General features: G+C 67.8%; 106 protein-coding genes and 1 pseudogene (1 of these 107 only partly in view). 40 read left to right on the forward strand and 67 right to left on the reverse strand.

Annotated elements, in window-relative coordinates:
• Positions 1-9: 9 nt before the first annotated feature.
• From AC6CHY_RS03745 to AC6CHY_RS03770, 6 genes are all read left to right on the forward strand, one after another.
• Positions 10-690: a 3'-5' exonuclease gene (locus AC6CHY_RS03745; protein ID WP_217389086.1), complete on the forward strand. Its 681-nt coding sequence runs from the start codon at positions 10-12 to the stop codon at positions 688-690.
• Between the two features lie 369 nt (positions 691-1,059).
• The gene (locus tag AC6CHY_RS03750; RefSeq protein WP_498225543.1) at positions 1,060-2,052 is read left to right on the forward strand and encodes a methionine ABC transporter ATP-binding protein; all 993 of its coding nucleotides are present in this window, start codon (positions 1,060-1,062) and stop codon (positions 2,050-2,052) included.
• Between the two features lie 3 nt (positions 2,053-2,055).
• On the forward strand, positions 2,056-2,736 hold the full coding sequence (locus AC6CHY_RS03755; protein WP_217389084.1) for a methionine ABC transporter permease: 681 nt from the start codon (positions 2,056-2,058) through the stop codon (positions 2,734-2,736).
• Positions 2,737-2,873: 137 nt separating this feature from the next.
• On the forward strand, positions 2,874-3,731 hold the full coding sequence (locus AC6CHY_RS03760; protein WP_498225545.1) for a MetQ/NlpA family ABC transporter substrate-binding protein: 858 nt from the start codon (positions 2,874-2,876) through the stop codon (positions 3,729-3,731).
• 266 nt (positions 3,732-3,997) lie between these two features.
• Positions 3,998-4,849: a MetQ/NlpA family ABC transporter substrate-binding protein gene (locus AC6CHY_RS03765; RefSeq protein WP_217389082.1), complete on the forward strand. Its 852-nt coding sequence runs from the start codon at positions 3,998-4,000 to the stop codon at positions 4,847-4,849.
• Positions 4,850-4,997: 148 nt separating this feature from the next.
• Entirely contained in the window at positions 4,998-5,444 is a 447-nt protein-coding gene (locus AC6CHY_RS03770) for a GNAT family N-acetyltransferase (RefSeq protein ID WP_336245097.1), read from the forward strand.
• Between the two features lie 117 nt (positions 5,445-5,561).
• Here AC6CHY_RS03770 and AC6CHY_RS03775 read toward each other — a convergent pair whose 3' ends face one another.
• From AC6CHY_RS03775 to hemE, 9 genes are all read right to left on the reverse strand, one after another.
• Positions 5,562-7,088, reverse strand: coding sequence for an APC family permease (locus tag AC6CHY_RS03775; protein ID WP_498225548.1), 1,527 nt, complete (start codon positions 7,086-7,088; stop codon positions 5,562-5,564).
• Between the two features lie 392 nt (positions 7,089-7,480).
• Entirely contained in the window at positions 7,481-8,794 is a 1,314-nt protein-coding gene (gene hemL, locus AC6CHY_RS03780; protein ID WP_217389080.1) for a glutamate-1-semialdehyde 2,1-aminomutase, read from the reverse strand.
• Positions 8,794-9,777: a porphobilinogen synthase gene (hemB, locus tag AC6CHY_RS03785; protein WP_217389079.1), complete on the reverse strand. Its 984-nt coding sequence runs from the start codon at positions 9,775-9,777 to the stop codon at positions 8,794-8,796. The genes hemL and hemB overlap by 1 nt, the downstream gene beginning before the upstream one ends.
• 84 nt (positions 9,778-9,861) lie before the next feature.
• Positions 9,862-10,722 carry a uroporphyrinogen-III synthase gene (locus tag AC6CHY_RS03790; RefSeq protein ID WP_498225550.1) on the reverse strand — a complete coding sequence of 287 codons (861 nt, stop codon included), beginning with the start codon at positions 10,720-10,722 and terminating at the stop codon, positions 9,862-9,864.
• A 7-nt stretch (positions 10,723-10,729) separates the two neighbouring features.
• Positions 10,730-11,704, reverse strand: a complete 975-nt coding sequence (hemC, locus tag AC6CHY_RS03795) for a hydroxymethylbilane synthase (RefSeq protein WP_217389077.1) — start codon at positions 11,702-11,704, stop codon at positions 10,730-10,732.
• Positions 11,701-12,906: a ferrochelatase gene (locus tag AC6CHY_RS03800; protein WP_498225552.1), complete on the reverse strand. Its 1,206-nt coding sequence runs from the start codon at positions 12,904-12,906 to the stop codon at positions 11,701-11,703. The genes hemC and AC6CHY_RS03800 overlap by 4 nt, the downstream gene beginning before the upstream one ends.
• A complete protein-coding gene (hemQ, locus tag AC6CHY_RS03805; protein ID WP_498225554.1) occupies positions 12,903-13,616 on the reverse strand; it encodes a hydrogen peroxide-dependent heme synthase in 714 nt (237 codons plus the stop codon). The genes AC6CHY_RS03800 and hemQ overlap by 4 nt, the downstream gene beginning before the upstream one ends.
• A 123-nt stretch (positions 13,617-13,739) precedes the next feature.
• Complete coding sequence (locus AC6CHY_RS03810; RefSeq protein WP_498225556.1) at positions 13,740-15,524, reverse strand: protoporphyrinogen/coproporphyrinogen oxidase; 1,785 nt, start codon at positions 15,522-15,524, stop codon at positions 13,740-13,742.
• Positions 15,525-15,618: 94 nt separating this feature from the next.
• Positions 15,619-16,689: a uroporphyrinogen decarboxylase gene (gene hemE, locus AC6CHY_RS03815; protein ID WP_217389074.1), complete on the reverse strand. Its 1,071-nt coding sequence runs from the start codon at positions 16,687-16,689 to the stop codon at positions 15,619-15,621.
• Between the two features lie 136 nt (positions 16,690-16,825).
• On the opposite strand from hemE, the gene AC6CHY_RS03820 reads away from it, so the two are divergent.
• On the forward strand, positions 16,826-18,199 hold the full coding sequence (locus AC6CHY_RS03820) for a glutamyl-tRNA reductase (protein WP_498225558.1): 1,374 nt from the start codon (positions 16,826-16,828) through the stop codon (positions 18,197-18,199).
• Between the two features lie 144 nt (positions 18,200-18,343).
• Here the strand turns inward: AC6CHY_RS03820 and moeB are convergent, their stop codons facing one another.
• The gene (gene moeB / locus AC6CHY_RS03825) at positions 18,344-19,567 is read right to left on the reverse strand and encodes a molybdopterin-synthase adenylyltransferase MoeB (protein ID WP_498225560.1); all 1,224 of its coding nucleotides are present in this window, start codon (positions 19,565-19,567) and stop codon (positions 18,344-18,346) included.
• 172 nt (positions 19,568-19,739) lie between these two features.
• Between moeB and AC6CHY_RS03830 the strand changes: the two genes are divergently transcribed.
• Complete coding sequence (locus AC6CHY_RS03830) at positions 19,740-20,321, forward strand: TetR/AcrR family transcriptional regulator (RefSeq protein ID WP_254456088.1); 582 nt, start codon at positions 19,740-19,742, stop codon at positions 20,319-20,321.
• 71 nt (positions 20,322-20,392) lie between these two features.
• A complete protein-coding gene (locus AC6CHY_RS03835) occupies positions 20,393-20,614 on the forward strand; it encodes a DUF3107 domain-containing protein (protein WP_217389071.1) in 222 nt (73 codons plus the stop codon).
• Between the two features lie 94 nt (positions 20,615-20,708).
• Here the strand turns inward: AC6CHY_RS03835 and AC6CHY_RS03840 are convergent, their stop codons facing one another.
• Complete coding sequence (locus AC6CHY_RS03840; RefSeq protein WP_498225562.1) at positions 20,709-21,392, reverse strand: 4a-hydroxytetrahydrobiopterin dehydratase; 684 nt, start codon at positions 21,390-21,392, stop codon at positions 20,709-20,711.
• A gap of 49 nt (positions 21,393-21,441) precedes the next feature.
• Positions 21,442-22,122, reverse strand: a complete 681-nt coding sequence (locus AC6CHY_RS03845; protein ID WP_217389069.1) for a ferritin-like fold-containing protein — start codon at positions 22,120-22,122, stop codon at positions 21,442-21,444.
• A 75-nt stretch (positions 22,123-22,197) separates the two neighbouring features.
• On the opposite strand from AC6CHY_RS03845, the gene AC6CHY_RS03850 reads away from it, so the two are divergent.
• The 5 genes from AC6CHY_RS03850 to AC6CHY_RS03870 all read left to right on the forward strand — a co-directional run bounded on the left by AC6CHY_RS03850 (position 22,198) and on the right by AC6CHY_RS03870 (position 28,621).
• Positions 22,198-23,649: an RNB domain-containing ribonuclease gene (locus AC6CHY_RS03850; RefSeq protein ID WP_498225564.1), complete on the forward strand. Its 1,452-nt coding sequence runs from the start codon at positions 22,198-22,200 to the stop codon at positions 23,647-23,649.
• A 302-nt stretch (positions 23,650-23,951) separates the two neighbouring features.
• Complete coding sequence (locus tag AC6CHY_RS03855; protein ID WP_217389067.1) at positions 23,952-25,655, forward strand: DEAD/DEAH box helicase; 1,704 nt, start codon at positions 23,952-23,954, stop codon at positions 25,653-25,655.
• A gap of 19 nt (positions 25,656-25,674) precedes the next feature.
• Positions 25,675-26,616 carry a DNA-methyltransferase gene (locus AC6CHY_RS03860; RefSeq protein WP_254456087.1) on the forward strand — a complete coding sequence of 314 codons (942 nt, stop codon included), beginning with the start codon at positions 25,675-25,677 and terminating at the stop codon, positions 26,614-26,616.
• A gap of 403 nt (positions 26,617-27,019) precedes the next feature.
• Positions 27,020-27,673, forward strand: coding sequence for a DUF6318 family protein (locus tag AC6CHY_RS03865; RefSeq protein ID WP_256449166.1), 654 nt, complete (start codon positions 27,020-27,022; stop codon positions 27,671-27,673).
• A gap of 480 nt (positions 27,674-28,153) precedes the next feature.
• Positions 28,154-28,621, forward strand: coding sequence for a hypothetical protein (locus tag AC6CHY_RS03870; RefSeq protein ID WP_217389065.1), 468 nt, complete (start codon positions 28,154-28,156; stop codon positions 28,619-28,621).
• Positions 28,622-28,985: 364 nt separating this feature from the next.
• Here the strand turns inward: AC6CHY_RS03870 and AC6CHY_RS03875 are convergent, their stop codons facing one another.
• The 3 genes from AC6CHY_RS03875 to AC6CHY_RS03885 form a co-directional block, all read right to left on the reverse strand.
• Positions 28,986-29,117: a putative transporter small subunit gene (locus AC6CHY_RS03875; protein WP_217389064.1), complete on the reverse strand. Its 132-nt coding sequence runs from the start codon at positions 29,115-29,117 to the stop codon at positions 28,986-28,988.
• 23 nt (positions 29,118-29,140) lie between these two features.
• Entirely contained in the window at positions 29,141-30,823 is a 1,683-nt protein-coding gene (locus AC6CHY_RS03880) for a sodium:solute symporter family protein (RefSeq protein WP_217389257.1), read from the reverse strand.
• A gap of 652 nt (positions 30,824-31,475) precedes the next feature.
• Positions 31,476-32,336: a PHP domain-containing protein gene (locus AC6CHY_RS03885; protein ID WP_498225568.1), complete on the reverse strand. Its 861-nt coding sequence runs from the start codon at positions 32,334-32,336 to the stop codon at positions 31,476-31,478.
• Positions 32,337-32,554: 218 nt separating this feature from the next.
• On the opposite strand from AC6CHY_RS03885, the gene AC6CHY_RS03890 reads away from it, so the two are divergent.
• Positions 32,555-34,105 carry an aminopeptidase P family protein gene (locus AC6CHY_RS03890; RefSeq protein WP_498225570.1) on the forward strand — a complete coding sequence of 517 codons (1,551 nt, stop codon included), beginning with the start codon at positions 32,555-32,557 and terminating at the stop codon, positions 34,103-34,105.
• Positions 34,106-34,225: 120 nt separating this feature from the next.
• On the opposite strand, the gene AC6CHY_RS03895 is transcribed toward AC6CHY_RS03890, so the two are convergent.
• Positions 34,226-35,065 (reverse strand): YflT domain-containing protein, encoded by an 840-nt coding sequence (locus AC6CHY_RS03895; RefSeq protein WP_217389061.1) that lies wholly within the window; start codon positions 35,063-35,065, stop codon positions 34,226-34,228.
• Positions 35,066-35,215: 150 nt separating this feature from the next.
• On the opposite strand from AC6CHY_RS03895, the gene AC6CHY_RS03900 reads away from it, so the two are divergent.
• The 3 genes from AC6CHY_RS03900 to AC6CHY_RS03910 are packed head-to-tail and all read left to right on the forward strand — an operon-like array spanning position 35,216 to position 38,284.
• A complete protein-coding gene (locus AC6CHY_RS03900; RefSeq protein ID WP_336245094.1) occupies positions 35,216-36,547 on the forward strand; it encodes a magnesium transporter MgtE N-terminal domain-containing protein in 1,332 nt (443 codons plus the stop codon).
• Entirely contained in the window at positions 36,540-37,178 is a 639-nt protein-coding gene (locus AC6CHY_RS03905) for a DUF1003 domain-containing protein (protein WP_217389060.1), read from the forward strand. Before AC6CHY_RS03900 ends, AC6CHY_RS03905 begins: the two co-directional genes overlap by 8 nt.
• Positions 37,175-38,284: an Mrp/NBP35 family ATP-binding protein gene (locus AC6CHY_RS03910; protein WP_498225573.1), complete on the forward strand. Its 1,110-nt coding sequence runs from the start codon at positions 37,175-37,177 to the stop codon at positions 38,282-38,284. The genes AC6CHY_RS03905 and AC6CHY_RS03910 overlap by 4 nt, the downstream gene beginning before the upstream one ends.
• A 167-nt stretch (positions 38,285-38,451) precedes the next feature.
• Here the strand turns inward: AC6CHY_RS03910 and AC6CHY_RS03915 are convergent, their stop codons facing one another.
• The 3 genes from AC6CHY_RS03915 to sigE are packed head-to-tail and all read right to left on the reverse strand — an operon-like array spanning position 38,452 to position 40,395.
• Positions 38,452-38,829, reverse strand: coding sequence for a sec-independent translocase (locus AC6CHY_RS03915; RefSeq protein ID WP_498225575.1), 378 nt, complete (start codon positions 38,827-38,829; stop codon positions 38,452-38,454).
• Positions 38,830-38,871: 42 nt separating this feature from the next.
• Complete coding sequence (locus AC6CHY_RS03920) at positions 38,872-39,771, reverse strand: zf-HC2 domain-containing protein (protein ID WP_498225576.1); 900 nt, start codon at positions 39,769-39,771, stop codon at positions 38,872-38,874.
• Between the two features lie 3 nt (positions 39,772-39,774).
• Positions 39,775-40,395: an RNA polymerase sigma factor SigE gene (sigE, locus tag AC6CHY_RS03925; protein WP_498225761.1), complete on the reverse strand. Its 621-nt coding sequence runs from the start codon at positions 40,393-40,395 to the stop codon at positions 39,775-39,777.
• A gap of 223 nt (positions 40,396-40,618) precedes the next feature.
• Here sigE and AC6CHY_RS03930 point away from each other — a divergent pair, with 223 nt between their 5' ends.
• The gene (locus tag AC6CHY_RS03930) at positions 40,619-41,254 is read left to right on the forward strand and encodes an O-methyltransferase (RefSeq protein WP_217389056.1); all 636 of its coding nucleotides are present in this window, start codon (positions 40,619-40,621) and stop codon (positions 41,252-41,254) included.
• Positions 41,255-41,402: 148 nt separating this feature from the next.
• Here AC6CHY_RS03930 and AC6CHY_RS03935 read toward each other — a convergent pair whose 3' ends face one another.
• From AC6CHY_RS03935 to AC6CHY_RS03945, 3 genes are all read right to left on the reverse strand, one after another.
• A complete protein-coding gene (locus AC6CHY_RS03935; RefSeq protein ID WP_217389055.1) occupies positions 41,403-41,570 on the reverse strand; it encodes a DUF3117 domain-containing protein in 168 nt (55 codons plus the stop codon).
• A 109-nt stretch (positions 41,571-41,679) separates the two neighbouring features.
• Positions 41,680-42,027 (reverse strand): DivIVA domain-containing protein, encoded by a 348-nt coding sequence (locus AC6CHY_RS03940; protein ID WP_217389255.1) that lies wholly within the window; start codon positions 42,025-42,027, stop codon positions 41,680-41,682.
• A 47-nt stretch (positions 42,028-42,074) separates the two neighbouring features.
• The gene (locus AC6CHY_RS03945) at positions 42,075-42,863 is read right to left on the reverse strand and encodes an LOG family protein (RefSeq protein WP_217389054.1); all 789 of its coding nucleotides are present in this window, start codon (positions 42,861-42,863) and stop codon (positions 42,075-42,077) included.
• Positions 42,864-42,987: 124 nt separating this feature from the next.
• Between AC6CHY_RS03945 and AC6CHY_RS03950 the strand changes: the two genes are divergently transcribed.
• The 4 genes from AC6CHY_RS03950 to AC6CHY_RS03965 all read left to right on the forward strand — a co-directional run bounded on the left by AC6CHY_RS03950 (position 42,988) and on the right by AC6CHY_RS03965 (position 46,332).
• Complete coding sequence (locus tag AC6CHY_RS03950; protein WP_254456086.1) at positions 42,988-43,764, forward strand: amino acid ABC transporter ATP-binding protein; 777 nt, start codon at positions 42,988-42,990, stop codon at positions 43,762-43,764.
• A 73-nt stretch (positions 43,765-43,837) separates the two neighbouring features.
• Positions 43,838-44,665, forward strand: coding sequence for a glutamate ABC transporter substrate-binding protein (locus AC6CHY_RS03955; protein WP_217389053.1), 828 nt, complete (start codon positions 43,838-43,840; stop codon positions 44,663-44,665).
• 87 nt (positions 44,666-44,752) lie between these two features.
• Complete coding sequence (locus AC6CHY_RS03960) at positions 44,753-45,433, forward strand: amino acid ABC transporter permease (protein ID WP_217389052.1); 681 nt, start codon at positions 44,753-44,755, stop codon at positions 45,431-45,433.
• Positions 45,430-46,332 carry an amino acid ABC transporter permease gene (locus AC6CHY_RS03965; RefSeq protein ID WP_217389051.1) on the forward strand — a complete coding sequence of 301 codons (903 nt, stop codon included), beginning with the start codon at positions 45,430-45,432 and terminating at the stop codon, positions 46,330-46,332. The genes AC6CHY_RS03960 and AC6CHY_RS03965 overlap by 4 nt, the downstream gene beginning before the upstream one ends.
• 129 nt (positions 46,333-46,461) lie before the next feature.
• Here the strand turns inward: AC6CHY_RS03965 and dapE are convergent, their stop codons facing one another.
• Positions 46,462-47,616 carry a succinyl-diaminopimelate desuccinylase gene (dapE, locus tag AC6CHY_RS03970; RefSeq protein ID WP_217389050.1) on the reverse strand — a complete coding sequence of 385 codons (1,155 nt, stop codon included), beginning with the start codon at positions 47,614-47,616 and terminating at the stop codon, positions 46,462-46,464.
• Between the two features lie 39 nt (positions 47,617-47,655).
• On the opposite strand from dapE, the gene dapD reads away from it, so the two are divergent.
• A complete protein-coding gene (gene dapD, locus AC6CHY_RS03975) occupies positions 47,656-48,618 on the forward strand; it encodes a 2,3,4,5-tetrahydropyridine-2,6-dicarboxylate N-succinyltransferase (protein ID WP_217389049.1) in 963 nt (320 codons plus the stop codon).
• Entirely contained in the window at positions 48,608-49,525 is a 918-nt protein-coding gene (locus AC6CHY_RS03980; protein ID WP_498225579.1) for a hypothetical protein, read from the forward strand. Before dapD ends, AC6CHY_RS03980 begins: the two co-directional genes overlap by 11 nt.
• Before the next feature lie 16 nt (positions 49,526-49,541).
• On the opposite strand, the gene AC6CHY_RS03985 is transcribed toward AC6CHY_RS03980, so the two are convergent.
• The 4 genes from AC6CHY_RS03985 to fdxA all read right to left on the reverse strand — a co-directional run bounded on the left by AC6CHY_RS03985 (position 49,542) and on the right by fdxA (position 53,198).
• The gene (locus tag AC6CHY_RS03985; protein ID WP_217389048.1) at positions 49,542-50,141 is read right to left on the reverse strand and encodes a hypothetical protein; all 600 of its coding nucleotides are present in this window, start codon (positions 50,139-50,141) and stop codon (positions 49,542-49,544) included.
• 225 nt (positions 50,142-50,366) lie between these two features.
• Complete coding sequence (locus AC6CHY_RS03990) at positions 50,367-51,650, reverse strand: citrate synthase (RefSeq protein WP_217389047.1); 1,284 nt, start codon at positions 51,648-51,650, stop codon at positions 50,367-50,369.
• Between the two features lie 103 nt (positions 51,651-51,753).
• Positions 51,754-52,863 carry a succinyldiaminopimelate transaminase gene (gene dapC / locus AC6CHY_RS03995; protein WP_498225582.1) on the reverse strand — a complete coding sequence of 370 codons (1,110 nt, stop codon included), beginning with the start codon at positions 52,861-52,863 and terminating at the stop codon, positions 51,754-51,756.
• A gap of 11 nt (positions 52,864-52,874) precedes the next feature.
• The gene (gene fdxA, locus AC6CHY_RS04000) at positions 52,875-53,198 is read right to left on the reverse strand and encodes a ferredoxin (protein WP_217389045.1); all 324 of its coding nucleotides are present in this window, start codon (positions 53,196-53,198) and stop codon (positions 52,875-52,877) included.
• A gap of 197 nt (positions 53,199-53,395) precedes the next feature.
• On the opposite strand from fdxA, the gene AC6CHY_RS04005 reads away from it, so the two are divergent.
• Both AC6CHY_RS04005 and AC6CHY_RS04010 read left to right on the forward strand, forming a co-directional pair.
• A complete protein-coding gene (locus AC6CHY_RS04005) occupies positions 53,396-53,638 on the forward strand; it encodes a putative acetyltransferase (RefSeq protein ID WP_254456084.1) in 243 nt (80 codons plus the stop codon).
• A 76-nt stretch (positions 53,639-53,714) separates the two neighbouring features.
• Positions 53,715-54,230: a helix-turn-helix domain-containing protein gene (locus tag AC6CHY_RS04010; protein ID WP_498225584.1), complete on the forward strand. Its 516-nt coding sequence runs from the start codon at positions 53,715-53,717 to the stop codon at positions 54,228-54,230.
• 101 nt (positions 54,231-54,331) lie between these two features.
• Here AC6CHY_RS04010 and AC6CHY_RS04015 read toward each other — a convergent pair whose 3' ends face one another.
• The 6 genes from AC6CHY_RS04015 to AC6CHY_RS04040 form a co-directional block, all read right to left on the reverse strand.
• The gene (locus AC6CHY_RS04015) at positions 54,332-54,724 is read right to left on the reverse strand and encodes a hypothetical protein (RefSeq protein WP_498225585.1); all 393 of its coding nucleotides are present in this window, start codon (positions 54,722-54,724) and stop codon (positions 54,332-54,334) included.
• Positions 54,725-54,752: 28 nt separating this feature from the next.
• Positions 54,753-56,663: a translational GTPase TypA gene (gene typA / locus AC6CHY_RS04020; RefSeq protein WP_217389042.1), complete on the reverse strand. Its 1,911-nt coding sequence runs from the start codon at positions 56,661-56,663 to the stop codon at positions 54,753-54,755.
• Positions 56,664-56,995: 332 nt separating this feature from the next.
• A complete protein-coding gene (locus AC6CHY_RS04025; protein WP_498225587.1) occupies positions 56,996-58,321 on the reverse strand; it encodes a mechanosensitive ion channel in 1,326 nt (441 codons plus the stop codon).
• A gap of 253 nt (positions 58,322-58,574) precedes the next feature.
• On the reverse strand, positions 58,575-59,660 hold the full coding sequence (gene ychF / locus AC6CHY_RS04030; RefSeq protein ID WP_217389040.1) for a redox-regulated ATPase YchF: 1,086 nt from the start codon (positions 59,658-59,660) through the stop codon (positions 58,575-58,577).
• Positions 59,661-59,842: 182 nt separating this feature from the next.
• Positions 59,843-60,943 carry a 4-hydroxy-3-methylbut-2-enyl diphosphate reductase gene (locus AC6CHY_RS04035; protein WP_498225588.1) on the reverse strand — a complete coding sequence of 367 codons (1,101 nt, stop codon included), beginning with the start codon at positions 60,941-60,943 and terminating at the stop codon, positions 59,843-59,845.
• A gap of 54 nt (positions 60,944-60,997) precedes the next feature.
• Entirely contained in the window at positions 60,998-61,921 is a 924-nt protein-coding gene (locus AC6CHY_RS04040; protein WP_498225590.1) for a hypothetical protein, read from the reverse strand.
• Between the two features lie 130 nt (positions 61,922-62,051).
• On the opposite strand from AC6CHY_RS04040, the gene xseA reads away from it, so the two are divergent.
• Both xseA and AC6CHY_RS04050 read left to right on the forward strand, forming a co-directional pair.
• Positions 62,052-63,323: an exodeoxyribonuclease VII large subunit gene (xseA, locus tag AC6CHY_RS04045; protein WP_498225591.1), complete on the forward strand. Its 1,272-nt coding sequence runs from the start codon at positions 62,052-62,054 to the stop codon at positions 63,321-63,323.
• A complete protein-coding gene (locus AC6CHY_RS04050) occupies positions 63,320-63,541 on the forward strand; it encodes an exodeoxyribonuclease VII small subunit (protein ID WP_217389036.1) in 222 nt (73 codons plus the stop codon). The genes xseA and AC6CHY_RS04050 overlap by 4 nt, the downstream gene beginning before the upstream one ends.
• 69 nt (positions 63,542-63,610) lie before the next feature.
• Here AC6CHY_RS04050 and AC6CHY_RS04055 read toward each other — a convergent pair whose 3' ends face one another.
• From AC6CHY_RS04055 to AC6CHY_RS04070, 4 genes are all read right to left on the reverse strand, one after another.
• Positions 63,611-64,486: a PPK2 family polyphosphate kinase gene (locus tag AC6CHY_RS04055; RefSeq protein WP_498225593.1), complete on the reverse strand. Its 876-nt coding sequence runs from the start codon at positions 64,484-64,486 to the stop codon at positions 63,611-63,613.
• A 185-nt stretch (positions 64,487-64,671) separates the two neighbouring features.
• On the reverse strand, positions 64,672-65,901 hold the full coding sequence (locus tag AC6CHY_RS04060; protein WP_217389034.1) for a pyridoxal phosphate-dependent aminotransferase: 1,230 nt from the start codon (positions 65,899-65,901) through the stop codon (positions 64,672-64,674).
• 90 nt (positions 65,902-65,991) lie between these two features.
• Positions 65,992-67,002 carry a glycine betaine ABC transporter substrate-binding protein gene (locus AC6CHY_RS04065; RefSeq protein ID WP_498225595.1) on the reverse strand — a complete coding sequence of 337 codons (1,011 nt, stop codon included), beginning with the start codon at positions 67,000-67,002 and terminating at the stop codon, positions 65,992-65,994.
• Entirely contained in the window at positions 66,999-67,487 is a 489-nt protein-coding gene (locus AC6CHY_RS04070; protein WP_498225597.1) for an NUDIX hydrolase, read from the reverse strand. The genes AC6CHY_RS04065 and AC6CHY_RS04070 overlap by 4 nt, the downstream gene beginning before the upstream one ends.
• Before the next feature lie 80 nt (positions 67,488-67,567).
• Here AC6CHY_RS04070 and AC6CHY_RS04075 point away from each other — a divergent pair, with 80 nt between their 5' ends.
• Positions 67,568-68,071: an Lrp/AsnC family transcriptional regulator gene (locus AC6CHY_RS04075; protein WP_217389031.1), complete on the forward strand. Its 504-nt coding sequence runs from the start codon at positions 67,568-67,570 to the stop codon at positions 68,069-68,071.
• Between the two features lie 81 nt (positions 68,072-68,152).
• On the opposite strand, the gene AC6CHY_RS04080 is transcribed toward AC6CHY_RS04075, so the two are convergent.
• The 3 genes from AC6CHY_RS04080 to AC6CHY_RS04090 form a co-directional block, all read right to left on the reverse strand.
• Positions 68,153-69,388 (reverse strand): phosphotransferase, encoded by a 1,236-nt coding sequence (locus AC6CHY_RS04080; RefSeq protein ID WP_498225599.1) that lies wholly within the window; start codon positions 69,386-69,388, stop codon positions 68,153-68,155.
• Between the two features lie 22 nt (positions 69,389-69,410).
• A complete protein-coding gene (locus AC6CHY_RS04085; protein ID WP_498225600.1) occupies positions 69,411-70,247 on the reverse strand; it encodes a hypothetical protein in 837 nt (278 codons plus the stop codon).
• Between the two features lie 269 nt (positions 70,248-70,516).
• Positions 70,517-71,137 (reverse strand): GNAT family N-acetyltransferase, encoded by a 621-nt coding sequence (locus AC6CHY_RS04090; RefSeq protein WP_498225601.1) that lies wholly within the window; start codon positions 71,135-71,137, stop codon positions 70,517-70,519.
• Between the two features lie 145 nt (positions 71,138-71,282).
• Here AC6CHY_RS04090 and AC6CHY_RS04095 point away from each other — a divergent pair, with 145 nt between their 5' ends.
• From AC6CHY_RS04095 to cpaB, 3 genes are all read left to right on the forward strand, one after another.
• Complete coding sequence (locus AC6CHY_RS04095) at positions 71,283-71,876, forward strand: 5-formyltetrahydrofolate cyclo-ligase (RefSeq protein ID WP_498225763.1); 594 nt, start codon at positions 71,283-71,285, stop codon at positions 71,874-71,876.
• Positions 71,877-72,028: 152 nt separating this feature from the next.
• Complete coding sequence (locus tag AC6CHY_RS04100; protein WP_498225602.1) at positions 72,029-72,274, forward strand: FmdB family zinc ribbon protein; 246 nt, start codon at positions 72,029-72,031, stop codon at positions 72,272-72,274.
• Between the two features lie 192 nt (positions 72,275-72,466).
• The gene (gene cpaB / locus AC6CHY_RS04105) at positions 72,467-73,171 is read left to right on the forward strand and encodes a Flp pilus assembly protein CpaB (RefSeq protein WP_498225603.1); all 705 of its coding nucleotides are present in this window, start codon (positions 72,467-72,469) and stop codon (positions 73,169-73,171) included.
• Positions 73,172-73,245: 74 nt separating this feature from the next.
• Here the strand turns inward: cpaB and AC6CHY_RS04110 are convergent, their stop codons facing one another.
• The 11 genes from AC6CHY_RS04110 to AC6CHY_RS04160 all read right to left on the reverse strand — a co-directional run bounded on the left by AC6CHY_RS04110 (position 73,246) and on the right by AC6CHY_RS04160 (position 88,874).
• Positions 73,246-73,620, reverse strand: coding sequence for a hypothetical protein (locus AC6CHY_RS04110; protein WP_498225604.1), 375 nt, complete (start codon positions 73,618-73,620; stop codon positions 73,246-73,248).
• Between the two features lie 2 nt (positions 73,621-73,622).
• A complete protein-coding gene (locus AC6CHY_RS04115; protein ID WP_498225605.1) occupies positions 73,623-77,393 on the reverse strand; it encodes a DNA helicase in 3,771 nt (1,256 codons plus the stop codon).
• A gap of 386 nt (positions 77,394-77,779) precedes the next feature.
• Positions 77,780-79,366 (reverse strand): glutamine-hydrolyzing GMP synthase, encoded by a 1,587-nt coding sequence (gene guaA / locus AC6CHY_RS04120; protein WP_217389022.1) that lies wholly within the window; start codon positions 79,364-79,366, stop codon positions 77,780-77,782.
• 218 nt (positions 79,367-79,584) lie between these two features.
• A complete protein-coding gene (locus AC6CHY_RS04125) occupies positions 79,585-81,282 on the reverse strand; it encodes an HNH endonuclease signature motif containing protein (protein ID WP_498225606.1) in 1,698 nt (565 codons plus the stop codon).
• 238 nt (positions 81,283-81,520) lie between these two features.
• Positions 81,521-81,985 (reverse strand): DUF3817 domain-containing protein, encoded by a 465-nt coding sequence (locus AC6CHY_RS04130; RefSeq protein ID WP_217389020.1) that lies wholly within the window; start codon positions 81,983-81,985, stop codon positions 81,521-81,523.
• A complete protein-coding gene (locus AC6CHY_RS04135) occupies positions 81,982-82,848 on the reverse strand; it encodes an SURF1 family protein (RefSeq protein ID WP_498225607.1) in 867 nt (288 codons plus the stop codon). The genes AC6CHY_RS04130 and AC6CHY_RS04135 overlap by 4 nt, the downstream gene beginning before the upstream one ends.
• 238 nt (positions 82,849-83,086) lie before the next feature.
• Positions 83,087-83,587 carry a PTS sugar transporter subunit IIA gene (locus tag AC6CHY_RS04140; protein WP_498225608.1) on the reverse strand — a complete coding sequence of 167 codons (501 nt, stop codon included), beginning with the start codon at positions 83,585-83,587 and terminating at the stop codon, positions 83,087-83,089.
• A gap of 186 nt (positions 83,588-83,773) precedes the next feature.
• Positions 83,774-84,919, reverse strand: coding sequence for a GuaB3 family IMP dehydrogenase-related protein (locus tag AC6CHY_RS04145; protein WP_498225610.1), 1,146 nt, complete (start codon positions 84,917-84,919; stop codon positions 83,774-83,776).
• Between the two features lie 106 nt (positions 84,920-85,025).
• Positions 85,026-86,270 carry a BtrH N-terminal domain-containing protein gene (locus tag AC6CHY_RS04150; RefSeq protein WP_498225612.1) on the reverse strand — a complete coding sequence of 415 codons (1,245 nt, stop codon included), beginning with the start codon at positions 86,268-86,270 and terminating at the stop codon, positions 85,026-85,028.
• A gap of 154 nt (positions 86,271-86,424) precedes the next feature.
• Positions 86,425-87,234, reverse strand: coding sequence for a class I SAM-dependent methyltransferase (locus AC6CHY_RS04155; protein ID WP_498225614.1), 810 nt, complete (start codon positions 87,232-87,234; stop codon positions 86,425-86,427).
• Positions 87,235-87,329: 95 nt separating this feature from the next.
• Positions 87,330-88,874, reverse strand: a complete 1,545-nt coding sequence (locus AC6CHY_RS04160) for a J domain-containing protein (protein WP_498225616.1) — start codon at positions 88,872-88,874, stop codon at positions 87,330-87,332.
• A 232-nt stretch (positions 88,875-89,106) separates the two neighbouring features.
• Here AC6CHY_RS04160 and AC6CHY_RS04165 point away from each other — a divergent pair, with 232 nt between their 5' ends.
• The gene (locus AC6CHY_RS04165) at positions 89,107-89,907 is read left to right on the forward strand and encodes a DUF427 domain-containing protein (protein ID WP_498225618.1); all 801 of its coding nucleotides are present in this window, start codon (positions 89,107-89,109) and stop codon (positions 89,905-89,907) included.
• A gap of 114 nt (positions 89,908-90,021) precedes the next feature.
• Here the strand turns inward: AC6CHY_RS04165 and AC6CHY_RS04170 are convergent.
• Positions 90,022-90,636: pseudogene (locus tag AC6CHY_RS04170) on the reverse strand (GNAT family N-acetyltransferase); the annotation flags it as partial.
• On the opposite strand from AC6CHY_RS04170, the gene AC6CHY_RS04175 reads away from it, so the two are divergent.
• Positions 90,591-91,103 (forward strand): VanZ family protein, encoded by a 513-nt coding sequence (locus tag AC6CHY_RS04175; RefSeq protein ID WP_498225619.1) that lies wholly within the window; start codon positions 90,591-90,593, stop codon positions 91,101-91,103. The pseudogene AC6CHY_RS04170 and the gene AC6CHY_RS04175 overlap by 46 nt on opposite strands.
• A gap of 84 nt (positions 91,104-91,187) precedes the next feature.
• Here AC6CHY_RS04175 and AC6CHY_RS04180 read toward each other — a convergent pair whose 3' ends face one another.
• The 3 genes from AC6CHY_RS04180 to AC6CHY_RS04190 all read right to left on the reverse strand — a co-directional run bounded on the left by AC6CHY_RS04180 (position 91,188) and on the right by AC6CHY_RS04190 (position 93,386).
• Positions 91,188-91,418, reverse strand: coding sequence for a hypothetical protein (locus AC6CHY_RS04180; RefSeq protein ID WP_498225621.1), 231 nt, complete (start codon positions 91,416-91,418; stop codon positions 91,188-91,190).
• The gene (locus AC6CHY_RS04185) at positions 91,419-92,726 is read right to left on the reverse strand and encodes a glycosyltransferase family 2 protein (RefSeq protein WP_498225623.1); all 1,308 of its coding nucleotides are present in this window, start codon (positions 92,724-92,726) and stop codon (positions 91,419-91,421) included.
• Between the two features lie 504 nt (positions 92,727-93,230).
• Positions 93,231-93,386 (reverse strand): hypothetical protein, encoded by a 156-nt coding sequence (locus tag AC6CHY_RS04190; protein ID WP_498225624.1) that lies wholly within the window; start codon positions 93,384-93,386, stop codon positions 93,231-93,233.
• A gap of 235 nt (positions 93,387-93,621) precedes the next feature.
• Here AC6CHY_RS04190 and AC6CHY_RS04195 point away from each other — a divergent pair, with 235 nt between their 5' ends.
• From AC6CHY_RS04195 to AC6CHY_RS04205, 3 genes are all read left to right on the forward strand, one after another.
• Positions 93,622-94,611, forward strand: coding sequence for a hypothetical protein (locus AC6CHY_RS04195; RefSeq protein WP_498225626.1), 990 nt, complete (start codon positions 93,622-93,624; stop codon positions 94,609-94,611).
• 495 nt (positions 94,612-95,106) lie between these two features.
• Positions 95,107-95,532 (forward strand): DUF7793 family protein, encoded by a 426-nt coding sequence (locus AC6CHY_RS04200; protein WP_498225628.1) that lies wholly within the window; start codon positions 95,107-95,109, stop codon positions 95,530-95,532.
• Positions 95,529-97,073 (forward strand): bifunctional diguanylate cyclase/phosphodiesterase, encoded by a 1,545-nt coding sequence (locus AC6CHY_RS04205; RefSeq protein WP_498225630.1) that lies wholly within the window; start codon positions 95,529-95,531, stop codon positions 97,071-97,073. The genes AC6CHY_RS04200 and AC6CHY_RS04205 overlap by 4 nt, the downstream gene beginning before the upstream one ends.
• A gap of 536 nt (positions 97,074-97,609) precedes the next feature.
• Here the strand turns inward: AC6CHY_RS04205 and guaB are convergent.
• The 8 genes from guaB to csrA form a co-directional block, all read right to left on the reverse strand.
• Positions 97,610-99,115 (reverse strand): IMP dehydrogenase, encoded by a 1,506-nt coding sequence (guaB, locus tag AC6CHY_RS04210; RefSeq protein ID WP_498225632.1) that lies wholly within the window; start codon positions 99,113-99,115, stop codon positions 97,610-97,612.
• A 124-nt stretch (positions 99,116-99,239) separates the two neighbouring features.
• Positions 99,240-100,055, reverse strand: a complete 816-nt coding sequence (locus tag AC6CHY_RS04215; RefSeq protein ID WP_498225634.1) for an HTTM domain-containing protein — start codon at positions 100,053-100,055, stop codon at positions 99,240-99,242.
• A complete protein-coding gene (locus AC6CHY_RS04220; protein ID WP_498225636.1) occupies positions 100,040-100,471 on the reverse strand; it encodes a hypothetical protein in 432 nt (143 codons plus the stop codon). Before AC6CHY_RS04220 ends, AC6CHY_RS04215 begins: the two co-directional genes overlap by 16 nt.
• A 32-nt stretch (positions 100,472-100,503) precedes the next feature.
• Complete coding sequence (locus tag AC6CHY_RS04225) at positions 100,504-102,159, reverse strand: glycoside hydrolase family 10-like protein (RefSeq protein WP_498225638.1); 1,656 nt, start codon at positions 102,157-102,159, stop codon at positions 100,504-100,506.
• A 185-nt stretch (positions 102,160-102,344) separates the two neighbouring features.
• Complete coding sequence (locus tag AC6CHY_RS04230; RefSeq protein WP_498225640.1) at positions 102,345-104,447, reverse strand: acyltransferase family protein; 2,103 nt, start codon at positions 104,445-104,447, stop codon at positions 102,345-102,347.
• A 210-nt stretch (positions 104,448-104,657) separates the two neighbouring features.
• Positions 104,658-106,271, reverse strand: a complete 1,614-nt coding sequence (groL, locus tag AC6CHY_RS04235) for a chaperonin GroEL (RefSeq protein WP_498225642.1) — start codon at positions 106,269-106,271, stop codon at positions 104,658-104,660.
• A gap of 60 nt (positions 106,272-106,331) precedes the next feature.
• On the reverse strand, positions 106,332-106,628 hold the full coding sequence (gene groES, locus AC6CHY_RS04240) for a co-chaperone GroES (RefSeq protein WP_071213005.1): 297 nt from the start codon (positions 106,626-106,628) through the stop codon (positions 106,332-106,334).
• A 182-nt stretch (positions 106,629-106,810) separates the two neighbouring features.
• Positions 106,811-107,077, reverse strand: coding sequence for a carbon storage regulator CsrA (csrA, locus tag AC6CHY_RS04245; RefSeq protein WP_498225644.1), 267 nt, complete (start codon positions 107,075-107,077; stop codon positions 106,811-106,813).
• Between the two features lie 316 nt (positions 107,078-107,393).
• On the opposite strand from csrA, the gene AC6CHY_RS04250 reads away from it, so the two are divergent.
• Complete coding sequence (locus AC6CHY_RS04250) at positions 107,394-107,696, forward strand: DUF4193 family protein (protein WP_498225646.1); 303 nt, start codon at positions 107,394-107,396, stop codon at positions 107,694-107,696.
• 223 nt (positions 107,697-107,919) lie between these two features.
• Positions 107,920-108,243: a hypothetical protein gene (locus AC6CHY_RS04255; protein ID WP_498225648.1), complete on the forward strand. Its 324-nt coding sequence runs from the start codon at positions 107,920-107,922 to the stop codon at positions 108,241-108,243.
• Between the two features lie 185 nt (positions 108,244-108,428).
• On the opposite strand, the gene AC6CHY_RS04260 is transcribed toward AC6CHY_RS04255, so the two are convergent.
• From AC6CHY_RS04260 to AC6CHY_RS04275, 4 genes are all read right to left on the reverse strand, one after another.
• A complete protein-coding gene (locus tag AC6CHY_RS04260; RefSeq protein WP_498225649.1) occupies positions 108,429-109,514 on the reverse strand; it encodes a hypothetical protein in 1,086 nt (361 codons plus the stop codon).
• Complete coding sequence (locus tag AC6CHY_RS04265) at positions 109,498-111,552, reverse strand: flagellar biosynthesis protein FlhA (protein WP_498225651.1); 2,055 nt, start codon at positions 111,550-111,552, stop codon at positions 109,498-109,500. The genes AC6CHY_RS04260 and AC6CHY_RS04265 overlap by 17 nt, the downstream gene beginning before the upstream one ends.
• A gap of 115 nt (positions 111,553-111,667) precedes the next feature.
• Positions 111,668-112,789, reverse strand: coding sequence for an EscU/YscU/HrcU family type III secretion system export apparatus switch protein (locus AC6CHY_RS04270; RefSeq protein WP_498225653.1), 1,122 nt, complete (start codon positions 112,787-112,789; stop codon positions 111,668-111,670).
• Positions 112,786-112,875: the 3' end of a flagellar biosynthetic protein FliR gene (locus AC6CHY_RS04275; protein ID WP_217389493.1), read on the reverse strand. Its footprint extends 675 nt past the window's final position; only the last 90 of its 765 coding nucleotides appear in the window; its start codon lies off the right edge, out of view; it ends in the stop codon at positions 112,786-112,788. The genes AC6CHY_RS04270 and AC6CHY_RS04275 overlap by 4 nt, the downstream gene beginning before the upstream one ends.

Raw genomic sequence — 112,875 nt, forward strand, 5'->3', positions numbered from 1 at the left:
GTTGGTGACATGAATTCTTGGCACAATCTCCCCCGCGCCGCATTCGACCTGGAAACCACTGGTCGTGATCCGCTCGATGCCCGCATCGTCACCGCTTCCGTCGTCGTGGTCAACGGTCGCTCGGAAATCCTGCAGACCCGGGAATGGCTGGTGAATCCCGGAGTGGCGATTCCCGAGGAGGCCGCGGAAATCCACGGCGTCACCACTGCGAAGGCACAGGCCGAGGGCATGGATGCGGCAACCGCGGTCGCCGAAATCTCGGCGTTTCTAGCCGACCTCTTCCAGACAATGCCGGTCATGGCCTTCAACGCCGCCTACGACTTCACGGTGCTGGATCGCGAGGCCAGGCGCCACCTGCTGGACCCGATCGTTGCGTCCCCTGTCATCGACCCGTACGTCCTTGACAAGCAGGTCGACAAGTACCGCCGCGGCAAGCGCAACCTGTCGGTGATGAGTGAGTTCTATGGCGTTCAACTGGTGAATGCCCACACCTCGGCGGCCGATGCCGCCGCGACCATTGGGATTGCCGACGCGCAGGCGGCCAAGTACCCCATCCTGCAGGTTGATGCCGCGAATCTTCATGATTCGCAGGTCAAGTGGGCCGCCGAGCAGGCCGCCAGCCTGCAGGAATTCTTCCGCCGCAAGGACCCCGCGGCCGTCGTCGACGGCCAGTGGCCGGTCAAGTCCTAGCCAATCGCAGGATGCTTCATCCCGGAGGGGATCCCGTATCGGGGTCCCCTCCGGCTTTTGGATCTCGGCCGGAATCGGCTCCGTGGACCCCACCATCGGCGCAACATGGGGCAATATTTGGCACCGGGTGGCGCAAGGTGACGCGGCTCACCTTACGGGCGGGTAACCCGACTGCCGATTTCAGCGAGGGGAAATCGGCCAATTCTTCGAGAAAGCCCATAATTACTTGTGGATCCAACAGGCAATCCCGCCGCGGTGGACATCGGTTGCAAAAAATGGCAGGGTATGGCCACGATTGCGCTGCATTCATTCGATAGTGATTGAATGTCCAGTACCCCTTTTCCTTTTTGATTGCTAAGGACACCCCTTTTGATCACAGTCACCGACCTGCGCAAGGTCTACCAGCAGGGCGACCGCACAGTCGTCGCCCTGGATGGCGTTTCCTTGCACGTCGACGCCGGCCAAATCCACGGCATCATCGGCCATTCCGGAGCCGGGAAGTCAACGCTCGTTCGTTGCCTGACCTTGCTGGACAGGCCCACCTCCGGATCAGTTGCAGTGAACAACAAGGAACTGGCGAACGTGTCGGATGCCGATTTGCGCACGGCGCGACGTCGCATCGGCATGGTCTTCCAGCACGCCAACCTCATGGATTCGCGCACCACCGCGCAGAACGTGGCGTTCCCGCTGGAATTGATCGGCACACCCAAGGCCAAGGTCGCCGAAAAAGTCTCCGCCTTGCTTGAGCTCGTCGGCCTGACCCCCTTCGCCGATGCGTACCCCTCCCAGCTCTCCGGCGGCCAGCGCCAGCGCGTGGGCATCGCCCGCGCCCTGAGCTCGGATCCCGATGTGCTGCTTTGCGACGAGCCGACCAGCGCCCTGGATCCCAAGACCACCGACGAGATCCTTGAACTCATCAAGTCTGTGCGCGACCGCCTGAATCTCACGGTGCTGATCATCACGCACGAAATGAACGTCGTAAAACAGGCCTGCGACTCGGTCTCCCTTCTGGAAGCCGGGCGCATCGTCGAGCACGGGGATATCGCCAAGGTCGTTGCCGACCCGGCGGGCCGCCTTTCCCAGGCATTGCTCCCGATGCCCGGCGAATTGCCCGACGATCTTCCGGCCGGGACCGTTCTGGACCTGCTCTACTCGGGCACCCAGGCCACCGAGCCGGTGATCTCCTCGATTGCCCGCACGTTCAACACCGACGTCAACGTGTTGGCGGGCTCCGTGGAGCACCTCGGCGAACACCAGTTCGCGCACATCCGCATCCAGCTTCCCGAGGGAGCCGACATCGATGCCATCACCAAACACCTGCTCGGCAACGGCGTCGCAGTGACCGTCAAGGAGACCAAGTAAGCCATGGACTTCTTCAATGACCTGATGACCAATCCCGGCATCACCAAGGCCATGTGGCCCGCGTTCCTCGAGACCATGCAGATGACCGGCATCTCGGCGCTATTCACCGTGGTGGTCGGCCTGCCGCTCGGCATTCTGCTGCTGAACACCGCCCGCGGCGGCCTGACGCCGAACCGCGGACTGAATGTCCTGCTCTCGGGCATCATCGTGAACATCACCCGATCAATTCCCTTCGCGATCCTCATGGTGTCCCTGATTCCGCTCGCGACACTGCTGGTGGGCACCTCGCTGGGACCCATCGCCGCATCCGTTTCGCTGACCATCGGCACCATTCCCTTTTTCGCCCGCCTGGTGGAAACCGCCCTGCGCGACGTTTCGGCCGGCAAGATCGACGCGGCGCTGGTTATGGGCTCAACCCGGATGCAGGTGGTCCGCAAGGTGCTGGTCCCCGAGGCCCTCCCGGGCATCATCGCCGCCATGACCACCACCATCGTTACCCTCATCGGGTACTCGGCCATGGCCGGCCTGGTTGGCGGCGGCGGTCTGGGGCGCCTTGCCTACAACTACGGTTTCCAGCGTTACGAACCGGCCATCATGGTGGTCACCATCGTCATCATGGTGCTGCTGGTGCAGCTCGTGCAGATCATCGGCGACTGGATCGCACGTTTGGTCGACCACCGCTAAGCCCCGTGGAGGGCCGATGGCCCTCCGCCAGACAAGTTTTCGGCGGTTTGCCCGCCGGCGCGCAGCCAGTAGCCGCTAGCTGCGTTGGCCACCCGGTGTCACGCACACGGGTACTTCATGAAAAGGAAACGCATCCAATGCGTAAGAAAATCGCTCTCGCCCTCACCGGCGCGGCAACCCTGTTCGCCCTGACGGCCTGCGGCGGCGGCACCGCCACCGACCCCAGCGCGGATGTTTCCGCCACGCTGGATCCGGCCAACCCGACCGTCGTCAAGGTCGGCGCCAGCCCGGTTCCACACTCGCAGATCCTCGAGTACATCGACGAGAACCTGGCCGCGAAGGCAGGCATCGACCTGGATGTCACCGAAATCGACGACTACCAGACCCCGAACCTCGCGCTGAGCGACGGGTCGATCGACGCCAACTTCTTCCAGCACGTTCCGTTCTTCGACGAGCAGGTCGCCTCGAAGGGCTACAAGCTGGAGCACGGCACCGGCATCCTGCTCGAACCGCTGACCGCGTTTTCCAAGAAGTACGATGACGCCGCCTCCGTCGAGGACGGTGCGGTCGTGGTGCTGATGAACGACCCCTCCAACCAGGTCCGCGGCCTGCGCGTGCTTGAGGGGGCCGGCCTGCTCAGCGGCATCGTCGACGGCGATTCGGCACTGACCGTGGAGTCCGACGAGGCCAAGAACCCGAAGCACCTGAAGTTCCAGGAAGTCAACGCCGAGCAGGTTCCGAAGTTCTACCAGGAGGATCCCTCCGTGGGCCTGGCCGTGGTCAACGGCAACTTCATCGTCCAGGCGAAGCTCAACAAGGACGAGGTCCTCGCCGTGGAGCCGACGGAAAACAACCCGAACGCCAACATCCTGGCCTGGCGTGAAAGCGAAAAGACCGCCGCGGTGGCCAAGCTCGACGAGCTGCTGCACTCGGATGAGGTCAGCTCCTTCATCAAGACCACCTGGCCCGAAGGCGATGTCATTCCTGCCTTCTAGGCAGCCGACGCGTCACCTCCCCGTGTAGCACGACCGCCGGTGTGGCGGGCACCGGCCCGCCACACCACCCACCCCGCGGGGCCCACATCGCCCGCGGAACGTTTCACCCAGGCTTTTCCATCGCAGTATCCCCTCGAAACACCCCGGTGTTTCTTCGTGATTTTCCGGCGGTTCACCCTCCGCCGGCGCGCAGCCAGTAGCCGCTAGCTGCGACAGCCACCCGATGCCAACCGCAATCGGGTCCAGATGAAAAGGAAACGCAGCCCATGCGTAAGAAGCTCGCACTTGCCCTCACCGGCGCCGCAACCCTGTTCGCACTGACTGCTTGCGGTGGCGGTACTGCCGTCGCCCCCAGCGCGACGGCAACCCTCGACCCGGCCGCCCCGACGGTCGTCAAGGTCGGCGCCAGCCCGATCCCGCACGCCCAGATCCTCGAGTACATCGACGAGAACCTGGCCGCGAAGAACGGCATCGACCTGGACATCACCGAAATCGATGACTACCAGACGCCGAACATCGCCCTGGCCGACGGCACGCTGGACGCCAACTTCTTCCAGACCGAGGCCTACCTGGCGGACCAGATGGCCACCAAGGGCTACAAGTTCGAGCACGGCCCCGGCGTGCACATCGAGCCGCTGACCGCGTTCTCCACGAAGTTCAAGGAAGTCGCCGACGTCACCGAGGGCAGCCTCGTGGTGCTGAACAACGACCCGGTCAACCAGCTGCGCGGCCTGCGCGTGCTGGAGTCCGCCGGCCTGCTCAGCGGGCTCGTCGACGGCGATTCGGCACTCTCCGTGCAGGACGACGCCGCCAAGAACCCGAAGAAGCTGAAGTTCCAGGAAGTCAACTCGGAGCAGGTTCCGAAGTTCTACCAGGAAGACCCGACCGTGGGCATCGCCGTGGTGAACGGCAACTACATCGTGCAGGCCAAGCTGGACCCGAAGGAGATCCTCTTCCAGGAAGAGGCCGAGAACAACCCGAACGCCAACTTCCTGACCTGGCGTGCCGGCGAGCAGACCGCCGCCATCGCGAAGCTCGACGAGCTGCTGCGTTCGGACGAGGTCCGCGAATACGTCAAGACCACGTGGAAGGACGGCAGCGTTCTTCCTGCCTTCTAGGACACAACCGGTTCCCGCACGCGGCAACCGTCAAAAGGCGTCGTTCCACTCCCCGTAAGGGGAAGGGAACGGCGCCTTTTTGCACGCCGGGGCCCTCCCCCGCGGGCGGGATTTGCACGCCACCGGCACCATGTAATTGACTGTGGGCGTGCTGACGCCATTTACCCTCCGGGCCGCCACGGCATCCGACGCCCCGTGGATTGCCGAGCTGCGGGCCACCGTGCTGCGCGAAGACCTCGAGCGCCTCGGCCGCTTCGACCCCTTGCGCGTGCGCCGGAGATTCCTTGACGGCTTCGCTCCGGAACACACCTGGGTCATCCTGGCCGACGGCATCGAGGCGGGCAGCATCGCGCTTCGCCCGGGCCCCGGGAGCCAATGGATCGAGCACTTCTACATTGACCCGTCCCGGCAGGGCCGGGGTCTGGGCGGAGCGGTCCTGGGGCACGTCATGGGCCGGCAGGCGGATTCACGGGCCTTTCGCCTGAACGTGCTCGCCGGCAGCCCGGCGCAGCGGCTCTACCTGCGCCACGGCTTCACCGTCGAATCCGCGGACCCGGTGGACGTGTACATGGTGGCGCCGGGGCGCGGCGCCTGAGGATCCGGGCCGCCGGCACCTGCCCTGCCCACAAGAAAACCCACCGCCCTTTCCCCGTAGACAGGGGATGGGCGGTGGGTCACCTCGGCTGCTCCCTGCGGGAAGCCGGCCCGTGGACTACTTGCTGTCGACCAATTCGTTCCCGGTGCCGTCGATGATGGCGACCTGGGCGGCGAACTTCTCGTTGAGGCGCGAGTGCATGCGGCCGTAGGCGAAGTAGATGACGACGCCGACGATCAGCCACAGCACGAAGTAGATCCAGGTTTCCACGGCGAGGTTCAGCATCAGGTATGTGCACAGCAGGGCGGAAACGACCGGGATGACCGGGCCGAAGGGAACCCGGAAGGCGGGCTTCAGGTCCGGGCGCTTGCGGCGCAGCACGATGATGCCCAGGCTCACCATGACGAACGCGGAGAGCGTGCCGATGTTGATCATTTCCTCGAGCACGTCCACGCGGGTGAATCCGGCGGCCAGCGCCACCAGCGTGCCGCAGATGACCTGGATGCGCACCGGGGTGGAGCGCTTGGCGCTGGTCTTGGACAGCCCGTGCGGCAGCAGCCCGTCGCGGCTCATGGCCAGGACCACGCGCGAGAGGCCCATGAGCAGCACCATGACCACGGTGGTCAGGCCGATGAGCGAGCCCACGGCGATGACCGAGGCGGCGCCCTCGTTGCCCACCAGCGAGAACGCCGTGGCAAGGTTCGGGGTGTCGACGGTCGCCAGGTCCTTGTAGGACACCATGCCGGTCAGCGCCAGGGAGACGCCGATGTACAGCAGCGTGGTCAGCGCCAGTCCCGCGAAGATCCCGCGCGGCAGGGTCTTGCTGGGGTCCTTGACCTCCTCGGCGCTGGTGGCGACCACGTCGAACCCGACGAAGGCGAAGAAGACGAGCGCGGCGCCGGCGAAGACGCCCATCAGGCCATATTGCGCCGGAGCAGCCCCCGTGGCGAAGGCAAAGAGCGACTGCTTGAGCACCTCGGTGGTGCCGTTCCCGGTGGCGGGCACGGCCTCGGGGATGAACGGCGCGTAGTTCTCGGCCTTCACGTAGAAGAAGCCAACCACAATCACGAAGAGCACGACGGCGATCTTGATGACGGTGAAGACATTCGAGACGGTGGCCGAGAGCTTGGTGCCCAGGACCAGGAGGATCGTGAACAAGGCCACGATCAAGAAGGGCCCCCAGCTCATGGTGACGATGCCTAGTTCAATGGTGGGTGAGAGGTGTACTCCCACAAGCTGGAAGACTTCGGTGAGGTAGATTCCCCAGTATTTGGCGATCACTGCCGCAGCCGTGAACAACTCGAGGATCAGGTTCCAGCCGATGACCCAGGCCACGAATTCACCCATGGTGGCATAGCTGAACACGTAGGCCGACCCCGCGACGGGGATGGCCGTGGCGAACTCGGCGTAGCACATGATCGCCATGGCACAGGTCAGTGCGGCGATCACGAAGGAGAGGGTGACTGCGGGCCCGGAGAAGTCGGCGGCCGCGCGGGCGCCGACGGAGAAGATCCCCGCGCCGACGGCCACTGCCACGCCCATGATCATCAGGTCCCAGGTGTTCAGGGACCGCTTGAGCTGCCGACCAGGTTCCGCGGCATCGGCCAGGAAACTTTCCACGGGTTTGGTACGAAAAAGACTCACGGTTTTCCTCGGTGGCAATGAAACACGAAAACTAACCGGACAAGCCTAGCCGCGTTGACTAGGAGCCGCTGGGATTCGATCGCTCCGCGGCGCTCCCCCGGAGGCATGGATACGCGGTTACGAACGCCTCGGCACAGCCCGGAAACGCGCTCCTAAAAACGGCTTTGACGTGGCTGTTTCATTTCCCTGCCAGTTTCCCGCCATGTCCGGGGCACTGCCCGTCGGCGGCTCGGGGGCACGGGATGGCCAAGGCGGCGAAAGTGGCCTAGACCTCACCGATTTCCGCCTCCGGGAAGGATTTGGGCACCCAAAAACGTGAAAAACCCCCGATTATTGAAACGTCAAGCGATTGACGTGTCGATAATCGGGGGCATTCACCGTGCCCGGGTCACTCAGGCGGTGGGCACCGCCGAGGCTGCCGCGCGGGCGGCGGCCGGAAGTGCCGCGAAGATCTTCTCCATGGCCTCGTCGTCGTGGGCCGAGGAGAGGAACCAGGCCTCGAAGACGCTCGGCGGCAGGTAGATTCCCGACTCCAGCATCGAGTGGAAGAACGGCGCGTAGCGGTAGGCTTCCTGGGCCTGGGCCTGCGCGTAGTTGTGCACCCCGTGCTCCGAGGTCCCGAAGGCGACGGAGAACAGGTTGCCGGCGCGCTGGATCGAGTGGTCGACACCCGCCTCGTTCAGCGCGGAGGCCAGGGCGGCCTGCAGCTGCAGCGACTTCCCGTCGATGTGCGCGTAGACCTCGGCGGTGGCGTTGGTCAGCTGGGCGATGCCGGCGGCCATGGCCACCGGGTTGCCCGAGAGCGTGCCTGCCTGGTAGACCGGGCCCAGCGGGGCCAGGTAGTCCATGACCTCGGCGCGGCCGCCCAGCGCGGCGGTGGGCAGCCCGCCGCCGATGACCTTGCCGAAGGTGTAGAGGTCGGGGGTCCAGCCCTCGGTGCGGCCGGTGAGTCCCCAGTAGCCCGCATCCGAGGCGCGGAACCCGGTGAGCACCTCGTCGAGGATCAGCAGTGCGCCGTTGGCGGTGGTGGTCTCGGCCAGGAACTTGTTGAAGCCCTCTTCCGGGGTCACGACGCCCATGTTGCACGGGGCGGATTCGGTGATGACGGCGGCGATGTTCGCACCGTGTTCGGCGAACGCGGCGGTGACGGCCTCGCGGTCGTTGTAGGGCAGCACCAGGGTCTCGGCGGCGGTGGCGGCGGTGACGCCGGCGGATCCGGGCAGCGCCAGGGTGGCCAGGCCGGAGCCGGCTGCGGCCAGCAGGCCGTCGAGGTGGCCGTGGTAGCAGCCGGCGAACTTCACGATCAGGTCGCGGCCGGTGTAGCCGCGGGCCAGGCGCACCGCGGTCATGGTGGCCTCGGTCCCGGTGGAGACCATGCGCATGCGCTCGACCCCGCCGAAGCGGTCCATGACCAGGGCGGCGAGCTTGCCCTCATCCGGTGTCGAGGCGCCGAAGGACAGCCCGCGGTCCACGGCCGCGTGGACCGCGTCCTGGATGGCAGGGTGCGCGTGGCCCAGCAGCGCCGGGCCCCAGGAGCAGACCAGGTCGACGTAGGAGTTGCCGTCGGCGTCGTGCAGGTAGGCTCCCTTGGCGCCGACCATGAACGGGGGCACCCCGCCGACCGAGCCGAAGGCGCGGACCGGGGAATTCACCCCGCCGGGCATGAGCTTTTGGGCGGTGGCAAAGAGTTCGGCGGAGCTGGTCATTACTTTCCTTCTTTCAGCCACTGGGCGAGCTCGCTGGCCCAGTAGGTCAACACGGTGTCGGCTCCGGCGCGGCGGATGCCCAGCACGGATTCCTCGATGGCGGCGCGGCGGTCGATCCAGCCGTTGGCGGCGGCGGCCTCGATCATCGCGTACTCGCCACTGATCTGGTAGGCGGAGACAGGGACCGGGGACATCGCCGCGACGTCTGCAAGCACGTCCAGGTAGCTCATGGCCGGCTTGACCATGACCATGTCGGCGCCCTCGGCCAGGTCCAGCTCGACCTCGATCATCGCCTCGCGGCGGTTGGCGGCGTCCATCTGGTAGGTGCGGCGGTCCCCGGTGAGCTGGGAGTCCACGGCCTCGCGGAACGGGCCATAGAACGCACTGGCGTACTTGGCCGCGTAGGCAATGATGGACACGTCCCGGTGCCCGGCGGCGTCCAGGGCCTGGCGGATCACGGCGACCTGGCCGTCCATCATGCCGGAGGGGCCGAGCATGTGCGCTCCGGCCTCGGCCTGGGCGACCGCCATGCGTCCGTAGATCTCCAGCGTGGCGTCGTTGTCCACGTTGCCCTTCGCGTCGAGCACGCCGCAGTGGCCGTGGTCGGTGAACTCGTCCAGGCAGACATCGGACATGATGACCAGTTCGTCGCCGACCTCGGCGCGCACCGCCTCGATGCCGCGGTTCAGGATGCCGTGGGGGTCCGTCCCGGCGCTGCCGGTGGCGTCGCGGGTCTCCGGGATGCCGAAGAGCATGATGCCGCCCAGGCCCAGCTCGACGGCCTCGGAGGCCGCGGCCTTGAGCGTGTCCAGGGTGTGCTGCACGACCCCGGGCATCGAGGTGATTGGGTTGGGTTCAGTGAGTCCCTCGCGCACGAACGCGGGCAGGATCAGCTGCTGCGGGGCCAGCACGAGCTCTGCGGCAAGCCGGCGCATCGCGGGGGTGGTGCGCAGGCGGCGGGGCCTGCGGGCGGGGAATGACATTCTGGCTCCTTGTGAAGCTCGTGGCGGGGTGGTTCGAAGCGGGGAGATTGGGTGCGGCCGGGATGTCCGGCCGACACCCGGGGATCAGGTCGGCGGGCGGGGCGCGGCGCGCCGGGACTGCTCCCAGGCGTCGATGAGGCCCTCGGGGGTCGGGAAGGCGGCGGTGGCGGTGGGCTCGATGCCGCGGGCGCGCAGGCGGGCGGCGGTGCTGTCGCCGATTGCCACCAGCGCGAGGTGCGCGGCAGGTGCCGGGACCAGGTTTAGGAATTGGTCGACGGTGCTCGGGGACGGGAAGAAGACCGCATCCAGCCGACCGATGGCCCCGGGCAGCTGCTCCCGATCCAGCAGGTAGCTTCCCTCCGGCAGCCAGGGGTCCGGCGCCGCGGGGTGCAGGGCCCGGCCCGGATCGGCCGGGGCGGGCACGGTGCGGTAGGCGGTCACGACCTGTGCGGCCCAGCCGCGGGCGGCCAGCCCGTCGCGCAGGGTGGAGGAGGCGATGTCGGCCTGCGGCATGAACGCGCGCGCCGGCTTCCCGCTGCGCAGCCGTTCCCACTCGGCGAGCATGCCGCGGGCCGAGTGGTCGTGCGCCGGCATGAAGTCGACGGCGGCGCCCAGGCCCTGCACGGCGCGTGCGGTTGCCTCGCCGACCACCGCCACGAGCGTGGAGGCAGGGATGCGCAGCTCCACGCCCAGGGCGCGGGCGCGAAGCCCCAGCGCGGCCACGGTGTTCACCGAGGTGAGCACCAGCCAGTCGAACTCCCCGGCCAGCAGCCGCCGCAGGCCCCCGTCCAGCTCGGCGGTGTCGGCGGGCAGCTCGAAGTCGATGAGCCGGCACACGGCCGCGGACGCGCCGCGCCCGGCCAGCCGCGCCACCGTGTCCGCCGCCCGCGCGGGGTCGCGCAGCAGCAGGGCGGTGCGGCCGGCGAGCACTGAATCAGCTGACATCTTGCCCCTAGAGTCCCGCCAGGTCGGCCGCGCCCTCGCGCAGCAATTGCTCGGCCAGCGCCACGCCCAGGGCGCGGGCGCCGTCAAGGGTGAGCACCTGCGTGGTGGCCGAACGGCGCATGGTGTCCGATCCGTCGGGACTGCAGGCCACCGAGTCGAGCACCAGGGAGTCCTCGCGCACCGTGGCCAGCGCGCCGATGGGCGCCGCGCAGCCGGCCTCGAGGCGGGCCAGCAGCGCGCGCTCGGCGGTGACCGCCAGGCGCGTGTCCGAATCGTCCATGGTTTCCAGCGCCGCGTCCACCGACGGGTGCCCGGTGCCGCCCTCGCGGACCTCCACGGCCAGGGAACCCTGGCCGGGGGCCGGGAGCATGATCTCCGGGTCCAGGTATTCGGTGATGTGCGATTCCAGGCCCAGCCGCTCCAGGCCGGCGGCGGCCAGGATCACCGCGTCCAGGTCGCCCTGGGCGGTGCGCCCCACTCCCCCGTCGTCCTTCTGCGCCGGCGAGCCCTTGACCCGGCCCAGCCGGGTGCCGACGTTGCCGCGGATGTCCACGATCCGAAGGTCAGGGCGGAAGGCCAGCAGCTGCGCGGCGCGGCGCGGGGACCCGGTGCCCACGGTGGCGCCCTCGGGCAGTTCGGCCAGGAAGAGCCCGTCGCGGGCGCACAGCGCATCGCGCACGTCCGCGCGCAACGGGGTGGCGGCGATGACCAGGCCGTCGGGCTGCGTGGTCGGCAGGTCCTTGAGCGAGTGCACCGCCATGTCGCAGGTGCCCTCGTACAGCGCCTGGCGCAGGGCAGCGGCGAACACTCCGGTGCCGCCGAGCTGGGACAGCGGACCGGTGGTCACGTCGCCCTCGGTCTTCACCAGCACGGTGTCGAAGGGGACCTGGGCGATCTCGTGCAGCTGCGCCGCGACATGCCCGGTCTGCGTGGTGGCCAGCGCGGAGCCGCGGGTGCCGATGGTGAAGCGTTCCTTGCTCATGGTGCAGGCACCCCGACCTCGGAGTCGACGGCCGCGATGGTGGGCTTGGTGGTCCCGTCGCGCATCACCTTCACACAGCAGTTCGGGCGGCACACGTCGTACCAGGGGCCGAGCTCGGCCACCGAGGCGCGGCCCGGCTTCAGCGCGTTTCCATCACTGCCGGTCAGGCGCTCGGCCACCAGGTCGACCATGCCGGAGACGAAGTCGGCGTGGGTCCCGGGGGTCGGGGCGCGGTGGAAGGCAAGGCCGAGTTCCGCGCAGGTTTCCTTCGCCTCGGTGTCCAGGTCCCAGAGGACCTCCATGTGGTCCGAGACGAAGCCTATCGGCATCACCACGACCCCGGCGACGCCGGCGGCCTGGTAGTCGGTGAGCGCGTCGTTGATGTCCGGTTCCAGCCACGGCACGTGCGGGGCGCCGGAGCGCGACTGGAAGACCAGGGAGTGGGACAGGCCGGCGGCCTCGGGCACCCCGGCCAGGATCGCGTCGGCGACCGCCAGGTGCTGGGCCGAGTACAGGTCGGTGTCCAGCGTCGCGACCAGGTCGCGCGGGCCGGCGGCCTGCGCGTCGGAGGTGGGGATGGAGTGGGTGACGAAGACGATCTTGATCTCGCCCTCCGGCTTCCCGGCCGCGGCCAGCTGGGCCCGGACGTTGGCCAGCGAGCCGGCCAGGCCCTCCATGAACGGGTTCACGAACGCGGGGGTGTCGAAGTACTGGCGCACCTTGTCGACCTCCAGCTTGCCCTCCAGGCCGGTCTCGCGCAGCGCGACGCCCAGGTCCTCGCGGTACTGGCGGCAGGAGGAGTAGCCGGAGTACGCGCTGGTGGAGAGCATCAGCACCCTGCGGTGCCCCTCGGCATGGATCTGGGTGATCGTTTCCGCGATGTAAGGCGCCCAGTTGCGGTTGCCCCAGTAGACCGGCACGGCGATGCCGCGGGCGGCAAGCTCGGCCTCGAGGGCCGCCTTCAGCGCGCGGTTCTGCGCGTTGATCGGGGAAATGCCGCCGTTGGCCCGGTAGTGGGTGGCGACCTCCTCGAGGCGCTCGTCGGGGATGCCGCGGCCGGCAGTGACGTTGCGCAGGAACGGGATCACGTCGTCCTGGCCCTCGGGGCCGCCGAAGGAGGCCAGCAGGATCGCGTCGTAGGCCTTGGGCTCCATCACGCCGCTCTCGTCGTAGCCGGCGCGCGGATCAAAATCCTGGCTCATCGCAGGACCTCGGCGACCTCGGCGGTGGAGATGCGGCGGCCGGTGTAGAACGGGATTTCCTCGCGCACGTGGTTGCGTGCCTCGGTGTAGCGCAGGTGGCGCATCATGTCGACGAGGTCGATCATGTCCGGGGCCTCGAGGCAGATCTGCCATTCGTAGTCGCCGAAGGCGAAGGCGGCCACGGTGTTGGCCAGCACGCTCGGGAAGTCGCGGCCCAGGATGCCGTGGTCGCGCAGCATCTTGCCGCGTTCCGCCGGGTCCAGCAGGTACCAGTCGGTGGAGCGCACGAACGGGTAGACGGTCATCCAGGCCTCGGGGGCCACGCCGCGGGCGAAGGCCGGCGAGTGGTCCTTGGAGAACTCGGCCTCGCGGTGCACGGCCATGGTCGAGTACACGATGGAGGTCTCTGCGAAGAGGTAGGAGCGGCGGATCTTGCGCACCGCGGCCTGCAGGGACTCGGGCGTCGGGCCGTGGACCCAGGTCATCACGTCGGCGTCCTCGCGCATCGCGGAGACGTCGTAGGTGCCGCGCAGGGTCACGCCCTCGGCGGCGAGCTCGGAGATGAGTGCGTCAAACGCCTCGACGCCCTCGGTGCGGTCCAGGTCCGAGTCGCGCTTGAAGACGGTCCACAGGGTGTAGTACATGGTGGCGTCGGCACCCGCTGCTTCGCGGTCGCGGATGACGGGTGAGTTGGATTCCACTGCACTCATGGTTGGTTCTCCTGCTTTCTTTGCGGTACTTCGCGTGTGTGGGCGAAGCGGTTCTCGTATGTGAAACGAAAGTCTGTTGCGTGCCCGGGGCATCCGCGCTGGCGGGCCCCGGGGCGGGAATTCTCAGCTGGCGGTGATGCGCAGCCGTTTGCGGGTGTCCGCGACGACGGAGGCCAGTCCGGTGCCGGCCAGCCAGGCCCCGACCACGTCGAGGCCCGGGTGCGCGGAGGCGAGCTCGCGGATGGCCGCCACGCGCCGGGCATGGCCGGTGGTGGCGAAGGGCAGCGCGCCCGAATAGCGCACCACGTCGAAGCCCAGGATGTCCCCGGCGGTGACCTCGATTCCCAGCAGCACCGAGGCGTCCTTCAGTGCCGCGTTGCGCAGCGAGGCGTCGTCGGCGTTGACCAGGGCCGAGGCCACGTCGTTGAGCCGTCCGTAGGAGAGCCGCAGCACGTGGGACCCGGGGCCCGATTCGTCCCCCAGCCAGTGCCACTTGGCGGTCGCGTGGGTCAGCGCCTTGGCCCCGACGTCATCGACGGTGGGGGCGACCAGCAGGCCGGTGCCGCGCGGGGCGTCGTCGAGCTCGGGCTTGTCGATCACCAGGGTGACCAGGGAAATCCCGGCTCCCGGCGCCGGGCGGTGGGAGGCGAATGCCGCGTCGATCCCGCACAGCAGGTCAACGGCCGTTTCGCCGCCGGTGGCAACCACCAGGCGGTCGGCAACCAGCTCGCGCGGCTGTCCCGCCTCGGCGGCTGCCTCCTTGGCCAGCCGGCCATGGCGCTCGTGCCGCGATTCCTTCTCGTGCCTGGCTTCCTTCGAAACATCGGCTGCGGCCTGCGGGGCCAGTTCGATGCGGAAGCCGGTCCCGGCGGCGGGCGGCGCGATTCCCGCCACCTGGCTGTTGGCGTGCAGCTGCACGCCGGCGGCCTTGAGGTCCGCGACCAGGGCGGAGGTCAGGCGGTTCATGCCGCCGGAGAGCGAGGCGACGGCGGAGCCCGCCGGGGCCGCTGCGCGCATCGCGGCGACGGCGCGGGCCAGCGAGCCGTGCTTGAGCACCGAGGCGCGCAGCCCCGGGGCGATCGCGTCGACGTCGAGGGTGTCGGGGTCGGCCGAGTGCACCCCGGAGACCACCGGGGTGACCAGGTTCTCCAGCACCGCGGATCCCATGCGGGAACGAACCAGCGCGCCGAGGGACATTTCCCCCTCGAGGATCTTCTTGGAGACCGGGGTGATCAGGTCCGCTGCGGCACGCAGGGCGCCGGTACGCCCCACGGCGCGGCGCACCTCATCGGCCCACGGGTCCCCGGGGATGCCCAGGATGCCGGTGGCAGGAAGCGGCTGGGCGACGTTCTCGCCGCCGCGCCGCAGGTACAGCCAGGCGCCGCCGGGTTCGGGGGTGACGATGTCATCGCCCAGGCCCAGTTCGCGCAAAAGGTCCGCGACGGCGGTGGAACGGGTGGCGAAGGACTCCGCACCCGCATCCAGCACCAGCCCGGCGACCTCGTGGGCGCCTACGCAGCCGCCGAACACCGGCCCGGCCTCGTGCAGCTGGACGCGGTGGCCGCTGGCTGCCAGTTCGCGGGCAGCCACCAGCCCGGAAATCCCGCCGCCGATGACCAGCGCCAACGGGGCATCGGGAGCGGTGGCGGAGGGCTGCGGCGCCTCGGTGCCGCGGGCCCGGTGTAGCAGGCGCAGGGCGTGGGCGGCGGCATTCGAGGCGACCGGGGCGCGCTTGGCCTTGGCCGGCTCGGTGGCCGCCGCCTGGGTGGTGTCAGGTGCATGGTCCGTGGTCGGCGGCGTGGCGGCGGGAGACCCGTCGCCGGAGCCGTCCTGGCCACCCGAAATGGGCTGGGCAGGGGCTGCCTCGTTGGCCGAGCCGCGGCGTGGCTGCTCTTCGACGTGTGGCACCATCAACTCTTTTCCGGGAAAACGAAGGTGTTACTGGTGGGTCCGGGGTGCGCTGCGCGCACCGCACCCCGGCGGTACTGCTGGTGGTTCTAGCTTAACGCCCTGCCACGGGGATCGAGTGAATGAGCTCGACCACGCGGGTCAGGGTTTCCGGGTTGGTTTCCGGCGGCACGCCGTGGCCCAGGTTCGCCACGTGCGCCGGCGCGGTGTCACCGGCGGCGAGCACCTCGCGCACGTGGGCCTCGAGGACCTCCCAGGGTGCGGTCAGCAGGGCCGGGTCGATGTTGCCCTGCAGCGGGATGTCCCCGCCCAGGCGGCGGTTGGCCTCGTCCAGCGGCAGGCGGTAGTCAACGCCCATGACGTCGACGCCCACGTTGCGCATGGCCCCGAGCAGCTCGGAGGTGCCGGTGCCGAAGTGCACCAGCGGGACGCCGGTGTCGCGCACGAGGTCCAGGGCGCGGGCCGAGGCCGGTGCCACGAAGTTGGTGTAGTCGGCCAGCGAGAGCGAACCGGCCCAGGAGTCGAAGAGCTGGCCGGCGGAGGCGCCTGCCTCGATCTGGGCGCGCAGGAAGGCGCCCGAGGCGTCGGCGGCCCAGTTGGCCAGTTCCTCCCAGACGCCGGGCTCCGCGTGCATCATGGTGCGCGGGCCCATGTGGTCGCGGGACGGGCGCCCCTCGACCATGTAGGCGGCGACGGTGAACGGGGCGCCGGCGAAGCCGATCAGCGGGGTGTTGCCCAGCTGCTCCACGGTCATCGAGACGGCCTCGCGGATCGGGTCCAGGGCCGCGTCGTCCATCTTGGGCAGCGCGCGCACATCGGCGGCGGTGCGCACCGGGGTGCCCAGCACCGGGCCGACGCCCGGGACGATGTCCACGTCGATGCCCGCGAGCTTCAGCGGGATGACGATGTCGGAGAAGAAGATCCCGGCATCCACGTCGTGCCGGCGCACCGGCTGCAGGGTGATTTCCGAGGCCATCTCCGGGCGCAGGCAGGATTCGAGCATTTCGGTGCCCTCGCGCAGCTTGCGGTACTCGGGCAGCGAACGGCCGGCCTGGCGCATGAACCACACGGGTCTGCGGCTGGGCTTCTGGCCGCGGTAGGCGGAAATCAACGGGGAATTGGCGGTACGACCGTCCATCAGCGGGTGGTTCTGGCTCAACGTCATGGAATTGATTCTGCCAACATGTTGCGCCGAATCGTAATCCGCACGCCCCCAGCGAACACGCGGCATGCATTGGGACAGACGAACTGGTCACAACTGATGCTCTACGGCACGTAGAAGGGCTATCATGGGAGGCACTGTGGTTTTACTATCTCTCGTTGCCTCCCATTCAGACATCGACCTCGAGACCGTGGCAAAGATCAGTGCCGACGCCTCCCAGGTCGCTTCCGTCGTGCTCGCTTCGGCCAGCCCGGTCGCCGGCGCCATCACCCTGGCCACCTGCAACCGCTACGAAATCTATTGCGAAGTCCCGCAATCCGAGGACGTCGTTGCCGCCCGGTCGGAGGTGATCGCCCAGATCGCCGCCAGCACCGGACTGAGCCAGGACACCATCTCCACCGCGCTGGTTTCCAAGACCGAGACCGAGGTCATCGAGCACCTCTTCTCCGTCGGCGCCGGGCTCGACTCGGCCGTCATCGGGGAACGCGAGATCGCCGGCCAGGTCCGCCGCGCACTGAACGACGCACAGGCCGCGGGAACCGCCACCGGCTCGCTGGTCCGCCTCTTCCAGGCCGCCTCGCGCACCGCCAAGGACGTCGGCTCGCGCACCTCGCTGGGATCGCGCGGCCTTTCCGTCGTGTCCGTTGCCCTGGAGCTGGCCACCGACCTGAGCCGCGACCCGGACTGGGCCACCAAGAACATCGTCATCTTCGGCACCGGCGCCTACGCCGGGGCCACCATGTCGCTGCTGCGCGAACGCGCGGCCCACAACGTCTCGGTCTTCTCCGCTTCCGGACGCGCCGAGGCCTTCGTCGCCACCCGCGGAGGGACTGCCCTCGACGAGTCCACCCTTGAGGCGGCGCTCGAGCAGGCAGATGTCATCATCGGCTGTTCCGGCTCGGACCACCGGCTGATGGCCGCGGACATCGCGGCCCTGGACCGCGCCTCCCGCCCGCTGGTGGCCATCGACCTGGCGCTGACCCACGACTTCGACCCAGAGCTCGGTGCCGTGGACGGCGTGGAATTGATCAACCTGGAATCGGTGCGCATGGCCGCGCCCGAGGAGCAGGCGCAGTCGCTGCGCCAGGCCCGGAGCATCGTGCTCGATGCCGCCGAGGCCTTCGCCGCCGAACAGCGCGAGCGCGCCGCCGATGCCGCCATCGTGGCCCTGCGCAAGCACACCCAGCGGGTGCTGGAGACCGAGGTGGAGAAGGTCCGCGCCCAGCACGGCTGCACCGCCGCGGCCGAGGAAGTCGAATTCGCCATGCGCCGGATGATGCGCCAGCTGCTGCACGTGCCCACGGTCCGCGCCCGCGAGCTTGCCGCCGCCGGCCGCGCCGGGGAATACATCGACGCGCTGGAGACCCTCTACGGGCTCGAGGTCGAGGTGCCGAGCGCCCCGTCCGTGAAGAACGCCTCCCGCTGCCCCGTCACCGGGACTGCGTCGGGCGACCCGGCACCCGAGGCCGGGACCCCGTCCCCGTCGGCCGACCTGCAGCGCCTGGTCGGCTAGGCACAGGGAAATCGCGCGAAGGCGCCGCGGGCAGGCAGCAGGCCTGCCCGCGGCGCCTTTTTCGTGCCACCGCAGCCCCGGACCGCGGCCTCCCGCGGCGCCCAGGCAATCCGCACCCTTCGCTGCCCTGCGCGGCGGTTGACCTCAGTAGGCCGGAAGTGTCGGGTCCACGTCGCTGATCCAGTCCAGGATGCCGCCGGCCACGTGGCGCACCCGGGTGTAGTCGTGCCGCAGCAGGTGGCGCATCACCTCCGAGGAGCGTCCACCGGACTTGCAGTGCAGGATCAGCTCGCGGTCCCGCGGCAGCTCGATCTCGCCGGAGAGGATCGCCCCGCGCGGCGCCAAGATGGCCCCGGGGATCGAGACGATCTCCGCCTCCCCGCGTTCCCGCACGTCGATCAGCAGGAAGTCTTCCTCTCCCCGGGCCCGCGCCTCGAGCAGCTCGGCCAGCCGCGACGCCGGGATGCTGTGCCCGGCCGTGAGCCGCAGCCCGTCAGCGTCCAGTTGCGGCACCGCGCAGAAGTCGTCGTAGCTGGGCAGCAGCGCGGTGATCGGCTCCACCTCGGGGTCGGGGCGCAGCGAGACCTCGCGCCAGGTCATGTCCAGCGAATCCAGGATCAGCAGGCGGCCCAGCAGCGTGCGCCCCACCCCGGTGATCAGCTTGATCGCCTCGGCCACCATGACGGAACCGACCTGGGCGCAGAGCACCCCGAAGACCCCTCCCTCGGAGCAGGAGGGAACGGTGCCCGGAGGCGGCGGGGTCGGGTACAGGTCGCGGTAGTTCGGGCCGTAGGCGTCCCAAAAAACGCTGACCTGCCCGTCGAAGCGCAGGATCGATCCCCAGACATAGGGGATTCCGGCGAGCGCCGCGGCGTCGTTGACCAGGTAGCGGGTGGCGAAGTTGTCGGTGCCGTCCAGGACCACGTCGTACTCCCCGAAGAGCGCCACGGCGTTCTCGACGTCCAGCCGTTCGTTGTGCAGCCGCACGGTGACCAGCGGGTTCAGCTCGCGGACTCGCCGGGCCGCCGATTCGGTCTTCAGCTCCCCCACGGTGGCGGTGGAGTGGATGACCTGGCGCTGCAGGTTGCTCAGGTCCACCACGTCGTCGTCGATGATGCCCAGGGTCCCCACCCCGGCCGCGGCCAGGTAGAGCAGGGCCGGGGAGCCCAGTCCCCCCGCCCCGATGACCAGCACGCGGGCGTTCTTGAGCCGGCGCTGCCCGGCCATCCCGATCTCCGGGATGATGATTTGGCGCGAATAGCGCATCAATTCCTCGGGCAGCAGTTCGTCCCCCGGCGGCACGAGGGCCGGTGGCCGGCCCGGGGCGTCGTTCCGGTTCTGCGTCATGGGCTCGGTGCTGTGATCCATGTATTCACCATAGTGCTTGGGCGGCACGATGCGTCAGGTCCGGCATCCGTCGTTACCCAAGAGTAGACTTGTGCGAAATGTCGCCCGCTTTCGCCGGGCGGCCTGCTTTCGCGAAAGGGCCGACGTGACCATACCCCCAAGCCTCGGCGGCCGGCCCCAAAGGACGGCCCGGATGCCGCGCGCGGCCCGCCGTCGCCAGCTGCTCCAGGCGGCGCACCAGGTCTTTGTCGCCCACGGCTTCCACGGGGCCTCGATGGACGAGATCGCCGAGGTCGCCGAGGTGTCCAAGCCGGTGCTCTACCAGCACTTCCCGGGCAAGCGGGAGCTCTACGTCGCGTTGCTCGATACGCACATGGACGAGTTCAGCGAGCTGTTGAAGCAGGCGATCAACTCCACCGCCGACAACAAGCTGCGCGTGACTGCCACGATTCGCGCCTACTACGAGTACATCGCCAGGGATTCCCAGGGGTTCAGGCTGATCTTCGAGTCGGACCTGCTCAACGACGAGCAGATCGGCGGGCGCATCGAGGCGTTCAACGCGAACTTTGCCCGGCGCATTGCCGACGTCATCGCCGAGGACACCAAGCTTCCCCCGGCACAGGCCCTGCTCATGGGCCGCGCCATGGCCGGGATGGCCCAGGTCTCGGCCCGCTACTGGGTGGATATGGCCGACGAGGTGTCCATGGAAGAGGCCAGTGACTTGGTGTCGCGTTTAGCTTGGCGCGGAATCGGTCGATTCCCCAAGGAATCCTGACGTAAATTCGACAGTAGATGTAGGTCGGCGCCACCGGGCCCCGGCACATGCACCAAACCAGGAAGGCCGACATGGACGTTCGCATTGGAATTCAGAATGTTGCCCGCGAGATCGTAATCGAATCCGCAGAGAACGCGGAGGAGTTGGCCAAGCGCGTCTCCGACGCCTTGGCCGCCGGTGGGGAACTGCGCCTCACCGACACCAAGGGCCGCCTCATGCTCGTGCCTGTTTCGGGCATCGCGTATGTCGAGATCGGTGCCGAGGAAGCGCGCCGGGTGGGCTTCGCCCAGTAGGCGTATTTCGAGCGGTGGCCGAAGGGGGGACGGGAAACCGTCCCCCCTTCGGGCGCTTAAGACCCCCGGTCCGCCGCCGCGCAGCGGCCGGGGCCTAGTCGAGGGCGGGCGGATCCTGCCGTTGCTCGGTGCACAGGCAAACCCGGTTGCCGTCGGCGTCCGAGTAAATGGTCCAGCTCGGCTCGTGGGTCCTGTCCCCCATGCCGGCGCGCGGCTCCAGGGCGGCCCGGGCATGTTCCAGCCCGGAATGGGAAATGTGCTTGTCGAGGTGGATCCGGTTGGGGTTCGGCGTTGCCGTCTCCTGGAACCAGATCCGCGGGTTGCGCCCGTGCGGGTCGACAAGGTCCCCGTCGCGGCCCTTGCGGTATCCCATGACCTCGATCCAGAAGTCCTCCAGCCGCTCGGGGTCTTCCGTGTCGATGCCCAGGGACACGTCCTGGTGGCGCTCGGGCACGGCAACGGCCGGCGAGTCGGATGCCGCAAATTCCAGCAGCGTGGCCAGGGCGACGTCGCGCAGCGTGATTTCCCCGCCCACGTCGTGGGAGGTGGTGCTCAGGAAGATGGTGTTCCAGCGCCAGTCGACGTCCGGGTGGTGTCCCTGGCGCTCGGCGGCCTCGGCCACGATGGCCAGGAAGTCGATGGCCTCCCGCGAGTCCGGGAACTTCCAGGCGCACACCAGCGCGCCCTGGCGCTCGCGCCATGACGGCAGCTCCTTCAACGCCCTGGCGACCTCGTACGCGGTCAGGACACGGAGGGGTGAATCCTTCTCAAGGCCCATGGTTCTTCTCGTTTCTGTTCGTTCGGGGACAGCCGTCCCCGGTCACTTCTCAGGCGGTCATGCCCAGTTGGCGCATGCGCCGCGAGTGGTTTTCCACCAGCCGGGCAAAGAGCGCCGTCATTTCCTGTCCGCGGTCGTTGCGGCCCTCTGCCTGCAACGCACCCCAGAAGTCATAGGTCTCCCCGATCTCCCGCGCCTGGGTCAGCGCCTCCCCTAGCAATCGGCGGCCCCACAGGGCCAGGCGCGAGGCGCGCTCGGGATGGTCGGAAATCGCCAGCTGCAGCCGCTCGCGCAGCCACTCGGTGTTCGTTTGCGACGTCTTGACCTCCTCCACCAGCGTGCGCGCCTCCGGCTCCAGGCCGGAGGCGATCAGCGCGTAGAAGTCGGCGGCGACCCCGTCGATCACGTACGCCTTGGTCAGCGACTCGTACCAGTCCCCCGGCTTGGTCCGCCGGTGCATCTCGTCCAGCGACGCCATGAACGGCTCGATGACCTCCTGCGGGTCCAGCCCGCGCGCGGCAATCAATTCGCGCACCATTTCGAAGTGCCCGAACTCGGTCACGGCGAACCTGCCCAGGGTTTCGCGGTCGACCAGCGTCGGGGACAGGCGCGCGTCGGAGGACAGGTGTTCGAAGGCGGTGAGCTCCTGGTAGGCGATAAGCCCCAGCAGGGCCAGTTCCGCGTCCTGCGCGGCGGCCGCCGAACCAAAGGTCAAGGGTGATTTGGTCATGGCTTCAGCGTACTCGGGCACAACACACGCGGCACAACATCGTCCCGGCCCGCGCGTGGTGGTTATGCTGGCGATGTGATCCACCAAAATATCGCCCTCACACCCGAGGCCCGCAGCACCGCACTGGCCCAGGCCCTCGAGGCCCTGGAAACGGAGTTCGCCCTGCGCAGCGAATTCCCGCCCGAGGTGCTCGCCGAGGCCCGGCGCGCCATTGCCGACTTCGAGCGCCCCGCCATCGACCGGCGCGAGATCGAGCTTGTCACCATCGACCCGGCAACGTCCACCGACCTGGACCAGGCGGTGCACCTGGCCCGCAGCGGCGAGGGCTATGTTGTCCACTATGCGATCGCCGACGTGCCGGGCTTCGTCGCCCTGGGCGGCAGCCTCGATGCCGAGACCAGGCTGCGCGGCCAAACGGTCTACCTGCCGCACCGGCGGATCGCACTGCATCCCGAAGCCATCAGCGAGGACGCCGGTTCCCTGCTGCCGAACCAGGACCGCAGCGCCTACCTCTGGGCCTTCACCCTCGATGGCTCCGGGGCCGTCACCCACACCGCACTGGAACGGGCCATCGTCCGCAGCAGGGAAAAGCTCAACTACGTCGATGTCCAGGCTTCCCTCGACGCCGGCACCGCCAGCCCGATGCTGCAGCTGCTGCGCGAGGTCGGGCTCAAGCGCATCGAACTGGAGCGGGCCCGCGGCGGCGCGTCCCTGCGCATCCCCTCCCAGGAAGTCGAGTGCGTCGACGGCACCTACACGATCGTGAACGACGCCCCGCTGCCGGTGGAGGACTGGAACGCCCAGATCTCCCTGATGACCGGGATGGAGGCCGCCCGCATCATGCTTGAGGCGAAGGTGGGTCTGCTGCGCACCATGCCGGCACCGGCCGAAAAGGACATCCGGATCTTCCGCCTCCAGGCCAAGGCACTGGGGACCATCTGGGAGCCGGAGCAGCCCTACGGCGAGTTCCTGCGTTCCCTGGACCTGTCCGACACCCGCCAGCTGGCCCTGATGCACCAGGCCACGAGCCTGTTCCGCGGCGCCACCTACACCGCGCTAGACGGCGAGGTGCCCGAGGATACCGTCCAGGCCGCCATTGCCGCACCCTATGCCCACACCACTGCCCCGCTGCGCCGCCTCGTGGACCGCTTCGCGCTGCTGGTCTGCTCCTACGCCGTCCACGGACAGAAGGTCCCGGCGGGCGTGCGCGAGGTGCTGCCCCAGCTGCCGGAGTTGATGAACGACTCGAACCGCATCGTGAACAAGGTCGAGCGTGCCGCCATCGACACCGTGGAGGCCGCCTCGCTGGCCCACCGCGTGGGCGAGCGCTTCTCCGCGGTGACGCTCACCGGCTCCGGGGATTCGGGCAACGGCAACCACCGCAACGGGGGCACCCTGCAGGTGAAGGACCCGGCCGTGATGGCACCCTTCGAAGGCACCGCGCAGGCGGGCATGCAGGTGGAGGTCGAACTCGTCCACGCGGACATGGCCAGCCGCAAGGTGCTCTTCCGGATCCTGGGGCCCTGACCACACGCGCCGGGACCCGGGCGCTGCGCCGGGCCCCGGCGGGCGGGCAATACCCGAAATTGCCCGGTCGCACGATATGCTTGAGGGGTATACAAGGATGCCCGGTCGCGTACCTTGAAAAGAATTCATGCGGGATTACCCAGCGACTTCCGCGCCCCACGTGGTCAGATCCACTTGACCGCTAGCTAAGCCTGCGATCGGCTCCGCTGGAAGCACCTCGATTGTGGTGGACCTCCGACCCCATTTCCCCGGCCCTGCCGGGAACGGTCGTCGAGCACCGCACTCCGCAAGTGCCTAAACGAATGAGACCCCCCGTGTCGAATACAGAACACCTGCTCACCGCCGATTCGGCGTCCGAGGCAGTGGACATCGAAGAATCCCTGTCCACCAATGAAACCCCGCACGAAATCCCGCAGCTGACCTTCGCCGACTTCGGCGTGCGCGCCGACATTGTCGAGTCCCTCACGGACGCCGGGATCCTGCACCCCTTCCCCATCCAGTCGATGACCCTCCCGGTCGCACTGGGCGGGCACGACATCATCGGCCAGGCCAAGACCGGCACCGGCAAGACCTTCGGCTTCGGCATCCCCGCGCTGCAGCGCGTGGTCGGCCCGGACGACGAGGGCTACGACAAGCTCCCGGCCCCCGGCGCCCCGCAGGCACTGATCGTCGCCCCGACCCGCGAGCTTGCCGTGCAGGTCGCCGCCGACATCGAGAAGGCCTCGACCAAGCGCAACGCCCGCATCGCCACGATCTACGGCGGACGCGCCTACGAGCCGCAGATCGAGCAGCTGAACAACGGCGTCGAGATCGTGGTCGGCACCCCCGGCCGCCTGATCGACCTGCACCGCCAGCGCCACCTGAACCTGAAGAACGTGCGCATCGTGATCCTCGACGAGGCCGACGAGATGCTTGACCTGGGCTTCCTCCCGGACGTCGAGACGCTGCTGGCCGCGACCCCCGCGATCCGCCAGACCATGCTCTTCTCGGCCACCATGCCCGGCCCGGTCATCGCCATGGCCCGCCGCTACATGACCAAGCCGACGCACATCCGCGCCGCCGACCCGGACGACGACTCGATCACCAAGAAGGACATCCGCCAGGTCGTCTACCGCGCCCACCAGCTGGACAAGGACGAGGTCGTCGCCCGCATCCTGCAGTCCGAGGGCCGCGGCCGGACCATCATCTTCACCAAGACCAAGCGCTCGGCGGCCAAGCTGACCGACGAGCTGATCGATCGCGGTTTCGCCGCCGGCGCCATGCACGGCGACCTGGGCCAGGGTGCCCGCGAGCAGGCGCTGCGCGCCTTCCGCAACAACAAGGTCGACGTGCTGGTCGCCACCGACGTCGCGGCCCGCGGCATCGACGTGGACGACGTCACCCACGTGATCAACCTGCAGTGCCCGGAGGACGAGAAGACCTACCTTCACCGCGTGGGCCGCACCGGCCGCGCCGGCAACAAGGGCACCGCGGTGACCTTCGTGGACTGGGAAGACGTTCCGCGCTGGGGATTGATCAACAAGGCCCTGGGCCTGAACGTCACCGAGCCGGTGGAAACCTATTCCTCCTCGCCGCACCTCTACGCCGACCTGAACATCCCCGCGGGGACCAAGGGCCGGTTGCCGCGCCACGCGCGCAAGCTCGAGGGCCTGGCCGGCGAAAAGCTCGAGGACCTGGGCGAGACGGGCAAGAAGCACGCTTCGCGTTCCTCCGAAGGCGGGCGTCGCGGAGAACGCGGCGGCGAGCGCGGCGGCAACAGCGGTGAGCGCGGCGGCAACAGCGGTGAGCGCGGCGGACGCCACGGCCATTCCCGCGGCCGCTCCGACCGTCCGGCCCGCGAGGGCGAGCGCCACCGCGAATCCGCCCCTGCCTCCGAGCACGCCACCGGTTCCGAGTCCGCGGACCAGGGCGCCCCGAAGGCCGAGCGCCCGGCACGCACCCGCCCCAATCGCAGCCGCACCCGCCGCCGCGACGGCGAAGTCGTGAACCGCACCGACGCCGAGTAGATTGACGCCAAGCAACTAGATGACGTTGACCAGCATTCCCGACGGGCCCATCGCCGATCCCTCACCGGACGCCGATGGGCCCGCCGCTGCATCCCCAGCCACCGCCTGGGATCCGGCAGGACCCAACCTGATCGTCCATGCCGAAAACGCGACGTTCCTGCCTACCCTGCCCGATGAATCCTTCACCCTGATCTACGTCGATCCGCCGTTCAACACCGGCCGAACGCAAAAGCGCCAGGTCATGACGTCTGTCCGCACGGCCGCCGGCGAGGGCGACCGGGTCGGTTTCCAGGGCCGGAGCTACTCCACCCTGCGCGGGGACCTGCACAGCTACGACGACGCGTTCGACGACTACTGGTCCTTCCTGGAGCCGCGCCTGCGCGAGGCCTGGCGGCTGCTGGCCGACGACGGGACGCTGTATGTGCACCTTGACTACCGCGAGGTGCACTACGCCAAGGTCATGCTCGATTCGATCTTCGGCCGCGAGTCCTTCCTGAACGAGATCATCTGGGCCTACGACTACGGCGCACGGGCCAAGTCCCGCTGGCCGGCCAAGCACGACAACATCCTGGTGTACGTCAAGAACCCCAAGACCTACCACTTCGACAACGCCGAGGTCGACCGCGAGCCCTACATGGCCCCCGGTTTGGTCACCGCCGAGAAGCGCGAACGCGGCAAGCTGCCCACCGACGTCTGGTGGCACACCATCGTCTCGCCCACCGGCAAGGAAAAAACCGGATACCCGACGCAGAAGCCCGAGGGCATCCTGCGCCGGATCATCAACGCGAGCTCGCGAGAGGGCGACTGGGTCCTGGACTTCTTCGCCGGCTCCGGGACCACCGGTTCCGTTGCCCAGGCCTTGGGCCGACGATTTGTCTGCGTGGACGAAAACCCGCAGTCCATTGCCGTGATGACCAAGCGCATCCCGAAGGCAACGCTGCTTCAGGCCCTGGAAGACTGACCCTTCCTCGGGGTGTTGTTTCCACGTTCGCGGTGGCGCCCCTTGGCCCTTTCCACGAGCCAAGACCTTTGACGCGCTGAGCCCCGTGTTGCCTCGATATCCCAAGGCAACACGGGGCTTCCTGCTATCTGGCGGGATCACGCTGCCACGGCCGGAATAAGTTCCCCACCGGAATCGATAATTGCCGCATCGGCAACCCTCTTGGCGTCGAGCCCCAGATCCAGGCCATCGTCGATGCATAGGTCACCCGATCTTTTCCTCGCCCAATGGCGGTCCAGAGTGTCTCAACGGCAACACGAACGATGCTGCCGCTAGCAATGCCCTGTGGAAAACGCTCCCGAAGTCTTGGGAACGGGGCTAGGATGTCAGCTAATTGACTCCGACCGAATCGTAGGCCTCTGGCATGTTTACGAAAATCAAGAAAGTCATTGTCGTTTGCTGCTCGGGTGCCCTACTGCTCGCGGCGACCGGATGCACCGGGGATGCGACTCCTGCCGAGCCCACCGGTTCGACTTCGGCTTCAACCCCTGCGGCTTCCAGCTCCGCTCCTGCACCGTCACCGAGTCCAACTGCGAAGCCAACGCCCACACCAGTACCAGCGAGCTCAAAGGGCCCCGCGAAGAACTGGCCGGTGCCAAAGATGCCCGAGGCTGCAAAAGAAAAGTCCGATGTAGGAATCGCGGCATTTACAATGCACTGGTTTGACCTTCTCGAATACATGTACGTCACCAACGACACCCGCCCCATAAAAGCAGTCACGCGGCCGCAATGTGAAATTTGTGTTCGAAGTTTCATTGACCCAGCCGACGGACTGGCTAAAAATGGCGCGTGGTCGGTGGGTGGACAACTCGATGCAGCAGTTACCCTTGCCATTGCAGAAGGGCACTCTGGTGTTGCCAATTTTCGATTGGAGCGAGAAGAGCTGTTGGTCTACGACAAAAAAGCCGAATACTACGGAAAGCTGCCGGGAACAGAGAAGCCTGATATTGGAGCCCTTGGAATGGAATACGACAAGGGCTGGCAAGTCATCGATCTTCAGTGGCTTGACTCGGAATGATCGGATATGAAAGCCCAGAAATTTGCAATATTGAGCGCGTTGGCCCTCCTGCTGGCCTCATTCAACGTAGTTATATCTGCAAATATTGCCTATGCCTGTCACGAGGCCGGATATTCAGCAAACGGGAGTGAATTTATTGCCAAGAATCCCGGCTGTAGTTTCAGCAACGGCGGCCGTACCTATGGGGACAAAAAGACTGGACGCACGCGGACCATTAGCAACGGACCAAAAATTCGTTACGAAGTTACTTACTATCAGGAATGCAGTCCGGCGATGACGCTGATTAGAGTTTGTGTGGCCAACACGGACCCTTCATGCCCGGACGGCAGTTACACCTTGACTAGATTAATCAAGGCGCTCAATGGGCCCCGCGTTGGAAGGGTCCTTTCTATGCGGCAATATTGCACCGTTGAGCCAACGATCGAAGTCCCCGGTGCTGAAGAAGACATTGCCAGAGTCACGCCGGAACAGTTTCGACGGATGCCGATCAGCGCATCCACAATCTTCAGCCAGCCGGAGAGCTTTTCGCTGCGCAATGGACACGCCCACATGTATGCGGAGTCCAAAACCCAGAACTTCAACATCGAGCTCTTCGACCAAGCCGTCCGCGTCCGGGCGATACCGGTGACCTATGTGTGGTCATACGGGGACGGGACAACACGGAGCCTGAACTTTCCCGGTGCGCCCATGGCCCAGCGCGGCTTTGACGAGCCGACCAGCACCAGCCACGTCTACAAGGACACCGGCGACTTCGGGGTCGGGCTGACCACCCGGTTCCGCGGGGAGTACTCGACGGAGGGCGGCCCGTGGACACCGATCCCCGGTGTTGCCAATGTCCCGAGCCAGCCCATCACGATGAGCGTGTGGCGGACCAAGAAGATCCTCGTGGCGGATAACTGCAACCAGGGAACCAGCGCCCCTGGCTGCGATTCCCTCTTCGAGGACTAGAACTGCCGAACCAGCCGCCGAATCCCTTTGCAGGTACGGGCGAGTAATGAATTCGATGTAGTGGTCCGCTCGACCCCGCGTTCCTGTATCAGCGCGTTGGTTCGGTCGAATTGTTCGTCATCGATCAGGAACGCGTGGTGCTGCGGGGGAAATTCGATAGGCGGTTCGGCCAATTGCAGCATGACACCGACGTCCGACTGGACGTTGGCGAACGGCCCCTGGCGCTCGAAGCGGCTGACTGGGCCACAATGCCGGCGTGGCTCAAAAAGAGCATGGAGTCTGCCTGTGTGACAGGCAGACTCCATGCTCTTGCAGCAATCGGGACGACGGTTGGCCTTTGGCCTGCTTGCCGCCCCTCTGCGGCCTAGACCATGCCCCGGCCCTCGGCACGTGCCTGGCGCCATTCACGATAGAACGCGCGCACAATCACGAAAAGCGTACCGCCAACAACGACGGGCCAGATCAAGACGTATACGGTCAACCAAAAAATATCCATGACAGCCTCCTGTTTCTTTGTCTCTACTTGCTGGTGACCACGGGGTCGACGTCGCTCGTGACCGTCTCGACGGGGTCGAAGTCACCGACACGGTCCTTGATGGTGCTGAAATCGAAGTCCTGCTTCGAACGCACGGACATGAGGTAGCAAACGACGGTCGATACCGAATAAGCGACCAGTGAACCGCTAAGCACTGCGTATTCGTGAAGGGTGCCGAATGCGAACGGCGCCACGATTACGACGGCCGCAATTCCAATGATCCGGGCAATCTTGAGCCCGAAGAATCCAAAGCTCATGAGGCCAAGGACCACACCGACGCCGACGATGGAAATGATGTCAACGATGTAGCCGGTCGCGCCGGACATGGAAATCCATTCGAAGCGCACGGGCAGGAACAAGGCCAGCGCGGCAAGCGTCGAAACGGTGAAGGCCATGTTGGTGACCTTCTTCCAATAGAAGCTCGCAATGACCGGGAACACCAGCGCACCCCAAAGCGCGCCGACGAAGACCAACAAGTCAAGGATGTTCATCTGCCCGGTGGCAAAGAACAGTCCCGCGGCGGTGGCGAGAATCATGGTGATGCGGCCGACCAGGAGCATCGTCTTTGGATTGGCGTTCTTCTTGCCCACCGACTGGCCGTAAATGTCGGCCATGGCGATCGAGGAAAGCGCCGCCAGATCCGAATCGGCCGTGGAGGAAAGTGAACCCAGGATCATGATGAAGAAGACGCACAACAGGACCGGTCCAAGGTAAGTGACGGCCATCTGCGGAATCAGGTTGTTGGTGTCACCGTCAATCGGGGTTATCCCCGCGTACAGTGCTATGACGCCAAGCATGCCAAATCCGATGATCGTGGCGCCATAGCCTATTGTCGCGGTGATGAAGGTCGGCTTGATGAGGTCCTCACGCACCGCGAAGAGGCGCTGGGCGATCGTCTGGTTTCCGATGGCGTACGCAAGAACGGCCGCGATGTACGGGGCACCCTGGTTCATGAACGCGTCGGAGGAGAAGAAATTGCTCTGCTGTGCCGAAAGGTTTGAGGCTCCGGTTTCAAAGAGCCCCGGACCACCGGCGGCAAAGAAGACCACCGGAATGATGATCACCACCGCGCCAAGCATCGCTACTACCTGGGCGAAGTCGGTAAGCACCGATGCGCGGAACCCTGACCAGAGCGTGTAGAGCAGGATGCCTGCGGCCACGGCGATGATGCCTTGCCGGAAGCTGAATGGCGAGAGCAATGCGATAAGCGCGCCACCGGCAATGAAGTTTGAGGTCAGGGAGATAACGCTGCCAAGGATATTGGATCCTGCCAGCATGAGCTGGCTGGAACGACCATGGCGGGCGTACATGACCTCCGCGAGGGTGTGTGCCTTTGGCGCTACCGCACGGATCCTCCGGCCGAAGGGGTAGATGAATAGAATCATCAACGCACCCCAAAGACCGTAGTGAATCGGCCCGGAAATGCCATAGGTATAGCCCGAAGTCGCCGAGGCGTACATCGAGGATGCCCAAATCCAAGTTGCCGTCATGCTGGCCGCAGAGACGCCGAAACCAATTTTGTTTCCGGCTGTCATATAACCGTCGGCATTTTCCTTCTTTTTTCCAATAAAAAGGGACATAACAAATGTCCCCCCGTAAAACAGCACCAACAATCCCAGGACAACCGATCCTGCGAGAAGTTGATAGTCCCCGGTTTCGAGATCCATATCCATCCTCTCTACGTAGGAATGCCGCCGGCAACAATTCCTATAGTTGCGCGCTGGCCGACTAGGGCACAATTAATCGACTTCGCATACACGAATCGAGCAGGCATCCGGCGTGGACGCATTCTGAGCGCGCATAACCACCCGGGCTTCATGCCGGACACTTGGACATCGGACTTAGGTCGCAGGGAGGTTTTCCTCACCCGTGCGCGACACCGATATACATCCAAATTGACGGTGAAATTCCTACCGCCGTGGCTGCGAGTTGCTTCGTGAAACGCTGGAACTAAGCTCAACAAAAACATTTCAAACAGCGAAGCAACTAGAACGATAGTAGCAGGTGTCCGGCGTCCACTCCCCCAGCAGCGAATCTGATCCGGTGCAGACGTCAGGAAAGACGCACCCGAAAACGGGGCAAATTGCCCGCCCATATGACGTCAATTAGAAGTCTCAAATAACAGTTCACAACTTAATTGTCGTTAAGAGAGAAATAGTTTTGCGCCGCCTGCGAATGCTTCGACCACCGAACGCACGAGTGGAAACAATAGGTACCTGACCACGGCATTAGCGACTTTGTCGACCACTGTCAGGGCATCAAAAAAGCGCACCGCCAGCACCCCGGTCGGGACGGTGGCGGTGCGCTCCAGCCGGTCGGCTAGAACAGGTCAGGCATTCCCACCGGAGCGCTTCCGGTCCCGGCGTCCAGGATCCGCTGCAGCATTTCCGTGCTGGTGGTGTTCTCTCCCAGACGGTTCGGCTTGCCGGCACCGTGGTAGTCCGAGGATCCTGTGACGATCAAGTCATGTTTTCGCGCTAGCGCACGGAGGAATTTGCGCCCTTCCTCGGGGTTGTCCCTGTGATCGATTTCCAGTCCAAGCAATCCGGCGTCGATCATCTGCTCGAATGTCTCTTCCCCCACAACCCGGCCTCGGGCAGAAGCCACGGGGTGCGCAAAGACAGGGACCCCGCCGGCATCGCGTACCAGCTTGACCGCGGTCACCGGATCCATGGCGTAGTGCCCGACGTAGTATCGCGAACGGGCGGTCAACACCTCCGCGAACGCCTCGGTGCGGGTGCGAACCACGCCGGCGGTAACCAGGGCGTCGGCAATGTGGGGACGGCCGATCGTCCCGCCGGGGATCGAATGGCGGGCGATCATGTCCCAATCCACCGGATAGTCCTCTGCGAGCAACTCGACCATGCGCCGGGCCCGGGTAATGCGCGCATCCCGGGCCTTTCCGATTTCCTCGATCAGGCCGGCATGTGCGGGGTCATGAAGATAGCAAAGCAGGTGGACGCTGACCCCGGACTTGGTCTTGCAAGAGATTTCCATGCCCGGGACCAGCCCAACTCCGACTTCAAGTGCCGCCTGTCCGGCCGCTTCCCAGCCTGCAGTCTGGTCGTGGTCGGTCAACGCCAGAACGTCCAGGCCTGCGGCCTTGGCCGCCGCAACCAATTCGGCGGGGTGCTCCGTCCCGTCGGAGACATGTGAGTGGGTATGAAGGTCGATCCGCATAGCTCTCAGGGTAGTCCCTCGGCGCGGTGCCGTCGGCAGCGCCCCGCGGGGTTCTTCCCCCGACGAACACGACAGTCCGATGGGCAGCCCGATGATCAGGGGACGTCGCCCCCGAAGCCTTGCGGTTGGCGCGCACAACCATGCCATGGACGGTGCGGGAACCGCTTCGCTTGGAGGGCGCCTTGGCGTATACGCTCGGGCTTTGAGACGATTGGTCGATGAGCACTGATGCAACCACCACCACCGGCAGCGACCAGCCCCTTGAAGAGCGCGTGAACAACCGTTCCCAGCGCCCCAACTCCGAGGCATTCAAGAAGTTCATGGCCTCGTCATGGGCGCCCGACACCTCCACGCTTCCGGGCGCGGACGAGGTCGCGCCGTACGCGGCCGCCCGCCGCGCGGCCATCTCGGCCAGGTTCCCCGGCGAACGCCTGGTCGTTCCCGCCGGACCACACAAGGTCAGGTCAAACGACACCGACTACCGCTTCCGGCCCCATTCCGGCTTCGCGCACCTGACCGGGCTGGGACTTGACCACGAACCGGAAGCCGTCCTGGTGCTGGAGCCCACCGAGGCGGGCGCCGGCGACAACGGGTCGAACCACGTTTCCACCCTGTACTTCTCGCCCATGGCGGGCCGCGACTCCGAGGAGTTCTACTCCAGCGCCCGCACCGGCGAATTCTGGATCGGCCCGCGCCCGACCCTGCCGCTGCTGCAGGCGCGCCTGGGACTGCCCACCGCCGATCTGTCCGGGCTCGAGGTCGCCATCACCAAGGACGCCGGCGTGGTGGAACTTGGAGGCATGCGCATCCGCCTGCTGCGCGACGTCGACATGAACTGCGACGCCCTGGTCGACACCTCCCGCATCAACACCGGGGTGGACCTTGAGGTTTCCGACTCGCTGGACGGGGAACTCTCCGAGGCACTGAGCGAGATCCGCCTGGTCAAGGACCAGTGGGAGATCGCGGAGATGAAGAAGTCCGTGGCCGCGACGGTCAACGGGTTCCACGACGTGGTCAGGTCGCTGGACCGGGCGGTCGCGCACGAGCGCGGCGAGCGCGTTGTCGAGGGCGCCTTCTTCGCCCGGGCCCGCGAGGACGGCAACGACCTGGGATACGACACCATCGCCGCCTCGGGCAACAACGCGACGGTGCTGCACTGGATCAACAACAACGGCACCGTCAACGACGGCGACCTGCTGCTGCTCGATGCCGGCGTCGAGGCCGAGTCCCTGTACACCGCCGACGTGACCCGCACCCTGCCGGTCAACGGCAGCTACTCCGAGGTTCAGCGCAAGATCTACCAGGCGGTGCTCGATGCCGCCGACGCAGCGTTCGCCGTGGCTAAGCCCGGCACCAGGTTCCGCGACCTGCACACCGCCGCGGTGACCGTGCTGGCGCAGAACCTCGACGCCTGGGGCCTGCTTCCGGTGCCGCTCGAGGAGGCACTCTCCCCCGAGGGCCAGCAGCACCGCCGCTGGATGCCGCACGGCACCAGCCACCACCTGGGCCTGGACGTGCACGACTGCGCGCAGGCCAAGGCCGAGCTGTACCTGGACGGCATCCTTGAGGAGGGCATGGTCTTCACCATCGAGCCGGGCCTGTACTTCAAGAACGAGGACCTGGCCGTGCCCGAGGAATACCGTGGCATCGGCGTGCGCATCGAGGACGACGTGCTCATCACCGCGGACGGTTGCGTGAACCTCTCCGCCGCGCTGCCGCGCACCCCGGCCGAGGTCGAGGAATGGATGGCGCAGGTTCGCAAGGGCTAATCGCGCCCGCCGGCCATAACGCGAAGGCGGCCTTCATCCTCACGGATGAAGGCCGCCTTCGCGTTTCATGACTTCTCGGCGTGGCCCACGGGATCCCTCCCGCCGGTGCCGGGCCGGTGGCTAACGGTGCTTGCCGTGTTCCTGGTGGTTTGCATCCTCCGGCGTGGCTTCCCCTGCCCCGGCCGAGACGCCGGGTTCGGTATCGGCTGCCTCCTCGGGCGTGCTGGCCGCTTCCGAGGCCGGTGCTGCCGCTGGCGCCTGCGGCGCGGGGGTTGCGGCCGGCGGCTGGTTGTCCTGGATCCGGATGCCGAACTGCGGGCGTCCATCGGGCAGGTCCGAATAGCTGCCCGAAGTCGGGGCGCCCGGTTCGGTTGGCGTGGCGGGGGCCGACTGGCCGGCGGCCTGGACCGGGGCAGGGGGCTGCACCGGCTGTCCGTGCGCACCGACCCCGTTGTCGGCGGCCGTGCGGCTCATGGGCAGCTTGGCCGCCAGGGCGCGGGCCGCATGCGCGTGGGAAAACGCGACCACCACGTCGTAGCTGGTGGCCAGGACCTGGGACTGCGAGGCGAAGTCGCGCTTGCCGCGCCGGAAGGAATAGCTCACCACGCCCACCACCATCCAGATGGCCATGCCGATGCCCACCGAGGACAGGATCTGCGCCAGCGCATTGGAGCCGGGGCTGAAGATGGTCAGGACCAGGCCCACGAAGACGCCGAACATGGCGCCCTGGGCGGCGCCGGCTGCGGCCACCTTCGGGTAGCTGAGCTTGGCGGTGACCCGCTCCACCGACTTGAGGTCGTTGCCCACGATGGTGAGGTTGGCGACGGGGAAGTCGTTGTCCGCCAGGTAGTCCACCACTTTCTGGGCATCCAGGTAGGTGCTGTAGCGCCCCAAAAGCTCGCCGCGCGGCAAGCCGGGCAAATTCGGGTTGGACGGGGATGCACCAAGTGGGGATGACATATATCCATTGTGCACGCTGCCGGGCCCGAAGACCTGACTTGATCGCTGAAGGTGAAAGCCACCGGCCCGAAGACCGGCGTTTGGCACCGTCGCGTTCAACACATTGCCCAAACCGGCGCCCGGTGCACCGCAGGCAGTAGCCTAGAGAGCGTGAGCAGCAATTCTACGAAGGTCTTCATCGCACGACTGCTGGGCCTTGACGTCTTTGACCCCCTCGGCGACCGCCTCGGGCGGTTGCGCGACGTCGTGGTCATTTCCCGCCTGGCCACCAAGCCCGCCCAGTGCGTCGGCGTGGTCGTCGAGGTGCCCGGCAAGCGGCGCGTCTTCGTGCCCATGACGCGCATCCAGGCCATGGAGTCGGGGCAGATCATTTGTACCGGACTGGTCAACATGCGCCGCTTCCAGCAGCGCGGCGCGGAGATCATGGTGGCGGCCGAGCTCTTCGACCGGCGCGTGGTGTTCGGGGACGGCAGCGGCAACGCGGTGGTCGAGGACATCGGGCTGGCCCGCGAACGCAACGGGGACTGGATCATCTCCGACTACTACGTCAGGCGCGGCGAGCCGGCCTCCGGGCTGCTGGGGCTGCGCCGTGCCCGCGGGGAACGCCTGCTGGTGCCCTGGGACGCGATCGTGCACACCGCGCTGCACGAGCCGCAGGCCGCCAGCACCTTCGTCGCCGCCCACGACGAGATGAAGCCCGCCGACTTCGCCGACGCGCTGCACGAGATGAACGACAAGCGCCGCGTCGAGGTAGCCTCCGAACTGCAGGACGAACGCCTGGCCCATGTGCTCCAGGAAATGCCCGACGACGAGCAGGTGCAGATCATCTCCGCCCTGGACATGGAGCGCGCCGCGGACGTGCTGGAGGAAATGGACCCCGACGACGCCGCCGACCTTCTGGGCGAGCTCTCCGAGGACACCAAGCACGCGCTGCTGGAATTGATGGAACCCGAGGAGGCGCGCGACGTGCGCCGCCTGCTCGAATACGCCGAGGGCACCGCCGGGTCGATGATGACCCCGGTCCCGGTGATCCTCTCCCCCGAGGCCACCGTCGCCGAGGCCCTGGCCGCGGTGCGCCGCGAGGAACTGAGCCCCGCGCTGGCCTCCACGGTCTTCGTCACCCGGCCCCCGCTGGAGACCCCCACGGGCCGCTACCTGGGAGCCGTGCACATCCAGGCACTGCTGCGCACCCCGCCGCCGGAGTCGCTGGGCAACATCCTTGACTCCGACGTCGAGCCCATCGACGACCTGGCGGAGGTCGCCGAGGTCGCGCGCACCCTGGCCAGCTACAACCTGACCTCGCTGGCCGTGGTCAACGACGACGGGCGCCTGGTCGGTGCGGTGACCGTCGACGACGTGCTCGACCACCTGCTGCCCGACGACTGGCGCACCCACGACGACCATCCCGACGACGCCGCCGGCAACGAGGCCGCATCCGACGGCACCGCACCACCACCCCTGAACGGAGGTTCCCATGGCTGAGAAGCGCCAGGTCTCGACAGGCCTCGACACCCCCATGTCCGCCCGCAACCGCTTCTTCCCGCGCTTTTCCCCCAACCCGGACAGGTTCGGCTCCAGCACCGAGAAGTTCGCGCGTTTCATGGGCACCCCGCAGTTCCTGTTCTACATGACGATCTTCTGCGTGTTCTGGCTGATCTGGAACACGCTGGCGCCCGAGGGCTGGCGCTTCGACTCCGCGGCCCTGGGCTTCACGGCGCTGACGCTGATGCTCTCGCTGCAGGCCTCCTACGCCGCCCCGCTGCTGCTGCTGGCGCAGAACCGGCAGGACGACCGCGACAGGGTCTCGCTGACCGAGGACCGCGGGCGCGCCGAGCGCAACCTCTCGGACACCGAGTACCTCACCCGCGAACTCGCCGCCCTGCGCATCGCCCTGCGCGACGTGGCGACCCGCGACTACGTGCGCTCCGAATTGCGCTCGGCACTCGAGGACCTGCTGGAAACCGCCGACGGCGAGGAACTGAAGTTGCGCGCCAAGCCGGCCAAGCCCTCCAAGCGCAAGGACCGCACCTCGACCAACACCGGACTCATCCCGCAGGTGCCCCCGAAGGCGCCGGGCCGCGGGCAGCGTCCCCGGAGGACTGACACGCCATGACCCTCGAGCCTCGGCTCCTTGAAGCACTCTCCGCCGTCCAGGACCCGGAACTGCGCCGGCCCATCACCGAACTTGGCATGGTCGAATCCGCCGAGCTCGACGACGGGACAGCACGCGTCACGGTGCTGCTGACCATCGCCGGCTGCCCGATGCGCTCCACCATCGAAGCCGACGTCGCCGCCGCCCTGGCCGCGGTGCCCGGGGTCGCCCGCGTCGAGGTCGCCCTCGGGGTCATGAGCCCCGAGCAGCGCGCGGCCCTGCGCGAATCGCTGAAGGGCCGCTCCATCCCTTTTTCCGACCCGGCCTCGCTGACCCGGGTCATCGCCATCGCCAGCGGCAAGGGCGGGGTCGGCAAGTCCTCGCTGACCGCCAACCTGGCCTGCGCGATGGCCGCGGACGGGCTGCGCGTGGGGCTCATCGACGCCGACGTCCACGGCTTCTCCATCCCCGGCCTGCTGGGCATTGCCGGGGCCACCCCGACCCGGGTCGATGAGATGATCCTGCCGCCGGTGGCGCACGGGGTGAAGGTCATTTCCATCGGCATGTTCGTCCCCGACAACAAGCCGGTGATCTGGCGCGGCCCGATGCTGCACCGGGCACTGGAGCAATTCCTCACCGACGTGCACTTCGGGGACCTGGACGTGCTGCTGCTGGACCTGCCCCCGGGCACCGGGGACATCGCCATCTCCGTCTCCCAGCTTTTGCCCGGCTCCGAGCTCGTGGTCGTGACCACCCCGCAGGCGGCGGCCGCACAGGTCGCCGAGCGCGCCGGGTCGATCGCCGTGCAGACCGGCCAGAAGGTCGTCGGGGTCATCGAGAACATGAGCTGGCTGGTGCTGCCCGACGGGTCCACCATGGAGGTCTTCGGATCCGGCGGCGGCGCCGAGCTGGCGCAACGCCTGTCGCTGGTCCTCGGCACCGAGGTCCCGCTGCTGGGGCAGGTCGCGCTGGATCCGTTGCTGCGGGCCGGGGGCGACGCCGGCATGCCGCTGGTGCTCTCCCACCCGGACTCCCCTGCCGCCGCGCAGGTCATCGACATGGCCCGCGGCCTCACGCGCCGCCCACGAGGCCTGGCCGGCCTGAAACTGGGCGTCACCCCGCGCTAGCTGCCCCGGGCCGCGTGGCGGTTCGCCGGGGGCCGCAGCGGGCACCTCTGCGCACCGGCACGTCGCCGCGGCCACTTCGCCGGCAACGTCCGGGACATGGCAAAGGCGGCATCCCCAAGGGGATGCCGCCTGCTGAACCCGTCGGTGGGGTGTGGTCCCCGCGGTGGCTAGGTCGCCTCGTTGTCATATGGTGCCGGCTCGTGCGGGGCCAACGGGGCGATCTTGGCGATCGCCACCGGACGCTGCTGGACGGCAGGTGCCTCCTTGGCGGCCACCACGGCGTCCTCGAAGTCCTCGAGCAGCGCGTCCTTGATGATCCGGCGCGGGTCGTACTGGCGCGGGTCAAGCTTCCGCCAGTCCATGTCGGCGATGTCGTCGCCGACTTCCTCACGCAGCTGCTCCTTGGCACCGGTGGCCATGCGGCGCAGCTCCTTGACCAGGCGCGCCAACTGCGCGGCGTACTCCGGAAGTTTCTCGGGGCCCAGGATAACCACCGCGAGTACCGCAAGCACCAGCAGTTCACTGCCATTGATTCCCAAAAACACCTTTGTAGACTACCTGCTTTCGAGCTGCGATGAGGCCATCGCCTATTTGAAGTCCAACACCATGAGGCGGGAAAAGCCTCGCAGCAGGCGTTGCGAGAATTTCTCGGTCGAGGGATCCAGCGACACAATGCGCGTGTGTTCGCCCACCACCAGCCGCTGCAGGACCCGTTCCACGTCCGCCTTGGAAAGGTCCGAGGAGACCTCGTAGCGCACGCCCTCCATGTTCAACGTGGCGGTCCCCTCAGCATACGTGACGGCGGCAGCGGCCTTGGCACCCAAACGGTGTCCCAGCTCGGTCAGCATGCCGGAGGTCGGATCGGTGCTCGCCGAGGCGGCCATGGACTTCTGCAGGGGGGCGCCTTGGCTCCCGCCCAGCGCGCGTGTCTCGGCCAGCTCCACGGTGTGCACTTCGTCGCTGAGCACCAGCCTGACCGTCGACTCGCCCTTGTCCGTAACCCCAGTGGCCGAGGTAAGGCTGAACCCCGCCGCCTCGATGACCGGGCATGTCCAGCCGGCCTGGCGCAATTGGTTCAGGGCCTCCGCATCCAGGCTGCGGGCCGAGGCATTCCAGGATTCGGCCGGGTCTCGCTCCGGGGCGCCGAGCGCGGCCGGCGCACCGAGGAACCAGGACATCGCCGCGATCGAGCCCACCAGGGCGAAGAGCAGCAGCAACACGGCCATCGGCACGAATCCGTTCGTCCGGGATCGTCCGGCACCGTGCTCACGCGGCAGCGAGTAGTTGGCACCGAGCAGGGTCTGCGCATTTAGCGGAACCGGGGGGCGGTCCGGGGGCGTGGCCAAGGTCCCGTGGCCGCGCTGCGTCGATTCAAGAGCCGCCGTACACGCGGCGCAGTTCCGCACGTGCCTTTCCAGGGCGTCGGCACGGCGAGGGTCCAGCCGGCCGTCCGCGTATTGGCCCATCCAACGTTCAAAACGATGCATGCCCTAGCGCACTCCCGGGATCGTCCGCCGGATCTTGGGCAACGCCATGGTTGCCGCGGGCCTGACGGCCGGGTTGCGGTGGGCCAGCTTTTCGCGCAGCATTCCCCGGCCACGATGGATGCGCGACCGAACCGTGCCGAGCTTGACGTTCAGCGCCTCCGAGACCTCCTCGTAGGAGAGGCCCTCGAGGTCGCACAAGACCACCGCCGCCCGGAATTCGGGGCTCAACGCGTCCAGTGCCGCCTGGACATCGACGTCCAGGTTGTTGTATTCGAAGCTTCGTTCCGGGCCCGGCGAGGTCCCGGGGATCTTCGCCTCGGCATCCTCGGCAAGGCCGTCAAAGCGGATCCGGGACTTGCGCCGCGCCTGGTCAAGGAACAAGTTGGTCGTGATCCGGTGCAGCCAGCCGCCGATCGTGCCGGGTGTGAAGGTGTGAAGCGAACGGAAGACCCGCACGAACGTCTCCTGGGCCAGGTCCTCGGCGTCCTGCCGGTTGCCGGTCAAGCGATAGGCCAGCCGGTAGACCCGCGGCGAATGGTCCCTGACGATCTCGTCCCAACTCGGAACTTCGAACTCCGCAGGCTCGTCAAGGGAGCGTACGTCGCTGGTCAAGGACAGATTCATTGCGTTCACGTCAACAAGTCTGACTCAGGCTCCTGAGCACAAGCTGAAAGCAAGCTGTGTCGCTTCATTGTTTTGCTTTCTCCCCTGACTGCGCCCGGGACAAGGATAGGATGGGCCTGGCGGCATCATCAGGGAAGCCGCCACCTGCCCCTGCCGCCTTCACCGGGCTGGCCATGGCACCAACCCGCAACGCACCGCACCTCAAAGGATTTGCCGCACACCCATGAACCTGGACATCTTTAGCAGCTGGACATACGCACAGGCCCAGGCCCAGGAGGATGCGGTGCTTGAGCGCGCCCGCGAACGCGGACGCGAACTTGGCGTGGAATCCGTGGGAGCGGCCACTGCCAATTTCCTTGCGGTCCTCGCCGCGATCTCCGGGGCCAGGAACATGGTCGAAATCGGCACCGGCGTCGGGGTCTCGGGTACCAGCCTGTTGCGTGGGGCGGGCAAGCACTCCGCGCTGACGACCATTGATATCGATGTCGACCACCTTGCCGCGGCCCGGACGGCCTTCCACGACGCCGGGGTCGATGGCTCCCGCACCCGCGCCATTTCCGGCCGCGCCCAGGCGGTGCTGCCCCGTCTCACCGACGGCGCCTACGACCTGGTGTTCATCGATGCGGACAAGACGCACCTTCTGGAGTACGTCACCCAGGGGATCCGCCTGGTCAAGGTCGGCGGCCTGGTCATCGTGCACGACGCCTTCGACCAGCACCGCGTCCCCAAGCCGGCCGTGCGCCAGCCCAGCACCGTGGCCACGCGCAATGCAACCCGGTTGCTGCGCGAGGACGAACGCTTTGTCAGCTCTTTGGTCCCGACAGGGCTTGGCCTGCAGCTCGCCGCCCGGATCGGCTAGCTCACTCCCCCGGAATCGCCCGGATTCCAGGAAGATTGAAACTGCGCAACACCGTGACCTGGTTACGCGCCGCAGCGTAACAAACAACGGGGCGGGCACCCGGCCATACCGGCCAAGTCCCCGCCCCGCGGCGTTCCGCCACCGAGTCTTACTCGGTGGCGCCTACCAAGCAATCGCGCAACTCGGCGGCTTCAGCGGCATTAAGTTCAACAACCAGACGCCCGCCACCGTCAATCGGTACACGCATGATCAGGCTACGGCCTTCCTTGGTGACTTCCATCGGACCATCCCCGGTACGTGGTTTCATCGCAGCCATTAGCGCTGTTCCCTTTCATTTGAGGTAAAGGCCTTTTGGGCCCCACCCGGTGGTGAGTTAATCGGCGAACCTGGATAATCGTGATCCGCTTTCAACTTGCTACGTCCTATTATTCCGAAGAATGGCTCGTGTTGCTAATCACAGGCTCTTTTCCGTGTGCCGCGATGACCTCATGCAACCGACTTAACTCGGCGGAAAGGGAATCCAGGACCTCGTCAACCTGATCACAGCGATATCCACGCAGCGCCAGTGAAAAGCCCACCTTCTCCACATCCTCGGCCTTCGGCTGCTCGGGAAGGAGCACCGGAGGAAGGGTGGCCACAGGTTCGACCAGCCCCTGCACGGGACCACGGATCGGCTCAAAGCGCCGCCCGTCCCGACCAGTCCGGCTCCGCCTGGTGCCGATGCCCAAGCACACTGCTGTGCCAAGGATTACGATGGCGACCACCAGCAACATGTAGACCAACGCGTGCTCCCCTGCTGTTTTCGATCCGTATCGGGAATTTATTCAGCCACGACAAAGCCATTGGGCCTGGCTGAATTGACGACAATATCCACGGCTTCTTCGATATCGTCCGTCACGTGAATCAAGTCGAGATCCGAAACGGAAATTGCACCGTCCACGGCAACGGTGTTTCGAAGCCATTCTAGAAGCGGGCTCCAATACGCGATGCCGACCAAAACAATGGGGAATCCTGTGACCTTTTCCGTTTGCACGAGGGTCAGCGCCTCAAAGAGTTCATCCAAGGTTCCGTATCCACCGGGCAAAACAATAAAGCCCTGGGAGTACTTGACGAACATTGTTTTTCTGGCGAAGAAGTAGCGGAAATTGATCCCCAGGTCCACCCACTCGTTGAGTCCGGTTTCGAATGGGAGCTCGATGCCCAATCCGACCGAGATGCCCCCGGCAGCCACAGCCCCCTTGTTCGCGGCCTCCATGGCCCCGGGACCACCACCGGTGATCACGGCCACCCCTGCGGCGGCAATCAGCTCGCCGATCTTCTCGGCCTGTATATAACGTTCGGATCCGCGCGGGGTACGAGCCGAACCGAACACACTGATGGCCGGACCCAGACCGGCAAGGGCACCAAATCCTTCAACGAATTCGCTCTGGATGCGCAGGACGCGCCACGGATCCGAATGGGTGAAATCCTCGTCCTCGCGCGTATCGAGCAGATAGGCGTCGGACTGCTCGGTCTTGGCCTGCGAGCGGCGCAACACCACCGAGCCTTTTCGGCGCGCCGGGTCGGGCAGTGAATCAAAGTTCTTGGAGTGCGAATTCTGGCGATGCATGCCCTCCACTGTAACGGCAATACCGCGTCCGACTGGCCGCGTCGTGGCGCAATTAGGCAAAGATTTGGCATCGGCTGTTCAAATTATGGTCGTGAAGCGCGTCACTTCGGATAGGGTTCTTGTCATGAGCACTGATTCCCACTCGAATAGCGCTAAGTCGGACCTGACTCCCATCGTCAGGCTCTCCGCGGTGAACAAGCACTATGGCCAACTCCATGTTCTACAGAACATCAACCTTGAAGTCAGCAAGGGTGAGGTCGTCGTCGTTCTGGGCCCATCCGGCTCGGGCAAATCGACCCTATGCCGCACCATCAACCGCCTCGAAACCATCGACACCGGAACCATCGAAATCGATGGGAAGGTGTTGCCCGAGGAAGGCAAAATGCTGGCCAAACTCCGTGCCGATGTCGGCATGGTTTTCCAGTCATTTAATCTCTTCGCGCACAAATCCATTCTGGAGAACGTCACCCTTGGCCCGATCAAGGCCAAGGGCATGAAGAAGGCCGAGGCCGACAAGCTCGCCATGTCCCTGCTGGAACGTGTTGGCGTTGCCAACCAGAAGGACAAGCTACCGGCACAGCTCTCCGGCGGGCAGCAGCAGCGCGTGGCCATCGCCCGTGCCCTGGCCATGCGTCCGAAGGTCATGCTCTTTGACGAGCCGACCTCCGCACTGGACCCCGAAATGATCAACGAGGTCCTCGACACCATGATCGGCCTGGCCAAGGAGGGCATGACCATGATCGTGGTGACACACGAAATGGGCTTCGCCCGCAAGGCCGCCGACCGCGTGATTTTCATGGACGGCGGCCAGATCGTCGAGGAATCCACGCCCGAGCAGTTCTTCACCAACCCCCAGAGCGCGCGGGCCAAGGATTTCCTCGGCAAGCTCATCACCCACTAAAGCCATTTCACGACGTTCTTAGTTCGATGGATGAGAAACTCGCTCTCATCCTTGATCACAACAAGGAGAAACGATGCGTAAGTCTCGCATTTCAGCAGTAGCAGCCATGGCAGCAGCCGCGGCCCTGGCCCTGACCGGCTGCGGCGGGTCCGGAGGCGATGCCGGTGACGGCGACACGGTCAAGATCGGCATCAAGTTCGACCAGCCAGGACTCGGGTTCAAGGACGGCGAAGCGTACAAGGGCTTCGACGTCGATGTTGCCAAGTACGTGGCGAAGGAACTCGGCTTCGCCGAGGACAAGATCGAATGGGTCTCGGCACCGTCGGCCAACCGCGAAACCCTGCTCGAGACAAAGCAGGTCGACATGATCTTCGCGACCTACTCGATCACCGACACCCGCAAGGAGCGCGTCGCCTTCGCCGGACCGTACTTCGTTGCCGGCCAGGACCTGTTGGTCCGCCAGGACGACACCTCCATCACCGGCCCGGAAACCCTGACCGGCAAGAAGCTTTGCTCCGTGACAGGATCGACGTCGGCCAAGAAGGTTTCCGATTCCTACCCCGGCGTGAGCCTGGTTGAGCAGGGCGGCTACGCCGACTGCCTGGGTCTGCTGGAAACCGGCGGCATCGACGCGGTCACCACCGATGACATCATCCTGGCCGGCCTGGCTGCAACCGAGGCCAACAAGGGCAAGTTCAAGGTCGTGGGCAACACGTTCTCCGAGGAGAAGTACGGGGTTGGCCTGAGCAAGGACGCCACCACCTGCGCCGACATCAACACGGCTATCACGAAGATGATCGACTCCGGCGAATGGGAGAAGGCGCTCCAGGCAAACACCGAGGGCACCGGTTACTCGCCCAATGCGAAGCTGAACCCCCCGAAGCCCGAGGCCTGCGCCTAGCCGCTGACCGTTTCTCCATGGGACCCATCCGGCGCGCGATCCGCGCTGGGTGGGTCCCGAACCAATCGCACCCTAAAGGAGTAAGCCATGCAAGGCTACCTTTCCCTGTGGGATGAATACGGCGGACAAATGGTGTCCGCCTTCTGGGGCAACCTGCAGCTGACCTTTTGGGCAGCCATCGGGTCGTTGGTCCTGGGCACGATCCTGGCTCTGATGCGAATTTCGCCGGTGCCCAGCTTCCGTGCCTTCGGCACCTCGTACGTGAACATTTTCCGAAACACCCCGCTGACCATCATCATGGCCTTTGGCGTGCTGGTGTTGTTCGGCGTGTTCCAGGTTCAGTTCAGCTCGGATTTCAATCTCAACTTCTTCCAGATCGCGATCCTCGGATTGACGATCTACCATTCCGCATTCGTGTGCGAGGCCATCCGTTCGGGCGTCAACACCGTCCCCCTGGGACAGGCCGAGGCGGCCCGCGCCATCGGGTTGAGCTTCATGCCCGCCGCCCGACTGGTCATCCTGCCGCAGGCCTTCCGCGGAGCCATTGCCCCGCTGGGCAACGTCCTGATCGCGCTGATCAAGAACACCACCGTCGCCGTGGCCGGTTCGGTGGCCGAGATCTCGGGCCTCATGAAGACCATGCTTGAGTTCCGCGCCGATGTGGGAATCCTGATCTTCCTCACCATCGCCGTGTTCTTCGTGATCGTCGTGATCCCCGTCGGCCTGCTCACCACGTACCTATCCAAGAAGTTGGCGGTGGCACGATGAAAGTCTCCGAGTCCGTACTCTTTGACGCCCCCGGGCCCAAGGCGCGGCGCCGCGTCGTCGTCATCAACGTCATCGGCGTGCTGCTGGCCCTTGCCCTGGTCTACTACCTCTACAAGGTCCTGAACGATGCCGGACAGCTGACCGCAGAGAAGTGGTCGGTCTTCGGCAAGGGCTCCATTTGGGAGAACTACCTGCTCCCGGGCCTGTTGAACACGCTGCGGGCGGCTGCCGTCGCGATCGTCACCTCGATGCTCTTCGGCTTCATCTTCGGCATCGGACGGCTGTCCACCAACAAGGTGGTCAACTGGATCAGCTCGATCGTCGTGGAGTTCTTCCGCGCGGTGCCGGTGCTGCTGATGATGATCTTCCTCTGGATCATCCTGGCGCGCTCCGGGATGGTGGCCCCCAGCGATTCGCCGTTCGTCGCGGTCGTCGTGGGCCTGACCCTCTACAACGGCTCGATCGTCGCGGAACTCATCCGCTCAGGCGTCTTCGGCCTGCCCAAGGGCCAGCGCGAGGCGGGCATTGCCATCGGCCTGACGCGGGGGCAGTCGCTGCGCAACGTCGAGATCCCGCAGGCACTGATTGCCATGCTGCCGGCACTGATCGGCCAGTTCGTGGTCATCTTGAAGGACTCCGCGCTGGGGTACATCATCAACTTCAACGAGCTGCTCTTCAACGCCAAGCTCATCGGCACCGGCAACGCGAATGTGCTGCAGGGACTCGTTGTCGCCGCAGCCATCTTCATCCTGATCAACTTCGCGCTCTCGAAGCTGGCCTCCGTTGTCGCCCGTCGCCTGAGCAGCCGCGGCATCAGCGCGGGCAAGCCCCAGGACCCGGCGGTGCCCGTCGTGGTCGCGGACCTCAACACCAAGCTGCCCGGAGGATCCGCCACCTGATCCGCTGCGGGTGCCTCGGCCCCGCGCACGGCACGTTTAGGGGCCGGGCCGCAGTCGCTCTCGTTTTCCACGAGAACCGACCGCGGCCCGGCCCTTGCGCGTTGGCGGCACGGCCCGAAGGCCCCGCGGCTAGGCTCCGCCGCCGGGGAGGGCGGAGGGTTCCCCGCCCAGCCAGCGGCGCAGGGCGCCCAGGCAGTCGTGGATGGCGGTGCGGGTGACATGTTCGTCGTCCGAATGGGCCAGCAGCGCATCGCCCGGCCCGAAGTTCACCGCCGGGATGCCCAGCTCGGAGAACCGCGCCACATCGGTCCAGCCGAACTTCGGCTTCGGCGTCTGTCCCACCGCCGCGACGAAGGAGGCCGCCGCCGGATGGCGCAGCCCGGGCCTGGCACCCGGGGCGCCGTCGGTGCGAACGATCTCGAAGCCCTTGAAGAGCTCGAAGACGTGGGCCTCGGCGGCCGCCACGTCCTTGTCCGGCGCGAAGCGGTAGTTGACCTCGACCTCGCAGTAGTCCGGGATCACGTTCCCGGCAATGCCACCGTTGATCCGCACGGCGTTGAGCGACTCGCGGTATTCCAGTCCGTCAACGTCCACGGTCCGCGGTTCGTAGTCGGCCAGGATCGCCAGGATCGGCGCGGCGGCGTGGATGGCGTTTTCGCCCATCCAGGCGCGGGCCGAGTGGGCTGCGACGCCGCGGGTGCGCACCTTGTAGCGGCTGGTGCCGTTGCACCCACCCTCCACCGTGCCGTTGGTGGGTTCGAGCAGGATAGCAAAGTCGCCGCCAAGCAATTCCGGGCTGTTGCGGAAGAGCCGGCCGAGGCCCGACTTCGAGCCCTCGACTTCCTCGTGGTCGTAGAAGATGTAGGTGACGTCGCGGTTCGGGTCCGCCAGCGTCGCGGCCAGGGCAAGCTGGACCGCCACCCCGCCCTTCATGTCGGTCGCCCCGCGGCCGTAAAGCGTCTCCCCGTCCCAGCTCACCGGCACGGTTCCCCGGGCACCGGGGGTCGTGGGCAGCGGCACGGTGTCCAGGTGCCCGGCCAGGATCACCCGTTCGGCGCGGCCCAGCATCGTGCGGGCCACGATCGCGTCCCCGTCACGGTGCAGCGACAGGCCCGGAACCCTGCGCAGCGCGGCTTCGACGGCATCGGCCAGTGCGGTTTCGTTGCCGGAAACGGACTCGATGTCCATCAGGCGGGCGGTCAGGTCGGCAACGTCCCCATGCAGGTCCAGGTCGATGGGCGTGGCGGGGACGGCGGGGTACTCGGGGCTGGGTTTGCTGTGCACATTCCAAGGTTAGTACGGTGCCCGCGCTAGGATTGATTCATGACTTCGGTAGACACCAACGCAACGCCCGCTTCCGCGCAAGACCTCAGGATCGCCTCGGCCCACGGCCTGGCCACCTATGCCGCCGACGGCGCGGTTCTGGACGCCTGGTTCCCCGCGCCCGTCATGGGCGAGCTGGACGACGCGGCACAGATCTCCGGCGACCTGGCCGCCGCCGCCCGCGACGACGCCGAGCGCGGCACGACCCAGGCGGTCATCGCCCTGGAGATCAACCTCGACGTCGCCCCCGCCGACACCGCGGACGTCTGGCTGCGCCTGCACCTGCTCTCCCACCGCCTGGTGACCCCGAACAACGTCAACCTCGAGGGGGCCTTTGGCCTGCTACAGAACGTGGTGTGGACGAACTTCGGGCCCTGCGCCGTGGCCGACTTCGAGCGCACCCGCCTGCGCTTGCGCTCCCGCGGGGCGCTGACCGTGTACGGGGTCGACAAGTTCCCGCGCATGCTCGACTACGTCGTTCCCGCCGGCGTGCGCGTTGCCGACGGCGGCCGCGTCCGCCTCGGTGCCCACCTGGCCCCCGGCACCACCGTCATGCACGAGGGCTTCGTGAACTTCAACGCCGGCACCCTGGGCGCCTCCATGGTCGAGGGCCGGATCTCCGCCTCGGTCGTGGTGGGCAACGGCTCGGACGTGGGCGGCGGCGCCTCCATCATGGGCACCCTCTCCGGCGGCGGCAAGGAAAAGATCGTCATCGGCGAACGCGTGCTGCTGGGCGCCAACTCCGGCGTGGGCATTTCCATCGGGGACGACTCGGTCGTCGAGGCCGGGCTGTACGTCACCGCCGGGACCCGCGTCCAGCTCGGGGACGCGGTGGTCAAGGCCTCGGAACTCTCCGGCGTCTCCAACCTGCTCTTCCGCCGCAACTCCCTTACCGGCGCCGTGGAGGCACTGCCGCGCGCCGGCCAACACGTCGAATTGAACAGCGTCCTGCATGCCAACTAACGCACACCAACGCGTTCTCGCGTTGGACTCGCGGGGCGCCGAGCAGCACCACGGCCGGCACCGCGGGCCCCGACGCTGGGGCCGCACCCTGCTGGCCCTGGTGCTTGCCTTGGGGCTCATCGCGGGTGGGCTCTACGCAGCGGTGAACTTCATCGGGATCGATGCCACGGTGGTGCGCCAGAAATGCACCGCCCTGGTGGGTTCCACGCTGCACACCCTGACCCCCGACCAGGCGTCGAATGCCGCGGTGATTGCCGGGGTCGCCGGCAAGCGCGGCATGCCCACGCGGGCCGCCACCATCGGGATCGCCACCGCCATCCAGGAATCCAAGCTCACCAACATCGACTACGGCGACAACGCCGGCCCCGACTCCAAGGGCCTGTTCCAGCAGCGTCCGTCCATGGGCTGGGGCACCGAGGCGCAGGTCCAGGATCCGGTCTATGCGGCGAACCGCTTTTTCCAGGAGCTGGAGACCTTCGACTACCAGTCCATGGCACTGACCGATGCGGCGCAAAAGGTGCAGCGCTCGGCCTACCCCGGGGCCTACGCCCAGCACGAGGAGAAGGCCAGTGCCTTTGCTTCGGCACTGACAGGGGCCTCCCCCTCGACGCTCAATTGCACGCTGCGCCCGGCGGAGGCCGCCGGCTCGGCGAAGTCGGTGGCGGCCGACCTGTTGGCGGCCACCGGCAAGGATGCCGACGAGCCGTCCGGAAACAACGTGCGGATTCCGGTGCGCGGGCAACAGGGCTGGGCCACCGCCCAGTGGGCAGTGGCCAACGCGCAGAAGCACAACATCGAGTCGGTCTCCTACGCCGGGCTCGTGTGGAACCGCGCCGAGGGCCGCTGGGTGCCGGCGGCAACCACCGACGGGTACGTCATCATCTCCCTGGCCGGTTCCCCGAAATGACGCCCAGCCTGCGCGCCTAGGTCATCAGTTCGATGATGGGCTGCAGGTAGCTGCGGAAAAGCGTCGCGTCCCGCATCAGTTCCTGGCTCAGGATCACCGTGTTCGGTTCCACGAACCAGGCACGGCGTTCGGACAGCGGAAGCTCGACCAGCTTCAGGTGCAGGTCATCGACGTTCCTGCCCTCCAGCTCGCGTTCGGCAAAGAGATGGGCCAGCAGCGCCAGCCGCTCCTTTGTATTGTCCTGGCAGTATTCCCGGTACTCCCCCAGCCGGTTCTGCGTCCAGGTGTAGGCATTGCCGTAGTGGGCCCGCAGAAGGTGCTGCAGGCTCGGCGAATCGGAGAAGCCCGCAAAATCCGGTTCCGCGTCGATGTCGATGGTCGGATGGTCATCGGCAAGGATCCTCTCCCACCAGCTCTGCCATTCCTGGCGCAGCTCGCCGGCGGCAATCACCGCTCCCTCGCGTGCGGCGGCCGGCTTGACCCGGGGAGTCAGCGGCGCGAGGAACATGGCATCCACGGGCTCGATGGCCGCCAGATCCCGGAAATACAGCGCCAGCAACATCTCCTTGTCGATATCCGCCGAAACCTTCCAACCCGAACCAGACTCCAGCACCATGTGTGCACACCCGTTTCCTTGAAATCGCTCGCCTATCTCTAGGATAAGCCCGGAATCGCAGGTTTGCCCCGAAATTCAGGAGACCTGATGCAGCCGGCCGCGCATGCAAAAGGGGTCGGTGCCGTCGAAGGAGATTTACTCCTGCGACGGCACCGACCCCCGGGGATGCAATGCTGCCGGCCGAGGGCCGCGGGAATGACTCCCTGCGACGCCTGCCGGACGTCCCTAGTTGTTCGGGTAGCTGCGCTCGGACTCGCCGATGTAGAGCTGGCGCGGACGCCCGATCTTCATTTCCGGGTCCTGGATCATTTCGCGCCACTGGGCAATCCAGCCCGGCAGGCGGCCGATGGCGAAGAGCACGGTGAACATCTTCTCCGGGAAGCCCATGGCCTTGTAGATCAGGCCGGTGTAGAAGTCGACGTTCGGGTAGAGCTTGCGCGAGATGAAGTAGTCATCGTTCAGTGCGCGCTCTTCGAGGGACATCGCGATGTCCAGCAGCTCGTCGTTGCCGCCGAGCTTGCCCAGGATCTCGTGGGCCGTGTTCTTGATGATCTTGGCGCGCGGATCGTAGTTCTTGTAGACACGGTGCCCGAATCCCATGAGGCGGACGCCGTCTTCCTTGTTCTTGACCTTCTCCATGAAGTCCGCGGGCTTCAGTCCGTCGGACTGGATCTGGCGCAGCATCTTCAGCACCGCCTCGTTGGCGCCGCCGTGGGCGGGGCCGAAGAGGGCGTTGATGCCGGCGGAGACCGAGGCGAACATGTTCGCGTTGGAGGAACCGACCAGGCGCACCGTGGAGGTGGAACAGTTCTGCTCGTGGTCCGCGTGCAGGATCAGCAGCTGGTCAAGGGCCTTGACCATGACCGGGTCCATGTCATACGGTTCGGCGGCCAGGCCGAAGCTCAGGCGCATGAAGTTCTCGACCAGGTTCATCGAGTTGTCCGGGTACAGCAGTGCCTGGCCGATGGACTTCTTGTGCGCGTAGGCTGCAAGCACCGGCATCTTGGCCAACAGGCGGATGGTCGAGAGCTCGACCTGCTCCTCGTTGAACGGGTCCAGCGAATCCTGGTACCAGGTGGACAGCGCTGACACGGCCGAGGACAGCACCGGCATCGGGTGCGCGTCGCGCGGGAAGCCGCCGAAGAAGCCCTTGAGCTCCTCGTGCAGCAGGGTGTGCCGGCGAATCTTCTGGTCAAAGTTTTCCAACTCGGTGGCCGAGGGCAGGTTGCCGTAGATCAGCAGGTAGCTGGTCTCCAGGAAGCTGGACTTCTCGGCGAGCTGCTCGATCGGGTAGCCGCGGTAGCGCAGGATGCCCGCGTCGCCGTCGATAAAGGTGATTGCGGACTTGGTTGCCGCAGTGTTCATGAAGCCGGGGTCGTATGTCACGCCACCTGTCGCCTTCAACAGGGGTGCGATGTTAAAGCCATTGTTGCCTTCTACCGCGGGCACAACAGGGAGTTCGATGTTGTTGCCGCCGAAGCTGAGCTGAGCAGAATTGTTATCCGTCATTGTCTCTCCTAACCGGAATGCAGATGAATCCGATGGTCAGTAATCACTGTCACGCTACCTTTTAGTAGGCGATTGGCACCAATTGGTTGGTCACGCTTGTCTTTCAGGCTGCCGCATTCAACCGCTCGACGGCGCTTGCAATGCGCTCGTCGCTGGCGGTCAGCGCGATCCTCACGAAGTTCTCCCCGGCGGTCCCGTAGAACGCGCCGGGACCGGCCACGATGCCCAGCTCGGCAAGCCGACCGAGGGTGGTCCAGCAGTCCTCGTCCGCGGTGCACCACAGGTACAGCCCGCCGACCGAGTCAACGATGCGCAAACCGAATGCCCCGAGTGCCGGGACGAGCGCCTCGCGGCGTGCCCGGTAAAGATCTTTTTGTGTCCTGACATGGTCGTCGTCGTTCAGTGCCGCAATCATGGCGGACTGCACCGGAGCCGGCACGATCATTCCCGCGTGCTTGCGGTTGTTGACCAGCGCGGGCATCAGGTTCGGGGCCCCGGCCACGAAGGCGGCCCGGTAGCCGGCGATGTTCGACTGCTTGGACAACGAGTACACACTCAGCAGGTCGGTGAAGTCCCCGCCGCAGACGGATTCGTGAAGGACGCTCAGAACGCCCGACTCGTGTTCGCCCCAGCCGAGTTCGGCGTAACATTCATCCGAGGCCACCACCGCGCCCAGCGAGCGAGCGTCATCGACGAGCGCCTTCAGTTCCGCAACACCGCGGACGATGCCCGTGGGGTTGCCCGGCGAGTTGACCCACACCAGTTTCACGCGCGCGCGGTCGGCCTCGGAGAGGTCCTCCAGCGAATCCGCGGCGATCGAGTCGGCCCCTGCGAGCTGCGCGCCGATGTCGTAGGTGGGGTAGGCGACGAGCGGGCGGACCACCAGGTCGCCGGCACCCAGGCCCAGCAGCAGCGGCAGCCAGGCCACCAGCTCCTTGGAGCCGACGGTCGGCATGACGTCGTCGGCGGCCAGGCCACGCACGTCGCGCCGGCGGGCAAACCAATGCACGATGGCCTCGCGCAGCTGAACCGTGCCATGGGTGGTCGGGTAGCCCGGGGCATTTGCGCCCTCGCGCAAGGCCTGGGTGATCACCTCGGGGGTCGGATCAACGGGGGTGCCGATGGAGAGGTTCACGGCCCCGCCCTCGTGCTCGGCGGCGCGGGCCGCGTACGGGGCAAGGGCATTCCAGGGGTAGTCAGGAAGCGTCAGCATGGTGGCGGCGGTCAGTCCTGGATTTGGGGCGGGAGGGCGGAGATGATCGGGTGGTCAATGCCCATGTTGCCGAGCTTGGCCGCGCCGCCGGGGGAACCGACCTCGTCGAAGAACTCCACATTGGCCTTGTAGTAGTCGGCCCACTGGTCCGGGACGTCGTCCTCGTAGTAAATGGCCTCCACCGGGCACACCGGTTCGCAGGCGCCGCAGTCAACGCATTCGTCGGGGTGGATGTACAGCGAGCGTTCGCCCTCGTAGATGCAATCCACGGGGCATTCCTCGATGCACGCCTTGTCTTTGACGTCGACGCACGGCTGGGCGATGATGTAGGTCACGGTACCCGGGGCCTTCCTTTACAACGAATCATGAACTGTTTGGTCATGCGGCACGCGGCTATGCATGCTCTCCAATAGCTTAGTACCGTTGGGGCCGCTTTGCCCCGTCGAACAGCGCCCGGGGACCCGAATGTGGCCTCGGACACATCAAGGCCGGAGGGGCCGTCCCGGGGTGCATCCCGGCCTAGACTCGAGACATGAGTCCGGATTTCCTTTCCACGATCCAGGTCGGCGCCCGCGTGGTCATTCGCTATCGCCTGGCACCCGACGAGCGGGGAAACGCCGGAGAGCAATTCACCGACGCGCTGGGCCACGTGCGCTCGGTGACCGAGACCCAGGTGCTCATCGAGACCCGCGGCGGACTGGTGCACATCGACCGCGCCGGAATCACCCACGCCAAGGCCGTCCCTCCCCCGCCGCCCCGGCGGCAGCGCGGCTGACGCGCACGGCCGCCAGCCACACGCCGACCGATTTGAAAGTTTCAATCAGTGGCGTGATTTCCCGTATGCTAAAAACATGGCCACTGATGAAGAGGTACAGGCCCGTGCCAGGGCGTTGAGCTCCCCGCTCCGCCTTCGCATCCTGCGACTTTGCTTGCACGAATCGCGTACCAACAAGGAAATAGCGGACATGCTGGACATCAATCCGGCGACCTCGCTCCACCATGTGCGAACCCTGCTCTCCAACGGGTTCCTCGCAGCCGAAGAGACGCGCCGGGGCAACCGAGGGGCCAAGGAAGTGCCCTACCGCAGCACGAAACTCTCGTGGGGCACCAAGCTGCCGGACGCCGCACCCCTGCTCGTCGACACGTTCCTGCAGGAAATCGACGGCCTGGCTCCGCAGGAAATCCAGGTCATGCGCGTGGGCCTGAAGCTCAGCGAGGCCACGCAGAAGGAGATGATGTCGCGCATCCACGCCGTCATCGAGGACTACGCCATGCGCGATGCCGAGTTCGACGGGGTGGCCACCTCCCTCTTCCTGGCACATCACCTGGATATGAAGTCAACCAAGTCCGAGCCCCGCACCGCATAGGTCCCGGAGATCAGGCAAGGCCCCCGCAGAACTGCGGGGGCCTTGCCTGATGTAATCCGTTATTGCGTTTTATTGCGCTGCGGACAGTCCCAATCCGGGCCTCAGCCGCGCGACCGGGCAGCGTTGCGCAAATGCCGGGAAGCCAACAGGATCGCAACGATGACAGGCACGATGATGCCGTACACCCAAATGCCGCCGGCCAGTGCCGGGCCCGGCAGCATCTCGAAGTACTGGGTCGAGACGATCATCTGGTTGTTCGAGTCGGTCGCGATCAATGCCACGAACACGTACGTCGCCAAGCCGGCGAGGGCGCTGACCCACAGCTTGCCGCGCAGCAGCCCCACCCAGTAGGTCAGGGCCCCGGTCAGCAGCAGAGCCAGGGAGGCGCCCCAGGGAATCGGGACGTCCCCGGCGTAGCTAATCGACGCGTGAAGGATAGTACCCACCACCGCGGCCAGCGCCCCGGCCGCAAATGCGGCCAAGACGCTGTACACGGTGGTGGCTACGGAGCCTGGTGCCTGATTAGTTCTTGGCCCGGGCACGGTTGGACTTGGCGCGGTCGCCGGCGTTCAGGATGAGCTTACGGATACGGATTGCCTCCGGGGTAACCTCAACGCACTCGTCCTCACGGGCGAATTCGAGGGACTCCTCGAGAGTCAGGTTGCGCGGCGGGGTCATGTTCTCGAAGGTGTCCGAGGAAGCTGCACGCATGTTGGTGAGCTGCTTTTCCCTCGTGATGTTCACGTCCATGTCGTCTGCGCGAGAGTTCTCGCCGACGATCATGCCCTCGTAGACCTCGGAGGTCGGTGCCACGAAGAAGGACATGCGCTCCTGGAGCTTGATCATCGCGAACGGGGTGACGACGCCGGAGCGGTCAGCCACGATCGAACCGTTGGTGCGATATTCGATCGGACCGGCCCATGGCTCGTAGCCCTCGGCCAACGAAGCGGCAATGCCTGCACCGCGGGTGTCGGTGAGGAAACGGGTACGGAAGCCGATCAGGCCACGTGCCGGAACCATGAACTCCATGCGGCACCAGCCGGTGCCGTGGTTGGCCATGTTGGTCATGCGGCCCTTGCGGGCAGCCATCAGCTGGGTCACGGCGCCAAGGAATTCCTCGGGCACGTCGATGGTCATGTGCTCCATCGGCTCGTGCAGCTTGCCGTCGATCATCTTGGTGACAACCTGCGGCTTGCCGACGGTCAGCTCGAAGCCTTCGCGACGCATCTGCTCCACGAGGATGGCCAGTGCCAATTCGCCACGGCCCTGGACTTCCCAGGCATCCGGACGTTCGGTCGGAAGGATGTTCAGCGAAACGTTGCCGATCAGTTCCTTGTCAAGACGGTCCTTGACCTGGCGGGCGGTGACCTTGGCACCCTTGACCTTGCCGGCCAGCGGCGAGGTGTTGATACCGATGGTCATCGAGATGGCCGGCGGGTCGACGGTGATCAGCGGCAGCGGCTTCGGGTTCTCGATGTCGGTGAGGGTCTCGCCGATCATGATGTCTTCGATGCCTGCAACTGCGACGATCTCGCCCGGTCCAGCGGACTCGGCCGGAACACGGGTCAGGCCCTTGGTGGCCAGCAGTTCGGTGATCTTTACGGTCTTGAGCTCGCCGTCCTGGCGGGCCCATGCAACCTGCTGGCCCTTGCGCAAGGTGCCGTTGAAGATGCGCATCAGCGCCAGGCGACCCAGGAACGGGGAAGCGTCAAGGTTGGTGACGTGTGCCTGAAGAACTTCGCCCTCGGTGTAGGTCGGGGCGGGGACGTGCTTGATGATGGTCTCGAACAGCGGCTCGAGGTCCTCGTTGTCCGGCATGGTGCCGTCGGCGGGCTGGTTCACCGAGGCGAAGCCGGCCTTGCCCGAGGCGAAGACGACCGGGACGTTCAGGATCTTGTCCAGGTCCAGGTCCGGGGCTTCGTCGGCCAGGTCGGAGGCCAGGCCGAGGAGCAGGTCCATGGAATCGGAGACGACGCCGTCGATGCGGGCATCGGGACGGTCGGTCTTGTTCACCACGATGATGACCGGCAGGTTGGCAACGAGTGCCTTGCGCAGCACGAAGCGGGTCTGCGGCAGCGGGCCCTCGGAGGCATCCACGAGCAGCACAACGCCGTCGACCATGGACAGGCCGCGCTCGACCTCACCGCCGAAGTCGGCGTGGCCGGGGGTGTCGATGATGTTCATGGTCATCTTGTGGCCGTTGGCTGCCGGCCCCTCGTAGAACACGGTGGTGTTCTTGGCCAGGATGGTGATGCCCTTTTCGCGTTCCAGCTCGCCAGAGTCCATCACGCGGTCTTCGGTTTCACCGTGGCTGTCGAACGCACCGGTCTGCTGGAGCATTGCGTTGACCAGGGTGGTCTTGCCGTGGTCAACGTGCGCAACGATGGCTACGTTGCGCAGGTCTTCACGAGCGATGATGGTGGTATCTGACATGCGAAAAGGCTCACTTCTTCTAGAGAATTTGGGTCTCGGGGGTCGGGGCCACGACTGACCCAATTAACCATTCTAGTCCTATTGGGAAATCTGGTGTTAAACGTGCCTTATCTCACGCATGAACACTTGGTCGAGCCAGACCGGGCGGGTCTAGGCTGCGGCACTTGCGGTGGGCCCGAGCGGCCCCGTTTTGGTCGGCGCGGCACAATGGGCAGGCACGCGCTGTGCGTCTCTCCCGCGGCATAAAGCAGGGCGGCTTCGGAAGTAATTCCCGAAACCGCCCTGCCGGTGCCGTACGGCGAACCTGCGCCGCCGTCACCTGTTGTCGATGCCTAGCCCATCGGGTTGACCGGTCCGGCGTGGGCCGGAGGAACCGGCGGCGGCTGCTTATTTTCCAGCTTCTGCAGCGACCGGGCGGCAGCTTCGCGTCCACCCAGGCCGTAGGCCAGTGCCGCGGCCAACGCTCCGCCGATGACCACCGCGCCAAAGGCCATGTTGATGATGGAATCGGCTATGCCCATGTACTTCAGGCCCATCGCGATGAACAGTGCGATGGTGGCCCAACGGATCACCGTGGCGGCCGTTCCCGGTCCGACGATCTTGACCACGATGTTGGCGATCAGGAATCCCGCCGCGATGATCAACCCGCCGAACAGCACGCTGCCGCCAAGGGCCAGGATCTGGTTGAGGATATTGGTGACTTCAGGGAAGTTCAGCTGCCGTGCCGCCATGATGCCGAAGAACAACATGATGGCGATCTTCACCAGCAGCGCGATGATGCCCGAGGCACTCCGGTCGGCGGGGACAATTCCCCACCTGTGCACCACCGAGTCGGTTCCGATTCCCTGAAGTGTGCTTTCCAGGATCGTTCCGACAAATTTGGCGATGATATAACCAATGGCCAGCAAGATCAGCGCGGCGATGATTTGCGGGATCGCGTTCATGATCATCGTCAGCATCTGCTGGGCCGGATCCGAAATGGCAGCGATTCCCAAAACCTGGAGGGCACTAATGCCCACCACGATGATGATGATGGCAAAGAGCAGGTTTCCAATGACCGAGATGATCTTGGCGTTCTGTTCACGTGTCGCGACGGGGTCGACTTCTTCCGTCCCGCGCCGGAACCTGGCAGTGATTCTGCTGAAATCGATGGTACCCAATGCCGTGGTCACCAGTTGCCGCACGATCTTGGCGATCATGTACCCGATGAAGAAGATGATTCCCGCACCAATGAGGTTCGGGATGAAGGCCATGACCTTGCCGAGCAGATCCTGCACCGGGGTCAAGACCTCGGAGAGTGCAAAGACTTGCAGGATGGCAACGAGCCCAAAGAGCCAGATGATCAGTGCCGCAATTTTGCCGAGTGATTCCCCCAGTTGTTGTCCGTCGTTGCCTTGACGCTGCAACCCTTTAACCCGCCCCACGAGTTTTCCAATGGCCCACTTGACCAACTTGGCCAACAGCCAAGTCACCAGCAGGATTATTACGGCGATGGCAACTTTTTGTGCCATGCCCGTCCAATCGAAACTTTCCATGTTCATGAGAAATCCTTCACTTGGAGAAAACGTGCCTGCGAACTGCTGTCCTTTCCGAATAGAGTGCTGACTATAGGAAACATGCTTCGGGACACTAAAACAACCAATGGTTGCGATGGACATCCTGCGGTTTCAGCGGACAATGAAGCCCAATGCAGCGAAATCACCGGAATCATGGGTGGCTAATGGCACAGATACTCCGTTTGGTTGGATCTGCGCCACGAATCAAGTGTTTCCGGATCGGGTACTTGTCCTCCGGAGTATGGCATGATGGCCAGCCGATGCTGTCCCTGCCGCAGGTCGCTTCGCGGGATAGCCGCCTGAACGCAGAAATGGCGCAACTCTCTCGAGTTGCGCCATTTCTCCATGCCGGGAACTAGACGTTGAAGCGGAACTCCACCACGTCGCCGTCCTTCATGATGTATTCCTTGCCTTCGATGCGCGCCTTGCCGGCGGACTTGGCCGCGGCGACGGATCCGGCCTCGACCAATTCCTCGAAGCCGAAGACCTCGGCCTTGATGAAGCCGCGCTGGAAGTCGGTGTGGATGACGCCAGCGGCCTGCGGGGCGGTGGCGCCCTTGGGGATGGTCCAGGCGCGGGTTTCCTTCGGTCCTGCGGTCAGGTAGGTCTGCAGCCCCAGGGTGTCGAAGCCCACGCGTGCCAGCTTGTCGAGGCCGGACTCGGTGTAGCCGGCGTCCTCCAGCATTTCCTCGGCTTCTTCCTCGGTCAGCTCGGCCAGCTCGGATTCGAACTGCGCATCAAGGAAGATGGCCTCGGCCGGTGCGACCAGTGCGGAAAGCTCGGCCTGCATCTCGGTGTTGGCCAGGCCTTCCTCGTCGGTGTTGAAGACGTAGATGAAGGGCTTGGTGGTCATCAGCTGCAGCGGGGCCAGCTCTTCGATGTCGATGCCTGCCGCCTTGCCGGCGGAGTAGAGGGTCTTGCCCTCCTCGAGGACCTTCTGCGCGGCCTTGACCACGTCGATGAAGGAAGCCTCGATCTTCTTGGCGCGCAGCTCCTTCTCGAGGCGCGGCAGCTGGTTCTCGATGGTCTGCATGTCGGCGAGGATCAGCTCGGTGGCGATCGTCTCGATATCCGAGGCCGGGTCGACCTTGCCGTCGACGTGGATCACGTCGGGGTCCGAGAAGACGCGCGTCACCTGGCAGATCGCCTCGGCCTCGCGGATGTTGGCCAGGAACTTGTTGCCCAGGCCCTCACCTTCCGAGGCACCCTTGACGATGCCGGCGATGTCCACGAAGGACACGGTTGCCGGCAGGATGCGCTCGGAGCCGAAAATCGACGCGAGCACCTTCAGCCGGGCATCGGGCAACGGCACGACACCCACGTTGGGTTCGATGGTCGCGAAAGGGTAGTTGGCCGCGAGGACCTGCGCGCGGGTAAGAGCATTGAACATTGTTGACTTGCCGACATTGGGCAGTCCGACGATTCCGATTGTAAGAGCCACGGAAGTAGAGTCTACCGTCCAATAAGTGTCGGTGCTTGCTGGCGCCGTTTTGCGATGGACGCGAGGGTCCCGGCGGCGCCCGCGCGTGGCCGGGCGGCAGTGGCGTGGCGCCCGCCTATTGCGAGGGCGCCACGCCACTGTTCACAGGTGCGGTCCCCGGTGGGGGTGCCGCTCCGGGGAGGCTAGCTGCTGATGTCCGACTTGGTGATGCGCCCGCCCGGGCCGCGGGAGTCGTCCCCGGCTTCCTTGAGCTTGGCGCGGATCTCCTTGGGCAGCGAGAAGAGGATGTCTTCCTGCGCCGTGGTGACTTCCTCGACGCTGCCGTAACCGTACTCGGCGAGCAGTGCCAGCACGTCGCGGACCAGGACCTCGGGAACCGAGGCGCCGGAGGTCACCCCGACGGTTGCCACGCCCTCGAACCAGGACTCGTCGACCTCCGAGGCATAGTCCACGCGGTGGGCGGCCTTCGCCCCGTATTCAAGGGCAACCTCCACCAGGCGCACCGAGTTCGAGGAGTTCGAGGAGCCGACGACGATGACCAGGTCGCTCTTCGGGGCGATGGCCTTGATCGCGTCCTGGCGGTTGGTCGTGGCATAGCAGATGTCGTCGCTGGGCGGATCCTGCAGCTTCGGGAAGCGGGCGCGCAGGCGGCGCACCGTCTCCATGGTCTCGTCGACGCTGAGCGTGGTCTGCGAGAGCCAGATGAGCTTGTCGGGGTTCGTGACCTCGATGGTGTCGGCCTCGTCTGGATTGTTCACGATCTGCGTGTGCTCCGGGGCCTCGCCGTAGGTGCCCTCGACCTCTTCGTGGCCCTCGTGCCCGATCAGCAGGATCTCGTAGTCGTCCTTGGCGAAGCGCACCGCTTCCTTGTGCACCTTGGTGACCAGCGGGCAGGTCGCGTCGATGGTGCGCAGGCCGCGGTCCGCGGCCGACTGCACCACGGCCGGGGACACGCCGTGGGCGGAGAAGACAACCAGCGCGCCCTCGGGCACTTCCTCGTTTTCCTCCACGAAGATGGCGCCGCGGGCCTCGAGCGTGGAAACGACGTGCAGGTTGTGGACGATCTGCTTGCGGACGTAGACCGGGGCGCCGTAGTGCTCCAGCGCCTTTTCCACCGCAATGACCGCGCGGTCGACGCCGGCGCAGTAGCCGCGCGGGGCGGCCAGCAGGACGTTGCGCTCGCCCTGGATCGGCGCCGCGGCGGCGATTTCCGCCGGGCTGCGACGGGTGCGCGGGATCTTGGGCATCGGAAGGGAGACCTGAACGGTGGAACTGGTAGCCATGGGTCCAAGTCTACTGGGGCGGGCAAAATCGGCGGTGTGGATTCCGCCACCGGCCTAGCCGCGTCTCGGGGTCCGCTCCCCGCGGGCGGCCCAGATGGCCCACCCGATCCCCGCGATCACCAGCACGATGCCGCCGCCGCCCAGGATCGTGGCGAGTGTGCCCACTTCTTCCCCCAGTGCGGCAAGCACCCGGCCGGTGACCAAGCTCTCCAGGCCGGAGGCCTGTGCGGTGGCATTCCCCGTCCCGAGGTTGCCGAACCACAGCCGCGCGGCGCCGCCCAATGCCAGTGCCGTGGACCCGCCGGCGAGCACCGCCCATGGCCGCCCGCCCCGGGTGGCCAGCAGCAGTCCGGCCGCGGCGGCCACCACGGCCCCGGCGAGCATCCAGCCCCAGGCCCGCGCCACCTCCAGCCAGGCGTTCAGGGTTTCGGCCCGGAGCTGCTGCGCATCGGGCCAGCCGGTGTCGAGCACGGTGGGCGGCATCGAGAGGGTCGCGGGCAACAGGGCGCCCAGGGCGGAGCCGTCGAGGGACGCATGCAGGGTGCCGTATCCGCTGCCCAGCAGCGGGGCCAGGTCAAGGCGCAGCGTGACCTGTTCGCCCTGTGCCGGCTCCGCCAGCCGGGAGGTGAAGTCGGCGCGGGCGGACTCAATCGTCGTGCCCCAGGCCTCGGGGAAACCGGGGTCGTCCAGCAGTGCCCCGCCGGCGGTGGCGATGGCATTTTGCAGCGGGCCGGCCAGTTGCGGCGGCACCGCGGTGTCCCGGATGATGCGGTCCCCCAGCGCGGCGCCGAGTTCCGCGGGCAGCACCCGGCGCAGCTCGGGGTCGGTGGCCAGCGGGCCCAGGATGCGCCCCAGCGGCCCGGGGGTGTCGGCCAGGGTGGTGGCGGAGGACCCCAGCAGCGACCCGGTGCCCAGCAGCACGGCGAGCATCAGCAGGGCGCTGGCGGCGATGTTGCGCGAAGGTGTTGATATTCTCACGTTGCTCCTGCATGTTGGTGCCCGTGCGGCGGGGCGTGCGTGCCCGGCGTCAGCGTTTTGTCCCACGTTACTGGTATCAATGGTGTTGGTGTAGTTTCGAATTTCAGCACCAAGGAAGGCGCGCACCCACGTGGAGCAAGCACAAGAAGCACAAGGGTCGCTGCCGCGCACCGCCGCGGCGACTACCCCGCAGAACCCCTGGCCGCTGCGGGTCCTGAGCGAAAAACTGAAACAGCACATCGAGAACTCCCCCGAATCCTGGGTGGAGGGCCAGCTGCTGGAGGCCAACGTCCGCAACGGCCACGCGTACCTGACGCTGCGCGACGTGGACGTCGACTACTCGTTTTCGGTGACCGTCTGGGCCTCGGTGATGCGTTCGCTGGACACGCCGCCCGAGGTCGGTTCCCGGGTGGTGGCGCGGGTTAAGCCCAGCTTCTACGCCAAGACCGGCCGGCTGTCGCTGAACGCCTCGGACCTGCGGCCCGTGGGGCTCGGCGACCTGCTGGCCCGCCTGGAGCGCCTGCGCCGATCGCTCTTTGACGAGGGGCTCTTCGACCAGGCGCGCAAGCGCGCCCTGCCGCTGCTGCCGGGCCGCATCGGGCTGATCACGGGCCGGGACTCCGACGCGGAGAAGGACGTGGTGCGCAACGCCACGCTGCGCTGGCCGGCGGTCGCCTTCGACATCCGCAACACCGCGGTGCAGGGCGTCAACGCCGTCGGGGAGGTCATCGCCGCGCTGCGCGCGCTGGACGCCAACGAGGACGTCGAGGTGATCATCATCGCCCGCGGCGGCGGGGCCCTGGAGGACCTGCTGCCGTTCAGCTCCGAGGAACTGGTGCGCGCCGTCGCGGCCTGCACCACCCCGGTCATCTCGGCCATCGGGCACGAGGCCGACCGGCCGATTCTTGACGACGTGGCCGATGTGCGTGCCTCGACCCCCACCGACGCGGCCAAGCGGGTGGTGCCGGACCTCGCCGAGGAGCTGGCCAACCTGGCCCAGGCCCGGAACCGGCTGGACCGGGCGGTGCGGGCCAACGTGGACCGCGAGACCCAGCGCATCTCCGCGCTGCGGGCCCGCCCCGTGCTGGCCAACCCGGAGACCATGGTGCAGGGCCGCCGCGAGGACGTCGTCCGGCTGGCCAGGCGCAGCACGCTGGCCATGCGCACCTCGCTGGCCCGCGGCCACGACTCCATCGCCCACCTGCGCGCCCAGGTCCGCGCGCTGTCCCCGCAGCAGACCCTGGACCGCGGCTACGCGGTGGTGCAGCTGGATTCCGGGGACATCGTCCGCTCGGCCGCCGACGCCCCGGAAGGCAGCGGCATCCAGGTCCGCCTGGCCCGCGGCCAGCTCTCCGCAACTGTCACCCACAGCCACACCCCGGAAGAAGGAAACACCCCATGAACCCCGAAGCAGCAAACCACGACATCGCCGCGCTGAGCTACGAGCAGGCACGCGAGGAGCTGGTGGCCGTCGTCGCGCAGCTCGAGGCCGGCGCCGCCACGCTGGAGCAGTCCCTGGCCCTGTGGGAGCGCGGCGAGGCGCTGGCTGCACGCTGCGAGGCCTGGCTGCAGGGCGCCACCGCCCGCCTGGATGCGGCCCGCGGGCCCGCGTCCGAGTAGTCTCCCCGCCCGGGTGCCGGGAAGCCGCCGAGGCCGGGAAGCGGCCCGGGGACGGATAGTCGCCCGGAACTAGGAAGCGGCCAGGCGGCGCTTTTCTTCCTCCACGTTAAAGTCGGCGGCCGGCCACTGCGGATCGATGCCCTTCAGCGCCTGGGCGAGCAGCGTCGCCACCGCCAGCCGGGCGTACCACTTGCGGTCGGCGGGCACCACGAACCACGGCGCATCCTGCGTGTGGGTGCGCCGGATCGCGGTCTGGTAGGCCTCCATGTACTCGTCCCACACCTCTCGCTCGTCGATGTCGGCGGGATTGAACTTCCAGTGCTTGTCCGCCCGCTCCAGGCGCTCGGCCAGGCGCGCACGCTGCTCGTCCTTGGAGATGTGCAGCATGACCTTGACGACGGTGGTGTCCTTGTCCGCCAGGCCGGCCTCGAACTCCCTGATGGCACCGTAGCGGCGCTCGATCTCCTCGGCCGGCGACAGTCCCCTGACCTTGTGGATCAGCACGTCCTCGTAGTGCGAGCGGTCGAACACGCCGATGAAGCCGGCCTTGGGCAGCGCCCTGTTGATGCGCCAGAGGAAGTCGCGCTTGGCCTCCGCGGCCGTCGGCGCCTTGAAGGCGCTCAGCTGCACGCCCTGCGGGTCGACGGCGCCGATGACGTGGCGCACGATGCCGCCCTTGCCCGCGGTGTCCATCGCCTGGAGGACCAGCAGGACCTTGGCCGGGGCCCCGGCGCGAGAGGCGGCATAGAAGCGCTCCTGCAGCTCGCCGAGTTCGCGTCCCACCACGGCCAGGTCGCGGGCGCCGCCGGCCTTGTCCCCGGTGTAGCCCGGGGTCGAGGACGGGTCGACGCCCGCCAGCTCGAAGTCCGCGGAGGCCGCCAGCGCGGGGCCCACGGCATCGGCAAAGGGAACGGGGCGTGACTTGGACTTCTGCTTCTTGCTCATGGCTGCAACCTTCATCCTCGGGACTTGTGGAGATTAGCGTACGGCATGGGCCTTAACAATCGGCGCAGGCGGACGGGCGCCGCGTGCCCGGACCCGGCCCGCGGGCCGGGGCACGCAAGGGGCGCGTTCCCTGCCCCGCCGGTGGCAGGGAAGGGAACGCGCCCCGGGGCGGCCGTGCGGCGTCGCTAGACGGAGACCTTGCCCTCGCGCAGGTCCTCGAGGAACTCGCCGATGCGCCCGATCGCGTCCTTCAGGTCGCGCACCGACGGGAGGGTGACCAGGCGGAAGTGGTCGGGGGCGACCCAGTTGAACGCGGTGCCGTGGGACACCAGCAGCTTCTGTTGCTTGAGCAGCTCCAGGGCGAAGGCCTCGTCGTTGTGGATCGGGTAGATCTCCCGGTCCAGCTTCGGGAAGAGGTACAGCGCGCCCTTGGCCTGCTGCACGGAAACCCCGGGCAGCGCGTTGAGCATCTCGAACGCGGTGTCGCGCTGTTCCTTCAGCCGCCCGCCGGGCAGGATCAGGTCGTTGATCGACTGGTAGCCGCCCAGCGCCGTCTGGATGGCGTGCTGGCCCGGCACGTTGGCGCACAGGCGCATGTTGGTCAGCAGGTTGATGCCCTCGATGTAGTCCGATGCCAGGTGCTTGGGCCCGGAAATGGCCATCCAGCCGGAGCGGAAACCGCAGACCCGGTAGGCCTTGGAGAGCCCGGAAAAGGTCAGGACCAGCACGTCGTCGGCCAGCGCGGCGGTGTTGATGTGCACCGCGTCGTCGTAGAGGATCTTCTCGTAGATCTCATCGGAGAACACCACCAGGTTGTGCTTGCGCGCCAGCTCCAGGATCCCCTCGAGGGTCTCTTTCGGGTACACCGCGCCGGTGGGGTTGTTCGGGTTGATGATCACCACGCCCTTGGTGCGCGGGGTGATCTTCGCTTCCATGTCCTCGAGGTCCGGCAGCCAGCCCTCTTCCTCCACGTTGAGGTAGTGCACCGGGGTGCCCCCGGCCAGCGACACCGAGGCGGTCCACAGCGGGTAGTCCGGGGCCGGGATCAGCACCTCGTCGCCGTTGTTCAGCAGCGCGTTCAGGGACAGCGTGATCAGCTCGGAGACGCCGTTGCCCAGGTAGATGTCATCGACGCTGATCGACTGGATGCCCCGGGTCTGGTAGTACTGCGAGACCGCGGTGCGCGCCGAGAAGATGCCGCGGGAGTCCGAGTAGCCCTGCGCCTGCGGCAGGTTGCGCATCATGTCCACGAGAATCGCATCCGGCGCCTCGAAGCCAAAGGGCGCGGGGTTGCCGATGTTCAGCTTCAGGATCCGGTGGCCCTCGGCCTCCATCCGCTGGGCGTGTTCCAGCAGCGGCCCGCGAATGTCGTACAGGACGTTGTGGAGTTTCGTGGACTGCTTGAATTCTGGCATGCTCTTACTTTCTCATTTGGGGCCGGGGGCGGGCGCGCACTGTGAGCAAGGCAACTCGGTCGGTGCGCCGAGTGTGAAGCCCGCGCGTCATCATGGGGCGCTGACCAGCGATTTGTCGGCCAGCCAGTCCGCGGCGGCCTTGTGGGCCTCCAGCGCGTCGCGGCCGGAGACCATGCGGTTCAGCTCCAGCAGGTCCTCCTGCTTCAGCGCGGCGCTGAGCTTGTTGATGGCCTTGATCGCGTCCTGCCCCACCCCGTCGGTGGTGATCAGCGGGGTCACCGCTTGCGGGGCGAAGAGCGTTCCGGCCCTTTGCAGCACCACCAGGGCGTTGTCGGGGATCCCGGCGTTCTCCAGGGTGGTCGCCTGCACCTGGACCGCGTCGCTGATCACCGGCATGACGCCGCGTGCCTGCTCGTCGGTGAGCTCGGCGACGGACTTGGGGGTGCAGGAGGCCTTGGTTGCCAGCGCCGGCACCAGCGAGGCCCTGGCCGCGCGGGAGATGCCGAATTCCAGCCGCGGGCACAGCGCGCCGAGCTGGTCGATGTCCAGCAGTTTTTCCCGGGCGCTGGTGGCCGCGGTGACAACCAGGGTCCCGGTGCGCTCCGCCTCGGCGGTGTCCAGCACCGCGAAGCCCGCGGGTTTCAGCGCGTGCAATTGCTTGGTGACGGTGGCGGCGTCTAGGTCCCCGGGGCCGTCCGCGGCGTCCGATGGCCCCGCCGCGCCCCCGCCCTCGGCCGGGGTGCTTGCCGATCCGTCCGCCGCGCCCTGCGCGCCGGGCAGCTTGCCCAGGGCGGCGAGCAGGTCGCTGGACCCGGCCACCGCCAGATCCGCCCGGCCCGCCAGGACCTCCGCGACCGGATCGGCGGCCGGCGGGGCCAGGCGCGCGCTGACGCCCGCATCGGCCAGGATGTCCTTGTAGGCGTGGCCCAGGGCCTGGGAGGTGGCGTCGGGCCGTTGCACGAGCAGCAATTCGCGTTCCGTCTGCGCCTGGGAGGTTGGCACCTCGGTGCCCGAAGTGCACCCCGCCAGGGCCAGCAACAGGGCGCCGAGCCCCAGGACGCGCAGTCCTCCGGCGCGCCGGGGCCGGAAGTTCTCCATCATCGGGCGCTTTCCTTGTCAAGGTTTTCCCGGTAGAGCGCGATGGCGGCGTCCACCCGCTCGACGCGGTTCAGCGCGGCGACCTCCTCCAGCGGGAACCACGCGGCCTGGCTGGTGGTGCCCTCGGCCTCGTGCCGCAGCTCCCCGCCGGTCACGCTGGCCGCATAGAGGACCGCGACGGTCTGCATGGGGTATTCGGTGCCGCTGTAGCGCTGGTGCGCCGGGATCAGGCCGGAGTCCACGGAGAGCAGCGCGTCGATCCGCACCCGGTACCCGGTTTCCTCCTCGACCTCGCGCACCGCGCCGGCATCGATCGCCTCGCCGAGCTCCACGCCGCCGCCGGGCAGCGTCCAGCGCGGCACGAATCCGGCGTCGCGCCCGCGCATGTCCCACAGCGCCAGCAGGATCTCGCCGTCGCGGATCACCACGCAATAGGCGGCCAGCCGGGTGTCGAAGCCGCGGTGGGCCTGGGGTTCGGGGGTAGTCATGAGTCCATTTTAGGGTGTGCCCGGCCTTTCCCCGGGGTCCAAATCTCCCGGTGCGCCCACAACTGTGATGGAATATCAGCATGGCACCTTCAACTTTTCCGCAACAACCGGTTGAACTTGACGCCGTTGACCGTCGGATTATTCAGGAATTGGTCAATGACGCGCGCATAAGCAACGCGTTGCTGGCGCAGCGCACCGGCATCGCCCCGTCCACGGCGCTGCTGCGTACCCGCGCGCTGGTGGAGCGCGGGGTGCTCACCGGCTACCACGCGGAGGTCAGCCTGCCGGCGGTCGGACGCAGCGTCCAGGCGCTGATCTCGGTGCGGCTACGGGTGCACGACCGCGTGCAGATCGACAAGTTCACGCAGAAGATGCCGCAGCTGCCGGAGGTGCTCTCGATGTTCCACACCTCCGGGGTCACCGACTACCTGCTGCACATCGCCGTGAGCTCCACCGAGGCGCTGCGCGACTGGGTGCTGGACTACCTGGCCACCGACGAGTCCGTGGGACACACCGAGACCACCCTGGTCTTCGGCCACCACAAGGGCCTGGGCGGGCCGATCCCCGAGAACCTGCCGAACTAGGCGCACCGGTCCGGGACAGCGTTCCGGGGGCGGCGTTCCGGATTCGCGGACCGGCCGGGTGGGGCTGCGGGGCGGACCGGATCAGGCGAACGCGTCGGCGCGTCGCACCAGCTCGTGCACGGCGCGCAGCCGGGCCTCGGCCACCTGCTCCCACCGGTCACTGCCGAGGCCGCGGGACCCGGCGATCAGGGTCAGCGCGACAGCGGCCGACCGCGCCCACAGCGCGCGCGGATCGACATGCCGTTCAAAGACACGGGCGAAATGCCCGAGCGCCTCGGCGGCACCCCGGTTCTTCTCGCCCAGCGACGGCAGGATCGCCAGGTGCCCCAGCAGGCACGCCAGGTCATCGACCCGGTATCCGGGCCCCAGCGAGTCAAGATCGAGCAGGGCGCTGATCCGTCCGCCTCTCAGCAGGATGTTCGCGTCGTAGAAGTCCCCGTGCGCGGGCACCGGCTCCCCGCGCTCGGAGGCCGACAGGTGGGCCTCGATCCCGGCCGCCAATTCCTCCAGCTCGCCGGCCCGCTGCGGCAGGGCCAGCGTGGCGGCCTGCAGGTAGCGTCGGATCGAATCGCTCCAGGCACCCCTGGCCTGCAGCTGCATCACGCCCGCGGGCAGCGCATCGAGCAGGGCGATGAAGTCCTCCGGGGCCAGGTCGGCTCCAGCGTGCGGGCGGATGGCAGAGGCCAGCGATTCGCCGCTGCCCGCCTCCAGCGCCAGCACCCCGGGGGCCGCGGGTCCCAGCACGGCCGGGACGGGGATCCCGGTCCCGGCCAGCAGCCCGTGGCGCAGGCGCAGGCCGGCGATGGCGTCGGGGCGTCCCACCTTCAGGAAGATCGTCCGTTGGATGTGCAGCGGACCGCGCGTGGTGAACGTGGCCCGGAGCACCGCGCGGCGCAGCGGCCGGTAGGCGATGGTCTTCAGCCCGGTCAGCCGGTCGCCCTCGCCCCAGGTCTGCCGCACCAGCGCCCGGTTCACGGCCAGCTCCAGGTCGGGCAGCAGCGGGTCGTGGGGGTGGATCCATCCGCTGACGGTGATTCCGGGCGCCTCTGCGCCCGCGCCGATCGCGGTGGCGGCGACGCCGGGGACGGTGATCTTCTCGGTGGTGGCGCCCAGCTCGTTGAATCCGGTGCCCGCGGGCATGCGGTACATGGCGCTGATCCCGGCACCGGGCCGATGCTGGATGCCCACCCGATTCGCCTCGTAGTCCCAGGTCCCCCGGGGCACGCTGCCACCGAGTTGGCGCACCAGGTCCGGGATCGCGGCCGCCAGCGCGGCGAGCTGCGCCGCATCGGCGGGACCCGGTGCGCCGGCGCTCATCGAAACGGGAGGCTCTGGCCGGTTAGGCGCGGCGGCGCTGCATGACATCGTCGAGATTGATGCGGTCCCCGGCGGCTCCGGTGCGTGCCGCGCGGGCTGCGTTTGCCTCCGCGGCGGCGGGCTTCGCCACGTGGTCGTCCGTGCCGGCGACGGGAGCCGGGGGGGCGGAGGCTGCGTGGGCGACGGGGACGACTGGGGCTACGGGGGCCTCGGGGACTGCCGGGAGGGTGGCAACCTCCTGCGCGGCGGTGCCGACGGACTCGGCAAGGCGGGCGGCGGCTTCCTGCGAACGCAGGGTCGCGTTGGTCGAAGCCTTCAGCTCGGCACTTGCCGGAAGCGGGGCGGGGGCCGGACGCTGTGCGGCGTTGGCCACGACGTACTGCGGCAGCGGGATCTGCTTGGGTTCCCAGCCCTCGGGGCGCTGGACGGCTGCTCCCTTGTGGGCGATGCGCAGCGCCTCGGCGCGCAATTCCTGGACGGTCAGGCGCGGGGCGCGCTTGTTGGAGTCCGGCTGGGCGTCAAAGACCGCCGCGGACTTCTTCACCGGTTCCGGGTGCGGGGCGCGGCCGGTTTCCATGGCACGGGTCCGCGTGGTTTCCAGCCGGGCGAGCAGCTTGCCGCGCCGGTCCCGCACGGCCAGGCCGCGCAGGGTGGAAAAGCTTGCGATGGCCAGGGCCAGGGCCACCAGCGGCACCCAGCCGGAGAACACGCCCGCGAGGGCAAGCACCCCGCCGATGGGCAAGGTCAGCACGGCGAGGCTTCCGACCAGGGCAACGGCCAGGCGGTCGTAAAAGATGCGCAAGGGCGGCTGCTCCGTCGAGTTGGACGCGACTGAAGCGTTGGATGCTACCGGTGCCATGTTGCTCCTCCGTCGGCTGGCGACTGATTTCTGCTGCGGATCCGCCCGGCCTTGCTCGGAAAAGGCCGATTTACCCCGTCGTGGTGATTCCATTGCCGTGCAACCTTGCCGGCGGACGGGTCCGCCGCCGAAAATTGTTGTCAATGTGAAACGTCCACGTCAACCACATTAAGCATGCTTGTGCACACGATGCCGTATTCAACCCGGTGTGTCCGGCAATACTCTGGACAAATTTGGGATATTGCCGCTTTTCGCCCCGGTGTCCGACCCTATGGCGTCCTGGCCAGCCAGCGGTTGAGCATCCCCTCGGGGACCTCCTCGGCTGTCAGCGCAAAGCTGCGGTGGTCGGCCCACGCCCCGTTGATGTGCAGGAAGTCCTTTCGCACACCCTCGTCGCGGAAGCCAAGCTTTTCGACCACGCGGAGGCTGGCGCCGTTTTCCGGGCGGATGTTGATCTCGATGCGGTGCAGCCCCAGGGCCTTGAAGCAGTGGTCAGCAGCCATCGCGACGGCTTCCGGCGCGATGCCGGTCCCGGCGTGTCCGGCGTCTACCCAGTAGCCGATGGAGCCGCTGCGGGCCGCTCCCCACACGATCGAGGAGACCGTCAGCTGCCCCACGATCGGGGCATGCCTCGCATGCAGGGCCGGCAGGGTGATGGCCCAGGGCAGGCACTGCCCCAGGCGTGCCGCGCGGTTTTGCGTCGAGACCATCTGCCCGAAGTCCGCCGGGTACCCCGCGCCCTCGGGCAGCGTCGCATCCCAGGGAGCCAGCCACTGGTCGTTGGTGCGGCGCAGGTGCATCCATTCGGCCTTGTCACGGCGGCGCAGGGGGCGCAGCACCAGCCGCGGTCCCTGCACGCTGACAGGCCATTGGCGATCAAATTCGGACATGTCACCAATCCTAGCGATTCCGCCGGGGCCCGACGGCCGCGCCCTGCCGCTGTGGCGCCCGCCGGGCCCCGCACCGGCCGCGGCGCCGCGGGTCTCCCCCCTGCCCCTTCGCCCCAGGGTGTCTAGACTGTTGGACGTGAGCGAGATGAACCCCAAGGACGAGGCCCGGAACGAGCTGCGCGCCCTGCGCCGGGAGATGGGGCCCGCCCGGCGCGAGTCGGAGATGGCGAGGCTCGCCGGGCACCTGTTGCCGTGGCTGGGTCAAAACGCGCCGCGGCGGACGCTGACCTTCTTCCTGTCCTACGGCACCGAGCCGCCCACCACCGCCCTGCTGGTCGGGCTGCATGCCGCCGGCTACACGATCTACGTGCCGATCTGCGAGCCTTTGCGGCGACTGTCCTGGGCTCGCTGGTTCCCCGGGGTGGAAATGGCCCGCAGCGCCGTCGGGCCCATCGACGAACCGGTCGGTGAGCGCTTCGGCCCCGAACTGATGAAGGACGTCGACGTCATCCTGGTGCCGGCACAGGCGGTCGATGAAAACGGGGACCGGCTGGGGCAGGGCGGCGGCTACTACGACCGCTTCATCGAGTCCCTGGCCGGCCGGGGACCGCGTCCGAAGCTGCTGAGCATCGTCTTCGAGCACGAGTTCGTGGCCGCCGGGCGTTTCCCCGTCGAACCCTTCGACCAGCGGGTCGATGCCGTGGCGCTTCCCTCCGGGGTGCGCAATCTCACCGGGTAGCGGCGGGAGCGTACGTTAGAATTGGTGCAGGCGGTCGCTTCGGCGCCCGCACCCACCACTTCTCCGACAGTCGCTTGCCCGGGTGACCGGCCGCGCCGCGTGGCGCTTCCTCCCCGTGGCCAGGCACGCAACGCCCGTGCGAAAGGATCAATATGCCTACCTATGTTTATGCCTGCAAGGACTGTGGCCATGCCCTGGAGGTGGTCCAGTCCTTCAGCGACGAGGCCCTGACCGTCTGCCCCGAGTGCCAGGGTGCCCTGCGCAAGAAGTTCAACAGCGTCGGCGTGGTGTTCAAGGGCTCCGGGTTCTACCGCAACGACTCGCGTTCGACCACGAGCTCCAGCACCCCGGCCGCGTCAAGCAGCAAGGTTTCCGCCCCGGCGTCGACCTCCGCCTAGGACTTGCCCGCGGGCGGTTCGCGCGTCGATCGGCGATTGCCGGCCGACGGCCGACCGGTCCCGGCGGGGGCCTGCGGCCGCGGAGGATCCGGGGCGGCGCGCCTCCCCGCACAGTCTGCGCCCGGGCCTTGGGCATGACCGTCCCGTCATGGGCTCCACCCTTTTGGGTGGGGCCCATGAGTTGCTTAAGCCATGTCCAAAATTCGTCGTACCGATCTTCCGCGCCAGGCCTTCTCCGCGCGGGCTCCCCGCCGTTCGGGCAGGGAGCTGTTTGCCAAGTACCGCAGGCACCTGGCCGCGGCGCTCGCCATGCTCTCGCTGGCACTGTCCCTGGCGTTCCTCGCCCCCGCAACCGAGGAACGCGTCGAGGTGCTGGTGGCCGGCCGGGATCTGCCCGTCGGCTCCCTGCTGCGGCCCGAGGACCTGCGCAGCCAGGCGGTTCCCCGCTCCCTGGCGCCCGAGGGAACCTACGGGAACCGGCCGCCGGCCGCCGGCTCGCGGCTGGCAATTCCCGTACTGGCCGGGACCCCGGTGTTTCCCACGATGGTCATCGGCCCCGGGCTGCTGGCGGGCCTGGAGCCCGGGTCCGTGGCCGTGCCGCTGCGCCTGGACGACGAGCAGACCGCGTCGTTGGTGCGCGCCGGGCAGCGCGTCGATGTGGTGCTCACCGAGGGCAACGGGTTTGAGACCAAGCTGGCGTCACGGGTGCTGGCGCGGGCGGTGCCGATTCTGTGGACCGGGGCGCAGGACCAGCCCGACGGGCAGGGCCCGTGGAGTGTTTCCACCGGGTCCGGGCCCGGCGGCCTGATCGTGGTGGGGGCCGGGGCTGGCAGTGCCGAGCAGCTCTCGACCGCATCGCAGCGGGGCAAGGTGTCGGTGGTGCTCGTCAACCCCTAGGCACGCGCAGCGCCGCCGTGCGGGTGCGGGCGAACCTGCGTCCGGGACCCGGCGGCCGCGACCCGGCGGGCGGCTCAGTCCCAGTGCGGCGGGCGCTGGGATTTCAGCCAGTCGCCCAGGTCGTCGTCCACATCGCCCCAGCGGCGCGGGTCGTCCTCCGCGGCCTGCTGGTCAAGGACCGGCTTCGGCTTCCCGGTCCTGGGCGCCCGGGGCTCCTGGGGCTCCTGGGCCGCGTCGTCCCCCGCGGCGCGGGAACCGGCGTCGGACTCCCCCGGCGCCGCGGCGGTCCCCGGTGCCGCATCGGCGTCCGTGGAGGGGCCGGGCGCGGGCCGGCCGGCGCCGTGGGGCAGCTCAAAGACGCCGACCAGCGTCGAGTCGCTGACCTGTTGCGGCGGCGCGGTGAAGCGCCGCGGCTTCCTGGGCCGCGGGGCTCCCGGTTCAGCTGCCATGGCTATGCATCGGCCAGGTCGGACTCCCGGCGCGCGGCCTGTGGCGAACCGGTTGCCGACGGGCCGGGTCCCGTGGAAGCGCCGCGGGCAGTGTCGTCGCCGGCCGCGTCGAGCCCCAGGAAGCCGGCCAACTCGTTGGCGACCTTGTCCGGGTCGGAGAACACGTCGATGGTCCACAGTGGCACGTAGCGCCAGCCCAGGGCCTCGAAGAGCTGCGGGCGCAGGCGGCTGCGCTCGCGCACAGACAGCTCGCGGTAGCCCTGCGTGCCGTCGTACACCACTGCCAGCGGTGCGGCGGTGCCGGAGCCGGTGACATCCAGCGCGTGCGCGGCAATGTCCAGCACCCCGCGGTAGTGCTGGGTCACGATGGCCCCGCGCTCGGCCAGGCGGGCCATCAGGTCGGTGACCAGCGGGTCCTGCAGCGGCGTGGCGGTCGCCGACATGCCCGAGTCCCCGCCAAGCACCCGGCCGAAGAGCTCCAGGAAGCGGTAGGCGCCAAAGCGCATGCGCGCCAGGTCCATGTCCTGCGGGCGCAGCGCGGAGACCAGCACCATCGACTCCCGGGCGCGGGTCACCGCATTGACGAACAGCTCGTCGCCGCCGGGCTGCGACAGGGCGCCGAAGTCGTGCACGGTCTTGCCGTGGGTGGTGCGGCCGTAGCCCAGCGAGAGGATGATGGCATCGCGCTGCAGCCCGGCCAGGCGGTCCACGCTGGTGACCAGGAAGCGTTCCTCCGCGGTGCGGAAGTACTTGGTCGCCCAGGGGTGGTTGGGCAGCTGCACGCGGATGCCCTCGGCGATCGCGGCGGCGTGCCGGCGGCTGCCGGCGATGACGGCCAGGGTCTTCTCGCCGCGGCGCGAAAGGTGCGTGAAGACCAGGTCCACGACGCGCTGCACCTCGGCCACGGTGGTCTCGACGGATTCGCCGTCGGAGCCCAGGGACCCGGTCCCGTCCATCACGTACTCGGCCTTCAGCGCCGGGGTGCCTGCGCCCAGCGAGCGGGCGGCCGGCAGCCGGGAAAGCGAATCGGCGTAGAAGTCGTGCGAAAGGGACTCGGTGAGCCCCTCGTCGATGCCCCGGTAGGCGGTGGACAGCCGGATCAGCGGCAGCACCTCCTGGAGCGTTTCCATCGCCGAGATCGGCGCCGACTCGATGCGCGTGTGCGCCGTGGGATCCACGGAGACCTCGAACGGGTTCGGGGCGCCCATCATGGTGTCGCCGAACGCGATCACCTGCGTCGAGCGGGAGATGGAGCCGAGCACCGAGCGCAGCGAGAGCGAGTCGGCATCCAGCAGGATGACGGCGTCGAACTTCATCCCGGCGGGCACGGTGGCGGGGACCAGCAGCGGGGACCCGACCCAGACGGGGCACAGCGAGTTCAGCAGCGAGTCGCCCAGGGCGGCGAGGTCCGCGACCGACGGTTCCCCGTCCTTGAGCATGGCCCGCAGTTCGCGCGATGCCGCCCGGTGGTCCGCCAGCGCCGCCTTCCACGCCTTGGCCAGGGCCCAGCGCAGGCGCGCGGCGCCGGAGGAGACGTGCGCGGAATCGGCCAGCCGGTAGTCGGCCTCCAGGCGGCGCAGCTTTTCCCCGTCGCTCATCGCCAGGAAGTCGTCGCCGGAGATCATGGCCTCCAGCGCCGACTGCCACCAGGCCAGGTCGAGTTCGGCGGCGACGGCCTCGGGGGCGACGTTGCGCGCCCGGAAGTCGTCCATCAGCTCGCCCAGCCCGTGCTCGGCGAGCTGCTCGGTGAGCAGCGTGCGTTCGGGCAGCTGTTCCAGCTCGCCCTGGTGCGCCAGCAGCTCGTCCATGCGGCCCTGCAGCGTGGCGACGGGTTCGTCGCGCAGCGAGCTGCCCACGGATTCGGGCAGCAGCGTGGCCAGCTTGTCGATGCGCGATCCGGCATCCTGGTAGCCGGCGTTGACGTCCAGCAGCCCGGCGGGCACCATCGGGTGGCGCTGGGAGGTGGCATGGTGGTGCCAGGCGAGGTGCTGTTCCTGGACGGCCTCGAGCGCCGCCTGCAGGTCCGAGACGTGCACGCCGGGGCGCACGTAGTCCTTGGCGACCTTGCGCAGCCGCGAGCGGGTCATCGAGCTCATCTCGATGCCGCGTTCCCGGCGCCAGGAAGAGGAGGCGGTGGCGGAGATGAGGTCCTCGACCGACTTGTCGAAGATGTCGGACTCGAACTTGTCCAGCGAGCCGCGCACCGCGACCAGCAGGTCCAGCTGCTCGCCCCACTTGTTGTAGGAGTCGGCGAGCCGGATCTCGGAGTGGGCGGCGACCTTGAGCATGTGCTCGCGCAGGATCGGCAGGTCGCGCTGCAGGCCGGTGACCAGGTCCAGGGCGGTGTCGGTGTCGCGCTTGTTGCGCAGCCGTGCGCCGTACCAGGGACTGGAGGCCGAGGCCCGCACGAACGCGCCGAGCTCGGCGGCGCGCTTGAGCTGTTCGGCGGTGGAGGTGCGGCTGGTGATCGAGTCAAGCACCGAGCGCTTCAGCCGCACCGTGGTGGCCGGGGCCGGGGACAGTGCGGAGAGCCGGGCGAGTTCCTGCATCGCCCGGTAGGGCGAGCAGCCCCAGCGGGCGCGGGTCGAATGCAGCGAGCGGACGTGGTCAAGCAGCGCGTGGCGGTATTCGCGCAGCGAGGCGTGCAGCTTGCCCAGCTGCGGCTCGGTGGCGCGCTCGTTGCGCAGGATCGCCCGGGTCAGCAGCTCGCGCAGCGCGTCGGGGTCGTCCTCCGGGGAAAGCAGCAGCGCGGTCCCGGCCAGGTCAAGCCCGGCGAAGCGCGTGACGAATTCCTCGGCGCTGGAGCGCCGTTCGGCCACCACCAGCACGCGCTTGCCCGCGGAGGCGAGCACGCCCGCGGCGTTCAGCGCCGTCTGGGTCTGTCCGCTGCCGGCCGGGGCGCTGACGGCCACCGACTCCCCCGCCTCGACGAGGTCCAGCACGGCCTGCTGGGATTCGTCGGCATCCAGCAGCAGCAGCTCCTCGGCCGGGTTGCGTTCGTCGCTGCTGCGGGCGGGGCGGGTCTGGCCGGGGCGCGCGGCGGCGCCCGATCCGCGCTCGCCGCGGTTCAGCTCGGCCTCGAAGAGCTTCTCCAGCACAGGGTGCTGCATGTCGATGCTGCCCGGGTCGGCAGGGTCGGCGAGGTCGGCAAAGGTGGAGATCAGCAGGCGGTGGGCGATGACCATGCCGGAGACGTCGGCGACCTGGGTGCGCAGCGCGTCCATCGCACGGGTCGGGTCGAAGCGGGCGATGGAGTAGGCGGCGGAATTGATGGCCGTCACGTCGATGTCCAGGTGGTGCTGGCGCCTGAGATAGCGCAGCAGCGCGGGCGAGAACTCGGCCCTGCCCATGAGCTGGATCTCGAAGTCGTCCTGGTCCTCGCGCACGGAGAGCACGATGCGTCCAAGCATGATGGGCGCGTTGAACTGCTCGCTGCGGCCCTCGTGCACGGCGCGCCAGTTGGCCTGGCCCGCGGAGAGGTAGCCGACGTCGATGCCGCGCTCGTCCCAGAGCTCGCGGATCTTCCCGCGCAGCGCGTCGGCGGTGCGGCGGGCCGAATCGTACTGGTCCGAGTCCCGCAGCAGCGTGGAGAGGCGGGTGCGCCGCCCGGCCAGGAACTGGGCCAGTCCCGAGGGGTGGGCATGGGTGATGTCGATGCTGTTGGACACCGAGGGGGCGAACCGCAGCAACGTGTCGGTCCCCACCCCTGGGCCCAGGGAGTCAACCCACGTGGAGACCAATTCATCTGCGTGCTGCTGGTGCTCTGTCACCATACCGTCCCTTCACCTCTTGCCTGAATGCTGCCGCACCCGCGTGACGCCTTGCCGCGTGGATACATTCAGCCCTTACCAACCTAGTCCAAAACGGGCCCGCGATGCCGAACCAAAACACGTTGGGCACCGGCCTCTTGCGCATCCGGGCGCCTGCCGCCGGCCCGCGGGGCCAGGTCGCGCCCGCCCGGGCCACGTCGGGGCCGCTTTCGGGTGAACCATGGGTGTCCGACGGGTGAACGCTGCGCGCCCGATCCATCATGGCGGCGCCGCTTTGCCCCGGGGAACCCGCGGCCCGGGGCGGGGCTTGCCCCCGGAAAACAGTTCAGGGGGAAGCCCGCGTAGGCTTCCCCCTGAACTTTGCCGCCGGCGCGTCTACGCCGTCGGGCTTACTCCCATTCGATGGTTCCCGGCGGCTTGGACGTCACGTCCAGCACCACGCGGTTGACCCCGTCGACCTCGTTGGTGATCCGGTTGGAAATCCGGGCCAGCAGGTCGTAGGGCAGGCGCGACCAGTCCGCGGTCATGGCGTCCTCGGAGGACACCGGACGCAGCACGATCGGGTGGCCGTAGGTGCGGCCGTCGCCCTGCACGCCCACGGAGCGCACGTCGGCCAGCAGGACGACCGGCATCTGCCAGACTTCCTCGTCCAGCCCGGCGGCGGTGAGCTCGGCGCGCGCAATGGCGTCGGCCTTGCGCAGCAGTTCCAGGCGCTCCTCGTTGACCGCACCGATGATGCGGATGCCGAGGCCCGGGCCGGGGAACGGCTGGCGCATGACGATCTCGGCCGGGAGGCCAAGCTGCTTGCCCACGGCGCGGACCTCGTCCTTGAAGAGCGCGCGCAGCGGCTCCACCAGCTCGAAGTCCAGGTCCTCGGGAAGTCCGCCGACGTTGTGGTGGCTCTTGATGTTGCTGGCGCCCTCGCCGCCGCCGGATTCGACGACGTCCGGGTACAGGGTGCCCTGGACCAGGAACTTCACCGGCTGGCCGGAGTCGGCCGCCTCGGCAAGGATCGCGGTTTCCGCGGCCTCGAACGCGCGAATGAATTCGCGGCCGATGATCTTGCGCTTGGTCTCCGGGTCGGTGACGCCGTCCAGCGCGGTCAGGAAGCGCTCGCGCTCGTCGGCGATGTAGAGCTTCGCGCCGGTGGCGGCGACGAAGTCCATCTCGACCTGTTCGGCTTCGCCCTCGCGCAGCAGTCCGTGGTTCACGAACACGCAGGTGAGCTGGTCGCCGATGGCGCGCTGCACCAGTGCGGCGGCCACGGCGGAGTCAACTCCGCCGGACAGGCCACAGATGGCCCGGCCGTCGCCGACCTGGGCGCGGATCTTCTCGACCTGCTCGTCCAGGATGTTGGCGGCGGTCCACGAGCCGCTCAGGCCCGCGCCTTTGTACAGGAAGTTCTCCAGCACCTGCTGGCCGTGGGCCGAGTGCTTGACCTCCGGGTGCCACTGCACGCCGTAGAGGCGCTTGGCCTCGTTGGCGAAGGCCGCAACGGGTGCGCCTGCGGTGGTGGCCAGGACCTCGAAGCCCTCGGGCGCGACCGAGACGGAGTCGCCGTGGCTCATCCAGACGTTCTGGCTCTCCGGAATGCCGGCCAGGATGGAGCGTGCGGTTCCGGAGGAGGTTGCGTCGGTTGCGCCGTATTCGCGCAACCCGGTTTCGGCGACGACGCCGCCGAGGGCGTTGGCCATGGCCTGGAAGCCATAGCAGATGCCCAGGACCGGCACACCTGCCTCAAACAGGTCGGCACCGACGCTCGGGGCACCGTCGGCGTAAACGCTCGAGGGGCCTCCTGAGAGGATGATTGCCGCCGGGTTCTTGGCGAGAATCTGTTCGGTGGTGAAGGTATGCGGGACGATCTCCGAATACACGTTGGCTTCGCGTACACGCCGAGCAATCAGCTGTGCGTACTGGGCCCCGTAATCGACGACCAGAACCGGCTGGTGCTCTGGGGTGCTGGGAGTGTTGGTCACGCGCCTAAGCTTAGCCGCCCGGAGAGCCCGCTTGCATCTTCAACGGGCCGAGGGTGACGCAAACTACTTTGGCCGTGGCCCGGGCCGCGTCATGTTGGCCGGTGAGGCGGTATCCGCGGATGCCATCCACCGGTTGACCGCGCGCAATGCGGCAGGCCGATCGACTGCTGGAACGGCGGATGGAACGGTGGGTGGAACAGCAGTCGACCCCCGGCCGCTCAATCGGCGAAGAGCGGAGGGGCGTATCCGGCGGTGCGCAGCTCGGGGTGCCAATACAGGTTTCGTTCCGGGTCCCCGCGGGGCTGGCCGGCCCGGGCGATGACGTAGGGAATCCCGTTGATCATCTTCAGGGTGATCAGTCCGGCATGCACCATGAGGTGGTGGTGCTGGCAGAGGCAGGCGCCGTTGTCGACACTGGTCGGACCGCCCTCCGTCCATGGCTTCACATGGTGGGCCTCGGAGGTGGAAGCCGGACGGTGGCAGCCGGGGATGACGCAGCCGCGGTCGCGCAGGGCGATGGCCTTGCGCTGGGCGGGTGTGAAACTGCGCACCTCGCGTCCCAGGTCCAGGATCTCCCCCTCGGAGCCGAGCAGCGCGGGCAGAATGCCGCCGATGCAGGCCAGGCGGCGGATGTTCGCCGCGGAGATCGGGCGCCCATGGGCGGTGATCCCGGCGTCCTCGCACTGGCCCTGCAGGGCGCGGTAGCCGATCAGTACCCCGATCTTCACCGGCATCCCGCCGCTTTGCAGCGGCGAGGAGCCCGTCAGGGCCCCGGTGAGTGCGGCAAGGACGGCGTCGAGCAGCAGCTGCGGCGAGGTCCGCGGGTCCCGGTTCCGCAGCATGTCCCCCGGGGTGCCCGGAGCGCCGGGTGTACCGGCGGGGACGCCGCAGTCCAGTTCGCTGACGGGTGCCAGCGCCGGGTCGGCGCCCGGGTCCAGGGCCCAGTCCGGGGCGGGAACGCCCGTGGTCGCGGGGGCCGCGGGGGCCGCGGGGGCGGGGGACGTCGAGGAGGAGGCAGGCGGGAGCCTGTCGGAGCGCGGGTTGGTCCAGGCCTCGCCGAAGGCGAGGATCGTTTCGGAGTCGATCGGGTCGCAGCGCAGCAGGAACTCGTCGCATCCCTCGCGGAATCCGCGGTAGACCATGCCGCGCTTGGCGCGGATCTCCTCGTCGGTGATCGGAGCGCCGTTCTCGGTCAGGAAGGCGCCCCAGTCGGCCAGGGCCTTGTGGCTGTGCCGGGGTGCGGCGGTGCGGGCCTCATGGGCCAGGGATTCCTCAATGGCGAAGTTCAGCTTGGCGGCGTCGGGCCGGGCGGCAATGCGCGGCTGCATCGACTCCAGGCGACCGGCGAGCTGTGCCAGGGTTCCCACGTCCGCGCTGCCGTCGGCCGCGGCGCCGGCCAGCACCGGGAAACTGGGCGCCCGGGCCGCGGTGACCGGATCGGCGGCTTCGCCGGCGGGGTTCGGGGCCGGCGGGGCCGGGGCGATGAGCAGCCGGGCGCCGGTGAGCCGGCGGCGGGCCTCGGTCGCGGAGATGTGCAGGTGCGCCTGCAGGTACTCGGAGGTGTTGCGGTGCACGGCCATGCCGGGGACGAAACGCTCCGGCGGGACGGTGGCGCTGCACTCGGCCAGGGGCCGGGGATCCGCGGCGAGGGCGTCGATGGTGCTCGCGGTGTCCGGGTCAAGCCGGTGGATGTCGGCGGCGTCGGCCTGGAAGGTCGCCTGCAGCTGGGCGTAGCCGATGGTGCGCTGTCCGTGCTCGAGCAGGCCCAGGACCAGGGCGCCGGAGGCGGCGTCGAGGTCGAGGCAGCCGGCCCTGCGTGCGGCGGCGCGCAGCCCCAGCACCGCGGCGGCCAGGTCGCTGACCGCGGTGTTGGTGATCTCCTGCCCCCTCGGGGTGCCGGCTGCCGGTGTGCTCATGCCATCGAGTCTGCGCCACCCGGTCCCCTGCGGCGAGCCGGGGCCCGGGCATCTGGGGACGGCCCCGCATCGGGATAGGCACGGTGCGGGGAAGTGCGGATGGGCGGGGACCGGAGCCAGCGGCGGGGCCAAAAGCCAGGGGGCAACGGCGGAGCCAAAACCGGGACCAAATGCGAAGGGGCGGCCCGGAGGCGCGCCGTGGCACGTCCCGGGCCGCCCCCTGGCGGCGTACTGGGTCTCAGTACCGCTTGGCTGCCTGCGGGTGGGAGGCAAGCTCGGCGTCGACCTCGCCGTGGACCTTCTTCTCCATGAAGAAGGAGAGCAGCGGCACGACGCCGCCCAGGGCGATGGTGATGAAGCGGCTGAAGGGCCAGCGCATCAGCGACCACAGGCGGAAGTCCGCCAGCAGGTAGACGACGTACATCCAGCCGTGGATGATCAGGATGGCCAGCGATACGTTGACGCCGCCGGCGATGTCGGCGCGGTTGACCAGGCCCACGGCGTTGGAGCCGCCGTCAAGCAGGGTGCCGCCGATGAACAGCTCCAGGTGCCAGAAGTACTTCACGATCATTTCGGCGCAGAGCAGCAGCAGCATCACGCCGGTGGCGTAGGCAAGCACCTTGTAGAAGGTGGAGGCGCTGCGGATCTGGGCGGGGGTGCCGGCAAAGCGGCGCACCTTGGGGGCGGGGTTGACGTCTGTCACGGCTGGTCCTTGGGTCGGGATGCGGGGTTCGGGGTCTCGGTGCTCGGGTTCTCGTGGTGCAGCTGGCGCCGGTAGACGTCCACCGGGTCCAGGCCCGCGGCCAGCGCGGCGGCATCGGCGATGTCCTCCTGCTTGCGGCGGAAGTCGTCCGCCACCAGCCGATACCAGAGGAAGACCGCGAAGCCGGCGAAGACCACCCACTCGATGCCGTAGAAGATGTTCAGCCAGTTGAGCTGGCGTTCCTGGGGCTGCGGGCCGACGTGGACCGGGACGAGCCCGGTGGCGGCGGCCGAGCGGTCGGCGCCGTCTGCGCCGGTCACCGCGGTGGCGGCGATGAAGCCGCTGTAGGAGGGCACGTCCCACACGTTGATCAGCTCGGCCACCGAGAGGGAGTCGTAGGCCACCTGGCCGGCGTCGCGGGAGATGGGGGCCTCGGTGGGCAGCAGGCGGCCGGTGATTTCCAGGGCGCCGTCCGGGGCGGGGGCCGGGGCCGCGTCCTCGGCCTGCCAGCCGCGCACCACCGGGATGGTGTTTCCGGCCGGGGCGCCGTCGACCTTGAAGGCGGCGACGACCCAGTAGCCCTTCTTGCCGTCCTGCAGGCGGTTGCCCACCAGGACCTGCTTGCCGGGCAGGAAGCTGCCGGCGGCCGAGACCATCTGGTCGGCGTCGCGGGCCATCAGGTCGGTGGCGGGCTTCAGGTGGCCGGTGAGCGGCACGACGCGCTCGGTGGTGGTGACCGGGGGCGGCGCCTCGGTCTGCGAGCGGTTGAACTGCCATTGGCTCAGCAGGACGAAGCCGGTGGCAACAACGAGGGCGCCAACCAAGGCCAGGATCCAACGGGGTTTGAGGGCAGTTTTCAGCACACTACAACCGTACTTCGATTCGACATGGAAGAGCCAATGGAACCAAACCGGGCCGCCGGCCGTTCGCGCCGGCGCCCGCCGCCGTGGGCGGCTAGCCCGGCGGCGCTTTTCCGGCCCGGCCCGGGGGTGCGGGCACTCCGGACGGAGGCCCGACCGGGGGCCGGCACAGGACACCGACATGTCGGGGATCACACCCGCGGCGGGCGGCGGGGCGGCGGGGCGCCGGGGCGCCGGCGGGTCAGACGGTGGAGAAGTCGACGGTGGAGTTGATCAGCTCGGCGATGACCCCGGCGTCGTTGGCGCGGCGCAGGGACTCGCGGAAGGACTGCTTGGCCAGCGAGCGGGCCAGCGCGGCGAGCATCATCAGGTGCCCGGAGTAGCTCGTTGCGGGAGTGGCGAGCAACAGCACCACGTGCGCGGGGCCGTCCTTGGCGCCGAAGTCCAGGCCCTGGCCGTAGGCCATCACGCCCACGGCGATGCTGGGAGCCTGGACAAACGAGCTGCGGGCATGGGCCAGGCCGATGCCGCCGGGAAGGCCGGTGGCCAGCTGGTGTTCGTGGCGGTGGACCTCGGAGAGGAATCCGGGCACCTCGGCGATCCTGCCGGCGGCCAGCAGCCGCTCGGCCAGGGCGGCAACCGCCTCCTCGCGGGTGGGTGCCCCGAGCTCAAGGAGCACCATGGCCGGGGTGGTCAGCTCCGGCGTGGAATCGCCGGCGGGCATCGGCTGGGTGGAAGTCATGGCATCGATTCGCGGTGGGGGGGGAACTGTCGGGAAGGGCGGCGCGGGGGCCGCTGCCTTGTAGCGTACACGGGGCCGGCCGGCCCGGGCGCCTGGGCGGGGATGCACAACGGCCGGGCGCGTTCCGCCGCTTCCGGGGAAGCGGGGCGGATCGTTCCCGGCCGTCGTCGTGGCGGAACTTCGGTGCTAGTCGGCCTCGTAGGGGGAAACCACGACGTCGACGCGCTGGAATTCCTTCAGGTCCGAATACCCGGTGGTGGCCATCGAGCGGCGCAGCGCGCCGACGATGTTGGAGGTGCCGTTGGTGTGGTGCGAGGGGCCGAAGAGCAGCTGCTCGAGCGGCGCGACGGTGCCGACCCTGACCCGGTCCCCGCGCGGGTTGTTCTCGTGCGTGGCCTCCATGCCCCAGTGCCAGCCGGCTCCCGGGGCCTCCTCGGCGCGGGCCAGGGCGGTGCCGAGCATCACGGCGTCGGCGCCCATGGCGATGGCCTTGACGATGTCGCCGCTGGTGCCCAGGCCGCCGTCGGCAATCACGTGCACGTAGCGTCCGCCGGACTCGTCCAGGTAGTCGCGGCGGGCCGCGGCGACGTTGGAGATGGCGGTGGCCATCGGCGCGTGGATGCCCAGTGCGCGGCGGGTGGTGCCCGAGGCGCCTCCCCCGAATCCGACCAGCACGCCGGCGGCGCCGGTGCGCATCAGGTGCAGCGCCGGGGTGTAGCCGGCGGCCCCGCCGACGATGACCGGGACGTCGAGTTCGTAGATGAACTGCTTGAGGTTCAGCGGCTCCTGGGTCTTGGAGACGTGCTCGGCCGAGACCGTGGTGCCGCGGATGACGAAGATGTCGACGCCGGCGGCAACGACGGTCTTGTAGTGTTCCTGGGTGCGCTGCGGGGTCAGCGAGCCGGCAACGGTGACGCCGGCGTCGCGGATCTCGGCCAGCCGCTTGGTGATCAGCTCGGGCTGGATCGGCGCGGCGTAGAGCTCCTGCAGGCGCGCGGTGATGGCCGGGTCGAAGTGCCCGCCGTTGGCCGACTGAAGGGCGGCGATCTCCTCGAGCACCTTGGCCGGGTCCTCGTAGCGGGTCCACAGCCCCTCGAGGTTCAGCACGCCCAGGCCGCCGAGCTTGCCCAGCGCGATGGCAGTGGCCGGGCTCATCACCGAGTCCATGGGTGCGCCCAGGATCGGGGTCTCGAATTTGTAGGCGTCGATCTGCCAGGCCACCGAGACGTCCTGCGGATCGCGGGTGCGCCGGTTGGGGACAACCGCCACGTCGTCGAGGGAGTACGCCTGGGCTGCGCGCTTGGAGCGCCCGATTTCAATCTCGTAAGTCACCGCACCACCCTATCAGCCCGGTGACGGGGGCGGGTTCCCGGAAGAACCCGTCCCCCTCCTGCGTGACGTGCCGCGTTGGCGCGCGCGGCCCCGGCGGGGCGGGACTTCAGTCCCCGAGGGTGCCCAGCGTGGCGGCCAGGGCGGTGGCCGCGCGTTCCTCGGCCGCGGCAATGACCTCGAGCTGGTCGGCCAGCTCGGCGAAGTGCGCGGAGCGCGCCGCCGGATCGATGGCCGGGTCGACCAGGTCGGTGAACACGATCCAGTCCTGGGCCAGGTGCGCGTAGTCCCCCGCGTGGGCGGCCAGCGGCGCGAGCCCGGGCAGCGTGGCGGCCTCGGTGAGGAAATCGGCGTACTGCCCGCGCAGCGCACCCAGCCCGCCGAAGCGGGTGTCGGTGAGGAAGCCGAGGACCTGGCCCAGGCCCGACTCCAGGCGGGCCGGATCCTCGAAGATCCGCGTCCAGCCCTTGGCCGTGGTGGTGTCGCGCAGCTTCTCGGCCCAGTTGTTCATGCCGGCCACGCCGAAGTTCTTGGCGAAGTGCGCCGGGATGCCCTCCAGCTCGCTGGTGCCCAGCAGGCGCCCGGTCGTCTGGGCGACGGCGGCGCGCACATTGGCCGCGAGCGTGGCGGCGTCGGGGCCGGTGCGCTCGGGGACCCAGGCCTGCCAGTGCTTGTCCTTCTTGCGCCGGGAGCGGGCGAAGGCCAGGTCCTCGGGCGAAATCGGGGTCAGCGAGCCGGAGCCGTCGTCGATCAGCAGGTCATCGCCGTGTTCGCCGACGACCACCAGGTCGATGGAGTCCGAGTCCTCCACCGCGTCGGCGTCGATCCAGGGCAGGGCGGCAACGGAGGCGCGCACCACCACGGCGCGCCCGGCATCCAGCCCGGCATCCAGGTACTCGGCGGCCAGGCGCGCGCTGCCGGTGGTGCGCTCGCTGAGCGTGGCCCCGCAGCGGGCCAAAAGGTTCGCGGTGTACGGCTCCGGGTGCGCCCGGGTGACCACGGTGGCGGTGGTGACTTCCTCGTAGACGAAGGTGAAGGCCATGAAGCCGATGCCGCCCGCAAGCCCGGCCAGCAGCGTCTCGCTCATCGGCTTGCCGCTCAGCGGGTGGGTCACCCCGGCCTGGGTGAGCACGCGGTGCCAGAGCCCGGCGTCGTACTGCAGGACGTTCTCCGGGGCCGGGTACTCGGGCAGTTCCGCCTCCTCGGCTGCCGCGGCCGCAGCGGCGGCGTCCTCCGCGCTGGCCGGGCGGTGGGGCTTCGCCGAGAGGATTGCCTTGCGGGCGGTGGTGTAGCTTTCCCCGGTGCGATCCATGCGGGTGCGGACGAGCTTCTTCAGGTTCTTCGGTTGGGCCACGGTGTGCTCCTTATGTGTTGCGTGTGCGCGCAGGCGCGGGTTTTTCCCGCACGCCGGGGAGGCAGCGCCAGTGACACATTCTACGTGGGGACGGCGCACCTGCCGACACCGCGCCCGCGCGTGCGCATCGGCGCCCCGCAAAGGGGAACCGGGGCTAGACCGGTCGCACCGCGATGAGCAGCCGGGGCGCCAGCACGCCGGATTTCACCGCCGCCACCGCGTGCCCCATCCGGTCCCGGGCGTCCTTCCCGAGCAGGACCGCGGTGGCCAGCGGCCCCGCGGACGCGAGTTGGGCGGCAGCCGCCGCCTCGAGCACCGCGGCGCTGCGGTCGGTGTTCTGGGTGACGATGAACCCCGCGGCGCGCAGGTGGTTGGCGTAGGCCTCGTCCGGCTCCACATAGGATGCCGCGGCCGCATCGGCCCACGGCACCGGGTATTGCAGCTCGTTGGTGCCCATCAGGTCATAGACCCCGAACACTCCCCCGGGGCGCAGCAGCCGGTGCACCTCGGCGAACACCGCCTGCTTGTCGGCCAGGTTCATGCCCACATGCAGCATGGTTGCCGCGTCGAAGGAGCCGGTCGGCAGCGCGGTGTCCTGCGCCGGGGCCAGCACCATGGTGATCGACCCGGCCATGGCGCAGGCGAGGTTCAGCTCCCGGGCCAGGTCAACGAATTCCTGCGTCACGTCCACCCCGGTGACCACCGCGCCCAGCTGCGCGAAGTACCGGGCCGGGCCGCCGATGCCGCTGCCCACGTCCAGCACCCGGGTTCCCAGCCCGATGCCCACCGCCCGCGCCACCTCCCGGGTGGCAGCCCTGCCGCCGGTGTGGAACTGGTCGGCCTCCTCCAGGTCCCCGGGCCGGAGCACCTCGGGCTCAAGCCCCGCGTCCCGCAACGCCGCATGCAGCCGCCCGCGCAGGTCCCCGGTGGTGTACCGGCTGATGGATTGGTCGATGTCGCTCATCACGGTCTCCTCGCGGCGGCTGGGCGCACCCTCCGCTTCCCGCGGCGTCGCGCATCCATGGCTTGTCCCCATGATAGGCCCGGGACCACCCGGAGTCACCGGTGCCCGGCACACCGTTCCGCCCGCCCCGCACCGGGGCCGAGCACCAGGGCCGAGAGCGCGGCCTGGTCAACCACGTGCGGTTCCCCGGCGGCCAGCCAGTCCCCCACCTCGCGCAGGGCCATCTGCCCGGTGGCCAGCCGCGGCTGCCCCGGCGCGCCCCGGGTGCCGGCCGGGATGTCGGCCCCGTCGCCGGGGTGCAGCACCGTCCAGCCGCGCACCTGGAGCCCGGGGAACCGGCGGCGGTACTCGGCCACGGCCCATGCCAGGCGCTCCGGGGCCCGCTCCGGGACGCGGCCGGAAGCCGTCCCTGGCGGAATGTCCTCGGGCCGGGAACCCCGGCGGGCGGGGCCGCGGACGGATTCGAGCAGGGCCAGGCGGTCGCCGCACAGCACCGCGTGCCCCACCCGCGGGAGGCCGTCGCGGGAGGAGCCCGCCGGGTGGATCGTGCGGCTGCCGGGCAGGTGGTCAAGTCGCGCCAGCAGCTGCCCGGTCAGCGCTTCGGCGATCCACCGGCCGCCGTCGTTGTCCCCGGCTTCGGGCACCGGACGCGCCGCAGGTCCCGGGCCCGGTTCCCAGAGCGTGCGCTCCCGGATCTCCCGCGGGTCAAGCAGGGCCCGGGCGGCCGGGCGGCGGCCCCGGCGCGCGGTCGCCCGGAAGGTCTCGATCACCAGCAGGTAGCCGCCCAGCCACGCCAGCGGGACGGGGTTCGCCGCGGGCCCGCCGGCGAGCGCCGGGACCAGCAGGCCGCCGGCATAGGAGAGGAACAGGACCAGGGGAAGTGCCGGCCAGGTGCCCGGTGCGCCGCGGGCCCGTGCCCAGCCGCCGAAAAGCGCCGGCAGGGGAACCAGGAACAGCAGCAACAGCGCGGTTGCCACCGGTGCCCGTCCGCCCCTCGCGGCAAGGACGGCCGGCACGCAGGCCAGCGCGGCCAGCAGACCCAGCGCCAGCCAGGCGAATATCCGGGGTGCCGGTCCGCGGCGGGGCGGGGCCGGGCGCAGGCGCAACGGCGGGTATTCGCGCTGGTGCCAGCGCATGGACGATACGTCGATGTCGCTGCGGGCAAAGACGTCGAGGCCGGCCGGGCGCGCGGGCTCCCGCCGGGCGGACCACCTGGCGCTGGCCCGGGCGGCGGCTTCCCGGCGCGCCTTGGCAGCGTCGCGTTCGCGCTCCCGGGCGATCGCCTCGGATGCAGCGGCACGTTCACGGTCCCGCACCCGGGCCGACCGCTCCCGGACTTCGGCCTCGGCCGACGAGGCGCCCCGGGTACCGTCCGCGGCGGCGGCGCTCGCTCGGGCGGGCTCGGCGTGGTTCCCCGGCGCCGCGGCGATCCCCAGGCCGAGGCTCGCGTCGTAGGCTGCGCGCAGCTTCCCGTCCTGCAGGACCCGCAGCGCCTCGTTCAGGGCTTGGGCCATCGCCTCGCTGCCGGTGGGCGCATCGGGATGGTGTTCGCGCATTTGGGCGCGGTGGGCGGCCTTGATCACCGACAGCGGGGCCGTGACAGCGACCCCGAGCACCGCGTAGTGGTTGGTCCCGTTCATGGTCCGGCTCCGCCCGTCCCAACGCGTCCACCGTGGACCATGACGTCCCCATTCCCCCGTGCGCGGTCCCCAAGACCGATGCGCTGCATCCGTGATGTTCACCCGAACATACCAACATGCGGCCCGTTTGGGCAGGGTTCGGGCACACCGGCAACCGACCGGCCCCGCCGGGACGGGGAACGGCGCCGGCACCGGCGTTGACCCGGGGCCCGGCGGGGCGCATACTGGCGCCGTGGCCACCCGAATCTCACACCTGTTGAACCAGTCATTGTCCGCCCTGAGGTACGAGCCGACCGGCAAACGGGTCCGCGCGGGCCTCGGCGGACAACCGGTCCTGGACACCACGCACGCGCTGCTGCTCTGGGAGCCGAGGCGCATCGTGCCGATCTACGCCGTTCCGGAAAACGACGTGCTGGCGGAGCTCACCGCGTCCCGGGCGGAGGTGTCCAGGGTTCCGGACGCGGCCGGGGTGCTGACACCCGACGACGCCTTTGCCCTGCACACCGCCGAGGGAACCGCCCTGGACGTCCAGGTCCCCGGGCATGCGGCGCAGGCCGCGGCCTTCCGCCTGGCGGATCCGGACCTGGGTGGTGCCGTGCTCTTTGATTTTTGGGCCTTTGACTGGATGGAGGAAGAGCAGCCCATCCATGCGCACCCGCGCGACCCGTTCAGCCGGGTCGACATCATCCCCTCGGGCAGGCACGTCCGGGTGGAGCTTGAGGGCATGGTGCTGGCGGATTCCCGGCACCCGCTCATGCTCTTTGAGACGCGTATTCCGCCGCGCTACTATCTTCCGCCGGCGGATGTGAGGTGGGATGCGCTGGTGGCCACGGAAACCAGCAGCATGTGCCCCTACAAGGGCACCGCCAACTACTGGGCGCCCGCCAGCGGGGGCAGGAACGTGGCCTGGAGCTATGCCCGGCCGCTGCCGGAGTCCGCGGCCCTGGCCGGGCTGGTCGCCTTCTACAACGAGCGCACCGATTTTCTCATCGACGGGCAGCGCCAGTCCCGCCCGCACACACCTGTTGGCTAGCTGCCGACGGCCACGGGGCGCCTGGGCGAGGTCGATGGCGTAGCGGTCTTCGAGCGGCGGCGGGGTGAAGCATGCATCCTCCTTGGTGTCCCCGGTGTCGAACCAGCCATGTCGGAGGTAGAGGTCGATGGCCTGCCGGTTCCCGTGGGCCACCCAGAGATAGGCCTGGGTGTAGCCCTGTCCGGCCAACGCCGCCGTGGCCTCGCGCAGCAACAGGCCTCCCAGGCCGCGGCCCCAGCAGGCGGGCAGCAGGTTCAGTGCATAGAGTTCCCCGCTTCCGGCGTCGGCCGCATCGCCCAGGACGCCGAAGTGGCAGAAGCCCACCACCTCCCCGCCGGCCGTTGCCACGAGGGGCCGCGCCGCGGTTTTCCCGGCAAGGGTCAGCGCCCAACGCCCGGCGATGGGCCCGGCGTCCATCGCCTCCAGGAATCGGGCGTCGATGATGCCGACGTAGGCGGCGCGCCACGCCTCCACCAGGGCCCGGGCGATGGCCGCGGCGTCATCCACCGCGGCTTCCCGCACACTGCCGTTGCGCGGGAGCGGGCGGGGTTCGGGCAGCATGGGCCCCATCCTAGCCCGGACCCCGGGTCTTGGAAGCCCGAGTATCCGACGTAGGCTGGATGCGGCGGTGCGGACCCGGCGTTCCCCGCCGCACCCGCACCTTCGAACCCGACCGGGGACCCGTGAACATACCGCACCTCCGCTTCGCCGCAGTCCTGGCCGCGGCATATCTGGTGGCACTCGCGGTGATTGCCTTCTGGCCCACCCCCGTGGACCGGTCGATCGCCCCCGGGCTCGCCGGCGCCCTAAGGTGGCTCCACGCCCACGGCCTGCCGGCGTCCGTGGGCTACAACCAGGTCGAGTTCGGCGCGAACATCGCGCTGTTCTTCCCGTTGGGCTACATTTCCGGGGCGCTCGCGCGCAGGGCGTGGTGGCATCCCCTGGTGGCAGGTTTCGCCGCATCATGCCTGATCGAGGTGGGCCAGGGGCTGCTGCTTCCCGACAGGTTCCCCTCGCTGCAGGACATCGTCGCCAACACGCTGGGCACGGGGTTCGGGGCCGCGGTCTTTGCACTGCTGCACACCTTGCACCTTCGCCGGGAATGCCGCATGGACGCGGCGGCCGGCAACCCTGCCCCCGCGGAGCCGCTGCAGGTCCGGGGAGCCACAGCGTCGGGCGGCCGGGCCCAGTCCTGACAGGTCACCGCCGCCGTGCGTGGCCCACGCCGGCGAAAAGCCGGATGTGTCGCATCGACGAAATGTGCCATGAACCCTCCGCGGCTAAACGGACGCGTCCGGATTGATACTGCGTGTTTCGGATCTGCGGCCGCGGCGCCGCATCCAGTCGGAGAGATAGACCTTGGGGAAGATCTTGGCCACGGCTAGGCAGACGTAGATCAACGTGTTGATGGCAACGAACATCATCAGGATGGCAAACAAGTCAGTCTGCATCACCGATTCGGGCAGCAGGATCCCGGTGGGCGGGCGAAGCCCCGTCGCGATTGCGGACATTTAGGACACCATCAATTCTTCGCGGGTTCGGTTGTGGTCCAGGTGTTTCCAGTCCGCCTGGCGTCCCCGGGCAATGTCCACGACTCCCTTGACGTAGACCAGGTTGAGGTAGGAGTCGAAGAGCAATTCGGGAAACAGGGTCATGGCCAACAGCCGCGCGCGCCAGCCACCCTTCCAGACCGTCACGACTCGTTCAATGGTGAAGATCAGTCCCAGGCCCAGCCAGAACGGGAACCAGATCCAGTTGTCCATGGAGAGCAGCGTGATCGCGATCAGCACCAGATAGGCGCCCAGGGCGATCACTCCGTAGCCGATGCCCAGTTGCTGGATCCAGTAGCGCGCCGTCTGCGGGGTCACCCCGTAGGCACCGATGTTTTCCAGGGCGCCGCGCTGCCAGCGCAGCCGCTGCGCCCACAGCGTCCCCCAGGTGGGCATCAATTCGGTCACGACGGTGCATTCAGCCGGGGAGATCATCAGGCCACCCAGCGATTTCAGGGCGATGGTGAGTTCGTTGTCCTCGGTGAGCGCCGCGGTGTCATAGACATCGCCCCGGGTCCCGGGCAAGACCTTGCCGCGGCTTGCCGCCACGGTGCGCAGGGCGCGGGGCCGGAAGATCGAAGCCGTTCCGGTCAGGACGAAGACGCGCCCCCGCCGTCGCCGCATCTCGCGTGCATAGCGGATGTATTCGTTTCGCTGGAACTGGCCAAGCAACCCGTGGCCCTCTTCACCGTAGAAGAGGCCACCAATGGCCATCAGCGCCCTGTCGTCCTCTAAACGCCGGCGGGCGGTTTCCAGGAACTTGTTGTCCAGGATGGTGTCGGCGTCCATGACCATGACGACATCGTTGTCGCCAAGATCCGGAAGCAGCACCTTGAGCACCTGGTTGAGGGCCCCGGCCTTCTTCTGGGTGTTGTCCACGGATTCGAAAACCTCGACACCCGCGTGCCGGGCCACCTCGATGGTGGAGTCGGTGCAATTGTCGGCCACCACGAGAACCCGCTCGGGCGGATGGGACTGGGCCATCAGCGACCGGAGCGTCGCCGGAAGCGACACTTCCTCGTTGTGCGCGGGTATCAGGACCGTGACGGTGAGCGGCCCCGCGTACACGCCGCGGGTCTCGGCCATCACGATTTTCGGTGCCAACGGTGCACGCAACTCATTCGAGGAGCGACGCGCCCTGGTGGCAATGCGCCAGTCCGCGAGGCCGATGCCTACCAGCATCAGCGTCGCCAGGGCGATGCTCCCCACGAGCAAGGCCAGACCAGGCGCCTCGCCGTTGTAAAAGATACTCCAAATGCCTACGGTCATGCGGTGGATGGGGTTTGGGTGTCCGGACGGCACGGCCCCGGCCCCTATGGCCCAAACGATTGCCGCGGCCCCCAGAACGCAGGCGGCAATAACGAGACCGACAGAGCGTCGGAGCTTTCCTGAATGCATGAACATGGAGCCTACCATTCACCTTACGGTTTTCGACGGCTCATGATTCGTGCCGTCATCGTCGGCAAACCTGGTCGGGATACTAGGACGCGACAACGCCAGACCGCAGACCCACGGCGGAATCCAGTGTTGGACTGACTCCGTGGACCTGCGGCCCGGATCGGGGCGTGGGGAGCCGGGCGTTCGGAGATTTCCCGGCGGCGGTGTTGACCCGGATTCTCCGGGAGTACGCGCGCGGGTAGTCCGGCTCGGATGAACCGTCGGGCCCGGCCGGGGCCGCGGAATCATCCGATTGCCTGACGGGGGCCGCCAATCCCCTGGGGCGAGCCGCTCAACTCCGATGCAGCACAGTCACCCCGACCACTGCTGCTGGTCTTAGAGCGGCCAGTTGTTGTTGCCCGAGGTCTTGCTGATGCCAAAGCTCTGGGCAGCATCATCGGTGTGGCTCGGCTGGGCATCCGAAGCCGCTCCGGCGAACAGGGCTCCGGCCAGGAACATGCCCGCGAGCAGCGATCCGACTATTTTCTTCATGGTGACTCCGTCTCGATTGTTTTGGTTTCCGTCGATTGGGCGGCGTCGAGCCCATGCTTGCCTACGGTCAACATTGGACCGGGCACCCCCCAAGGACTGATTGTAGCCCTCACCACCAACGATCGGGCCCCGTGATCAGATGATCTTTTGCGGTCCCCGGGCCGCGCGCTAGATCTTCCTGCGGCCGAGGGGAAAATTCGGTGGAGATCGAGTCCGCATGGCCCATAATTGAGGAATGCCCCTGCCCTCCCCCGAATCTGAAGCCGCCCGCGTGGAGGCACTGTACCGCGAGGCCAAGAGCTCGGGTGACCAGCAGCAGTTGACTCAGGCAGCCGAGGAATGTGCCCGCGCGTACGGCGCCTTGGGCGAGGCCGCGAAAGAACGCGAATACTTGCACCTCCTCGGCAAGCACCAGATCCTCGCCGGCAGCTATAGTGCCTGCCTGCAGACCGTGGAGCGAATGTTCAATTCCCCCGGCATTCATGGTGAACCCGCGGCCCAGGCCAGGGCCTTGATCTTGCGAGCCGCCGCGCTGCGCAACCAGGACCATCACGCTCCGGCCATCGAGAACGCCCGGTTGGCACTGACGACTCTTCAGGGCATCGGCGGAAGCCATCGCATCCGGGCAGAGGCCTGCCAGGCGCTGATTGCCAGCCTGGTTGAGGCTGGATCGATCGACGAGGCCTGGGACCTGCGAAACCAGCTGTCCGATTCCCTGGCGGAAATTACAGACAGCCGCTTGTCGGGGCAGGGCTATTGGACGCTGGGAAACCTCGCCTTCGCCCATGGGCAACTGGACGAGGGCTCGAATTACCACGCCAAGGCCGCCGGATTCCTGCGGCACTCAACCGACGTTCGGATTTGGGCCCGATTCAACAAGGCCAGTGCGGACGTGCGATTGCAGGCCGGCGTGGCAGATGAGCAGACCCGAGAATGCATCGCGCGAGCCAAGCTGGCCTACGAAATCATCGGCGGATCACCAGCCGAACTCACCGATCTCGCGGTGACCCGGGCCAAGTGGAACCTTTCCACGGGCAAACTGGTGGAGGCATCGGCCATCATGGGGACTGCGCTTGGAGTCACAGGAACATCCTCGACCCTCGAAAGCGCAGCGGCTCATATGCTGTGGGCAGAGATCCTGGACGACCTCGGCAGCCCCGGTGAAGCAGAGGACCAACGTCGCAGGGCGAAGACCATCCGGGACAACGTGGACGACATCGGGTAACCCCACGAGCGATCGCTCCCGGTCCCCCTTAGGTATGGCACTCCCAAGGGGCCCCACCGTGGTGCGTTCCGAAGCCCGCGCGGTGCGCAGTCACGAGCGGCCCGTCCTGCAGCGGCGGTTCCGGCATCAGAGCACACGTAACGTCTGACGGACCGAACTGGATGCGGGCGGCACGGAACATTTCGTCGTTGGATCCCGCCGGATCAGACCATGACTACGCGGCGAATCGTCGAAAATCCGCCTACCGTCCAGCCGTGGTGGAATGCGCCCCGGGGACGACCCGTCGCAGGTGAACAATAGGCTATGCTCTAGGAAACATGCGGTACGGCCATCCGTTCGACCACCACCGACACTAATTTTGCTTGGGGGCAAATAGTTTTGACGACGCTAGGTATATCTTCTTCCCACCCACGTGCCTTTCCCGCTGGGGCGTTCGGAAGCGCTCGCCACCGTGATGACCGGGTGAACTAGGCGATGGATGTACTGACAGGCTCCGTGGACGATCTGGAGCCGTCGACGCACCCGAAAGAAGAGCTCCACGGGACAGGGAAGTTATTGTGGACCAGTGCGTTGCCGAATGTCCACCTAAGCTATTTCGACAACGGTCTGCTGGAAATGGGCTTCCCGCCCGACACGGTCCTGACGTCGAGCATGGTCCAAGACATTCTGGCGTTGTTGTCGTCCCGGTTGGAATCCGATCCCCGTCACATGTTGGCCAACATCTCCGGACTGAACAACGTGGATGGCGATGCGACCCGTGTCTTTAGCAAGGTGTCGACCATGATGCGCATTGCGCTGCTCGGTACGGGGCCGGCGGACCGCGTTCTGGCCCGGTTCTTCATGCGCGGGCTGCCGGAGGACCTGACATGCCATTACACGCAGGATCGGGCCGAGGCCATGTCGTTCCTTTTTACCACATGACCGAAACGTGGCAGACGCCCGACGGCGAACCGCGAATCACCGACATCGTCGATGCCATCCTCAGGATTGCGGACATGGATTTCGACACCATGCTCCAACCGAGCCATGCGCGCGACGAGATCGACGCCATTATCGTGGGCATCAATGCCATGGCCACCGAATTACAGAGTACCTACGCGACGCTCGACCGGAGGGTATCCGAGCGAACCCAAATGCTCGAAATCGCCCACGACCAAATGGCAATGCTTGCCTATACCGACCCCCTGACGCGGGTGTCGAACCGCGCCGCACTGATCCGGGAACTCGAAGCGGCAATCGACAATGCGGAAGCCGTCGGACCGGTACCGATTCTCATGCTGTTGGACCTCGATGCATTCAAGAGCGTCAATGACACCCATGGCCACGACACGGGAGACAAGATGCTGCGCATGATCGCAGAACGTCTCACCGAATCGGTCAGGTCCCTCGATGTGGTGGCCCGGTTGGGCGGGGACGAATTCGCCGTCTTGATTACCGTTCCCGGTCAATCAGCGCTGGACGTGGGACGGCGGATCGTTGCGGCAATGAATGACACCATGGTGATCAACGGGGTGGAGCTCTCGCCCCGCGCAAGCCTGGGACTGGCCCTCGTCACGTCCGGCGGCGACGCCACCCAACTGCTGCTCGAAGCCGACACCGCCATGTACGTGGCCAAGCGCTCGGGCACGGAAAAGGTCGTCGCGTTCGAACCATATATGCTCCATGAGCGCCGGCAGCGCGCCGAGATGATCACCGACCTCCAATCGGCGCTGGGCAATGACGAATTCATCCCGGTGTACCAGGGACTGATTGCACTCGACGACGAATCGATCGTTGGCGCCGAAGCCCTGGTGCGGTGGCAGCGCAAAGGGCATGGGCTGCTGAGCCCGGGTGACTTCCTGCAGGTGGCCGAGGAGTCGGGCATGGTCGGAAAGCTGACGGAGTACCTGCTTCACCGCGTCCTCGAGGACTTGGCCGGCTGGCGCGCCGAGGGCCTGGTCTCAGAGGAATTCCAGGTCCACCTCAATGTCACCTCACGCGAGTTGCACCACCTCGGGTTCCCCGACCTAGTGCGTTCTGCCCTGCGAAGACACGATCTCCCGCCAACTGTCCTGGCGCTCGAAATCACCGAAGATCGGTTGATGACTGGTGACAGCCTTCATCAGTACACGCTTTTGGCGCTGCGCGGCATGGGCGTGGAAGTGTTCATTGACGACTTCGGCACCGGCTATTCGTCCATCAGCTACCTCAGGCAGCTCCCCGTGGCGGGTGCGAAGATCGACAGGTCCCTGGTGCAGGACATCGAACAAGACGTTCGGCAACAACGTTTCCTGAGGGCGATTTTCGACTTGATCAACGCCTGCGATCTCCAGTGCGTTGTCGAGGGCGTCGAAACCGCGGGACAGTCAAACCAGCTCAAGGCCATGGGTTTTGCCACCGTCCAGGGCTTCCTCTACGGTCGCCCCGTGGAGGCCAGGGACTTCGCGGCCACTCTGCTCTCGGGCCACCGGGCACCGGCCTGACACGGGGACATCCGAAAGCTCCGACATGTCGCCTCCCGGCGCCGCAACGTCGGCAAGGACACGCGGTCGGCGATCATCACGCGATCCGCTCATCGTCCCGGTGCAGGAAGAACCATGCTTCGCCCCGCGAGGTTCCATGGAACATTGCCGTGGACCAGTCGCCGGAGTCTGCGGCGACATGAAGCTGAAAAGGGAACGGGCAGGATTTGGTGGCTTGCCGACCAAATCCTGCCCGGAGAGCACGCAGCTTGGGGTCTGCGGCATATCTCCATTGGAAGAAACTGGTACTTGGGGGTTGCCAGGTTCCTCCGAACTTGGTTCCGCGCTGGGGGATGGCAGAACCAAGAAAATAATTCTAACCTACCAAACGTCAACTTGAGCAAAGTCTCAGGTCACTCGCGGAATCCAGGGCCGCTTGCCGCCAGGGCGGCATCGAGTGGCCGTAAGGGACGCCATCCGGGCCCGCATGGCAAAGGCCCCCGCGGTTTCCGCACCGTCAAGGTGGGAACCGCGGGGGCCTTCGAACAGACGGCGTCCTAGCGCGAACGGTAGTTCGGGGCCTCGACGGTCATCATGATGTCGTGCGGGTGCGATTCCTTCAGCCCGGCCGCGGTGATGCGGACGAACTTGCCGCGGTTCTTCAGCTCGGGGATGGTGCGTCCGCCGACGTAGAACATGGTCTGGCGCAGGCCGCCGACCAGCTGGTGTGCCACGGCCGAGAGCGGGCCGCGGTACGGGACCTGGCCCTCGATGCCCTCGGGGATCAGCTTCTCGTTGGAGGGCACGTCCGACTGGAAGTAGCGGTCCTTGGAGTAGGAGGTGTTCTTGCCGCGGGTTTCCATGGCGCCGATCGAGCCCATGCCGCGGTAGGCCTTGAACTGCTTGCCGTTCATGAAGACCAGGTCGCCCGGGGACTCGGCGGTGCCGGCCAGCAGGGAGCCGAGCATGACCGAGTCGGCGCCGGCAACCAGGGCCTTGCCGATGTCGCCGGAGTGCTGCAGGCCGCCGTCGGCGATGACCGGCACGCCGGCCGGGATGGCAGCCTTGGCTGCCTCGTAGATGGCGGTGACCTGCGGGACGCCGACGCCGGCGACGATGCGGGTGGTGCAGATGGAGCCCGGGCCCACGCCGACCTTGATGGCGTCGGCGCCTGCGTCGATCAGTGCCTGGGCGCCCTCGCGGGTCGCGGCCTGGCCGCCGATGACGTCCACGTGCGCGGCCGCCGGGTCCTTCTTCAGGCGGGCGATCATGTCCAGCACGCCCTGGGAGTGGCCGTTGGCGGTGTCGACGACCAACACGTCGACGCCGGCCTCGATCAGCTTCATGGCGCGGTCATAGCCCTCGCCGAAGAAGCCCACGGCCGCGCCGACGCGCAGGCGTCCCTCGTCGTCCTTGGTGGCCAGCGGGTACTGCTCTGCCTTGTCGAAGTCCTTGACGGTGATCAAGCCCTGCAGCAGGCCGTCGTTGTCGACCAGCGGCAGCTTCTCGATGCGGTGCTTGCCCAGCAGGTTGATGACCTCTTCGCGGGACACCCCGACCTTGGCGGTGATCAGCGGCATGGCCGTCATGGCCTCGTAGACCTTGGTGGTCATGTAGTTTTCGCGCGGCACGAAGCGGGTGTCGCGGTTGGTGATGATGCCCAGCAGCTTGCGGTTCTCGTCCACGACCGGCAGGCCCGAGACGCGGTAGTGCGCGCACAGGTCGTCCCACTCGGCCAGCGTGGCCCCCGGGTTGACCGTCACCGGGTTGGTGATCATGCCCGACTCGCTGCGCTTGACCTGGTCCACCTGGTTGGACTGGTCCTCGATCGACAGGTTGCGGTGGATGATGCCGATGCCGCCCTGGCGGGCCAGGGCGATGGCCATCGGGGCCTCGGTGACGGTGTCCATGGCAGCGGACAACAGCGGGATGTTGATGCTGATCCGCTTGGTCAGGCGCGTGGTCGTGTCGGCTTCCGAGGGGATCACATCCGTCGGGCCGGGAAGCAGCAAAACGTCATCGTAGGTGAGGCCTTCAAAGGCAAATGGATTGAACTCAGTCACGGGGGACCTTTCACGCCGGTGCGGGGATTGATTACATCCTAGAACGCTTCACCGCCAAGGGACATTCCCGCATGGTTGGTGTGGCGAACGCAACGTCGCAAAGCGGGCCCCCGCGGGCTTGCGGCTACCCGGCGAGCGCCCGGCGGCGGGCCCCGGTCCCCTGTCTGGGACGGTGTCCTTGCAGGGCGTCGTGGGCGAACAGCACGTACCCGGCGAGCATGATCAGCGCGAAGGCGATCAGCGGCATCGCGGTGTTCAGCATCACCACGATGCCCAGGTGCAGTCCGGCACCGACCAGGAATGCGAACGGCCGCAGCGCGGGGATCCACAGGGCCACCGAGAGGAACAGTTCCGCCGCCACGCTGCCGGCCGCCAGGAGGGGAAGCAGCTGCTGCGAGACCGGGACCCAGTCGCGCAGGTGGTGACCGATGACCTCCCCCGAGAGGTACTGCTCGTTGACCTTCGAGATGGCAGTCCAGGCATAGACGGTGGTGATCTGGAGCTTCACCAGGAACGCCGGCCAGTACGGCACCTGCACTTTTCGGTTCCACGCCCCGGGCTTCAGGGTCAGGCCCGCCCCGCTGCAGGAGAGGTAGAGCGCGAGCAGGGCCAGCAGCACCAGGTGGTTGCTGAACGCCTGCTCGTCCGCGGCAAGTGCCGCCACCGAGGTGGCGCAGACCAGGATCATCGGCAGCCGACCGGCAATGCCCAGGAGCGCCCCGAGGCCTGCCACCATGGCCACGGCGAACATCCCCAGCACCGCCGAGGGGCCGAGGTCCGGCAGCGCGTCGAAGTAGGGCAGTTGCAATCGGGTGCCGGTGGAAACCCGGCCGAGCGTCTCGAACCATTCGGTGGCCACGATCAGCGAGGCGAGGCCCAGCAGGATCCTGCCGGCGGCCAGGGGCCGGGCGTCGATGGTGCGACTCAGAAGCCGGAGCATGCGAAGACCTCCTCGCGCGCCGGGGTTTCGTTCCACACGCGCACGCTCAGGACGTCCTCACGGGTGCGGCAGAGAAATTCGGCCGAAGGGGCGAAATAGTCGATCTCGATCCGCAGCCCGGAAACCAGATCCCGCAGGGAAACCTGTTCCTTCTCCCCGTCGACGGTGGTCACCTCGGCCTCGGGCAGGGACACATACCGGGCGTACATGTTCCAGCCAAAGCGCTGCGGCCCCTCGCCGCCGGCGGCCAGCAGCGGTCCGAGCAGCATCGCCCCCGCGGCGAGCGACACGGCGATCCCGCGCAGCGCCAGCCGCGATCGCGTGGGCGGCGAGGCGCCCGTGCCGGCCATGTCAGTGCCGGCGGCAACGCTCGCCGCAGTGACCCGTGCAAATTCCCCAACATCCCCCAATGCCATGATCGGATTCTAGACCCCGGAGGTGGTGTTCGTCACGCCCTGATGTAGATCGCGGTGGCACGCGAGGAGTCCACCCCGGTCTGGCTGATCGACTGGATCATGTACCAGTAGGAGTGCCCGAGCACCACGCCGGTGTCCAGCCAGGACTGGGCCGAGGTGGTGCGCCGGCGCACGGCGCGCAGGTAGGTGGCGGTCGACTGGATGTACGGGACGACCGAGCCGGTGGATTCCCAGCGCCAGATCGCGATGAGCTTGATCGGCTCGCCGCTGGAGCTGGAGGTCCAGCTCAGCCGCACCCCGGTGCCCTCGCGCACGGCCCGGGTGATGGTCGGGGTGTAGGGACGCGTGGCGAAAAGCTCCGGGTAGGGCACCGGGAGGCCCGGCCGCGCGTAGTGGCGGGCCTTGAGGATCCCGATGGCGTTGAGCTTGTTCGCCCGGAAGGCGGTGGTGTTGTAGTACGCCTGGCCGCGCACCGCGGGCACCGAACGGCACTTGGTCACGTGGTCGCGCAGCTCGTTGGGATCCTGCCAGGCGGCGGTGTTCGGGTCCCCCACCTTGTAGGCGGCCTCCCCGGTGTACAGCTTCACGCCGGTCCCGGCGACCTGCTTGGCCCACCAGTCGACCAGCACGTTGTAGTTGGCCACGGAGTACCCCTGGTACCAGTAGAGCTGCGGGGCGATGTAGTCGACCCAGCCGTCCTTGACCCAGCGCCGGGTGTCGGCGTAGAGGGCATAGAAGCTTTCCAGCCCGCTGGTGGCCGAGCCCAGGGTGCTCGAGGTCCTGTTGGCCCAGATGCCGAAGGGGCTGATGCCGAACACGACCCGCGGCTTGGCCGCCCGGATGGCGTTGTGGGTGTCGCGGACGAACACGTTGATGTTGTTGCGCCGCCAGGAAGAGATCGAGGTGAAGGAGCCCTTGTAGGTGTTGTAGGTCGAGGAGTCCGGAATCGACTGGCCGGACACCGGGTAGGGGTAGAAGTAGTCGTCGAAGTGGACCCCGTCCACGTCGTAGCGCTTGACCAGGTCGATGACCACGTTGCGGATGTAGGTGCGCACCGCCGGGATCCCCGGGTTGTAGTAGCGCCGTGGACCGTAGGCGAAGGACCAGGAAGGGTTCAGCCGCGCGGGATGGTTGGACACCAGCGAGGTGAGGGAGGTATCCATCGAGACGCGGAACGGGTTGATCCAGGCGTGCAGCGCGATGCCGCGCTTGTGCGCCTCGGAGATCGCGTAGGCCAGCGGGTCGTAGCCCGGGTCCCTGCCCTGGGTGCCGGTGAGGTACTTTGACCAGGGCTCCCCGAGGGTCGACTTCCACATGCGGTCAGCGGCCGGGCGCACCTGGAGGATCACCGCGTTCAGGTTCCGTGACACGGCCAGGTCCAGGATGGAGCGCAATTCCGCCTGCTGGGCGGCGATGGACAGCCCGGTTTTCGAGGGCCAGTCGATGTTCACCACGCTGGCTGTCCACAGCGCACGGAATTCGGTGCGCGGGTAGGTGGCGGACGTGAAGGTGTTTCGCGAGGAGACGGTGTAGACGTGGTTGCGGATGACGGCCGCGGCGGCCGGGGCCGCCATGAGCCCGGGACCCAGGGCTGCGCCGGCAAGTGTTGCCACCGCCGCCGAAAGCACCGCCCGCCGGCTCACGGGATTGGCAAGCGACGGGGACGATGAGGCCAATTCCGTTTTCATGGCGGTGACTCCGATGGTGCGCGAGTTGTCACGGCCGCGCTGGATCGTTCGGCCGCTCGGAGGCAACATTACGCCGCGCCGGCTGCCCCGGAAAGTACCGAAATATCACGCTTGCGCGGCACTTTGGTTACGCCAAGATCCACCGCCGGGGCGGGCCACCGGACCGCCACCCGGCAGGGGGGAAATCAGCGTGGACCGGCGAGGGCGGCGAGGAAGCGCTTCTCGAATTCCGCCGCAGTGGTCCGGGCGAAGGTGCTGGTCAAGTGCGACTCGTCGAGGTAAACCAACACGTTCCCGATGACCGGCCGGCAGATTCCGTCCGGGCAGAGCTGGTCGGTCATGTCCATGGTGGAGAACCCCTTGCCCAGCGTGCCGCCGGCCGCCAGTGCCTCCAGCGGCGAGGTTTCGGCCATGAGCTCGGACACCGGGGCGCTGCATTGCTCCGCCTCGGCGCCGAAGCGGTCCACGCACTCCGGGGCGGCGGTGGGGAAGCGCGGGGTGTCGCGCAGGGCCACCACGGGGATGTCCGCCTCCAGCAGCGGACGGATCCCGGCCTCGTAGTCGGGCACCACCCGCTCCTGCTCCCCCGCCGTGCGCCCGTGCCGGTCCGGCCCCAGCGCGGTGAAGCTCCCGAGGGTGATGACCGCGTCGGGGCCGTGCCCAAGCACATACTCGCCGGCGGCGGCGTTGAATGCCCCGCACTCCTGGCCGCGGGTATCGGAGGGCCCGCCGAAGCGGCACGACGGCTTGGTCAGCAGGATCCAGCGCCACCCGTGCTTTTGCGCCATGGCGTCAACCGCGCCGCTCCAGTGCTGGGCGTGGGAATCCCCCAGCAGCACGATGGTCTTCTCCGCCTGCGGGTTCCCGCCCTGCTGGCAGTACTCGATGGCCGGCGACTCCGGTGCCCACTGCCCGGTGCACTCGGCACCGAAGTTCGACCATTCCTCGTCGAGCTTCGTGGTCAGCGGGACCATCACGGCGGCGGAACTTGGTTCGTGCCCGAAACCGGGATCCAGGATCGCCGCGCCGGGGTTGTCGACCTGGGCCTGGGACGCCGCGCGCGTCTCCTCGGCGACGACCCGGTGCTCCCACCCTCCCAGCGGCACCAGCACCAGCGAGAGCAGCACCGCAATGCTCAGCCCCGCGCGCCGGCGCTTGGCCGAGAGCCAGTGCCAGGATCGCATGGGCGATTCGACGATGCGCGTCGTGGCCCAGGCCAGCAGCAACGACACCACCATGATGCCCAGCCCGGCGCCGAGGGAGATGCGCTCGCTTCCGGATTCGACGAGGAAGAAGACCATGACCGGCCAGTGCCAGAGGTACAGCGCGTAGGAGAGGTTCCCGAGCCAGCCGAGGGGCGGCACCGACAGGACCCGCTGCACGCCAAGCCGGTGGCTTGGTGCGATGATGACGAATGCCGCGGCGAGCGTGGGCCACAGCGCCAGGTAGCCGGGGAACTCGTGGTCAACCTGCAGCAGCACGCCGCAGGACAGGATCGCCCCCAGGCCAAGCCAACCCGCCGGCACGGTCAGTGCCGCGGGAAGCCTTTGCAGCAGCGGCAGGAAGATGGCGACGAGCGACCCCAGCGCAAATTCCCAGAGCCGGGCACCGGTGTCGAAGTAGGCCCACTCCTGTGCAGTGGCGGTGGCGTGGATCGAGTAGGCCAGGGAGAGCGCGAACACGACGCCGAAGAGCGCGCCCAGGGTCATCCGGTAGCTCAGCGCGGGGATCCTGGCGCCCAGCGCCCGCCACAGCAGCATGCCCGCTGCCAGCAAGAGCGGCCAGAGGATGAAGACCTGTCCCTGGATGGACAGCGACCAGAAATGCTGCAGCGGGCTGGCCGTGGCGTGCTCGGCCGCGTAGTAGTCGACCGATTCGCGGGCCAGCTGCCAGTTCTGCACATAGAAGAGGCTGGCGGTGATCTGCTCCATGATGGAGTTCCAGCGCGCCTTGGGCAGCAGCGCGACGCTCGCCGCAATGGTGGCCAGCAGCACCAGGACCGCCGCGGGCAACAGCCTGCGGAAGACGTTGAGCCAGTAGGTCAGCAGGCCCACCGGCCGCCCGCCCTCGACCTTGCGGATGAAGGCGCCGGTGAGGAAGAACGCGGAGAGCAGCAGGAACACGTCCACGCCGCCGGAGACCCGGCCAAGCCAGACGTGGTAGACCATGACCAACACGACGGCCAGGGCGCGCAGGCCCTGGAGTTCGGGCCTGAAAGTGGATGTGGGTTTCGGGTCGGCTACTGGACTCCGCCCTGCCGCGCCGGGCGCAGGAAAGGAAATCGACATCGGTACATCCTGAGGAATTGACAGCGTCCCACACCCGGAACGTTGGGCATGGGCATCCAACGTTACCAAAGGCCGTTACCTTTTCGTTACAGCGGGTTCCCAGCGTCGGCGGGTCAAACGCCAAGCGCCGCCGGCCTCCCGGCCTCGATCCCCTGGGGGCTGAAGCCTGGCTGCCGGCGGCGCTTGGTGCACTGCCACGGATGGTGCGTGTTAGTGCTTGTGTCCTGCGTGCGAATCCGGATCCTCGGCCGGCTTTTCGGCGACGAGGGTTTCGGTGGTCAGCACCAGGGCCGCGATCGAGGCAGCGTTGCGCAGCGCCGAGCGGGTGACCTTGACCGGGTCGATGACACCGGCGTCGATCAGGTTCTCGTAAACACCGGTCAGGGCGTTGAAGCCCTCGTTGGCCGGGGATTCGGTGACCTTGGCGGTGACGACGTAGCCGTCGAAGCCGGCGTTCTGCGCGATCCAGCGCAGCGGCTGGACCAGTGCGCGGCGGGCAATGCCCACGCCCGCAACGGCGTCGCCGGTCAGGGCGAGCACGTTCGGATCGGTGTCAAGCACGGCCAGGGCGTCAACCAAGGCGGTGCCGCCGCCTGCAACGATTCCCTCTTCGAGGGCCGCGCGGGTGGAGGAGACAGCATCTTCGATGCGTGCCTTGCGTTCCTTCAGCTCGACCTCGGTGGCTGCGCCGACCTTGATCACGCCGATGCCGCCCGAGAGCTTGGCGAGGCGCTCGTTGAGCTTCTCGCGGTCCCACTCGGAATCGGTGCGGGTCAGTTCGGCCTTCAGCTGCGAGACGCGGTCCGCAACGTCCTCGGCGGTGCCTGCACCGTCGACGATGGTGGTCGAATCCTTGGTGATGGTGATGCGGCGAGCCGTACCCAGCACCTCGAGGCCAACCTGGTCCAGCTGCAGCCCCAGGTCCGGGGAGACAACCTGGGCGCCGGTGAGGATCGCAATGTCCTGCAGCATCGCCTTGCGGCGGTCGCCGAAGCCCGGGGCCTTGACGGCCACGGCGTTCAGGGTGCCGCGGATCTTGTTCACCACGAGGGTGGAGAGGGCTTCGCCCTCGATGTCCTCGGCGATGATGAACAGCGGCTTGCCGGCGGCCAGCACCTTTTCCAGCAGCGGCAGGAACTCTGCAACGGTGGAGATCTTGCCGGAGTTGACCAGGATCAGCGCGTCCTCCAGGACGGCCTCCTGGCGCTCGGCGTCGGTGACGAACTGCGGGGACAGGTAGCCCTTGTCGAACTGCATGCCCTCGGTGACAACCAGCTCGGTGGCGGTCGTGGAGGATTCCTCGATGGTGATGACGCCGTCGGTGCCCACGGTTTCGAAGGCCTTGGCCAACAGCTCGCCGATTTCCTCGCTCTGTGCGGAGATGGCTGCCACGTTGGCGACCTGCTTGCCCTCGACCGGAACGGAGTTCTCGGCCAGGCGCGCTGCGACTGCCTCGACGGCAACTTCGATGCCGCGCTTGATCTCGCCCGGTGCGGCGCCCGCGGCAACGTTGCGCAGGCCCTCCTTGACGAATGCCTGTGCGAGCACGGTGGCGGTGGTGGTGCCGTCGCCGGCGACGTCGTTGGTCTTGGTGGCGACTTCCTTGGCCAGCTGCGCGCCAAGGTTCTCGTAGGCGTCTTCGAGCTCGATCTCGCGGGCGATGGTCACGCCATCGTTGGTGATCGTCGGTGCGCCCCAGGCCTTGGCCAGCACCACGTTGCGGCCGCGCGGGCCGAGGGTCACCTTGACGGTGTTTGCGAGCTTATCAATGCCCGCTTCGAGGGCGCGTCGCGCCTCTTCGTTAAAAGCTAGCTGCTTTGCCATGTCTTGCTCCTTATAAGCTACATAAAGCCCCGGCCAGTGGCCGGGGCTTTATGAGGAAAACTACTTTACGACGATGGCCAGGACGTCGCGTGCCGAGAGCACCAGGTACTCTGCACCGCCGACCTTGACTTCGGTTCCGCCGTACTTGGAGTAGATCACGACGTCGCCTTCGGCTACGTCCACGGGGACGCGGTTGCCGTTGTCATCGACGCGGCCCGGTCCAACTGCTACGACCTTGCCTTCCTGCGGCTTTTCCTTGGCGGAATCAGGGATGACCAGACCGGAAGCAGTGGTGGTTTCTGCTTCGAGCGGCTGGACGACAATGCGGTCCTCGAGAGGCTTAATGGAGACGGACATCGTCTCTCCTTTGCGTGAGTTACCAATGGTTTACGGGCCGTTCGGGTGGTACCAACCGTCGTCGCGGTGCCAGCTGGTGAATTACCTCAGGCTTTCAACGCTTGTCGGATTCAACAAGCGCCATGAATGACTCTAGGCAACCATTAGCACTCGGTCAAGGCGAGTGCTAATTGCGTCGCTGTTTACGCCGTCGGCGCATCGGGCGCGCCGGTCTTGGGCACGGCCGGGAAGAGGGCCTTTAGGCGGGCCTCGGCGTCCTCGGTGGCGGCCGCTGCCGCCTGCTGGTTGGCCTCGGTCACGGCGGCGACCATCTCGGCCCGTTGGATCTTGATGCCGCGGGGCGCGTCGAAGCCGATCTTGATCGAATCGCCCTTGACATCAAGGACGGTCACCACGATCTCCTCGCCAATGAGGACCTGTTCTCCGACCTTCCGCGTAAGTACCAGCACCGCACCATCATAACCGGCACCCGGCGCGGGCCTCGACCTGGAAGATGGCCCGCGGCGCCGATTCTTGCGGCACGACATCGGCGAAACGTTGGCGTCCCGGATTCCCGGCGGCCCCGGCAGATCCCGACCATCCGGAGGAGGGCGAGCCCGGCGACCAGCCGGGAACCGGGCTCCGATCCACCGGATAGGCAGGCAAGGCACCGGTCATTCCTGTGCAAAGGCTGCCAGTATCCCCGGAGGACGACATTGGTTTTGCCCCGGGAACCCCATGCATCTACAATTTCGGCAATAAAGAGATCAATCGGGAGGAACCACCATGGCCCAGGATTACGACGAAGCCCGCCCCGACGTGGCCGAAGCTTCCGAAAGCACCTTGAAGGCCGTCCGCCAAATGGATGCGCCCAACGCGAAAAGCGTCCACGCCGACTTGGAGGAAACGGACCTTTCCGAGGGCACCGAGCTTCCGGGCGCGATCGTGCTCGACGAGTTGGTTGTGGAGGTCGTACCGCAGGCGGCGGACGAGTTCATCTGCGGGGAATGCTTCGCCGTGAGGCACCGCAGCCAGGCCGCCAAGGAATTGGATGGGGTCAAGATCTGCCGCGACTGCGCGGAGCTCTAGATCCCGCGGCTCCCATTTGGGTGAACGCCGCCGGGCGGGGCTTCCACCCCGCCCGCCGTTGGCCCCCTGCCGCCAGGCAGGGGGCCAACGGCGTCTTCAGCGGTGTGCGGTGGGGCCGCTGCCCTAGGCACGCCCGGGAAGCGGTCCTAGACTGGCCGCAGGACGTCGGTGGGCGGGCGTACCCTCTCGTCCGGCCCGGCGCCCCGAACCGCAGGAGCAACGGATGACAAACGTGAACCCCGAGAACCCCGAGAACCCCGCGGACCAGACGCCCGGCCTCGATGACGTGATCTTGCCGGAGGGTTCCGGCTTGCCGCATTCCTCCGGGCGCGGGCACGCCAAGCTACCCCAGGGGCCGGACGACGAGGACCTCGCGGCGGCCGAATACCAAGAGCGCGTGGCGGCCGGGCTGGAGGACTACGGCCCCGACCAGGTGCCGGACGCCGCGGACCCACTCCCTGCGGGGGCCTCAGAGGAGGCGGAACGCGCGCGGCGCGGACTGGTCGACCCCAACGACGCGGACGAGGACGAGTATCCACGTGGCTGAGCGCGGAAGCGACAGGCACGGCCGGAGCCTGGCCAGCAGATCAAACACGGGGCCGGCTCAGGGGTGAAGGGCGCCAATCCCGCCCACCGGGACGCCACCATGCGCAAGTCCCGGGCGTCCGGCAAACCCCGGTCGCACGGCGGGCACCCGCCGACGGCGACTGCCCGCGGGCGGGGCGGGCCGGCCTAGTTGCCCGGCCCCCGGGCCTCAAGCACCGGGAACCCCAGCTCCGAGACCGTCTCCGGGCTCATTGTCTCCTCGGCATGCAGCGAGACCACCGCATAGATCCCGCAGGCGCGCGCCACGGCCCCGACCCAGGCGGCCGTGTCCTCCGCCTTGCGCCCTGCGTCCACGGCGACCCAGAGCTGGTCGGGGGCCAGCAGGTCCAACAGCTCCAGTTGCCCGGGCAGGGGCAGCAGGGGGTTCAGCGCCGCAGCCAGGAGCAGCGGGACTCCCTCAGCCACGGCGGTGGCCCGCGCCCGCAGGATGCCGCGCCGGTCCAGGATGGGCCGGCGGGCCAGTGACTGCGTATCGAATTTCTGGGCCAGCTCCCCCGCATTGCGCCGCAGCGCCGTGCCGTCGTCCAGCTCCGCCGCTGCCATGCCAGCATCTCCCCACAGCCCGATGACCACGACCAGGTCCCCGGGTCCGGCCAGCGGCGAGGGGACGATGTCGCGGTGCTGCTCCCTGCTTTGCCTGGCCCGGCCACCCGTGGCCCCTGCCCCGGCCTGCCCTGCCCCCTTCAAGGGTGCGCCGGCAACGCGGGAGCCGGTGGCGGGTTCCAGGGCGAAGGCCTGGCTGTCCAGCAGGCGCGCGAAGTCCGGCCGTCCGGGCAGCGGTGGCAGCGCGTCGCCCGCCGCGGGCCCGGGAACCTGCGGGGCGAAGTGCAGCTCGGCGGCGTCCGCCCGCGCCAGCAGTCCATCGATGCCGCCCGGGGCGCCCGGGGCATCCGGTTCCGGCGCGTTTGGCGCGTTGGTGTTGGCTGCCGGGACCGTTGGCTGCTGCTCCGAACCCGTGGATCCGGCGGGTTGCGGGGCGGGTTCCAGGGCACGCGGCATCGCGGGGCCGGCCCCCGGCTCCAGCACGTGGCCGGCGGGCGCGTGCTCGTCGGGCACCTCGATGATTGCCTCCAGGTGCGTCTTGGCCAGGAACCCGCCGAGCCCGCCGACAGTGACCTTCTCGGCCGAGACGATGCGGACGTGCCGCCCGAACTCTGCAATGGCCTGCTCGTGGATTTCCACGAGGTTCGCGCCCTCAAGCCGAAATCGCATCGGCACCGCGTACCACCCCCACGGTCTCGATCTCGGCGCCGCCGGCGGTGGCCTCCTGGTAGGAGAGCACCGGGATGGCCCCGGGCGCGGAGCCCAGCAGCCGGCGCACCGCCGGGCGCAGCGCCGGGGCGCAGACCAGCACCGCGGAAAGGCCACGGGTCTCCAGCTCGCCGGCGATCCGCTTGACCGAGGCAAGCACCGCCTCGAGCCGCTGCGCATCGAGCATGATCTGGCTTCCGGCCTCCGAGGGGCGCAGCCCCTCGAGCATTCCCTGTTCCAGCACCGGGTCGATCATCACCACGCGCAGCGTCTTGCCCTCCAGGTATCCGGCGGCGATAGCCGGGCCCAGCGCGGTGCGCGCGGCCTCGACGAGCCCCTCGGGGTCAGTGCTGGCCTTGGCGCGCAGGGCCAGTGCCTCGTAGATGCGCCCCAGGTCGTTGATCGGCACGCCCTCGGCGAGCAGGCCCTGCAGCACCCGCTGCACCTCGGCCAGCGAGAGCGGGGAGGGCACCAGTTCCTCCACGGCCGAGGGGTTGGTTTCGCGCACCGCGTCGGTGAGCACCCGCACGTCCTCGCGGGTGAGCAGCCGCGCGGCCTGCGCCTGGACGATCGAGGACAGGTGGGTGACGATCACCGAGACCCTGTCGATGGTGGTTGCCCCGGCCATCTCCGCGTTGTGCCGCAGCTCCGCCGGCACCCACTTGCCCGCCAGCCCGAAGACCGGCTCCACGACGCCCACCCCGGGCAGCGAGTCAAGGTGGTCTCCGAGGGCGAGGATCTTCCCGCGCGGGGCGGTGCCGCGCCCGGCCTCCACCCCGGCGATCCGGATGGCGTAGGTGGCCGGGGGCAGGTCCACCGAGTCCCGGGTGCGCACCGGCGGCAGCACGATGCCCATCTCCATGGCCGTGCGGCGGCGCAGCGCGCGCACCCGGGCCAGCAGGTCGTCCCCTCCCCCGTTGACCACGTCCACCAGGTCGGGGGCCAGCTGGATCTCCAGGGCGTGGACCCGCATCTTCTCGATGAGGTCCTCGGTGGTCTCCGCTGGCACCACCGCCGCCTCGTTCTGCCGCGCCACCTCCGCGAGGGACTCGGCCTTGGCCTCGTTGGACTTGATGCGCTGGGCGGTGAGGATGAGCAGGGCGCCGATGAGCATGAAGGGCAGCTTCGGCATCCCGGGCACCAGTGCCAGGGCGATGGCGGAGGCCCCGGAGATCAGCAGCGCGGTGCGCGACTGCGCCAGCTGCTTCGAGGCGGTGGAGCCCATGTCGGCCGACGCGTTGGAGCGGGTGACGATCATGCCGGTGGACACGGCCATGAGCAGCGCGGGGATCTGCGTGGCCAGGCCGTCGCCGATGGTCAGCAGCGCGTAGGTGTTCAGCGCCTCGGAAATGCCCATGCCGCGGGAGACCATGCCGATGGCGATGCCGCCGACGAGGTTAATGATGATGATGATCAGCCCGGCGATCGCGTCGCCCTTGACGAACTTGGAGGCGCCGTCCATGGCGCCGTAGAAGTCTGCCTCCGCGGCGACCTCGGCGCGCCGCTCGCGCGCCTGGGTGTCGGTGATCAGCCCGGCGTTCAAATCCGCGTCGATGGCCATCTGCTTTCCCGGCATGGCGTCAAGGGTGAAGCGCGCCCCGACCTCGGCGACGCGTTCGGCGCCCTTGGTGACCACGACGAACTGGATGACGACAAGGATCAGGAAGATCACGCAGCCGATGATCAGCGAGCCGCCCACCGCGATGGAGCCGAACGCGGCAATGACCTCCCCTGCATACCCGTTGCCCAGCACCAGCCGGGTGGAGGCGACGTTCAACCCCAGGCGCAGCAGCGTGGCGACCAGCAGCAGCGAGGGGAAGACCGAGAAGTCAAGGGGCCGCTTGACGAACATGGTGGTCAGCAGGATCACCAGGGCCAGGAGGATGGACACGGCGATCAGCACGTCCAGCAGTCCGGCGGGCACCGGGACGACCAGCAGCATGATGATGCCCACCACGCCCAGCGGCACGGCGATCTTGGAGAGGGAGGCGAATTTCATTCGGTCGTGCTCCTTGTGGCCCGGCGGTCGGCCGGCGGTTGGGTCCCGGGCCGGCGAGGCGGCCCGGGTTGGGGCGGTGAAGGAAGGTGCGTGCGGGGACATCGGGGCGCCGGGCTCATGTCGGGCCCGCCCGTCTTCCCGGGCCGGGTGCGGTGCCCGGTGCGTCGGGAACCGTGTGGACGCCGTTTGCGTTGCCGCGGGCCTTGAGTGTCATCACGAAGGCCAGGACCCGCGCGACGTCGTTGTAGCGCTCGGCGGGGATCTCGTCCCCGATGCCGCAGACCTCGTGCAGGTTCCGGGCCAGCGGGACGTCGCGGATCATGGGCACGCGCTTCTCGGCGGCTTCCTCGCGGATGCGCGCGGCGATGTTCCCGGCTCCCTTGGCCACCAGCCGGGGCGCTGACTTGCCCGGCTCGTAGCGCAGCGCCACCGCCACGTGGGTGGGGTTCACGATCACCACGTCCGCGTCGGCGATGGCCGCGATCATGCGGTTGCGGCTCATCGCCATCTGCCGTGCCCGGCGCTGGGACTTGATCAGCGGGTCCCCATCGGTGCGCTTGTTCTCGTCGGTGACTTCCTTGCGCGTCATCCGGGTGTGCTTGCGGTTCCGCCGCATGACCACCAGCACGTCGGCGGCGGCCAGCACCAGCCCGGCAACGACCGAGGCGCGGATCAGGGAGGCAGCACCGCCCGACCCCGCGGCCAGCAGCGAGGCCAGCGGCAGGGAGCCGGATTGCAGCAGCAGCGGCATGAGCGAGGAGACGACGAACCAGAGCACCAGGGCGATGACCGCCACCTTCAGCAGGGCCTTGAGCCCCTGCCAGAGCGCCTGGAGCCCGAAGACCCGCTGCATGCCGGTGACGAGGTTCAGGCTTGCCGGATCCAGCCGGAACTTCCTGAAGTTGATTCCGCCCTGCAGCGCGGCGGTGGCCACCACGACCACCAGCACCACGACGAAGAGCGGCAGCAGGGATCCGGGCAGCGAATCCAGTCCGGTGCCCAGCGCGGCGAGCGCCGCCTCGGGGTCGGGGGCGGCGATGATGCGGCGCACCGCCTCCAGCTGTGCCCGGCCCGCCGTCTCGGCGGAGCTAAGCACCCCGGGCAGCATCAGGGCCGCGGCCCCGATGCCCAGCCAGGCGGCAAGGTCCTGCGAGCGGGTCGTCTTGCCCTTCTCGCGGACCTCCTTCATGCGCTGGGCGGTGGCCTTTTCGCTGCGCTCCCCCGAATCCTGGCTCACGCTCCGCCCACCCCCGAAAGCAGGGACAGGGCCCCGCGCACCAGCGCGGAGACCAGCGCGGGGAGCACCACGAACACGGTGCCGAC

The organism is Paeniglutamicibacter sp. GQ140, assembly GCF_059759235.1.

Bases quoted from the DNA above. Each gene is read 5' to 3' on its own strand.
- AC6CHY_RS03745 (WP_217389086.1), top strand. From the start codon at position 10: ATGAATTCTTGGCACAATCTCCCCCGCGCCGCATTCGACCTGGAAACC.
- AC6CHY_RS03755 (WP_217389084.1), top strand. From the start codon at position 2,056: ATGGACTTCTTCAATGACCTGATGACCAATCCCGGCATCACCAAGGCC.
- AC6CHY_RS03760 (WP_498225545.1), top strand. From the start codon at position 2,874: ATGCGTAAGAAAATCGCTCTCGCCCTCACCGGCGCGGCAACCCTGTTC.
- AC6CHY_RS03765 (WP_217389082.1), top strand. From the start codon at position 3,998: ATGCGTAAGAAGCTCGCACTTGCCCTCACCGGCGCCGCAACCCTGTTC.
- hemL (WP_217389080.1), bottom strand. From the start codon at position 8,794: ATGACCAGCTCCGCCGAACTCTTTGCCACCGCCCAAAAGCTCATGCCC.
- hemB (WP_217389079.1), bottom strand. From the start codon at position 9,777: ATGTCATTCCCCGCCCGCAGGCCCCGCCGCCTGCGCACCACCCCCGCG.
- AC6CHY_RS03790 (WP_498225550.1), bottom strand. From the start codon at position 10,722: ATGTCAGCTGATTCAGTGCTCGCCGGCCGCACCGCCCTGCTGCTGCGC.
- hemC (WP_217389077.1), bottom strand. From the start codon at position 11,704: ATGAGCAAGGAACGCTTCACCATCGGCACCCGCGGCTCCGCGCTGGCC.
- AC6CHY_RS03800 (WP_498225552.1), bottom strand. From the start codon at position 12,906: ATGAGCCAGGATTTTGATCCGCGCGCCGGCTACGACGAGAGCGGCGTG.
- hemQ (WP_498225554.1), bottom strand. From the start codon at position 13,616: ATGAGTGCAGTGGAATCCAACTCACCCGTCATCCGCGACCGCGAAGCA.
- hemE (WP_217389074.1), bottom strand. From the start codon at position 16,689: ATGACGTTGAGCCAGAACCACCCGCTGATGGACGGTCGTACCGCCAAT.
- moeB (WP_498225560.1), bottom strand. From the start codon at position 19,567: ATGGATCACAGCACCGAGCCCATGACGCAGAACCGGAACGACGCCCCG.
- AC6CHY_RS03830 (WP_254456088.1), top strand. From the start codon at position 19,740: ATGCCGCGCGCGGCCCGCCGTCGCCAGCTGCTCCAGGCGGCGCACCAG.
- AC6CHY_RS03835 (WP_217389071.1), top strand. From the start codon at position 20,393: ATGGACGTTCGCATTGGAATTCAGAATGTTGCCCGCGAGATCGTAATC.
- AC6CHY_RS03840 (WP_498225562.1), bottom strand. From the start codon at position 21,392: ATGGGCCTTGAGAAGGATTCACCCCTCCGTGTCCTGACCGCGTACGAG.
- AC6CHY_RS03845 (WP_217389069.1), bottom strand. From the start codon at position 22,122: ATGACCAAATCACCCTTGACCTTTGGTTCGGCGGCCGCCGCGCAGGAC.
- AC6CHY_RS03855 (WP_217389067.1), top strand. From the start codon at position 23,952: ATGAGACCCCCCGTGTCGAATACAGAACACCTGCTCACCGCCGATTCG.
- AC6CHY_RS03860 (WP_254456087.1), top strand. From the start codon at position 25,675: ATGACGTTGACCAGCATTCCCGACGGGCCCATCGCCGATCCCTCACCG.
- AC6CHY_RS03865 (WP_256449166.1), top strand. From the start codon at position 27,020: ATGTTTACGAAAATCAAGAAAGTCATTGTCGTTTGCTGCTCGGGTGCC.
- AC6CHY_RS03870 (WP_217389065.1), top strand. From the start codon at position 28,154: ATGCCGATCAGCGCATCCACAATCTTCAGCCAGCCGGAGAGCTTTTCG.
- AC6CHY_RS03875 (WP_217389064.1), bottom strand. From the start codon at position 29,117: ATGGATATTTTTTGGTTGACCGTATACGTCTTGATCTGGCCCGTCGTT.
- AC6CHY_RS03880 (WP_217389257.1), bottom strand. From the start codon at position 30,823: ATGGATCTCGAAACCGGGGACTATCAACTTCTCGCAGGATCGGTTGTC.
- AC6CHY_RS03885 (WP_498225568.1), bottom strand. From the start codon at position 32,336: ATGCGGATCGACCTTCATACCCACTCACATGTCTCCGACGGGACGGAG.
- AC6CHY_RS03890 (WP_498225570.1), top strand. From the start codon at position 32,555: ATGAGCACTGATGCAACCACCACCACCGGCAGCGACCAGCCCCTTGAA.
- AC6CHY_RS03895 (WP_217389061.1), bottom strand. From the start codon at position 35,065: ATGTCATCCCCACTTGGTGCATCCCCGTCCAACCCGAATTTGCCCGGC.
- AC6CHY_RS03905 (WP_217389060.1), top strand. From the start codon at position 36,540: ATGGCTGAGAAGCGCCAGGTCTCGACAGGCCTCGACACCCCCATGTCC.
- AC6CHY_RS03910 (WP_498225573.1), top strand. From the start codon at position 37,175: ATGACCCTCGAGCCTCGGCTCCTTGAAGCACTCTCCGCCGTCCAGGAC.
- AC6CHY_RS03920 (WP_498225576.1), bottom strand. From the start codon at position 39,771: ATGCATCGTTTTGAACGTTGGATGGGCCAATACGCGGACGGCCGGCTG.
- sigE (WP_498225761.1), bottom strand. From the start codon at position 40,395: ATGAATCTGTCCTTGACCAGCGACGTACGCTCCCTTGACGAGCCTGCG.
- AC6CHY_RS03930 (WP_217389056.1), top strand. From the start codon at position 40,619: ATGAACCTGGACATCTTTAGCAGCTGGACATACGCACAGGCCCAGGCC.
- AC6CHY_RS03935 (WP_217389055.1), bottom strand. From the start codon at position 41,570: ATGGCTGCGATGAAACCACGTACCGGGGATGGTCCGATGGAAGTCACC.
- AC6CHY_RS03940 (WP_217389255.1), bottom strand. From the start codon at position 42,027: ATGTTGCTGGTGGTCGCCATCGTAATCCTTGGCACAGCAGTGTGCTTG.
- AC6CHY_RS03945 (WP_217389054.1), bottom strand. From the start codon at position 42,863: ATGCATCGCCAGAATTCGCACTCCAAGAACTTTGATTCACTGCCCGAC.
- AC6CHY_RS03950 (WP_254456086.1), top strand. From the start codon at position 42,988: ATGAGCACTGATTCCCACTCGAATAGCGCTAAGTCGGACCTGACTCCC.
- AC6CHY_RS03955 (WP_217389053.1), top strand. From the start codon at position 43,838: ATGCGTAAGTCTCGCATTTCAGCAGTAGCAGCCATGGCAGCAGCCGCG.
- AC6CHY_RS03960 (WP_217389052.1), top strand. From the start codon at position 44,753: ATGCAAGGCTACCTTTCCCTGTGGGATGAATACGGCGGACAAATGGTG.
- AC6CHY_RS03965 (WP_217389051.1), top strand. From the start codon at position 45,430: ATGAAAGTCTCCGAGTCCGTACTCTTTGACGCCCCCGGGCCCAAGGCG.
- dapD (WP_217389049.1), top strand. From the start codon at position 47,656: ATGACTTCGGTAGACACCAACGCAACGCCCGCTTCCGCGCAAGACCTC.
- AC6CHY_RS03980 (WP_498225579.1), top strand. From the start codon at position 48,608: ATGCCAACTAACGCACACCAACGCGTTCTCGCGTTGGACTCGCGGGGC.
- AC6CHY_RS03985 (WP_217389048.1), bottom strand. From the start codon at position 50,141: ATGGTGCTGGAGTCTGGTTCGGGTTGGAAGGTTTCGGCGGATATCGAC.
- AC6CHY_RS03990 (WP_217389047.1), bottom strand. From the start codon at position 51,650: ATGACGGATAACAATTCTGCTCAGCTCAGCTTCGGCGGCAACAACATC.
- dapC (WP_498225582.1), bottom strand. From the start codon at position 52,863: ATGCTGACGCTTCCTGACTACCCCTGGAATGCCCTTGCCCCGTACGCG.
- AC6CHY_RS04005 (WP_254456084.1), top strand. From the start codon at position 53,396: ATGAGTCCGGATTTCCTTTCCACGATCCAGGTCGGCGCCCGCGTGGTC.
- AC6CHY_RS04010 (WP_498225584.1), top strand. From the start codon at position 53,715: ATGGCCACTGATGAAGAGGTACAGGCCCGTGCCAGGGCGTTGAGCTCC.
- typA (WP_217389042.1), bottom strand. From the start codon at position 56,663: ATGTCAGATACCACCATCATCGCTCGTGAAGACCTGCGCAACGTAGCC.
- AC6CHY_RS04025 (WP_498225587.1), bottom strand. From the start codon at position 58,321: ATGTCCATCGCAACCATTGGTTGTTTTAGTGTCCCGAAGCATGTTTCC.
- AC6CHY_RS04035 (WP_498225588.1), bottom strand. From the start codon at position 60,943: ATGGCTACCAGTTCCACCGTTCAGGTCTCCCTTCCGATGCCCAAGATC.
- AC6CHY_RS04050 (WP_217389036.1), top strand. From the start codon at position 63,320: ATGAACCCCGAAGCAGCAAACCACGACATCGCCGCGCTGAGCTACGAG.
- AC6CHY_RS04055 (WP_498225593.1), bottom strand. From the start codon at position 64,486: ATGAGCAAGAAGCAGAAGTCCAAGTCACGCCCCGTTCCCTTTGCCGAT.
- AC6CHY_RS04060 (WP_217389034.1), bottom strand. From the start codon at position 65,901: ATGCCAGAATTCAAGCAGTCCACGAAACTCCACAACGTCCTGTACGAC.
- AC6CHY_RS04065 (WP_498225595.1), bottom strand. From the start codon at position 67,002: ATGATGGAGAACTTCCGGCCCCGGCGCGCCGGAGGACTGCGCGTCCTG.
- AC6CHY_RS04070 (WP_498225597.1), bottom strand. From the start codon at position 67,487: ATGACTACCCCCGAACCCCAGGCCCACCGCGGCTTCGACACCCGGCTG.
- AC6CHY_RS04075 (WP_217389031.1), top strand. From the start codon at position 67,568: ATGGCACCTTCAACTTTTCCGCAACAACCGGTTGAACTTGACGCCGTT.
- AC6CHY_RS04080 (WP_498225599.1), bottom strand. From the start codon at position 69,388: ATGAGCGCCGGCGCACCGGGTCCCGCCGATGCGGCGCAGCTCGCCGCG.
- AC6CHY_RS04085 (WP_498225600.1), bottom strand. From the start codon at position 70,247: ATGGCACCGGTAGCATCCAACGCTTCAGTCGCGTCCAACTCGACGGAG.
- AC6CHY_RS04090 (WP_498225601.1), bottom strand. From the start codon at position 71,137: ATGTCCGAATTTGATCGCCAATGGCCTGTCAGCGTGCAGGGACCGCGG.
- AC6CHY_RS04095 (WP_498225763.1), top strand. From the start codon at position 71,283: ATGAACCCCAAGGACGAGGCCCGGAACGAGCTGCGCGCCCTGCGCCGG.
- AC6CHY_RS04100 (WP_498225602.1), top strand. From the start codon at position 72,029: ATGCCTACCTATGTTTATGCCTGCAAGGACTGTGGCCATGCCCTGGAG.
- cpaB (WP_498225603.1), top strand. From the start codon at position 72,467: ATGTCCAAAATTCGTCGTACCGATCTTCCGCGCCAGGCCTTCTCCGCG.
- AC6CHY_RS04110 (WP_498225604.1), bottom strand. From the start codon at position 73,620: ATGGCAGCTGAACCGGGAGCCCCGCGGCCCAGGAAGCCGCGGCGCTTC.
- AC6CHY_RS04115 (WP_498225605.1), bottom strand. From the start codon at position 77,393: ATGGTGACAGAGCACCAGCAGCACGCAGATGAATTGGTCTCCACGTGG.
- AC6CHY_RS04125 (WP_498225606.1), bottom strand. From the start codon at position 81,282: ATGAGCACACCGGCAGCCGGCACCCCGAGGGGGCAGGAGATCACCAAC.
- AC6CHY_RS04140 (WP_498225608.1), bottom strand. From the start codon at position 83,587: ATGACTTCCACCCAGCCGATGCCCGCCGGCGATTCCACGCCGGAGCTG.
- AC6CHY_RS04155 (WP_498225614.1), bottom strand. From the start codon at position 87,234: ATGAGCGACATCGACCAATCCATCAGCCGGTACACCACCGGGGACCTG.
- AC6CHY_RS04160 (WP_498225616.1), bottom strand. From the start codon at position 88,874: ATGAACGGGACCAACCACTACGCGGTGCTCGGGGTCGCTGTCACGGCC.
- AC6CHY_RS04180 (WP_498225621.1), bottom strand. From the start codon at position 91,418: ATGTCCGCAATCGCGACGGGGCTTCGCCCGCCCACCGGGATCCTGCTG.
- AC6CHY_RS04185 (WP_498225623.1), bottom strand. From the start codon at position 92,726: ATGACCGTAGGCATTTGGAGTATCTTTTACAACGGCGAGGCGCCTGGT.
- AC6CHY_RS04190 (WP_498225624.1), bottom strand. From the start codon at position 93,386: ATGAAGAAAATAGTCGGATCGCTGCTCGCGGGCATGTTCCTGGCCGGA.
- AC6CHY_RS04195 (WP_498225626.1), top strand. From the start codon at position 93,622: ATGCCCCTGCCCTCCCCCGAATCTGAAGCCGCCCGCGTGGAGGCACTG.
- AC6CHY_RS04205 (WP_498225630.1), top strand. From the start codon at position 95,529: ATGACCGAAACGTGGCAGACGCCCGACGGCGAACCGCGAATCACCGAC.
- AC6CHY_RS04215 (WP_498225634.1), bottom strand. From the start codon at position 100,055: ATGCTCCGGCTTCTGAGTCGCACCATCGACGCCCGGCCCCTGGCCGCC.
- AC6CHY_RS04220 (WP_498225636.1), bottom strand. From the start codon at position 100,471: ATGGCATTGGGGGATGTTGGGGAATTTGCACGGGTCACTGCGGCGAGC.
- AC6CHY_RS04225 (WP_498225638.1), bottom strand. From the start codon at position 102,159: ATGAAAACGGAATTGGCCTCATCGTCCCCGTCGCTTGCCAATCCCGTG.
- AC6CHY_RS04230 (WP_498225640.1), bottom strand. From the start codon at position 104,447: ATGTCGATTTCCTTTCCTGCGCCCGGCGCGGCAGGGCGGAGTCCAGTA.
- groL (WP_498225642.1), bottom strand. From the start codon at position 106,271: ATGGCAAAGCAGCTAGCTTTTAACGAAGAGGCGCGACGCGCCCTCGAA.
- groES (WP_071213005.1), bottom strand. From the start codon at position 106,628: ATGTCCGTCTCCATTAAGCCTCTCGAGGACCGCATTGTCGTCCAGCCG.
- AC6CHY_RS04250 (WP_498225646.1), top strand. From the start codon at position 107,394: ATGGCCCAGGATTACGACGAAGCCCGCCCCGACGTGGCCGAAGCTTCC.
- AC6CHY_RS04255 (WP_498225648.1), top strand. From the start codon at position 107,920: ATGACAAACGTGAACCCCGAGAACCCCGAGAACCCCGCGGACCAGACG.
- AC6CHY_RS04260 (WP_498225649.1), bottom strand. From the start codon at position 109,514: ATGCGATTTCGGCTTGAGGGCGCGAACCTCGTGGAAATCCACGAGCAG.
- AC6CHY_RS04265 (WP_498225651.1), bottom strand. From the start codon at position 111,552: ATGAAATTCGCCTCCCTCTCCAAGATCGCCGTGCCGCTGGGCGTGGTG.